General features: G+C 63.1%; 90 protein-coding genes and 2 pseudogenes (2 of these 92 only partly in view). 51 read left to right on the forward strand and 41 right to left on the reverse strand.

Annotated elements, in window-relative coordinates:
• A protein-coding gene (locus tag ACOGJC_RS04055; protein WP_419847228.1) for a CaiB/BaiF CoA transferase family protein crosses the window boundary here: on the reverse strand, positions 1 to 358 show its start. Its footprint begins 2,078 nt before the window's first position; 358 of the gene's 2,436 nt are visible here — the first part of the coding sequence; its start codon is at positions 356 to 358; its stop codon lies beyond the left edge, outside the window.
• A 108-nt stretch (positions 359 to 466) separates the two neighbouring features.
• On the opposite strand from ACOGJC_RS04055, the gene ACOGJC_RS04060 reads away from it, so the two are divergent.
• From ACOGJC_RS04060 to ACOGJC_RS04075, 4 genes are all read left to right on the forward strand, one after another.
• Positions 467 to 1,738 carry a cytochrome P450 gene (locus ACOGJC_RS04060; protein ID WP_419847229.1) on the forward strand — a complete coding sequence of 424 codons (1,272 nt, stop codon included), beginning with the start codon at positions 467 to 469 and terminating at the stop codon, positions 1,736 to 1,738.
• A gap of 88 nt (positions 1,739 to 1,826) precedes the next feature.
• Entirely contained in the window at positions 1,827 to 4,922 is a 3,096-nt protein-coding gene (locus ACOGJC_RS04065) for a DUF3427 domain-containing protein (RefSeq protein ID WP_419847230.1), read from the forward strand.
• Positions 4,923 to 4,978: 56 nt separating this feature from the next.
• Positions 4,979 to 5,968: an NAD-dependent epimerase/dehydratase family protein gene (locus ACOGJC_RS04070; RefSeq protein ID WP_419847231.1), complete on the forward strand. Its 990-nt coding sequence runs from the start codon at positions 4,979 to 4,981 to the stop codon at positions 5,966 to 5,968.
• A gap of 149 nt (positions 5,969 to 6,117) precedes the next feature.
• Positions 6,118 to 6,591 (forward strand): hypothetical protein, encoded by a 474-nt coding sequence (locus tag ACOGJC_RS04075; RefSeq protein WP_419847232.1) that lies wholly within the window; start codon positions 6,118 to 6,120, stop codon positions 6,589 to 6,591.
• A 76-nt stretch (positions 6,592 to 6,667) separates the two neighbouring features.
• Here the strand turns inward: ACOGJC_RS04075 and ACOGJC_RS04080 are convergent, their stop codons facing one another.
• Together ACOGJC_RS04080 and ACOGJC_RS04085 are read right to left on the reverse strand one after the other, a co-directional pair.
• The gene (locus tag ACOGJC_RS04080) at positions 6,668 to 7,468 is read right to left on the reverse strand and encodes a phosphotransferase (RefSeq protein ID WP_419847233.1); all 801 of its coding nucleotides are present in this window, start codon (positions 7,466 to 7,468) and stop codon (positions 6,668 to 6,670) included.
• A gap of 44 nt (positions 7,469 to 7,512) precedes the next feature.
• Positions 7,513 to 8,046 (reverse strand): GNAT family N-acetyltransferase, encoded by a 534-nt coding sequence (locus ACOGJC_RS04085; protein WP_419847234.1) that lies wholly within the window; start codon positions 8,044 to 8,046, stop codon positions 7,513 to 7,515.
• A gap of 104 nt (positions 8,047 to 8,150) precedes the next feature.
• Here ACOGJC_RS04085 and ACOGJC_RS04090 point away from each other — a divergent pair, with 104 nt between their 5' ends.
• From ACOGJC_RS04090 to ACOGJC_RS04115, 6 genes are all read left to right on the forward strand, one after another.
• On the forward strand, positions 8,151 to 8,393 hold the full coding sequence (locus tag ACOGJC_RS04090; protein ID WP_419847235.1) for an AbrB/MazE/SpoVT family DNA-binding domain-containing protein: 243 nt from the start codon (positions 8,151 to 8,153) through the stop codon (positions 8,391 to 8,393).
• On the forward strand, positions 8,390 to 8,809 hold the full coding sequence (locus ACOGJC_RS04095; RefSeq protein WP_419847236.1) for a hypothetical protein: 420 nt from the start codon (positions 8,390 to 8,392) through the stop codon (positions 8,807 to 8,809). Before ACOGJC_RS04090 ends, ACOGJC_RS04095 begins: the two co-directional genes overlap by 4 nt.
• Positions 8,810 to 9,078: 269 nt before the next feature.
• Positions 9,079 to 10,104, forward strand: coding sequence for a branched-chain-amino-acid transaminase (ilvE, locus tag ACOGJC_RS04100; RefSeq protein ID WP_419847237.1), 1,026 nt, complete (start codon positions 9,079 to 9,081; stop codon positions 10,102 to 10,104).
• Between the two features lie 141 nt (positions 10,105 to 10,245).
• Positions 10,246 to 10,899: a DUF4389 domain-containing protein gene (locus tag ACOGJC_RS04105; RefSeq protein ID WP_419847238.1), complete on the forward strand. Its 654-nt coding sequence runs from the start codon at positions 10,246 to 10,248 to the stop codon at positions 10,897 to 10,899.
• Positions 10,900 to 11,548: 649 nt separating this feature from the next.
• Positions 11,549 to 12,532, forward strand: coding sequence for a hypothetical protein (locus tag ACOGJC_RS04110; protein ID WP_419847239.1), 984 nt, complete (start codon positions 11,549 to 11,551; stop codon positions 12,530 to 12,532).
• Between the two features lie 72 nt (positions 12,533 to 12,604).
• Positions 12,605 to 13,927 (forward strand): cytochrome P450, encoded by a 1,323-nt coding sequence (locus ACOGJC_RS04115; protein ID WP_419847240.1) that lies wholly within the window; start codon positions 12,605 to 12,607, stop codon positions 13,925 to 13,927.
• On the opposite strand, the gene ACOGJC_RS04120 is transcribed toward ACOGJC_RS04115, so the two are convergent.
• Positions 13,902 to 14,597: a PaaI family thioesterase gene (locus ACOGJC_RS04120; RefSeq protein WP_419847241.1), complete on the reverse strand. Its 696-nt coding sequence runs from the start codon at positions 14,595 to 14,597 to the stop codon at positions 13,902 to 13,904. The two genes, ACOGJC_RS04115 and ACOGJC_RS04120, sit on opposite strands and share 26 nt — an antisense overlap.
• Before the next feature lie 76 nt (positions 14,598 to 14,673).
• Between ACOGJC_RS04120 and ACOGJC_RS04125 the strand changes: the two genes are divergently transcribed.
• On the forward strand, positions 14,674 to 15,537 hold the full coding sequence (locus tag ACOGJC_RS04125; RefSeq protein WP_419847242.1) for a MaoC/PaaZ C-terminal domain-containing protein: 864 nt from the start codon (positions 14,674 to 14,676) through the stop codon (positions 15,535 to 15,537).
• A gap of 39 nt (positions 15,538 to 15,576) precedes the next feature.
• Here the strand turns inward: ACOGJC_RS04125 and ACOGJC_RS04130 are convergent, their stop codons facing one another.
• From ACOGJC_RS04130 to ACOGJC_RS04140, 3 genes are read right to left on the reverse strand one after another with little or no spacing between them, the layout of a single operon-like run.
• Positions 15,577 to 16,413, reverse strand: a complete 837-nt coding sequence (locus ACOGJC_RS04130) for an NAD(P)-dependent oxidoreductase (protein WP_419847243.1) — start codon at positions 16,411 to 16,413, stop codon at positions 15,577 to 15,579.
• 28 nt (positions 16,414 to 16,441) lie between these two features.
• On the reverse strand, positions 16,442 to 17,581 hold the full coding sequence (locus ACOGJC_RS04135) for an epoxide hydrolase family protein (protein ID WP_419847244.1): 1,140 nt from the start codon (positions 17,579 to 17,581) through the stop codon (positions 16,442 to 16,444).
• Positions 17,582 to 17,611: 30 nt separating this feature from the next.
• The gene (locus ACOGJC_RS04140; RefSeq protein WP_419847245.1) at positions 17,612 to 19,225 is read right to left on the reverse strand and encodes a PQQ-binding-like beta-propeller repeat protein; all 1,614 of its coding nucleotides are present in this window, start codon (positions 19,223 to 19,225) and stop codon (positions 17,612 to 17,614) included.
• Positions 19,226 to 19,243: 18 nt separating this feature from the next.
• On the opposite strand from ACOGJC_RS04140, the gene ACOGJC_RS04145 reads away from it, so the two are divergent.
• Genes ACOGJC_RS04145 through ACOGJC_RS04160 form a run of 4 tightly spaced genes read left to right on the forward strand, consistent with a single transcriptional unit; the run spans position 19,244 to position 22,747 of the window.
• Positions 19,244 to 19,771, forward strand: coding sequence for a UGSC family (seleno)protein (locus ACOGJC_RS04145; RefSeq protein ID WP_419847246.1), 528 nt, complete (start codon positions 19,244 to 19,246; stop codon positions 19,769 to 19,771).
• Complete coding sequence (locus ACOGJC_RS04150) at positions 19,768 to 20,868, forward strand: hypothetical protein (protein WP_419847247.1); 1,101 nt, start codon at positions 19,768 to 19,770, stop codon at positions 20,866 to 20,868. The genes ACOGJC_RS04145 and ACOGJC_RS04150 overlap by 4 nt, the downstream gene beginning before the upstream one ends.
• Positions 20,865 to 21,800, forward strand: coding sequence for a DUF6159 family protein (locus ACOGJC_RS04155; protein WP_419847248.1), 936 nt, complete (start codon positions 20,865 to 20,867; stop codon positions 21,798 to 21,800). The genes ACOGJC_RS04150 and ACOGJC_RS04155 overlap by 4 nt, the downstream gene beginning before the upstream one ends.
• Positions 21,801 to 21,847: 47 nt before the next feature.
• Entirely contained in the window at positions 21,848 to 22,747 is a 900-nt protein-coding gene (locus ACOGJC_RS04160) for a DUF6159 family protein (RefSeq protein ID WP_419847249.1), read from the forward strand.
• 3 nt (positions 22,748 to 22,750) lie between these two features.
• Here ACOGJC_RS04160 and ACOGJC_RS04165 read toward each other — a convergent pair whose 3' ends face one another.
• Complete coding sequence (locus tag ACOGJC_RS04165) at positions 22,751 to 23,155, reverse strand: nuclear transport factor 2 family protein (RefSeq protein WP_419847250.1); 405 nt, start codon at positions 23,153 to 23,155, stop codon at positions 22,751 to 22,753.
• A gap of 59 nt (positions 23,156 to 23,214) precedes the next feature.
• On the opposite strand from ACOGJC_RS04165, the gene ACOGJC_RS04170 reads away from it, so the two are divergent.
• Positions 23,215 to 25,614, forward strand: a complete 2,400-nt coding sequence (locus ACOGJC_RS04170) for a CaiB/BaiF CoA transferase family protein (RefSeq protein ID WP_419847251.1) — start codon at positions 23,215 to 23,217, stop codon at positions 25,612 to 25,614.
• A gap of 252 nt (positions 25,615 to 25,866) precedes the next feature.
• On the opposite strand, the gene ACOGJC_RS04175 is transcribed toward ACOGJC_RS04170, so the two are convergent.
• The 4 genes from ACOGJC_RS04175 to ACOGJC_RS04190 form a co-directional block, all read right to left on the reverse strand.
• Positions 25,867 to 26,901 carry a hypothetical protein gene (locus ACOGJC_RS04175; RefSeq protein ID WP_419847252.1) on the reverse strand — a complete coding sequence of 345 codons (1,035 nt, stop codon included), beginning with the start codon at positions 26,899 to 26,901 and terminating at the stop codon, positions 25,867 to 25,869.
• Positions 26,902 to 26,953: 52 nt separating this feature from the next.
• Positions 26,954 to 27,700 carry a DUF5131 family protein gene (locus ACOGJC_RS04180; protein WP_419847253.1) on the reverse strand — a complete coding sequence of 249 codons (747 nt, stop codon included), beginning with the start codon at positions 27,698 to 27,700 and terminating at the stop codon, positions 26,954 to 26,956.
• A 27-nt stretch (positions 27,701 to 27,727) separates the two neighbouring features.
• Positions 27,728 to 28,657 carry a three-Cys-motif partner protein TcmP gene (tcmP, locus tag ACOGJC_RS04185; protein WP_419847254.1) on the reverse strand — a complete coding sequence of 310 codons (930 nt, stop codon included), beginning with the start codon at positions 28,655 to 28,657 and terminating at the stop codon, positions 27,728 to 27,730.
• Between the two features lie 67 nt (positions 28,658 to 28,724).
• Positions 28,725 to 29,510 carry an SDR family NAD(P)-dependent oxidoreductase gene (locus ACOGJC_RS04190; RefSeq protein WP_419847255.1) on the reverse strand — a complete coding sequence of 262 codons (786 nt, stop codon included), beginning with the start codon at positions 29,508 to 29,510 and terminating at the stop codon, positions 28,725 to 28,727.
• A 101-nt stretch (positions 29,511 to 29,611) separates the two neighbouring features.
• Between ACOGJC_RS04190 and ACOGJC_RS04195 the strand changes: the two genes are divergently transcribed.
• On the forward strand, positions 29,612 to 30,595 hold the full coding sequence (locus tag ACOGJC_RS04195) for a hypothetical protein (protein WP_419847256.1): 984 nt from the start codon (positions 29,612 to 29,614) through the stop codon (positions 30,593 to 30,595).
• On the opposite strand, the gene ACOGJC_RS04200 is transcribed toward ACOGJC_RS04195, so the two are convergent.
• Genes ACOGJC_RS04200 through ACOGJC_RS04210 form a run of 3 tightly spaced genes read right to left on the reverse strand, consistent with a single transcriptional unit; the run spans position 30,596 to position 34,126 of the window.
• Positions 30,596 to 31,606: an LLM class flavin-dependent oxidoreductase gene (locus tag ACOGJC_RS04200; protein WP_419847257.1), complete on the reverse strand. Its 1,011-nt coding sequence runs from the start codon at positions 31,604 to 31,606 to the stop codon at positions 30,596 to 30,598. It lies immediately after the preceding gene.
• Positions 31,603 to 33,306 carry a thiamine pyrophosphate-binding protein gene (locus ACOGJC_RS04205; RefSeq protein ID WP_419847258.1) on the reverse strand — a complete coding sequence of 568 codons (1,704 nt, stop codon included), beginning with the start codon at positions 33,304 to 33,306 and terminating at the stop codon, positions 31,603 to 31,605. The genes ACOGJC_RS04200 and ACOGJC_RS04205 overlap by 4 nt, the downstream gene beginning before the upstream one ends.
• Before the next feature lie 25 nt (positions 33,307 to 33,331).
• Complete coding sequence (locus ACOGJC_RS04210) at positions 33,332 to 34,126, reverse strand: SDR family oxidoreductase (protein WP_419847259.1); 795 nt, start codon at positions 34,124 to 34,126, stop codon at positions 33,332 to 33,334.
• 133 nt (positions 34,127 to 34,259) lie between these two features.
• Between ACOGJC_RS04210 and ppgK the strand changes: the two genes are divergently transcribed.
• The 7 genes from ppgK to ACOGJC_RS04245 all read left to right on the forward strand — a co-directional run bounded on the left by ppgK (position 34,260) and on the right by ACOGJC_RS04245 (position 42,635).
• A complete protein-coding gene (ppgK, locus tag ACOGJC_RS04215; RefSeq protein WP_419847260.1) occupies positions 34,260 to 35,027 on the forward strand; it encodes a polyphosphate--glucose phosphotransferase in 768 nt (255 codons plus the stop codon).
• A 29-nt stretch (positions 35,028 to 35,056) separates the two neighbouring features.
• Complete coding sequence (locus tag ACOGJC_RS04220) at positions 35,057 to 37,432, forward strand: efflux RND transporter permease subunit (RefSeq protein WP_419847261.1); 2,376 nt, start codon at positions 35,057 to 35,059, stop codon at positions 37,430 to 37,432.
• A 9-nt stretch (positions 37,433 to 37,441) separates the two neighbouring features.
• Complete coding sequence (locus ACOGJC_RS04225) at positions 37,442 to 38,227, forward strand: SDR family NAD(P)-dependent oxidoreductase (RefSeq protein ID WP_419847262.1); 786 nt, start codon at positions 37,442 to 37,444, stop codon at positions 38,225 to 38,227.
• A gap of 211 nt (positions 38,228 to 38,438) precedes the next feature.
• On the forward strand, positions 38,439 to 39,326 hold the full coding sequence (locus ACOGJC_RS04230) for a DNA-methyltransferase (RefSeq protein ID WP_419847263.1): 888 nt from the start codon (positions 38,439 to 38,441) through the stop codon (positions 39,324 to 39,326).
• A complete protein-coding gene (locus ACOGJC_RS04235; RefSeq protein WP_419847264.1) occupies positions 39,323 to 40,105 on the forward strand; it encodes a hypothetical protein in 783 nt (260 codons plus the stop codon). The genes ACOGJC_RS04230 and ACOGJC_RS04235 overlap by 4 nt, the downstream gene beginning before the upstream one ends.
• Positions 40,102 to 41,580: an ATP-binding protein gene (locus ACOGJC_RS04240; protein WP_419847265.1), complete on the forward strand. Its 1,479-nt coding sequence runs from the start codon at positions 40,102 to 40,104 to the stop codon at positions 41,578 to 41,580. Before ACOGJC_RS04235 ends, ACOGJC_RS04240 begins: the two co-directional genes overlap by 4 nt.
• Entirely contained in the window at positions 41,580 to 42,635 is a 1,056-nt protein-coding gene (locus tag ACOGJC_RS04245) for a PIN-like domain-containing protein (protein WP_419847266.1), read from the forward strand. The genes ACOGJC_RS04240 and ACOGJC_RS04245 overlap by 1 nt, the downstream gene beginning before the upstream one ends.
• A gap of 108 nt (positions 42,636 to 42,743) precedes the next feature.
• Here ACOGJC_RS04245 and ACOGJC_RS04250 read toward each other — a convergent pair whose 3' ends face one another.
• The 3 genes from ACOGJC_RS04250 to ACOGJC_RS04260 all read right to left on the reverse strand — a co-directional run bounded on the left by ACOGJC_RS04250 (position 42,744) and on the right by ACOGJC_RS04260 (position 45,644).
• A complete protein-coding gene (locus tag ACOGJC_RS04250; RefSeq protein ID WP_419847267.1) occupies positions 42,744 to 43,496 on the reverse strand; it encodes a type II restriction endonuclease in 753 nt (250 codons plus the stop codon).
• A gap of 1 nt (position 43,497) precedes the next feature.
• Complete coding sequence (locus ACOGJC_RS04255; protein WP_419847268.1) at positions 43,498 to 44,682, reverse strand: DNA cytosine methyltransferase; 1,185 nt, start codon at positions 44,680 to 44,682, stop codon at positions 43,498 to 43,500.
• Between the two features lie 158 nt (positions 44,683 to 44,840).
• Positions 44,841 to 45,644: a thioesterase family protein gene (locus tag ACOGJC_RS04260; RefSeq protein WP_419847269.1), complete on the reverse strand. Its 804-nt coding sequence runs from the start codon at positions 45,642 to 45,644 to the stop codon at positions 44,841 to 44,843.
• A 62-nt stretch (positions 45,645 to 45,706) separates the two neighbouring features.
• Here ACOGJC_RS04260 and ACOGJC_RS04265 point away from each other — a divergent pair, with 62 nt between their 5' ends.
• Both ACOGJC_RS04265 and ACOGJC_RS04270 read left to right on the forward strand, forming a co-directional pair.
• The gene (locus ACOGJC_RS04265) at positions 45,707 to 46,663 is read left to right on the forward strand and encodes an alpha/beta hydrolase (protein WP_419847270.1); all 957 of its coding nucleotides are present in this window, start codon (positions 45,707 to 45,709) and stop codon (positions 46,661 to 46,663) included.
• Between the two features lie 64 nt (positions 46,664 to 46,727).
• The gene (locus ACOGJC_RS04270; RefSeq protein ID WP_419847271.1) at positions 46,728 to 47,675 is read left to right on the forward strand and encodes an alpha/beta hydrolase; all 948 of its coding nucleotides are present in this window, start codon (positions 46,728 to 46,730) and stop codon (positions 47,673 to 47,675) included.
• Between the two features lie 12 nt (positions 47,676 to 47,687).
• Here the strand turns inward: ACOGJC_RS04270 and ACOGJC_RS04275 are convergent, their stop codons facing one another.
• The 4 genes from ACOGJC_RS04275 to ACOGJC_RS04290 all read right to left on the reverse strand — a co-directional run bounded on the left by ACOGJC_RS04275 (position 47,688) and on the right by ACOGJC_RS04290 (position 50,789).
• The gene (locus ACOGJC_RS04275; RefSeq protein WP_419847272.1) at positions 47,688 to 47,855 is read right to left on the reverse strand and encodes a hypothetical protein; all 168 of its coding nucleotides are present in this window, start codon (positions 47,853 to 47,855) and stop codon (positions 47,688 to 47,690) included.
• Between the two features lie 42 nt (positions 47,856 to 47,897).
• Positions 47,898 to 48,710 carry an HNH endonuclease gene (locus ACOGJC_RS04280; protein ID WP_419847273.1) on the reverse strand — a complete coding sequence of 271 codons (813 nt, stop codon included), beginning with the start codon at positions 48,708 to 48,710 and terminating at the stop codon, positions 47,898 to 47,900.
• Between the two features lie 129 nt (positions 48,711 to 48,839).
• A complete protein-coding gene (locus ACOGJC_RS04285; RefSeq protein WP_419847274.1) occupies positions 48,840 to 49,604 on the reverse strand; it encodes a type II restriction endonuclease in 765 nt (254 codons plus the stop codon).
• A gap of 33 nt (positions 49,605 to 49,637) precedes the next feature.
• Entirely contained in the window at positions 49,638 to 50,789 is a 1,152-nt protein-coding gene (locus tag ACOGJC_RS04290) for a DNA cytosine methyltransferase (RefSeq protein WP_419847275.1), read from the reverse strand.
• A 286-nt stretch (positions 50,790 to 51,075) separates the two neighbouring features.
• Between ACOGJC_RS04290 and ACOGJC_RS04295 the strand changes: the two genes are divergently transcribed.
• The 3 genes from ACOGJC_RS04295 to ACOGJC_RS04305 are packed head-to-tail and all read left to right on the forward strand — an operon-like array spanning position 51,076 to position 58,827.
• Positions 51,076 to 56,106 carry a RecQ family ATP-dependent DNA helicase gene (locus ACOGJC_RS04295; protein WP_419847276.1) on the forward strand — a complete coding sequence of 1,677 codons (5,031 nt, stop codon included), beginning with the start codon at positions 51,076 to 51,078 and terminating at the stop codon, positions 56,104 to 56,106.
• A gap of 11 nt (positions 56,107 to 56,117) precedes the next feature.
• Positions 56,118 to 57,893, forward strand: a complete 1,776-nt coding sequence (locus tag ACOGJC_RS04300) for a DEAD/DEAH box helicase (protein ID WP_419847277.1) — start codon at positions 56,118 to 56,120, stop codon at positions 57,891 to 57,893.
• Between the two features lie 10 nt (positions 57,894 to 57,903).
• The gene (locus tag ACOGJC_RS04305; protein WP_419847278.1) at positions 57,904 to 58,827 is read left to right on the forward strand and encodes an LLM class flavin-dependent oxidoreductase; all 924 of its coding nucleotides are present in this window, start codon (positions 57,904 to 57,906) and stop codon (positions 58,825 to 58,827) included.
• Between the two features lie 49 nt (positions 58,828 to 58,876).
• On the opposite strand, the gene ACOGJC_RS04310 is transcribed toward ACOGJC_RS04305, so the two are convergent.
• Complete coding sequence (locus ACOGJC_RS04310) at positions 58,877 to 60,982, reverse strand: DEAD/DEAH box helicase (protein WP_419847279.1); 2,106 nt, start codon at positions 60,980 to 60,982, stop codon at positions 58,877 to 58,879.
• A gap of 46 nt (positions 60,983 to 61,028) precedes the next feature.
• Here ACOGJC_RS04310 and ACOGJC_RS04315 point away from each other — a divergent pair, with 46 nt between their 5' ends.
• Entirely contained in the window at positions 61,029 to 61,922 is an 894-nt protein-coding gene (locus tag ACOGJC_RS04315) for an LLM class F420-dependent oxidoreductase (RefSeq protein ID WP_419847280.1), read from the forward strand.
• Between the two features lie 315 nt (positions 61,923 to 62,237).
• On the forward strand, positions 62,238 to 62,453 hold the full coding sequence (locus ACOGJC_RS04320) for a helix-turn-helix domain-containing protein (protein WP_419847281.1): 216 nt from the start codon (positions 62,238 to 62,240) through the stop codon (positions 62,451 to 62,453).
• 74 nt (positions 62,454 to 62,527) lie between these two features.
• On the opposite strand, the gene ACOGJC_RS04325 is transcribed toward ACOGJC_RS04320, so the two are convergent.
• The 3 genes from ACOGJC_RS04325 to ACOGJC_RS04335 all read right to left on the reverse strand — a co-directional run bounded on the left by ACOGJC_RS04325 (position 62,528) and on the right by ACOGJC_RS04335 (position 65,205).
• On the reverse strand, positions 62,528 to 64,240 hold the full coding sequence (locus ACOGJC_RS04325; RefSeq protein ID WP_419847282.1) for an N-acyl-D-amino-acid deacylase family protein: 1,713 nt from the start codon (positions 64,238 to 64,240) through the stop codon (positions 62,528 to 62,530).
• 110 nt (positions 64,241 to 64,350) lie between these two features.
• Complete coding sequence (locus ACOGJC_RS04330; RefSeq protein ID WP_419847283.1) at positions 64,351 to 64,800, reverse strand: hypothetical protein; 450 nt, start codon at positions 64,798 to 64,800, stop codon at positions 64,351 to 64,353.
• A 15-nt stretch (positions 64,801 to 64,815) separates the two neighbouring features.
• The gene (locus ACOGJC_RS04335) at positions 64,816 to 65,205 is read right to left on the reverse strand and encodes a hypothetical protein (protein ID WP_419847284.1); all 390 of its coding nucleotides are present in this window, start codon (positions 65,203 to 65,205) and stop codon (positions 64,816 to 64,818) included.
• Positions 65,206 to 66,077: 872 nt separating this feature from the next.
• Here ACOGJC_RS04335 and ACOGJC_RS04340 point away from each other — a divergent pair.
• From ACOGJC_RS04340 to ACOGJC_RS04355, 4 genes are all read left to right on the forward strand, one after another.
• Positions 66,078 to 69,389 (forward strand): hypothetical protein, encoded by a 3,312-nt coding sequence (locus tag ACOGJC_RS04340; protein ID WP_419847285.1) that lies wholly within the window; start codon positions 66,078 to 66,080, stop codon positions 69,387 to 69,389.
• Between the two features lie 223 nt (positions 69,390 to 69,612).
• Positions 69,613 to 69,753 carry a hypothetical protein gene (locus ACOGJC_RS04345; RefSeq protein WP_419847286.1) on the forward strand — a complete coding sequence of 47 codons (141 nt, stop codon included), beginning with the start codon at positions 69,613 to 69,615 and terminating at the stop codon, positions 69,751 to 69,753.
• A 4-nt stretch (positions 69,754 to 69,757) separates the two neighbouring features.
• A complete protein-coding gene (locus ACOGJC_RS04350) occupies positions 69,758 to 70,180 on the forward strand; it encodes a PIN domain-containing protein (protein WP_419847287.1) in 423 nt (140 codons plus the stop codon).
• 128 nt (positions 70,181 to 70,308) lie between these two features.
• Entirely contained in the window at positions 70,309 to 73,692 is a 3,384-nt protein-coding gene (locus ACOGJC_RS04355) for a hypothetical protein (RefSeq protein ID WP_419847288.1), read from the forward strand.
• A gap of 41 nt (positions 73,693 to 73,733) precedes the next feature.
• On the opposite strand, the gene ACOGJC_RS04360 is transcribed toward ACOGJC_RS04355, so the two are convergent.
• The 4 genes from ACOGJC_RS04360 to ACOGJC_RS04375 form a co-directional block, all read right to left on the reverse strand.
• Positions 73,734 to 77,855, reverse strand: a complete 4,122-nt coding sequence (locus ACOGJC_RS04360; RefSeq protein WP_419847289.1) for an Eco57I restriction-modification methylase domain-containing protein — start codon at positions 77,853 to 77,855, stop codon at positions 73,734 to 73,736.
• Between the two features lie 89 nt (positions 77,856 to 77,944).
• Positions 77,945 to 80,845 (reverse strand): helicase-related protein, encoded by a 2,901-nt coding sequence (locus ACOGJC_RS04365; protein ID WP_419847290.1) that lies wholly within the window; start codon positions 80,843 to 80,845, stop codon positions 77,945 to 77,947.
• The gene (locus tag ACOGJC_RS04370; protein ID WP_419847291.1) at positions 80,842 to 86,211 is read right to left on the reverse strand and encodes a DEAD/DEAH box helicase; all 5,370 of its coding nucleotides are present in this window, start codon (positions 86,209 to 86,211) and stop codon (positions 80,842 to 80,844) included. Before ACOGJC_RS04370 ends, ACOGJC_RS04365 begins: the two co-directional genes overlap by 4 nt.
• Before the next feature lie 522 nt (positions 86,212 to 86,733).
• Positions 86,734 to 88,449, reverse strand: coding sequence for an N-acyl-D-amino-acid deacylase family protein (locus ACOGJC_RS04375; RefSeq protein WP_419847292.1), 1,716 nt, complete (start codon positions 88,447 to 88,449; stop codon positions 86,734 to 86,736).
• A 75-nt stretch (positions 88,450 to 88,524) separates the two neighbouring features.
• Here ACOGJC_RS04375 and ACOGJC_RS04380 point away from each other — a divergent pair, with 75 nt between their 5' ends.
• The 9 genes from ACOGJC_RS04380 (at position 88,525) to ACOGJC_RS04420 (ending at position 96,381) form a co-directional block, all read left to right on the forward strand.
• Positions 88,525 to 89,727, forward strand: coding sequence for an amidohydrolase family protein (locus tag ACOGJC_RS04380; RefSeq protein WP_419847293.1), 1,203 nt, complete (start codon positions 88,525 to 88,527; stop codon positions 89,725 to 89,727).
• Positions 89,728 to 89,743: 16 nt separating this feature from the next.
• Positions 89,744 to 91,258 carry a GMC family oxidoreductase gene (locus ACOGJC_RS04385; protein WP_419847294.1) on the forward strand — a complete coding sequence of 505 codons (1,515 nt, stop codon included), beginning with the start codon at positions 89,744 to 89,746 and terminating at the stop codon, positions 91,256 to 91,258.
• On the forward strand, positions 91,255 to 93,006 hold the full coding sequence (locus ACOGJC_RS04390; RefSeq protein WP_419847295.1) for an N-acyl-D-amino-acid deacylase family protein: 1,752 nt from the start codon (positions 91,255 to 91,257) through the stop codon (positions 93,004 to 93,006). Before ACOGJC_RS04385 ends, ACOGJC_RS04390 begins: the two co-directional genes overlap by 4 nt.
• Positions 93,003 to 94,166 carry an amidohydrolase family protein gene (locus ACOGJC_RS04395; RefSeq protein ID WP_419847296.1) on the forward strand — a complete coding sequence of 388 codons (1,164 nt, stop codon included), beginning with the start codon at positions 93,003 to 93,005 and terminating at the stop codon, positions 94,164 to 94,166. The genes ACOGJC_RS04390 and ACOGJC_RS04395 overlap by 4 nt, the downstream gene beginning before the upstream one ends.
• Before the next feature lie 2 nt (positions 94,167 to 94,168).
• On the forward strand, positions 94,169 to 94,579 hold the full coding sequence (locus tag ACOGJC_RS04400; protein ID WP_419847297.1) for an RpiB/LacA/LacB family sugar-phosphate isomerase: 411 nt from the start codon (positions 94,169 to 94,171) through the stop codon (positions 94,577 to 94,579).
• Position 94,580: 1 nt separating this feature from the next.
• Positions 94,581 to 95,324 (forward strand): LLM class flavin-dependent oxidoreductase, encoded by a 744-nt coding sequence (locus tag ACOGJC_RS04405; RefSeq protein ID WP_419847298.1) that lies wholly within the window; start codon positions 94,581 to 94,583, stop codon positions 95,322 to 95,324.
• Complete coding sequence (locus ACOGJC_RS04410; RefSeq protein WP_419847299.1) at positions 95,324 to 95,476, forward strand: hypothetical protein; 153 nt, start codon at positions 95,324 to 95,326, stop codon at positions 95,474 to 95,476. The genes ACOGJC_RS04405 and ACOGJC_RS04410 overlap by 1 nt, the downstream gene beginning before the upstream one ends.
• 153 nt (positions 95,477 to 95,629) lie before the next feature.
• A complete protein-coding gene (locus ACOGJC_RS04415; protein ID WP_419847300.1) occupies positions 95,630 to 95,944 on the forward strand; it encodes a hypothetical protein in 315 nt (104 codons plus the stop codon).
• 8 nt (positions 95,945 to 95,952) lie between these two features.
• A complete protein-coding gene (locus ACOGJC_RS04420) occupies positions 95,953 to 96,381 on the forward strand; it encodes a putative toxin-antitoxin system toxin component, PIN family (RefSeq protein ID WP_419847301.1) in 429 nt (142 codons plus the stop codon).
• Positions 96,382 to 96,504: 123 nt separating this feature from the next.
• On the opposite strand, the pseudogene ACOGJC_RS04425 reads toward ACOGJC_RS04420, so the two are convergent.
• Positions 96,505 to 96,615, reverse strand: a pseudogene (locus ACOGJC_RS04425) (PLP-dependent transferase); the annotation flags it as partial.
• A 36-nt stretch (positions 96,616 to 96,651) separates the two neighbouring features.
• On the opposite strand from ACOGJC_RS04425, the gene ACOGJC_RS04430 reads away from it, so the two are divergent.
• The 3 genes from ACOGJC_RS04430 to ACOGJC_RS04440 all read left to right on the forward strand — a co-directional run bounded on the left by ACOGJC_RS04430 (position 96,652) and on the right by ACOGJC_RS04440 (position 99,267).
• Complete coding sequence (locus ACOGJC_RS04430) at positions 96,652 to 96,978, forward strand: hypothetical protein (RefSeq protein WP_419847302.1); 327 nt, start codon at positions 96,652 to 96,654, stop codon at positions 96,976 to 96,978.
• Positions 96,979 to 97,201: 223 nt separating this feature from the next.
• Complete coding sequence (locus tag ACOGJC_RS04435) at positions 97,202 to 98,866, forward strand: RNA-binding domain-containing protein (protein WP_419847303.1); 1,665 nt, start codon at positions 97,202 to 97,204, stop codon at positions 98,864 to 98,866.
• An 83-nt stretch (positions 98,867 to 98,949) separates the two neighbouring features.
• Positions 98,950 to 99,267 (forward strand): hypothetical protein, encoded by a 318-nt coding sequence (locus ACOGJC_RS04440; protein ID WP_419847304.1) that lies wholly within the window; start codon positions 98,950 to 98,952, stop codon positions 99,265 to 99,267.
• Between the two features lie 992 nt (positions 99,268 to 100,259).
• On the opposite strand, the gene ACOGJC_RS04445 is transcribed toward ACOGJC_RS04440, so the two are convergent.
• The 3 genes from ACOGJC_RS04445 to ACOGJC_RS04455 all read right to left on the reverse strand — a co-directional run bounded on the left by ACOGJC_RS04445 (position 100,260) and on the right by ACOGJC_RS04455 (position 102,958).
• Positions 100,260 to 100,589 (reverse strand): hypothetical protein, encoded by a 330-nt coding sequence (locus tag ACOGJC_RS04445; protein WP_419847305.1) that lies wholly within the window; start codon positions 100,587 to 100,589, stop codon positions 100,260 to 100,262.
• 200 nt (positions 100,590 to 100,789) lie between these two features.
• The gene (locus ACOGJC_RS04450; RefSeq protein WP_419847306.1) at positions 100,790 to 100,993 is read right to left on the reverse strand and encodes a hypothetical protein; all 204 of its coding nucleotides are present in this window, start codon (positions 100,991 to 100,993) and stop codon (positions 100,790 to 100,792) included.
• A 174-nt stretch (positions 100,994 to 101,167) separates the two neighbouring features.
• The gene (locus ACOGJC_RS04455) at positions 101,168 to 102,958 is read right to left on the reverse strand and encodes a hypothetical protein (RefSeq protein WP_419847307.1); all 1,791 of its coding nucleotides are present in this window, start codon (positions 102,956 to 102,958) and stop codon (positions 101,168 to 101,170) included.
• A 720-nt stretch (positions 102,959 to 103,678) separates the two neighbouring features.
• Between ACOGJC_RS04455 and ACOGJC_RS04460 the strand changes: the two genes are divergently transcribed.
• On the forward strand, positions 103,679 to 104,833 hold the full coding sequence (locus tag ACOGJC_RS04460; RefSeq protein ID WP_419847308.1) for a tyrosine-type recombinase/integrase: 1,155 nt from the start codon (positions 103,679 to 103,681) through the stop codon (positions 104,831 to 104,833).
• Here the strand turns inward: ACOGJC_RS04460 and ACOGJC_RS04465 are convergent.
• Positions 104,801 to 105,730 (reverse strand): annotated as a pseudogene (locus ACOGJC_RS04465) (PLP-dependent transferase); the annotation flags it as partial. The gene ACOGJC_RS04460 and the pseudogene ACOGJC_RS04465 overlap by 33 nt on opposite strands.
• Here ACOGJC_RS04465 and ACOGJC_RS04470 point away from each other — a divergent pair.
• Together ACOGJC_RS04470 and ACOGJC_RS04475 are read left to right on the forward strand one after the other, a co-directional pair.
• Positions 105,697 to 106,317: an LLM class flavin-dependent oxidoreductase gene (locus ACOGJC_RS04470; protein WP_419848194.1), complete on the forward strand. Its 621-nt coding sequence runs from the start codon at positions 105,697 to 105,699 to the stop codon at positions 106,315 to 106,317. The pseudogene ACOGJC_RS04465 and the gene ACOGJC_RS04470 sit on opposite strands and share 34 nt — an antisense overlap.
• Positions 106,318 to 106,404: 87 nt before the next feature.
• Positions 106,405 to 107,550 carry a cytochrome P450 gene (locus tag ACOGJC_RS04475; protein WP_419847309.1) on the forward strand — a complete coding sequence of 382 codons (1,146 nt, stop codon included), beginning with the start codon at positions 106,405 to 106,407 and terminating at the stop codon, positions 107,548 to 107,550.
• Positions 107,551 to 107,602: 52 nt separating this feature from the next.
• On the opposite strand, the gene ACOGJC_RS04480 is transcribed toward ACOGJC_RS04475, so the two are convergent.
• Positions 107,603 to 108,754: a cystathionine gamma-synthase gene (locus ACOGJC_RS04480; RefSeq protein ID WP_419847310.1), complete on the reverse strand. Its 1,152-nt coding sequence runs from the start codon at positions 108,752 to 108,754 to the stop codon at positions 107,603 to 107,605.
• Positions 108,751 to 110,127: a cystathionine beta-synthase gene (locus tag ACOGJC_RS04485; RefSeq protein ID WP_419847311.1), complete on the reverse strand. Its 1,377-nt coding sequence runs from the start codon at positions 110,125 to 110,127 to the stop codon at positions 108,751 to 108,753. Before ACOGJC_RS04485 ends, ACOGJC_RS04480 begins: the two co-directional genes overlap by 4 nt.
• A gap of 21 nt (positions 110,128 to 110,148) precedes the next feature.
• Here ACOGJC_RS04485 and ACOGJC_RS04490 point away from each other — a divergent pair, with 21 nt between their 5' ends.
• Positions 110,149 to 111,066: a D-isomer specific 2-hydroxyacid dehydrogenase family protein gene (locus ACOGJC_RS04490; RefSeq protein ID WP_419847312.1), complete on the forward strand. Its 918-nt coding sequence runs from the start codon at positions 110,149 to 110,151 to the stop codon at positions 111,064 to 111,066.
• 18 nt (positions 111,067 to 111,084) lie between these two features.
• Here the strand turns inward: ACOGJC_RS04490 and ACOGJC_RS04495 are convergent, their stop codons facing one another.
• The 4 genes in view from ACOGJC_RS04495 to ACOGJC_RS04510 are tightly spaced (at most 46 nt apart) and all read right to left on the reverse strand, a layout consistent with a single transcriptional unit that may run on beyond the window.
• Positions 111,085 to 112,350, reverse strand: coding sequence for an ABC transporter substrate-binding protein (locus ACOGJC_RS04495; protein WP_419847313.1), 1,266 nt, complete (start codon positions 112,348 to 112,350; stop codon positions 111,085 to 111,087).
• 5 nt (positions 112,351 to 112,355) lie between these two features.
• Positions 112,356 to 113,564 carry an acyl-CoA dehydrogenase family protein gene (locus ACOGJC_RS04500; protein WP_419847314.1) on the reverse strand — a complete coding sequence of 403 codons (1,209 nt, stop codon included), beginning with the start codon at positions 113,562 to 113,564 and terminating at the stop codon, positions 112,356 to 112,358.
• A 9-nt stretch (positions 113,565 to 113,573) separates the two neighbouring features.
• Positions 113,574 to 114,581 (reverse strand): alcohol dehydrogenase catalytic domain-containing protein, encoded by a 1,008-nt coding sequence (locus tag ACOGJC_RS04505; RefSeq protein ID WP_419847315.1) that lies wholly within the window; start codon positions 114,579 to 114,581, stop codon positions 113,574 to 113,576.
• A gap of 46 nt (positions 114,582 to 114,627) precedes the next feature.
• Positions 114,628 to 115,343, reverse strand: the 3' portion of a protein-coding gene (locus tag ACOGJC_RS04510) for an MBL fold metallo-hydrolase (RefSeq protein WP_419847316.1). Its footprint extends 526 nt past the window's final position; 716 of the gene's 1,242 nt are visible here — the last part of the coding sequence; its start codon lies off the right edge, out of view; the stop codon is at positions 114,628 to 114,630.

Raw genomic sequence — 115,343 nt, forward strand, 5'->3', positions numbered from 1 at the left:
CGGCCGGGAATGACTCCACCACCACATCGGCGGTGGCCACCAGTTCCTCGATTTCAGCATCGCCCGGCTGGCCGACAACGCCCCGCTTGGAGGCGTTGAGCAACTGGAAGAGCGCGCTGTCGCCCTCAAACTCGGCCCGAGTGGCCGACCAGCGCCGCACCGGGTCGCCGTCGAGCCCCTCCACCTTGATCACGTCGGCCCCGGCGTCGGCCAAGAGCTTGGTGACATACGGGCCGGGCACCCCGGTGGAGAAGTCCACCACCCGGATGCCGTCCAGCATTGAGGCTTGCGTGTGGACGCCCTCGCCAACGCTCCCGCCTCCGGCTCGATCAGCGCCTTGCTCAGCCCCTGCCGTCATCGCGGTCTCACTGTTTCCCGGTCGGTTTGCACCCCGGTATCTTGTCGCATCAGGAAGTCCCGTACACTGGCCGACACTCGGCAAACGATCACAGCAAAGGAAAGCACTGTGAAGCTCACCGAAGTCAACCTCCTCGACCCCGACCGATTCGTGCGCCAGGAGCACCACGAGATGTTCAAGGTGCTGCGGGAGCAATGCCCTGTTTTCCTGCACCAAGACCCCAGAGGGCCGGCGTTCTGGAACGTGGTCAAGCATGCCGACCTGGTGGAGGTGAACCGCGACACCGAGCGCTTCTCCTCAGAGCTGGGCGGCACCTCCATCCCCGACCCGGGCACCTGGGACAACGAGGCGCCCGACTCCCGGGGGGTGATGATGCTCACCACCGATCCGCCCAAGCACACCCGCTACCGCCGGCTGGTGAACAAGGGCTTCACCCCCCGCATGATCGGCCTCATCGAGCAGTATCTGCGCCACCGAGCCATCTTGATCGTCGACAACGTGATCGAGAAGGGCGAGGCCGACTTCGTGGTCGACCTGGCTTCTGAGCTCCCGCTCCAAGCCATCGCCGAGATCATGGGCGTCCCCCAAGAAGACCGCATGAAGCTGTTCGACTGGTCCAACCGCTTGATCGGCGTCGACGACCCCGAGTACGTCGAGGACCGCGAAAGCAGCCTCTCGGCCGGTGCGGAGCTGTACGCCTACACCAACCAGCTAGCCAAAGACCGGGCGGAAAACCCCCGCGACGACATCGTCACCAAGCTCATCAACGCGGAGATCGACGGCGACCGGCTCACCGATCTGGAATTCGACATGTTCATGCTGCTGCTCACCGTGGCCGGCAACGAGACCACCCGCAACGCCACCGCCCAAGGGATGCTGGCGCTCATGGACCACCCCGAGCAGTTCGACATCATGAAGAACTCCTCCGACGGGGTGACCGACACCCATATCGACGAGATCCTGCGGTGGTCCACCCCCGTGCTGCACTTCCGCCGCACCGCCACCGAGGACACCGAGATCAGGGGCCAGCACATCGACAAGAACGACAAGATCGTCATGTGGCACATCTCGGCCAACCGGGATGAAGAAGTGTTCGACGACCCGTTCACCTTCGACGTGAACCGCACCCCCAACGAGCAGATCTCCTTCGGCGGCGGCGGGGCCCACTACTGCCTAGGCGCCAACCTGGCCAAAATGGAGCTGCGCCTCATCTTCCAGGAGATCATCGAGCGGGTGCCCGACATCCACCGAGTGGGCGAGCCGGAATGGCTCCGATCCAACTTCATCGGCGGCGTCAAGCACCTCCCCGTCGCCTGGACCCCCGGCAAAAAAGTCAACCCCGGCCCCGCCCCCGACCAAAACCTCTCAACCCTGGTCTAGCGTCACTTGACCGTTGGCGGCTTGGAGCTTCCAGGGCTACCCCGAACAGGAAAGAGCCTCGTTTCTCGCCTGCTAGATACATGATGTGATGGCGGACTTGGCACCCGGTCTTTATGACCAACTCATTGACGGCTTGCTCCGTCAGAGCCTCGACAGCCTCACCCCCAAGCGCCTGGCGGCCAGCCTCCAGGATGCAGACCCCGCAGAGCTGCCTGATCGAGTCGGAGAACTCGTTGGCCGTTGGGTAGCCGATGCTCTGGCCACAGTCAGTGCAGACGACCGCACTGAGGCCGCAGTGCACCTCTCTCAGTCAGTTCTTTCTGCGATCACAACCGTTCAACCTGACTCCCTGGAAGCTGACCGTGCACTTTCGCCACCCCTCGAACGATTGGCGGCAATAGAGCGACTCGATCCAACTCGCAAGCCCATATCCATCAGCCGCCCTCTTACACCACTTCGTGACACGGTGCTGATGACCAACGCTCGTGACGAACCTTCGGTTGGTAGCGAGATCGAAGCGGAAATCGATTCAGCCGACAGGATCGATCTTGTCCTCGCGTTCATCCGTTGGACTGGAATCCGCCACCTAGTCCCTCACCTCCGTCGCCATGTAGAAGCCGGCAAACAATTTCGGGTCATTACTACTACTTACACAGGAAGCACTGAACTGAGGGCGCTTCAAGCTCTCGCAGATCTCGGGGCCCAGGTCAAGGTCTCCTATGACACCTCCACCACCCGACTTCATGCCAAGGCCTGGATGTTTCACCGAAAGAGCGGCTTTTCGACGATTTACATCGGCTCGTCGAACCTCACGTTCTCGGCACAGGTCACAGGCCTCGAGTGGAACGTAAGGGCTTCCCAGCGCCTAAACCCCGAGTTGATCTCTGCCTTCGAGCGCACATTTGCGACGTACTGGGCTGATCCGCATTTCGAAGAGTTTGACCCGGAGCGCTTTGCTCAAGCTACGACAGACACCAGATCGGATGAGCTGGACCTCACACCATTTGAAATCCAGCCATACCCGTTTCAGCGCCAGATCCTTGAGCGGCTCCAAGTCGAGCGAAAACGCGGCTACCCACACAATCTTGTTGCCGCTGCCACAGGTACTGGCAAGACGATCATTGCGGCCCTTGATTACCGCCAGTTGAGAGCAGAACTTGGGCGATCTCGACTGCTCTTCGTCGCCCACCGCGATGAAATCATTAGACAGAGCCTGAACATTTTCAAGCATGTCTTGCGCGAGGGCGACTTTGGAGAGCTTTGGGTGGGTGGCAACCGGCCAACCCGATGGGAATACGTCTTCGCCTCAATCCAGTCCATCACCGCCAATGACGCCGCCTCCCTCGACTCAGACCAGTTCGACGTCGTGATCGTCGACGAATTTCATCACTCAGCTGCGGCTAGTTATGAGGCGCTGCTTAACCGTCTGAGTCCCAAGCACCTACTCGGCCTTACTGCTACACCCGAACGAGCTGATGGGCTAGACGTGCTTAGCTGGTTCGATGACCGTATCGCCATAGAATTGCGCCTCTGGGACGCACTCGAACAGGGTCTACTCTCGCCATTTCACTACTTCGGAGTCCACGACGCTACCGATCTCGCCAACGTCGCTTGGCGGCGCGGCACAGGCTACGACGTCAAGCAGTTGACGAACCTCTACACAGCAACTGATCTACGGACTTCAAAGATTCTTGAGGCCGTTCGCGAAAAGGTTGGGAATCCCTCCGAGATGAGGGCGCTCGGATTCTGCGTCAGTATTGATCACGCCAACTTCATGGCAGACCGGTTCAATCGAGCGGGAATCACCTCGCTTGCCATCACATCTCGGACACGCGACGAAGAGCGTCGCAAGGCTCTAGCAGACCTCAAGGGTGGCAGGGTCCAGGCGCTGTTCACCGTGGACCTGTTCAATGAAGGTGTAGATGTTCCAGCTATCGATGTAGTGCTGATGCTGCGTCCGACGGAGAGCGCCACAATCTTCCTACAGCAACTTGGCCGTGGGCTTCGGCGCACAGACGACAAGGACGTTCTAACCGTTTTGGACTTTGTTGGCCACCAGACCAAAGAGTTCCGCTTCGACCTTCGCTATCGGCACATGCTCGGACGGACTCGTCGCGAATTGGTGTCCGACATTGAGCAGGGGTTCCCATTCCTGCCGGCTGGGTGCCATATTGACCTCGACCACGTCACTCGGAAAATCGTCCTTGACAATGTCCGAAAGGCGCTACCCACAACGTGGAGGCAGCGTGTTGGGGAGCTTCGTGATCTCGGTGACACGACACTCGCCAACTATCTGTATGAAACGGGCCTCGAACTCGACGACATCTACCGCGGCAACCGCACATGGACCGAGCTCCGCCGCGCCGCAGGCATCGATGCTAAGCCCGCTTCCGAAGGGGAAGCCCTGGTCGGTAGAGGTGTGGCACGCCTCTTGCACCTTGACGATCAGGAGCGGATCGACGCTTACACCAGTCTCCTTTCCAGCGGTCAAGCGCCTTTGGAAGCCGAGCTAGACGAGCGAACTCGGCATCAATTCCAAGGGCTCCTTCTGACCGTGCTGGGTTCCCACAAGGGCGTCTATTCCAATTTGGACGAAGCTGCAGCGGAACTGTGGCTACATGAAGGGCTTCGACAAGAGCTACTTGAAGTCTTCCCACTCCTCGAAGACCAGATTGTCCATCTGCACCGGCCTCTCGGCCTCCTGCACCCGGTCCCGCTTCAAATACACGCCAGCTATACCCGCGAAGAGATTTTGGCTGCTTTCGGCGCTTCGACCGTTTCCAGTCCACTCCCTCTCCAAACTGGGGTCTACTGGCATGAACCCACCCGAACCGACTTGCTATTCATCACCCTTCAAAAGGCCGCCAAGGACTATTCCCCCACAACCAGGTACCTCGACTACGCCATCTCTGAGCACCTCTTTCACTGGGAGAGCCAGGCCAAGGACACGGTCGCGAGCGAACGGGGGCAGAACTACATCCACCACACATCCCGCGACCGAACAATCGCGCTATTTGTCCGTACCGCAAAGAGAGGACTCTCCGGCCGTACGACCCCGTATTTCTGTGCCGGTACTGCCTCCTATGTCGAACACCAGTCCGAACGACCGATCCAGATCACCTGGAAACTCCACCATCCGCTACCTGGAGACACTTTTGCCGCCTATCGAGCAGCCGTCGCCTGAACCTCAACAGCCTGCCATTGCCTTGTTTCGGCCTTCGTGATTGGGAGAGTCTGCGGATGGCGAAGCGCGTTGCTGTCATGGGCGGCACTCGGTTTGTGGGTGCTGCTGCGGTTTGGGAGCTTGTGGGGACGGGGCACGAGGTTCTTGTGGCGCACCGGGGGGTTCACGAGCTTGAGCCGGATGTTGCTTTTGATGTGGTGGAGCATTGCCTTGGAGACCGCGAGGATCTGCTTGCCGAGGGTGGGCCGGTTGAGCGGTTTGGGCCGGAAGTGATCATCGACACGTTTGGCGGGGGCGCGACGGCAGCCAAGGGAGAGCAGTTGGTCGATGCTGCGGCTCGCTGTGGGGCTGAGCGGCTGGTGGTCGTCAGCTCGTGTGACGTGTATCAGGCGTATGTGGATGCGGGTCTTGGGGATGGTTCTGGTCGGAAGCTGCTGCCTCCGACTCCCCTGCCGATTTCCGAAGACTCGCCCCGACGCACTGAGCCTTACCCAGGGGCTGTTTCGGGCCATGACAACGTGGCAATGGAGGACGCCGTTGCTGAGTTCTCAGGAACGGTTGTCATCCTTCGGCCCGGTGCGATCTACGGGCCCGGGGACTATCTGTGCCGGGAGTGGCCTCTCGTCCGGCGAGCGATGGAGAAGAGGAAAGAGCTGAAACTGCCGGCGGCGGGAGTCCAGATCTTCCATCGGGTTGCGGTTGAACGAGTCGCCCAAGCTCTCGTGGCGGCGGTAACGACTCCAATCCCTGAAGTGCCCCACCCATGGGCGTGCAACGTGGTTGACCCCTACGACTGGACCTACGCCGGATTGGCTGCCGAGATTGGTCGATTGCTGGACTGGGAGTGGGAGCCCAAAGTGGTTTCCTTCGACGATGCGGGCCATCCGTGGCGGGTGACGAGTCCTCTGTTGGTGTCTGACGTAAGGCTGCGGGAGGTGCTGGGCATCCCACCGGACCGGCCCGACCCCCGCGACGCCCTAGCCACGACAGTGCGCTGGTACGTCGATTGTGGCCCCGATCCTTCATCGCTCTACTTGGACTGGTAGAGCGCGCCATCGAAGGAACTGCTTCCTGAGGGTGTAGGGGCCAGTTAGGTGGTTGTTGCGAGTGGCGTTGGGCGTTAAGGTTTAGGTAGCCACTCGAGGACGTGGATCAGTCCTCCTCCAATTTCACTAGAAAGCCGAGGAAGCTAGCTATGCCTGCTAGTGGACCGATCAGCGAGGGCCAGCGGTTGGCTCTTTTGAACCGCCTGTGCGAGGTACTGGGAGAGGAGGAGGCAAACACCTTGATGGACAGTCTGCCCCCCGTCTACTGGGAACAACTCGCCACCAAAAGCGACCTCGCGGCCAGCGAACAGCGGCTCGGCAGCGAGATGCGCTCTGAGTTCTCCAAGGTCTATAGAGAACTGCACAGCCTTCGCACCGAGACCGCAGCCGAGTTTGCCAAGGTTTATGGCGAGTTGCACAGCCTTCGCACCGAGACCGCAGCCGAGTTTGCCAAGGTTTATGGCGAGTTGCACAGCCTTCGCACCGAGACCGCAGCGGAATTCAAAAGCGTGCGGAGTGAAATGGCCCTCCAGTTCGCCAGGCAGACCCGCACAATGGTGTTCACCATGTTGGGGTTGGCCGTACCGATCTTGGGCACCATCCTGGCCGTGGGCCTATCGTGAATCCGCAGTTGCCCCAAAGCCGCACTGCCGAATCCTGACGGCCTCTAGGCAACTGTTCGTTGCTGCCTACTCCATCTCATGCAGCTCCGGCGAGTGCGGCTTCCTGTATGAGGGGGCTTAGTCGCTGGGCGGCTTGGAGTTGGCTGGCCAGAACGCTGAGGGTGCCTTCTCGTTCCATGCGGACGAATGCCGGGATTCCGGCGGCGACTTTGCGAACCACGCTGCGGTGGCATCCAGCGATTACTTCGACGACCATCTCGGGAAGCTGCTGTGCTTCATAGGGGGTTGGGCAGTAGCCGCGCACGAGGGCAGTGATGCGGGCTGCTCGGTTGGGCTGGTCCGGCCACTGCTGGAGCCAAAGGTCGTCGTCATCGCACACGGGGGCGAACTGCCACAGGGCATGGCCGAGGTCCCACAGAGCTGGGGCGACCCAAATTCCGTCCCAATCGATGAACGCCACCGCCCGCCCGTCTCTGAAGACGGTGTTGCGGGGGGCGATGTCGCCGTGGCAGACGATGTCACCCTCAGCCACAACCTGGAGGCCCTCTTCGAAGCCAGCCCTAGGAGCAAAGCCCCTCACGTTTTCGTGATACTCACGCAGCAGCCTGCCCACTGACTCCAGCGCCCCAGCACCGAGCTTCCACCCCTCGGCCTCGTCTGGCACCCAACCCTCAATCCACGTCAGCCTTACTGCGCCATCAGGCTGTGAACCCACCACCCGAGGAGCACCCCCGAAGCCGTGTTCCTCCAGATGCGCGAGCAGTTGCATCATTGACTCCGAGTTGGGAGTGGCCGGGCGCACCACCTCGTCGCCGACCCGGACAAACTCGGTCACCCTCCCGGCGACTACTTCTCCCTCACCGGGCTCGCTCCCCACACCACAAGGCTAACGGGACAGCTTCCAGCGCCATCTGGCGCCGGTCAATCCTCTGGCAATCGACTCCACATCACGACATCGGGTTGGTCGTCTTTGACCGGCTCCCACGCCCGTAGCACGCCTTCACGCTGATAGCCGCAGCGTTCGGCCACCCGTTGGGACGCTGGATTGTTGACATGGGTCACCAGATGAACCCGGGCCAGGTCGTGCTCGGAGAATGCCCAGTCGGTGATCAGATTGAGGGCTTGGGAGGCGATTCCTTGGCCCCGGTGCTGCCTGTCGAGCCAATAGAAAGCCTCCCCCCGCCGGAATTGGGGCTCAAGCAGGATGCCCATCTGACCGATGCAGCGATCCGAGGGAGGCAAAGTGATCGCGAATGCAAAAAGGCCCTGTTCCCACCGTGCCAGCCGTTGCTCAATCCACTCTTGAGCCTGCGCTTCAGACATCGCTTCCGGCATCATCGTGAATCGGGGAATGTCCGGGTCCTGGCACGACTTGACGATGTCAACCGCGTCCTCGATTCGAAACGGTCGCAACAGCACGCGCTCCCCGGCAATCGTTGTGAACGGGACAGTCACAACCCCCAGTCTCTCAGAGCCCCGAGCCTTTGAATCCCCCAATTTCAAAGTCGGCTTTGCCCGTTTACAAGGCAGAATTGCATGTTGCCTTGTAGACTGTTCGCATGTCAAGCACTGGAACGTTGAAGGTGTCGTCTCGGGGGCAGATGAGCCTTCCGGCGACGGCTCGCCACCACTGGGGTCTCGACGAAGGGGGCGAGGTCGGCTACCTGCATCTGGGCGGCGCACTCCTGCTGATACCGGGCAACGTCGAAAGGCTGCGGGCTGAGCTGCTCGCCGCCATCACCGACGACATCTGGGAGCAGGCCGCAGCCGGCTTCGGCGACCCCGAGCTGGCCAGCGAGTGACCCAACTCGTCGACGACAGGGTGCTCGCCGGCGTGCTGCAAGGGGGAGCCCCACTAGACCCCGGCCAGCCCGTCTACACCACCGGCTGCTGGTATGTGCGGCTCTGCCAGGCAGCACTGAGCTCAACGGTTAGCGGGACGCTCTCCGGCTCGTTCGCCGAATTGCCCCCCAAGCTCATCCCCCGAGCGCTGCATTCGCTGCTCGAGCTTCCCGACGAGATCGGACTGGTGAGCCTGCGAACCCTGGCCCCACTGATCGGCCGGCTGCGCAGCCGCCACCGCCTGCTCAACCTGCTGTCGGTTGAAGCGCTAGCTGCCGCACTGCACCTGAACGCTGACGTCTACCTGCTCACCCCCTCCCCTCCCCTCCAAGAAGCCCTCACCGCCGAAGGCCGCCAAGCCGTCATCTTGGGTTGATCTGCGGATGCTTGGACCCGGGCCCCACTGCGTTTGCCGATGGCCCGAATACGGTGCCGACGAATGAAGGGGCTCTTGTGATCACCGGGAGGCATCGATGCAATTCGCCGGGCCATCCCACGACAGCATGTGCTGGTCCAAGGTGAGCAGGGGGCACTACTGGACTAATGCGGTGGCTGGCAGGAAGGCGACATTCCTATAGATCCGCAAATCCTCCAACCGCTTGAAGGAGTGGGCTATACCATCCCCCTGGCCGAAGGAGAGCCTGTATGACCGCCAAGCCCGACCCCCTCACCGTCCCGTTCGGGACCGTTTTCTGCGACTGGATGACGACGGCTCGGACTGATGGCGGGCCGCTTGTCTATGGCGGGGCTCCGGAGCCGTTCGGGGACTTGAGCTTGAGTCCGGCGGCTCACGTGCTGCACTACGGGAGCTCGGTGTTCGAGGGATTGAAGGCCCATCGCCAGGTTGACGGGTCGGTGGCCATCTTCCGGCTGGACAGCCATGTGGCCCGCATGGTCACCAGCGCCGCCTGTCTGCGGCTGCCCGAGATCGATCCCAGCATGCTGCGGCAGATGACCATTGACGCAGTTGCGGCCAACGCCGACGAGGTCCCCCACCCGCCGGGGTCGCTCTATATCCGCCCGACGCTGGTGGGCACCGGGGCCGACATCGGCGCCGCTGCCCATCCCGCCCCCTCGGCGCTGTTGTTCGTGGTCAATTCCCCGGTGGGCGACTACTTCAAGGGAGGCATCCGGCCCCTTACACTGCAAGTTGAGTCGTCCACACCCCGTACCGTGCCCCAGTTCGGAATGGTGAAGTGCGCGGCCAACTACGCCATGGCCCTGGGTTCCACGCTGGACGCGATGGCCGCCAACGAGGCCGTCGACCAGGTGCTGTTCGCCAGCGACGGCGACATCACTGAGACCGGCGCCTCGAATTTCTTCCTGGCCGACGACGAGCGCATCGTTACCCGGCACCTCGACGAGTCGTTCCTCCACGGCGTGACCCGGGACTCAGTGATCCAGCTCGCCCGCCACTTCGGGTACGACGTGGAAGAACGCGCCATCGACCCCGAGGAGCTCATCGACTGGGCCGAGCGGGGCGAGGCCTTCCTGTCGGGCACCGCCGCCGGCATCGCACCTGTGGGCACCATCCTCCACTCGGGCAAGACCCTCACCATTGGCGACGGCCAGCCCGGCCCCAACACTTTGCGCCTGCGCCAAGCCCTCACCGACATCCAGACCGGCGCCGCATCCGACCCCTTCAACTGGCGCACCCCAGTCCGCAGCTAATTCAGCGACGCCGAGCCTTGGCTCGCAGGTTTCTCGCGGCTGGACTGAGCCCTGTCTGTTACCGTCACTGGCAGCTTGAGGCGGGCCACTGAGAACGGACAGCGGACCGTCCTCAATTGGCTGACGCTTTAGGAGGCAGACATGTCCGACGTACAAGACATGGCAGGCGGAACCCAAGCCAGCTACCCGGCACGACTAGATGTCGAGTACCCCGAAGCGGGTCTCAGTCGGGTGAAAACGCTCTTCCGAATCGTGTTGTTCATCCCCATTGCGATCGTGGCCGGACTGGTCACCGGCCAGTTCGCCGGCATCGGGCTGGAAGACAGCGAGGGCTGGCGGGAGTTGGTCGGAGGCGCGCTGTTCCTTCCCACCCTGCTGATGATCCTGTTCCGCCAGAAGTATCCGCGGTGGTGGTTCGACTGGAACCTCGAACTCACGAGATTCACGGCTCGTGTGGGGGCCTACGTGGGACTGCTGCGAGAGGACTATCCCTCAACTGACGAACAACAGGCCGTCCGCCTCGACTTGGACTATCCCGACGCATCCCGCGACCTGAATCGCTGGCTGCCGATAGTCAAATGGATCCTCGCTATCCCGCACTACATCGTTCTCGTCATCTTGGGGATCGGAGCCCTCATAAGCGTGGTCATCGCTTGGTTCGCGATCATCCTCACCGGCCGATACCCACGCGGCCTCTTCGACTATGTGGTGGGTGTCAACCGCTGGGGACTGCGGGTCTGGGCCTACATGTGGCTGCTCATCACCGACCGCTATCCCCCCTTCTCGCTGAAGTAGGGCGAGCCGGTTTAGCCGGCCCTCTCATCGAAATGTTGCAAATGGCCCGATAGGGGCGGTTGCTCCGCTAGCATGTGGGCTGCCGCTTTGTAGGGGGTTCTTATCCGACCAGTCGGGTTCGGACCAGGGCATGCGGATTTCAAGACAGGCATGGCGCTGATATGGCGCCAAGGCCTGATGGAATCTCAAGGAGCCCCCGTTGCGAACTCGCCTCCGTCCGAACCCCGGCGGTTTGGATCGCCCAGCAGAAGGCCGAACCGACAATTCCAAGCGCTCAGCGGGTCGCCGGGCGGCCGGGTTCATTGGGTTGGCGGCCGGGTTCGCCGGTCTTGTTGCGCTGGCCGCAATCGCATCGTCGTGCCTGCCGGTTGGGAAGGCAGTATCCAGTACATACGCCTCTCTCCCAGCCGAAGACGCCGCTTCCCAAGATCCTGGTGCAACGTCGTCCGTTGCCGTAATACCGGCGGCCGCGACGCGGGGGATCGTCTCAGCGGCTGGACTTGAGACCGCGCTCAATTCGCCGGGGATCCGAAACGCCTCTGGGTCTGCCTTGGCCGATTCCAGCCTTGACCAGGTTGGGGCCGATAAACAGGACACGCTCTCGCCCCCCGAGACAACCCCGGGCCGGGTGTGGCTGGTTGGCAACGGCGTGTCGAACACGCAATTGACGGACCTCGGCTACCAAACTGGTGAGCCGGTGATCGTGGCGACCGGCGATCTGCGGGCCCTCCCCTTTGAGGCCAGGGAGACGATCTCCTACGCCGCTGAGGTGGAATTAGGCCCGGGACTGGGCGACGACACTGCTTGGCAGTTGGAAGTAATTCGCCGGGGCCATCAGATCCCCGGAGGTGGCCTGCTCATGTTCGAGGCAGGCTTTGACCGCCGCTTGGTGGCCCTCTACGGCCATCCATCCACCTCGAGCCTTGGAGTGCTGGGAGAACAGGGCCCCGACGCAGGGGTCGAGCGCCTCCGTTCCGTTGCCGCTGGCTACAGCGCCGACGGTTCGGTGATATTGCCCACTTTCGAGATCATCGCCACCGTTGCGTCGGCCGGCCCGGGCGGCGACGGCGACTATTCGGCCATGACCGCCCGGGACACGATCAGGCCCTGGATCGAGACTGCGGCCGCCAACAACATGTACGTGGTGCTCGACCTCCAGCCGGGGCGAACCGACTTTTTGACCCAGGCGATGGTCTACGAGGAATTCCTCCGCCTCCCCCACGTGGGACTCGCCCTCGATCCGGAGTGGAGGCTCAAGCCCCACCAGGTCCACTTGGAACAGGTCGGCACTGTGGACGCAGCCGAGGTCAACCGGGTGGTGGCTTGGCTGGCCGGGATTGTCCGCGAGAACGCCCTCCCCCAGAAGCTGCTGATCGTCCACCAGTTCCAAACCGCCATGATCACCAACCGCGGGCTCATCGACACTCCCCCCGAGCTAGCGGTTCTGATCCAAATGGACGGCCAGGGCTCCATGAGGGCCAAGTACGCCTCCTGGGGCACATTGACCGGCCCACCCGATGCTGAGCAGTTCCACTGGGGCTGGAAGAACTTCTACGACGAAGACCACCCCAACGCCACCCCAGAACAAGTACTGGAACTCACCCCCACCCCAGAGTTCGTGTCCTTCCAATAAGAACCATGGGAACGGAGGCTGCACCGCATCAGCTACCCGTACCCGATCGACTTGGACCGCTAGATTGCTTCCATGACCGCTGTGCCAACCGAATCGGAAGCCGCAACTGGCTCCTTCACCAAGCCACCGCCTGCGACTGAGGCGGACCCGCACAATCCGCTGCACAACGCCTTTTGGCGGCGGGATCGCCGGGTGGTGGACGACGACTTGAAGCGGGTGTGCTCTCAACCGCTCACGTTCTATCCCGGGTTCGAATTCACCGGTGATCTTCAGAGCGTGGATACGCCGGGGGCCTGGTTCATCACCCGGCATTCGTCCATTTTGGAGGTATCGCGCAACCCGCAGGTCTACTCCTCGTCGTCGGGCATCACCATCAACGATTTCCCGCCGGAGTTCAACGAATACTTCAACTCGATCATCGCCATGGACGACCCCCGCCACGCCCGGCTGAGAAAGATCGTCTCGGCGGGGTTCACGCCGCGGATGCTGGCCCGATTAGAAGACTCAGTGCAGGACCAGGCCCGTCTGATCGTGGACGAGGTGTGCGAACGGGGCGAATGCGACTTCGTCACCGACGTGGCCGCCCGACTGCCGCTTCGCATCGTGTGCGACCTGATGGGGATCCCGGCGTCGGAGCACGACTTCGTTTTCGACCAGTCGAACGTGATCCTGGGGGCGGCCGACGACGAGTACGTTCCGGAATTCGGCGACTTCGTCACCGCCATTCTCATGGCCGGCGAGGCACTGTCGAAGCTGATGGACGAGGTGGCCGAGTCGAAAGTGGGAGTGGACACCGGCGACCTGACCAGCGTTTTGGTAAATGCCGAGGTGGACGGCGAGCGGCTCACCCGGGCCGAGCTGGCCAGCTTCTTCATCCTGTTGGTGGTGGCCGGCAACGAGACCACACGCAATGCCATCAGCTGGGGCCTGGTGTTTCTCACCGACCACCCCGACCAGCGCAAGATCTGGACCGACGATTTCGAGGGAGTGGCCCACAGCGCGGTGGAGGAGATCGTTCGCTTGGCCAGCCCGGTCACCTACATGCGCCGCACGGTGCTGAGCGAAACCGAGCTGGAAGGCCAGAAGATCGACGAGGGCGACATGGTGGTCATGAACTACCTATGCGCCAACCGGGACGAATCGGTGTTCGACGACCCGCTGGCCTTCAACGTGCTACGCGACCCGAACCCCCATATCGGCTACGGCGGACCCGGACCGCACTTCTGCCTCGGCGCCCACCTGGCCCGCCGGGAGATCAAGGTGATGTTCCGCGAGATCTTCGAGCGCATCGGTGACATCCGGGCCACCGGGGAGCCCGACCCGTTGTCGTCGGCGTTCATCCACGGCATCAAGCACTTGCCCGCAGAGTTCACCCCCGCTGGGCCAACTGGTTAAGCGTCTCGCGGTCGAGGTGGCGGAAAACGCCCTCGGCCACCGCGGTTACCTGGCCGTCTTGGAGGGCGTGGCCCTTGACCTCGGTGATGGTGCCGTCGAAGGTCTCCACCCACCCCTCGAACAGGGTCTCCATGTTGAGCAGGGTGGGGCGCTTGTAGCGCACCGACAGCATCATTGTGGGACCGCTGGCGTTTCGGGTAGAGCAGGCGCTGGTGAAGACCATGTCGAAAGCCGCAGCGATAGCCGCCCCGTGGACACAGCCGGGAGGGCCCTCGTACACGGTGGTGAACACCGCCCGACCCCGGGTCTTGGGCGGGTCGGACTCCATGTCCACCACCATCTCCACCGGCACCGCCGCGGGGTTGCAGATGCCGGTTACATAGTCAAAGGGGGCTCGCAGGTGGGTGATGGGCGGGCCCTCCATCTCAATCCCTCCGGGGCCGAAGCGGGGCGGAGGATCGGCGGGCACATGGGCTTCGATGCGGTCGGCCAGGGCGTTGGCCTCGTCGGCTAGCGCAGCCGTGTCGGCTGGTGAGGCGGTGTTGGTGACGGTGGCGGCCACCAGTCGGCGCACCGCGTCGGCCAGCGCCCGCAGCTCCCGCTCCCGGCCGGCCACCGCCGGATGGTCGATGGCCTGGAAGGGGCCGTCTGGCTGATTGATATGGGCCACGACGGCAACGGTATGGTGCGGACAGCATCACGGCGCAACCAGGCGCCCAAGAACCCCAAGCCCACGAGGAGTCCCCATGCCCATCGACCCAACTGCCGTCGGCGCCGAAAGCGACCCCAGCACGTCGAGCTGGAAGTCGAAAGACGCCCTTTTGTATGCCCTGGGCGTGGGCGCGGGGATGAGCGACCCCACCGGGTTCGAGCTGGAGTTCACCACCGAGAACACCAAAGACGTAGAGCAGAAGGCCCTGCCCACCATGTGCGTGGTGCTGGGCGGCGGCGTGGGCGGCGCCAACAGCCCGTTGGCCAAGATCGGCACCTACAACCCGGCGCTGCTGGTGCATGGCGAGCAGGGGTTCACCCTCCACAAGCCATTGCCGGTGGCGGCCACGGTCAGCTCGGTCACCCGCGTGGCCGGGATCTACGACAAGGGCAAGGCCGCCCTGGTGGTGCTGGAGAGCGATGTCACCGACACCGCCGACGGCCAGCCGTTGTTCACCAATGTGACCTCGCTGTTCATCCGAGGCGAAGGCGGCTGGGACGGCGACCGGGGCCCGGCCAGCCCGCCGAAAGTGCCCGAGCGCGACGCCGACCACGTGGTCACCTACCAGACCCGCGCCGACCAGGCCCTGCTCTACCGGCTCAACGGCGACCGCAATCCGCTGCACTCCGACCCGTCATTCGCCGCCGCCGGCGGGTTCGACACCCCCATCCTTCACGGCTTGTGTACCTACGGCTTCACCGGCCGGGCGCTGCTCCACACCCTGTGCGACAGCGATCCGGCCCGCTTCAAGTCGATGCAGGGTCGGTTCTCCTCGCCGGTGCTGCCGGGCGAGACGCTCGACGTCCACATCTGGGACGAGGGCGGCGGTTCGGCCCGGTTCCAGACCCGAGTCGGCGACCGGGTGGTGCTCGACGCCGGGACCGTCACCTTCGGCTAGGCACTTGGGCCTGGCCCAGGACCCGCAGCCGCGGCCCGGCTACTCGCCGAACGCGGCGTCGATGCGCTGATCGACCAGCGCGGTGATGGGCAGATCGACTCCGAGCTCCTCGGCCAGCGCGAGCGCGCCGCCCAAGTCCTTGTGGGCGATTCGGGTGAAGCTGCCCCCCAAAGCCGGGGGCGGATAGGTGGGCGTCCCGTTGAACACGCCCACGTGAGGGCCGATGTTGCGGTCGGAGTAGCTCACGATCTCGGCGAACGCCTCCAGGTCCACATCGGCGGCCGCGGCCAGGGCAATGGCCTCGTAGGCCACGGCAAACTCGACATAGGTGATGAGATTGCGGGCCACCTTGGCCTTTAGTGCAGAGCCCAGCGGACCGACGTTGACCACCATGCCGCCGTAGCGCTCGAAATGAGGCCGCCCCTGTTCGGTGTGGGCCTCATCGCCGCCGCAGAACACCACCAGGTCACGAATCTGAGCCGACGAGGTGCCCCCGGTGATTGGGGCATCAATCAGAGCCACCCCGACTGCGGCGGCCTCGGCGGCCAGATCGATAACCGTGGCAGGAAACACCGTGGAGTGAACGGCCACCAATGCCCCCGATTCGGCGGCTCCGGCGATGGCCCCGTCGTCGCCAGTACACACTTGGCGCACCTGGGCGTCGTCGATTACCACCACCGCCACCAGGTCTACTTGTCGGGCCAACTCCCCCACCGAGGCGGCCGGAGTGCCCCCTAGCTCGGTGAACCGCTCCATGGCCTCGGCGGAGACGTCGTAGCCCACCACGGTCACCTCGTCGTCCCATTGGCCAGTGAGCACGCCCTCGGCGATGGCGCCGCCCATGTCGCCCAGTCCGATGATTCCCAGTCGTGTCATGGCTTCTGTCTCCTTCTGCTCGGGGTTCTCAGCGAAGCGGCCGGAAGAAGGCCCGCACCTCTTCTACCAGCTTGTCCGGGTTCTCCAAGGCGGGGAAGTGGCCGCCGTCATCCACCTCGGTCCACCGGGTGATGTTGTAGTAGGGCTCGGCCAGCTCGCGGGGCGGGCGGTTCTTCTCGTTGAACACCGCCACTCCGGTGGGCACGGTAATTCTCGGCGGCTGGTTGAAGGCCGAACCGGCCCCGAAGCTCTCGTAGTACATGCGCATCGACGGGCCGATGGTGGCGGTGGCCCAGTAGATGGTGAGCAGGGTGCAGAGCTCGTCGAGGGTGTAGCGCCGGGTGAGATCCCGCCCGCCGGGGCCGTCGATGTCGCTCCACCGCCACCACTTCTCGATGATCCAGGCGGCCAAGCCGGCGGGCGAGTCGGTAAGTCCCACCGCGGCGGTCTGCGGCTTGGTGCGCTGGAGGTGTACATATCCCCATTCCCGGTCTCGGTACTGCTTGACCCCCTCCCACCACTGGCGCTGGTCGTCGGTGAGGGCGGCCTCGTCGATGGGAGGGGCCACCATGTTGAGGTGGATGCCGACCATGCGGTCGGGATGGGCTGCGCCCAGCGCGGCGCTCACTGCCGAGCCCCAGTCGCCGCCCTGGGCGCCGAACCGCTCATAGCCGAGCGCGGCCATCAATTCAGCCCACAGGTCGGCCACGCGAGCCGACGACATCCCGGGCTGGGCCGGCGGCGAGGAGAATCCATAGCCGGGCAGCGATGGGGCCACCACGCTGAAGGCGTCGGCCGGGTCGCCGCCGTGGGCCGCGGGATCGCTGAGCGGGCCGACCACCTTGTGCATCTCCCAGAAACAGCTCGGCCAGCCGTGGGTGATGACCAGTGGCAGCGGGTCGGGCCCCCGACCCTCGGCGTGGACGAAGTGGATGTCGAGCCCGTCGATGCGTTGGGTGTACTGGGGCAGCTCGTTGAGCGCGGCCTCATGGGCCCGCCAGTCGTAGTCATGGCGCCAGTGGCGGCACAGCTCGGCGATGTAGGCGGTGTCGGATCCGTAGTCCCATCCCACCCCATCCAGAGTCTGGGGCCACCGGGTGGCGTCCAGGCGCCGATGGAGGTCGTCGATCACCTCGTCGGGAACAGCAATCCGAAACGGCTCGGCCACGGCGCCAGGGTAGTCAGGCCGCTTGCCCGGCTAGCGGTCGCCGAAGGCGTAGAAGCCGCCGACCCGGTCGGCCACATACACGACGCCGTTCCAAACCGCCGGAGTGGCCTCCACGCAGCCCCCCAGCGATATCCGCCACAGCTCGGGAGGCTCGACCGAGGGATCGGAGATGTCGTAGCCGTAGATCACCCCTCCGCAGTCGCCTTGGATGAGCACGTCATCGACCACCACGGGCGACGACCACACCGGAGCGGCCAGCCGCTTTGACCAGATGATCTCGCCGGTCCCACGGCTCAACCCGTACAAGAAGCCGGCGTTGGTGGGCACGTACACCATCGCATCGGTCAGCGCCGGGGTGGCCCACACCCCGTCGGGAAAGGCATTGCGCAGGTCGGTACCCCACACCAGGGGATCGTCGGCTGAGGGATCAAGCTTGAGCATCTGGCCCAACTCCTGGCTACGGGTGTTCGCCCGCTCATATTCCACCCCGACGTACAGGAAGCCGTCGGCATCGGCCACCACGGTGGCGTCCACATCGTCGCCCGCCCAGTAGCGGAACACCCGCTCGGGATCTTGTCCGTCGGCCAGCCCGGAGATGTCCCAGCCCTGCACCAGACCACCGGAGTTGGCGAAGTACAGGGTATTGCCCACCACCGTCATCCCGCCCTCGATGGAAACGTTGCCATCGACCACGGCGTCGAGCAGCTCGCTGTCCCAACCGGGAGCGGTGAACACCAGTTCGGGGTCGACGGTCACCAGGCCATCGGGGCCGTAGCGGCGGTTCAGCTTGGCGATATGGAGGTGGCTGTTCTCGCCTCCCTGGAACAGATAGTCATTCAAGACCAGCGCGGCTCCGTCCCAGTCGTCGTTCCACAGCACAGGCGACACGCTGTTGGCGTGGAGCGACCAGAGCTCGACGGGCTCGTCTCGGTCGAAGGCGATGATCCTGAACTCATTGTCCCGCGACCCGAAGTACACCAAGGGGTAGCCGTCGGGATCCACGGTTACTGACCCCTTGATGAGGTCGCCCACCAAGAACTCCGGAAGGATCTGCTCACCGGTGGCTGCGTCCAAGAAGTGGACCGCAGGGGTGTACATGCCGGCCACCACCCAGGTTCGGTCGTCCCACTCGACCACCGCAGGCTGGCCGGTCCAGCCTGCGCCGCACCACAGGGTGGTGCCCGCAGCCCAAGTTGTGAGCGAGCACAGATCCCGCTCGGGGGTGCCGGTAAACCGCCACAGCACCTCCGGGGCCCGGGGGGCGGGTCCGGTGCCGTAGAAGGTCCGGGTGGGGTTGCCCCGGAACGTGAGCAGGCCGGTGACCGAGCCGTACGGCTGTCCGGCGGTCGCCGGGTCGACCCACCCTGGATAGGGCGTGGGCGTGGGGATGGGCGTCGGGGTTGGGGCAGGAGAGGGAGTGGCGATTGGAGTGGGCGCAGGGGTGGGGTCAGGCGACGGCGTCGCGGTCGTGGTCGTGGCCGGAGTGGTCGCAGGCGTCAGCGGGACCGAAGCCGGAGAGGTGGTCAACTCGGTGTCGGAGTCGCCGAAGAACCGCACGTCGGCCGACACTGCGATTATCACCACAACCACACCGACGGCAGCGGCCACTGCCGCGGTGGCCGCCCATACTCTCCACGCTTGCACTTGCACTACCGTAGAGCCATGGCGATCGAATATTTGGACCCACGGGCAGAACCGGCGGAATCAGTGACGCCCTACGAGCTCTCTGCGGGGGACGGCACCCTTACCATCGGGCTGTTGGCCAATGGTTTCCCCGACTCCGTGCCGTTCTTGGATGCGGTAGGCGAGAGTTTGCGCCGGGTGCGCCCCGACTTGGAGGTGCGGGCCTGGAACAAGGGCAACGCCTCAATGGTGGCCGACGACCAGCTCATAGGCGAGATCACCGAAGACTGCGACGCTGTTGTGGCCGCCTACGGCCATTGAGGAAGCTGCACCAGCGGCACCGTGCGTGACGCCATCAAAGCCGCCCGTCGAGACACCCCGGCGGTGGCCCTGGTGACCACCAAGTTCTCCCCCCAGGGCGACTTTGTTTCCCGGTCGGCGGGAATGCCCGACATCCCTCGGGTGATCCTCCCCCACCCGGTGGCCGGAACCGGGGAAAAGGCCATAAAGATGGTGGCCGACGACATCGCCGACGAGGTGCTTCAGGCGCTGGGCGCCGCCGGATGAGCCAACGGCTTTCGGCCCTCTCTGAGGAGGCCGCCCTCGAGCAGCTCCATGCCGAGGGATGCACTGACGGGCTGCCGGTAGTCATCCCCACGCCGGCCCGGGTGGAGCGGATGGTGCTGGCCTCGGGCCTCGACGGTGACGTGTCGCTGGGCCAGCTCGGCCCCAACCTGGGCGAGGCCACCGTGGAGAAGGCAGCCATCGCCGCGGTGATGGCTGGCTGTTTACCCGACTACTTCCCGGTGGTGGTGGCCGCCGTGCGGGGGGTGTGCGATCCCCGCCTGGATATGACCGAGGTGCAGTCCACCACCCACAACCTGGGGCCGCTGCTTATCGTGAATGGCCCGGCGGTGGGCGCTTGCGGCGTGGCGTCGGGGTTCGGGGCGCTGGGCCCGGGCCACCGGGCCAATGCCTCGATCGGCCGGGCGGTGCGCCTGGCCATGATCAACATCGGCGGCGGGCGGCCCGGCACCTCCGACATGGCGCTGTTAGGCCATCCCGGCAAGTTCACCTTCTGTTTGGGCGAGGACGAGGAGGCCAGTCCTTTCCCACCCCTGCACACCTCGCTGGGCTACGACGCAGAGCAGAGCACGGTTACCGTGGCTTGCACCGAGGGGCCCCACTCGGTGCTGTGCTTCCCCGACGACGACCCCGAGGTGTATGCCGACCACCTGCTGAACGTGCTGGCCGCCTCGCTGTCGGGGCTGGGAGCCAACAACGCCCACTTTGGCCGGGGTTCCCAGGTGTTGGTGCTCAACCCCGACCATGCCATCGCCCTCGCCGATGTGGGCCACGACCGGGCCACCATCGCCGAAGCGCTACACCAGCGGGCCAAGCGCTCCTGGTCGGAGCTGTCCACGGTGCGCTCTCGAGGTTCAGGCATCAATCGCCACCAACGCAGCCAAGGCGACGACCCAGACTTAGTGGTCCACGCCCTGAGCAGCCCCGAAGCCCTGCTCATATTGGTGGCCGGCGGCACCGGCCTGTACTCCACCGTCATGCCCTCCTGGGGCGCCGGCCCCCACGGCAACAGCCACCTAACTGTAGAAATCGACCTCGACCAAGCATGCGACGTTCCGTTGCTAAGCTCCACGACATGAGGGGCGCCTTCTCGAAGACCAACGACCTGGCTTCGGCCTCCTACGCGGTTCTGAAGCGTGACAAATCACTCTTGGCGTTTCCCGCAATGGGCTTGGCTGCCTCAGGCGCAATCCTGGGGGTCAACTGGCTTTTGGTAAACCTCGCTACCACAGGCCTCAATGCCGGCTCGGTCGACCAGCCCGGCAAATGGGGCACCGAACCGATCGTATGGATGAGTGGAATCGCCACCACTCTGTTGATCTGCATCGTGTCGGTGTACTTTGCCGCCGCATTGACCTACGGAGCTTGGGAACGGTTCCAAGGCAACACGCCCACCATCTCCAGCTGCCTGTCGGCGGCCACTCAACGACTCCCAGTCATAGTTCCGTGGTCGCTGCTGACCGGAACGGTAGGGCTGCTCCCCTCGCTGATAAGGAACCTCGAGGAAGGGCTGAAGCATCTGCCGTTCTTCGTCGGACCAGCGCTAAAGATCGTCGCCGAGATTTTCAACATCGTTTGGAGCGTCGTCACCTTCTTGGTCTTGCCAATCCTGGTGGTGGAGCAAACCGGACCAATCGATTCGGCCAAACGTTCACTCACACTGTTCCGCCAGACCTGGGGCAAGAGCATTATCGCCCAATTTGCCTTCGGCTTCCTCGGGTTCCTCATCGCCATTCCCGGTTTGATAGCGGCTGGCATATTTGCTGCGGCCGGTGCAGTCGTCATCGGAATAGGAATCGGTGCCATCTGGCTGCTGCTCGTGATTGTGGCAATGGCCACGCTCATCGGCATCTTCAAGATGGCGCTATATCTGTATGCCACTACAGGGGAAGTGCCCGGAGAATTCCGCGGCGCTGGTCTGGAAGAGGCATTCGTTAGCCGAAAGAAGCTCAAGGCCGAGCGCAAGGCGAAGAAGGCCAGGCGAAAGGCTCAAGCCTCAGGTTCGTACTGACCGGAGCAGACCCAAAACTGTCCTTATTCACTGGTAGCGTTCAGGCCATGGGTCGATTTCGCCGGACGATGGACACCGCCAAGGCTTCGTGGGCGGTGCTGCAACACGATCGGGAGCTGGCCGTCCTGCCGATTCTGGGGGCGCTGGCCTCTCTGGCGGTGGTCTTGGGCATCGGCTTGCCCATTTGGCTGTCTACCGATGGGATAGACGACGGCGGTAGCAGCGGCAGCGAGCCAATGCTGTGGATCGGCGGCATCATCATTTTGTTCGCCGTCACCGTCATCACTGTGTTCTTCAACGCCGCGGTGGTGTCGGGCGCCCGGGAGCGGTTCAGCGGGGGCGACCCCACCATCTCCAGCGCCATCAAGGGCGCCTTTTCTCGGCTGCACGTCATCGTGCCGTGGGCGATTCTGGCCCTGACCGTGGGGATGATCATTCGGGCCATCCAAAGCTCGGACAACATGGTTGCCCGCATTCTCGGCAGCCTTCTCAATATGGCCTGGGGGGTGCTCACCTTCTTGGTGGTGCCCATCCTGGTGGTGGAGCAGACCGGGCCGTTCCGGTCGCTGAGCCGTTCGGGAGAGCTGCTGCGCCACACATGGGGTGAGAACCTGATTGCCCAGGTGGGGTTCGGAATCATCGGGTTGGTGGCTGCTATCCCGGGCATCATCATCATCGCCATTGGTGCCTCAGCCGGATCTGCCGGCGCGGTGATCGGGGTCACCATCGGATTCGCCTGGATCGCCCTGGTGTCGGTGGTGATCAGCACGCTCACCGCCATCTTCCAGATGGCCCTCTATCTCTACGCCACCACCGGCCAGGTGCCCATGGGCTTTGAGAACTCCGGTATCAGCGACACCTTCCACGAGCGGTCCCAAGGCCCCCTGATGCGAGGCTTCGGGGGCGGCGGTCTCGGCGGCGGGGGCTTCGGCGGCGGCCGGTTCTAACCGCTAGTCGCCGACTGGTTCTAGGGCGGCTTTGGCTGCTTCCGGGTTGAGGTACTCCCGGGTGAAGCAAACCTTGCCGTCGCGGAAGCGCCATAGGCCGATATAGCGATTGGAGTATCGGCGACCGGTGGGAACCACCTCGCCTTGGCTGGTGTACTCGGCAATGAGCAGATCGGGGTCGACGCAGGGGTATGCCTCGGTGATGTGCAAGCTGAAGCGGAACACCTTGAAGGCGCCCACCAGGCGTTGGCGCACTGCCTCTTTGCCTTCAGTCCGGTCGGGCTTGTCGGGGTGGGCGTAGGGCAACTCCATCACGTAATCGTCGGTGTAATGGGCCACCACCGCGTCGGCGTCGCCCATCGAGTCGAACACCGACTGGAGTATCTCGAGGTTCGTCCGCTCGCTCATCTCACCAGTTGACCACGTTCTTCGAATCCGTGGGAAAGCTGGCAGTAGTGTCGCGGATCGTGTCTTCGAATGAACTGCCGCTGAGCGGCCTCCGGGTCATCGACATGGCCGACGTCAAGGGCGAGTTGGCCGGTCGGGTTCTGGCCGATTTCGGCGCCGACGTGATCCGGGTGGAGCCGCCCGGCGGAGCCGAGTCCCGCAGCATGCCCCCGTTCTCCCCCGACGGCGAGACCAGCCTGTACTTCGCCTTCCGCAACTTCAACAAGCGGGGCATCACCGTGGACGTGACCACCGCCGAGGGCCAGGCCCAGCTGCGTAACCTGCTGGCCAGCGCCGATGTATGGATCGAATCCACCAAGCCGGGCACTCTGGCGCCTTACGGGCTGGACCCCCGGGAGGTGTCCGCAGAGTTCGAGCACCTGTTGGTGCTGTCGATCACCGATTTCGGTCAAGAGGGGCCGTACGCCCAGTTCGAGGCCACCGATGAGGTGATCCAGGCCATGAGCGGACACCTGGCCGCATCGGGCATCCCAGAGAAGCCGCCGCTGCTCATTCCCGGGGCGTTCGCCTACGACGCGGCCGGTGTGGTCGGTGCTCTGGCCGTGGCCATCGGGCTGGTGGCCAAGGAGCGCACCGGGAGGGGCCAGCACCTGGACTTCTCGGTGCTGGAGGCGGCCATCCACCTCAACACCTGGCAGCTGGCCAACATGAAGCCCACCCTGGACGCCGGGCTGGATCCGCCCATCGTCCGGTCGGGCACAACGGTGGTGTATCCCCTGTTCGAGACGGCCGACGGATACATCACCATGGTCGTTCTCAGCCCCCGACAGTGGTTCGCCTTATGGGAGTGGATGGGCCGCCCCGAAGCGTTCGCCGATGAGATGTGGGGCCAAACCCTCACCCGGATGATGAACGGCGACGTGTTGAACCCGGTGATCGCAGAGCACTTTGCCCCCATGATGATGGAGGAAGCCGCGGCCGAGGCCCAGCGCCGGGGCGTGGTGGTCACCCCGATGCTCAAGCCGTCCGACATCCTGGCGAACGAGCACTACGTGTCCCGGTCGACGTTCGTGCCGATGGAGGTGGCCTCCGGCGTCGAGGCAGCCACGGCCTCGGGGTTCATGGAGATAAACCGGCAGCGCCAAGGGTTCCGGTTCAGTGCGCCATTGGCGGGTGAGCACAACGCCGAAGTGACCGCCGAGGCCACAGCCGCCGAACCCCGCGGGCCAGTTCCGGACGCCGGCGAGCAGGACCAACCGCTGGCTGGGCTGCGGGTGCTGGACTTCGGCCACGGCGGTGTGGGCGTGGAGGGTGGTCGGATGCTGGCCGAGTACGGGGCCGACGTTATAAAGATCGAGACCCGCACCTATCCCGATTTCATGCGGCTGGTCATCGGAACCGAGATGACGGCGTCGTTCGCCTCATCGAGCCGCACCAAGCGCAGCTTCGGGGTCAACTCCAAGATCCCCGAGGGATTGGCCGTGCTGAAAGAGCTGGTGAAGACGGCCGACATCGTGATCGAGAACAATTCCACCGGCACCATGGACGCCATGGGGGTGGGCTATGAGACGCTCAAGGAGCTCAATCCCGGCGTGTGCATGGCCAGCAGCCAGCTCATGGGCTCCACCGGGGCCTATGCCGACTGGATCGGCTACGGACCCACCATCCAGACAGTGGGGGGCATCAAGTACCTGTGGAACTTCACCGACGGCGACCCGCCGCCAGGGTCCAACGCCATCCACCCCGACCACCTGGCCGGGCGGCTGTGCGCTCTGGGTGCCCTGGTCGGCTTGTTGAGCCGAGACCGCCGGGGCGGCGATGGAGCGCAAGCGGAGATCAGCCAGGCCGAGGCATTGGTCAACACACTGGGCGATCTGTTCATGGCCGAGTCGCTCAGCCCCGGCTCGGTGCAGCCGGTGGGCAACGACTCAGACCAAGGCGCCCCCTGGGGGGTGTTCCAGTGTGCCGGCGACCAGCAGTGGAGCGTGGTGTGCGTGCGAAATGACGCCGACTGGGCCTCACTGAAGCAAGCCATGGGCAACCCGGAGTGGGCCGATCACCCCGCCTACGGCACCGCTGAGGGCCGTATGGCCGCCCGGGATGCCGTCAACGCCGGTGTGACCCAGTGGACCGCCGAACTCTCACCGCTGGAGGTCCAAGAGGCCTGCCAGGCCGTCGGCGTGCCCGGCGCGGCCATGCTCACCGCCCTCGACCACATGACCGATCCCCAACTCACCCAGCGAGGCTTCCCGCTAGAGGTCTTCCAACCCGGCGCCGGCAATCTCGTCCTGGAAGGCCCCTGCTTCTACGGCAGCGAGATGCCCACACCCCCCGTCCACGCCGCCCCCCTCCTCGGCGAGCACACCCGCCAAATCTGCATCGAAGAACTCAACATGGACCCCGCCGAAGTCGAACGCCTCGTCGAAATGGGCGCCCTAGAAGTCCCGCTACCCGAGTAGCTGCCAAGTTCCGAGAATGATCAAGGGGACGACGACTACGCCAACGGGTTGCTCTTTTGCACTTTCGGTAGAGGCCACCGCCAGCAATTTAGCCGGATGGCCAATTGGCTCTTCACCCAATCGACAGCGCAGCTGCAACGGACACTGCGCTGCTTAGGCAATCGCACCACTTCCACTCGGGAGGCACATGGGAACTAGGCAGAAAGAGTGCTCACAGCAACCCGAATAGCCTCATCACCTCAACAATTGCAGCTAGTCGAACAGCACCTCAAGATCCGAGGGAGGGTAGCCAAAGCAATCTAGGAACCTCTTTGCCCTCCCCAAGACGTTCTTCGCACTCAAGTTCATGTCAATGAAGTATCCAGAAGATGCCACTTCGTAGTACCTCTTCGGATTGAGTAGCGCTTGCGGAGTGCGGGCCACAAACGGGTGGATTCTCCCCTTGAGTTCCAACAGCTTGTCAAAATCATTGGCGTGCTGTGCGTAGAGCTTGTCGGCGACCGTGCGAAGGATGTCGGCGTGCGATCCCACCGTATGTCGGCTGCCCCACAGTATGACCGCCGTGGGCTGTACCGTTTCGTCTGTGGGGCTTGGCTGATTTTGGGGCGGAGATGCGACGAGCGGCACAGGCTGATCGCTTAGTACTGCCATTACCTGATCGTTGCTGGGGCGGATGCTCACCTTGTCGTATACCCGCCTGCTGATCAGATCCACCAACTCGTTGTCAGGCTCTTTGAGCATCCGATCCCAGATCTTCGGCATCTCGGTTTTGAGCCGATCAGCCTCCAGATTTGCCTTAAGGACCCGTTGAGCCTGCTTATGCGACTCCCCGCTGGCCAAGTTGCTCTGCCTCAAGAACCGCTCGAAATCTTCGGCCAACAATTCTAGGGAATTCTCCTCTACATCCAGGACCGCGAAACGACGCTTCTGCGGCTCCCCTCGTTCCCGGGGAAGAAACAGCCACCACTCCTCCCCCGTTGTCAACGCGCAGATGTCCACCCCCTCATGAAAGGCATAGCCCAGTACCTGCTCTACATGGGAAGTCAGATCGGAATGAGGTGCCTTAGCTTCAATTAGGGCAAGAACGCGACCCCTCTCCTTGAGAGCAATATCGACTCTTCCACCCTTCTTCCCCCCCACTGAGTGCTCGAACAGCACTTGTTCTCCGTCGGAGGTATCCCATCCCAACGCGTGGAGGATCGGTGCAATCACCTGAAACTTGGCCGACTCCTCGTTGTTGGGACCAGGCGAGGAGCGGATTTTCTCCAGGATCTCCTGCAATGACATCGTGTCATGGTAGGTGCCTCGCTTGATGACTGCCTCTCTGGCCAACCAATGATCAACTGGCCAGAGCGGTCAGCGGGTATTCGTCCCAGGTCCGACCGTCCAATTGCCGACCACCGGCTTTGGGGGAGCGGCCACCCCACTGCTTGAAGAAGAAGGGAACTCCGGCCTCGACGCAGCGGTCGCGGAGATCGGTTACCCATTCGGGTGACATTCGCCGGGCACCGGCGCCACTTTCGCCGCCGGCGATCAGCCAGTCGATGCCGGCGAGGTCAAAAGCTCCCAGTGGCCCAAGTAGCGGTTCAGCACTGACGAACCGGACATGAGCTGCAGCCTCTTGCAGGTGCCTCACTCGGAACAAGTAGCGAGCAGATTCCACACTGACCCCGACCCATGCATTGGGGGGCCATTCCAAGACATCGCTGAGTCGTGCAAGCCGACGGGAGCGTTTGGTCAGCACTTGGTAGACATGGTGAGGGGTGTCCCGCATTACGTCAAGAACGTCCTTGATGAACTCGAGTGGCACTTCCTCATGGAAGAGGTCGCTCATCGAGTTGACAAAGATCATGCGGGGCTTTGTCCAAGTCGTAGGCAAAGCCAGCGTCTCGGGGTGGCAGGTCAGTCCAAAGCCAGGTCCGCTGGTCCTCGGATCGCCATCGGCCTGGTACTTTGCCTGGCCCATCAATTTAAGCCGGCCGGCCATCGTCAGGGCGTAGCAGTTGTCGCACCCCGGCGAGACTCGGTCGCAGCCGGTCGTGGGATTCCAAGTGGTATCGGTCCACTCGATGGCCGATTCAGCCATGGGGAGATCTCCTGCCCACACTTCGACTCATACCACATCCTCCCACTCTGGCAACTCGAACGGGAGTTCGTCTCGCCACCCGGTGTGGAGATCTTCATATCGCGGGCGAGACTCTTCAACATCGAAGAGAGTCCCTTCCCGAGGTTGAATCCTGTCCCTCTCTTGAGACCAGCGCATTATCGACTCACCCGCAGGGCTGTCGGTCACAAAGATCATTGCGTAGAGCTCGTTACCTCTCGTCGGCTTGATAGGACGCACGAGTAGGTGCTGGTAGCCCAAGTCGGCAAGGCGGTCCATGTAGAGATAGAGGTACGCCTTCTTTGCATTGCCGGGTGTGATCCGGCCATCTAGACGTGCATCCCAGATCTCCTGCCAAGGCCCCCACGCGCCATACAGTTCTGCAACTCTCTGTGGAAATCCGCGCCTTACTGCCTCGTCGCGGTTCGACCCCAACATCCGCACAATGCCAAACGTGCAGAAGAGGATCCACATCTCCACCTTTGACCTGCCGGTTCGCTCGGCATAGACACGTTTGTGATCAGCGATCGCTTGAATTGTCTTCCAACGCAGCTCCATACCGTCGGGATCTAGAAATGCAAAAGCTGGAGCCTGAACAGGAAGCCCGCGCAAAACTCCGGCCATCTCCTCATTGCAATCGCCTTCAACCACCTGCACGCCAGAATTTCCACACCCAATGGCGAGACCCCTTAGTCGCTGAGCCCGACTTGGACTCTTCTCGAAGAACCGAAGATGCGTGAATGGTGGGGACACCCCTAGAGCCAGTTCAGGTGACCCGGGGAACTCACGGTCAGTGCCCTTGATGAAATTTTGAGAATCGCCAGCAAACGCGTCGACATAGACCCTGTTGGGGGCCCTCTGCGTCGCTTGAGCAAAGGCTGGTAGATAGTCACCAAGAATTGAGATCTTCTCGTACGAATGCCCACTCCACTCTCGCATGGAACCTCCTGTGCTGAGGACAGCACAAGGTACCCAGGGAGAGTGACAACATCGGCCAGCAGTCCGGTCAGCCGATGACGAGACCTCCGTTGGGGGTGATGGTCTCGCCGGTGACGAAGTCGCTTTCGTCGGAGGCCAGGTACAAGGCGGCGTAGGCGATGTCCTCGGGCTGGCCGATGCGGCCGGCGGGGGTGATCATCTTGAGGCCCTCGATCATGGCGGCATCTACCCCCGCCACCATCGGGGTGTCGATCACTCCGGGGCACACCGCGTTGGCCCGGATGCCGTGGGGGGCGCAGAACCGGGCCATTGCCCGGACGAACCCCAGCAGGCCGGCTTTGGCGGTGGCGTAGTGAATCGGCCCCCACCCGGCGAGTCCGGCGATGGACGACATGCAGACAACCGAGCCCTTGAGGTCGGTGTCGATGATCCGGGACAACATGGCCCGGGTGCAGTAGAAGGCGCCATTGAGATGGATGTCGAGCATTCGCTGCCAGCCGTCGTCGCTCATGTCCACGATCTGACGGTCACCGCCGGTGTTGCCCTCCCCGGAGCCGTCACCGGGCGTGCTGTCCACCCCGGCGTTGTTCACCAGCACGGTGACCGGGCCGAAGCGGTCGTCGATGTCGGCGAACATGGCCTCGATGGCCTTGCTGTCTGACACGTCGCAGGCCGCGCTCATGGCCTCGCCCCCGTTGGCGATCACCTGATCAGCGGTGGCCGCGGCGGCGGCCTCGTTCAGGTCTTGCACCACCACTTTGGCACCCTCGCTGGCGAACAACACGCTGATGGCTGTGCCCAGCCCGCCTCCACCGCCTGTAACCAGGGCAACTTTGCCGTCCAGTCTTCCCATGAGCGAACTCCTCCTCGTCGCGGTCGTCGGCGAGACTCCACCGACTGTCGGCCAAGCGGTGCGATTGCCGCCGCTCGCCGGTAAATTTCCAGTAAGGCACCATGACACCCCGATACCGAAACCCACAAGCCGAGGCCGATGCCGTGGTGGGCGACGGTCTGACCGCCAGAGTGCTGGAGCCGTCACCGCCTGCCGTGGTCACCGGACCCTGGTATGCCGACGACCCCGCCGCGGTGGGTGAGGCCGACCAAGCGACTGCCAGGGTGGTGACTCCCACCAGTGCGGGCGATCTCCGCTGGGGCGATCTGGCCGCAGCTGACGAGACCGTGGCCGAATTCTGCGGGCCCCGATGGCTGGCCAACTACCAGCCGCTGGTGAGCGTGCCCGATCACTATCCGGTGCGACGCGACGACCTTCACCGTTTGGCCTACGGCGTGGTGTCCAACACCCGCAAGGCAGCCAACGGGAAGTTCGGGCTGCGCTGGACTCTGGACGGGTTCGGCACCCCGTTCTTCGGCGACGACACCCAGGTGCGGGTGGAAGGGCGCATGTTGGTGAGGCAACACGGCGACCGGGTGGACGCCGAGATGATCACCACCCTGGCCGCAGCAGCTGAGTTTCTGGGCGTCGAGGCCACTAGCGACCAGGCTGAGCACGACACGGTGGCGCTGGGTGATTTGGACCGCCCGCTGACGGTGGACGAGGAATTGGTGGCGTTCATAGGCGCCTGGTTCGGGATGGCCACCGCGGCCTTGGAGGAGCTGCGCTGTACTCAGAGTGGGCCCGAACCAAGCAGGGTGCAGCTCTGGCCAGGCCACTTCGACGTGGCGGTGGAAATCGGAGATGCCGAGTCCGAGCCTGTGACCCGGGCCACCTACGGGGCATCGCCAGGCGACGCCGCCCATCCCGAGCCCTACCTGTACGTTGGGCCGTGGGGGCCCATTGACCACGGCGATCCGTTCTGGAACGATGCTGCGTTTACCGGAGCGTCGTTGCCCTACACCGCCATCGTGGGTGATCCAAACCCCTGCGGCGTTGCCCTGGGCTTCTACCGCCAGGCCCTCAGTCGGCTGATTGGCCTGTAGCTAGTCGCCAGAGAGCGCAGTCACCACCGGGGCAAAGCTGGTGATGGTCTCGGCCAAACCCTCTGCGGCGCTCGATCGGGCGGTGGCCGCCAAGTTCAGGCTGGCGCTGGCGAATCCCATTTCTAAGACGCCAGCAAGCTGGTCGGCGCACTCGTCCGGTGTGCCAACGATGGTGAAGGCCTGGACCAGACGGTCGTCGATCAAGTCGTCTAGCGCAGGGTCATCGGTCCGGTTGTGGTCGAAGTACCAGCCTCGGCTGCGAGCCAGAGCGGCCTCGATGGCGGCCATGCGGTCGGGGGATACGTCCAGATCAGATGGTCGGATGATGGTCAGGTAGTGGGCGGCGTAGCGCTTGACGCTGCGACGGGCCAGTTCGCCGTCCTCGGAGCAGCACAGCGTGAGCCGGGGAGCGGTTTCGAAGTCGTCCACTGTCCGCCCAGCCCGGGCTGCGCCCTCGGCCAACCACCTCCGGTAGGTGTCAGCCAGATCGGCCGACAGGAAGCGACCGCCGACCAGGGCGATGTCGGCCACCTCACCGGCCAATCGCATGACCTGGGGACTGCGGGTGCCGATCGAGATGGGCACCGGGTTCGCGGCCGGACAGATCAATCGCTCACCGCCGACCTCTCCACCATCCAACAGCGTGCGGAGGTCCGCCACCGCCTGGCGCAAGGCGGCCACCGGTTTGGGGTAGTCGATGCCCAGCGGCTCTAGCCCGGCCCCCACCCCCAAGCCGCAAAAGGCCCGGCCGGGCGCGATGTCGTCGAGAGTGGCCAACGCCCCAGCCAGCACCACCGGATGGCGGGTGTAGGGGTTGGTGACCATGGCCCCCACGGCGATGCGGCGAGTGGCCTGCGCGCACAGGGCCTGGAGCATGAAGCAGTCGGGCCAGAACACCACATCGGAGATGCCCAGCCGGGCGAAACCGGCCTCTTCTGCCAACCGGGCCAGCCCCACCGCCTCCGCGGTGCTCATCCCGGGGCTGATCTCGGCTTCGAGGGTGATGCTCACGGCGAGCGGGAGTCGCGCACTCTCACCAAGTCTGAGGAGTGGTCGGGGTCGGTGGACACCTCAATGAGCACGGGGCCGTCGGCGGCAAGCGACGAAGCCAGGGCGTCGGCCAGCGCGGAGTCGTCGTCCACCCGGTGGCCGTCTAGGCCGAAGGCCCGGGCCACCGCGGCGAAGTCATGGTCGCCGATGTCCACGGCGGTGCGGCGGTCTGGCCCTTGGAAGTCGTAGACGTTGCCCAGCATCCGGTTGTTGAGCACCAGAAACGTGACCGGCAGGTCGTACTCCACCGCGGTGGCCAGGTTGTGCAGCGACATCAAGAACCCACCATCGCCGCTGATCGACAGCACCCTTTCGCCGGGATGGACCATGGCGGCGGCCAGTGCCGCGGGCGGACCCCAGCCCATGCCCAGGTGCCCGCCGGGTAAGTGCAGCCGTCCGGGGGTGCGGGCCTCGAGGTAGTGGTAGGCGAAGATCCGATTGTTACCCGCGTCGAGGGTGATCCGGCCGTCGGACGGCCACACTTCGTTCAGCACCTGCATCACCCGTTGGGGCGGCACCGGGCTGGCCGACTCATGCAGCACGGGGGGGTCCTCGGCCCTCGACTTGATGGCGGCAAGGTCGGCCCATCGATCGGCGGCCAGGTCTTCGTGAACGCCCACCGCGGGCACCAGCTCAGCTAGCAGGGCTCCCACCTCGGCGTGCACCCCCAGTTCCACCGGGAAGCTCACTCCCAAGTTGGCGGCCTCGATGTCCACCTGCACGATCCGCTGGCGGTCGGCGTCGAGCCAGGTGGGCGACTCCACCAGGGTGTCGTGGGGGTTGAGGCGAGAACCCAGCACCACCACCGCATCGGCCTGAGCTAGCAGCTCGAAGGCCCCCTGCCAGCCAAACGGGCTGAGCGGCCCGCCGGCCCACGGGTGGTCGTCGGCAATCACCCCTCGGGCCTTGGCGGTGGTCACCACCGGGGTCGCCGCCCGCCGGGCCAAGGCGTCTAACTGGTCGTAGGCCTGTGCCTGGTGGATGCCGTTGCCGGCCACAATCACCGGCCGTTGGGCCTCCGCCAGCAGCTCGGCCACCGCGGCTACCGCAGGGGTGTCGGGCCGAGGAGGGGCGACCGATGTCACACGAGTCCGCCCGTACAGGCGGGGGTGGCGGGCTTCGTCGGTGCGGCGGAAGATGGCGTCGAGTCGGAACACCACGGCGGCCGGACCGGGTCGGCCCGAGGTGGCGTGGTGGATGGCCAGCTCCACCGCGTGAACCGCCTCGTTGGGGGTGGTGGCCACGCTCATGTATTTGGTCATCCCGGAAAGGATGCGGGGCAGGTCCACCGACCCGTGGTCGCCGGTGGTGCCCTGGGTGGGGGCGTGCTGGGGGATGCCGTGGTCGGTCATCTCGGTGAGGACCAGCATGGGGGTGCCCGACAGAAAACCCTCCATGAGTCCGAATCCCCCAGAGGAGGCGGCGAACGGCCCCTGGCCGGTGAACACACCGGGACGGCCGGTGAGCCTCCCGTACATGTCGGCCATGACAGACGCTTGGTGCTCGTGGGCCGCTCGCACGCTCTCGATGCGGTCGGCCACCGTGCGCAGGCCGTCGAACACCTTGATGGAGTAGCCCCCCGGCACCCCGAAGACGTGGGTGATGCCGGCGTCGGCCAGCACCTCGGCGATGGCGATTCCTGCGGGGGTCCCGTCGCTCATCAGCCAGAAAGGAGATGCTTGGCCGTCATGCGCTGCCGATCCAGTGCCCGGCGTTCACGTCCAGTGAAGCCCCAGTAATGGGCAGCGCCAGGTCGGACGCCAGAAATAGGACTGACCCGGCAATCTCATCGGCGTCGGGGAGGTACTTGAGAGCGGTCTCCCCCGCGGTCTCGTCGTAAACCACCTGGTAGTCCACTCCCCGAGCATCGGCTTGGCCCTGAAGGAAGTTGCGGACCGCGTCGGCAAAGATGTAGCCGGGCAGAACGCTGTTCACCCGGATGCCGTCGGGGCCCAGCTCCTTGGCCATGATCTTGGTGATGTTCTCCAACGCGGCCTTGGAGCTGCTGTAGGCCCCCCAACCGGCTTGGCGGATGCGGATCGACATGGTGTTGACGAAGATGACCCGCCCGGCCCCCGAGTCCCGCAGGGCGGGGATGCAAGCCCGGGTCATGTTCAACGATCCGAAGAAGTTCACGTCGAAGACGTTTCGCCAGCGTTCCAAGTCGGCGTCCTCAACGTTGATGACGGGGAAGCCGTCGTTGAAGGCGTTGTTCACGCAAATGTCCAGCCGTCCCAGCTTCTCCACTGCGGTGTCGGCCAGCGCCTGGCACTGAGCGGGGTCGGTGATGTCGGTGGACTGCCACACCGTCCGGCGGCCCATCGCCTCGATCTCGGCGGCCAGCGGCTCCATCACCTCGGTTCGGCGGGCACCCATCACGATGTCGGCCCCCTCTTGGGCGAATAGCCGGGCGATCTCGATGCCCAGGCCGGGCCCAATGCCCGACACCAGCGCCACCCGTCCAGCCAGCATGTCGCCCATCGCTCTCCTCCGTTCCCAGCAGTGCGGTGCCGGGATTGTCCCAGCCTCGCGGTGTGCGTCCTAGCTTCGCGCACCTCACACTCGACTCCCCTGCCGTGGAGGGCCGCTGGTACTTTCGTCGGGCGGGGACAGGATGAGCACGGCATTTGGTATCGACATAGGAGGCAGCGGCATGAAGGCCGCGCCGGTGGATCTCAGCACTGGCCAACTGGCCGACAAGCGCTTTCGTCTGCCCACCCCGAAGCCGGGCGTTCCCGACGAAGTAGCAGACGTGGTCTACGAACTGGTGACGTCGTTCGGGTGGACCGGGCCAGTGGGCTGCGCTTTTCCTGCCCCAATCGTCGGCGGCACCGTCAAGTGGGTGGCCCATTTGGACGACTCGTGGGCCGGGGTTGACATCGCTGAGACGATGAGCAATCGGATCGGCGCTCCTGTGACGATCATCAATGATGCCGACGCCGCCGGAATCGCCGAGATGACCCACGGTGCCGGAGTGGGCCGGAAGGGGACCGTGTGCTTTACCGCCTTCGGCACCGGGATCGGCAGCTCGGTGTTTGTGAATGGGAATCTGGTGCCGAACACCGAGTTCGGCCATCTCTACCTGGCCGGACACGACAAGGATGTGGAGGTGTGGACCGCGGCCAAGGTTCGCACCCGAGAAGATCTGGATTGGGCGACCTGGGTGGGACGGGTGAAGCAGTATTTGGGGCACCTCGAAAAGATCATCTCGCCCGGCCTGTTCATCCTGGGCGGCGGGATCAGCAAGCAATTCGACGAGTGGGGGCCCCTGCTGGACATCGATACCGAAGTTGTCGTCGCCGAGATGCGCAACAACGCCGGAATTGTCGGTGCAGCCATGGCGTCGGTCGGCGCAGGCGTGGCCCGCTCGGGGACCAGCTGAGTCCTCGGCCGACCGGATAACCACCCCACATGCTGAACTGGTACGCCCACCTGGTCACCCGCTCGCCATGGCGCACGATCGCGGTGGTGGCGCTCATCACCGTCGCCATGCTGCCGGGGGTGGCATTGACCACCGAAGAACCCGATGCGATGGGGTCGTTCGTGCCCGCGGGAAGCGACCTTGCTCGGGCGGTAACCGAGTTGGAAGACCGATTTCCCGAATCGGGTGCATTCACCAGCGCGCAGATCGTGGCGCGGGGCGACGTCACCTCTCCCGACGCCATTCGGGAACTCATTGCCCGCTCGGAGATGGCCCTGGCTCACCCCGAGGTCGCGCCTTTCGTTCCCCAAGACGGACAGCCAGTAGTCCGCAGCTATGCCCATTTGATCGTGGCTCTGTCCGGCGTGCCCCCAGCCCAGCTCACCGCTGAGGATGTAGCTCGGGCGCTGGCGATCGATCCAGCCGATGATCCCCGAGCGGCCCGGTTCGAACAGCTGCTTGGCGAGAACGCCGGCTTGGGCCAGGTCAGGCTTCAGCAGATCGACCTTCCCGATCTGGGGTGGTTCGACGCCCTCTTGGCGGTCAACGACGTGATCCAGGCTGGCGACTATGGGCCCGACGCCTCGGCCCGCACCCTGTCCAACGCCCGGTTCCAAGAGGGTGCCCAGCAGGCGCTGACCGACAGCGGGTTCCTATTCCCCCTGGCGCTGGTGGTGATGGTGGTAGTGCTGGCCGCGCTGTTCCGCTCCCCGGCCGACACCGCAGTCACCATCATCGGCGTGATTCTGACCGCTCTGTGGCAGATCGGCCTGTCGGGCTACCTCGGCCCTGACGGCTTGGACAAGATCAACGGCATCACGCCCATCAGCATCATCGTGCCAGTGCTGTTGGTGGGTCTGACAGTGGACTATTCGCTCCAGATCGTGTCTCGCCGCCGGGAAGAGCGGGATGCCGACCCGAGGCAGGCCACCAGCCGGGCAGTGTCGATCACCGGCGCGGCCATCGGCTTGGGGGCGCTGACCACAGCCCTCAGCTTCTTGACCAACCTGGCCAGCCCCCTGTCTCCCATCCGGGACTTCGGGATCCTGGCGGCCTGCGGCATCATCGCCGGGTTCTTCATAATGACCTCTCTGGTGCCTGCGGTGAGGATGCTGGGCGACCGCCGGCGGTTGTTCCGAGGGCAGCCGCTGAGGACCCGTCAGGTAATCGACTCGATACCGGGCGTGCGCCGCTTGCTGGTGCCGACCGTGGTCCGTTGCGCCCGTCATCCCAAGCTCACGCTCTTGGCCGTGGCCGTGCTGGCCGGCGCGGCGGTGGCGGGAGGCATCAACGTGAACACCGAGTTCAAGGAAGACGAATTCTTGCCCGAGGACTCCGAGGTGGTGCAGGACATCCGGCTGGCCCGCGATGAGGTTGGCGGGCTGAGCACCACGATCACCGGAGTGGTCATCACCGACCTCGATGACCCGGCAGCGGCCCGAGCCCTGGTGGCGTTGGACGACCGGCTGCGAGGCCCGGGGCCCGGATCGGGCGGGTCGGCGCCTTCGGATTTGGAGCAACCCATACATGTGGTCGGCGTGGGCGGCAGCACGCTGGTATCGCTGGCCGCTGATACGGTGCCCAACGCCCGAGCGATGCTCACCCAGGGGTCATCCGATGAGCTGGCTGAGCTGTACCGCCAGGTGTCGGAGGCCGCCCCCGACGACTTTGCCAAAGTCGCCTCGCTTGCCGATTCGTCGGGGAATGACGTGACCGTCATCCCGATTCAGGCCTATTTCGGGAGCGACAGCGATGCCCGCGATCTCTACAACGCGTCTGGCGACCTCTGGGCAGATGGGGCGCCCGGAACTTTCACAGTGACGGGGGCCCAGATCAACCCAGGGGTAACAACCAACGCGGTGGCCCGCAGCCAGACCACGGCCACGTTCATCACCGTGCTGACCGCACTCGCCCTGCTCACGGTGTACTTCTGGCGAGCCCACCGCCGCCCGCTGCTGGGGGTGATCACCGTGGCCCCCATCGTGGTGGTGCTCATGCTGCTGCTAGGGCTGATGTGGGTGTTGGGCATCAATTACAACGCGCTCACCGCGCTGTTGACGTCGCTCACCATCGGTATTGGCGTGGACTACACCATCCATTTCGCCCACCGGTATCTGCATGAGCGCGAGCAGGGGGCACCGATCACCGAAGCTCTGACAACCACGGCCAACAGCGTGGGCGGGGCGCTGTTCGGGTCGGCCACCACCACCGCACTGGGTTTCATCGTGCTGGCCTTCGCCCCGCTGCTGGTGGTTAGCCAACTGGGGATTCTGATTGCCATTACCGGGATCTTGTCGATGATGGCCGCGGCGATCATCCTGCCCTGCCTGCTGGTGCTGGCCGACCGCCGCACCCAGCCGGGATAGGGTCCGGACGTGTCTTTTGCTGTTGACGGCTCAGTTGCGGTTGTCACCGGGGCCACTCGGGGCATCGGCCGCCAGATTGCCTTTTTGCTGGGACGGGCCGGCGCCAGACTGGTGGTGGTGGGCCGAACTGGGTCCGATGACCCCGATGCCGTACTGCCGGGGTCGCTGCCCGAGGTAGTGGCCGCGCTGGGCGAAGAGGGAATCGAGGCCCGCATCGTGCAGGCCAACCTGACCTCGCCCGACGACACCGCCCGCATCGTGGACCGCACCCTGGAGTGGTATGGAGGCTGCGACATCCTGGTGAACAACGCGGGCTACACCTCCAACGGCCCGATCATCGACGTGCCCTGGTCGCGCTGGGAGCGGGCCTTCCGGGTGCAGGTGGTGGGCCCGATGCAGCTCTGCCAGGGGCTGGTGCCGGGGATGCTGGAGCGGGGATCGGGCCGGGTGCTCAGCGTGAGCTCGGGGTCGGCCACCGCCATCAGCTCCAACCTGTCGCTCTACTCCACCTCCAAACAGGCTATGGAGCGGTGGAACGCCTCCATGCACCTGGAGTTGGGCGGCCGGGGGGTGGCCTTCAACGTGCTGCGGGTGGACCACATCGTGTCCACCGAAGGATGGTGGCACGTCTACAACACCCAGGGCGCCGAGATCGCCACCGGTGGGGCCGGCCTGGACACCCTGAAGACCCCGGAATACACCGCAGAATGCGCCGACTGGATGATCCGCCAGCCCGACGACTGGAGCGGCCACGTTCTGGGCTTCGACGACATCGCCGGCCTGGGCGGACCCTGAACTCAGAACACTTCCCTTACTCCTCAACCACCCAAATGAGACATCAAGTGTACTGGATCTCCCTCCACTGTCGCTGCCACTCATATAATGCCACCATGTTGTCCATCCAATCCCAACGCTCACACCTGGGCCCTACCGAGCAGCCAACCACAACCTCATCATGATTCGGCAAGCATATTCAACCCATATGGGTAAAGCTTACTGGGGACGTGTGGAAGAATTTCTTCACGATCAAATCGCCAATTCCCTGAAGGGGGAGATCCAACTAATTCTGACCAGTCCTCCGTTTCCCTTGAATAAACGAAAAGCTTACGGGAATCTACAGGGCACAGAGTACCTTGAGTGGATAACCTCCGTAGTCGCAAATACTGTCGAATTCCTCAAGCCTAATGGATCATTAGTAATTGAACTCGGGAATGCCTGGGTGCCACGCTCTCCCGAAATGTCAACACTCCCCCTTGAGACCCTCCTATCTATTAAAGAAAAGACTGGCTTCTCCCTTTGTCAACAATTCATTATCCAAAACCCTGCCCGACTTCCCAGCCCCGTGCAGTGGGTAAATGTTGAACGAATACGAGTAAAGGACACATTCACACATGCGTGGTGGCTCGCTCCAACGCCTAGGCCACATGCGGACAACCGGAACGTACTCATAGAATACAGCGAATCCATGAAAACATTGCTTGCAAAACAGCACTACAATGCCGGTAATCGCCCCTCCGGTCATCGGATTGGATCAAAATCCTTTCTCTCCAATAACGGAGGAGCGATACCCTCAAATGTCCTAACTGCTTCCAATACCACATCCATGGGCAAATATCAACAGGTTTGTCGGCAAAATAATCTCCCCATTCATCCAGCAAGGATGCAACCCGAAGTGGTGGAGTTTTTTGTAAATTTTCTGACAGAACCTAATGATTTAGTTCTGGACCCGTTTGGAGGAAGCAATACAACAGGCTACGTGGCAGAATCACTAGCTAGGAATTGGATATCAATAGAAACCGATTTCGACTATATCCGAGGGTCAACTGCGCGATTCGACTCGGTCCAATGGAATCTATCTCCTGAGGAGATCGGCCAAGATACGATATTAACATGACAAAAATGCTTGCAGATGGCAGCGTATACCGCCGAAGCCACCCCTCTCACCTTCGACGCTTTGAACTTCAAGATGCTCTCACTTACAATGCCACGCATCTTCTTCCAGGACTCTTAGTAACCAAGTCCAATTTAGTCAAGTACTTCAACAACCAAGAAGTGCCCATCGATATCATTGCTTTGGACCCACAAGGTGAGAAGTGGTGGGTAGGAATCATTGTGACATCAATCAAGAACTTTGACCTAGACGTGCTCGTACCAATATTCGCCATGCGTCGTCTTACCTATTTGGTTTCCGAAGCCTCCGACATAGCAACATCTTTGTCTGTCGATGACGATGAATCGATCAAGGACATTATTCTCAATACAACTCCAGATGTCGTAGCTTTTGTTAGCAATCCAAATCCTCAATGGTTTGAACAAATGCACAACCAAGAGGGGATTCTAGCAGTTTTGGAGGTTTTTTCTGAGGAAGCAGACACAAGAATCCTGCGACTCAATGGCAATATACCCGCTGCACAGGGTTCATACTTTTCAGCTTGTGCTCCCCTTCCTGAACTCCCCCATGTATGGCGGCTGGAGGGAACAGCCGACAGATGGCCGTCACATAATGTGGTCGTAGAGTGGGAGGGAGATCGCATAGAGCCAACATTCACGCCTTCTGGCAATGACATGTTGCTCAAATTGCCATCTACATGTCACCTACCTTTTGGAACCGCTTATTCGCTATGGCGGATCACTACTGACCATTTTATTCTTCGCTCGGAGGACTCCATATGACCACCTTTGATTTAGATCACGGTGCCATCCGTTCATATAAACGACTTTCCTACACGACATGGCACGCGTTAGCAGAGTTTGTAGATAATTCGACTCAAGCCTTTTTTGACAATGAGGAAGAACTGGGCCCCATATTGGACCAGGAACATAGCCGATTGCAAGTAGACATTTCTTACGATAACGCCGCTCGTCGTCTTACAATTTCCGATAATTCCATCGGAATGGACACCGATACTCTGGACAGAGCGATGACCGTAGGCCTACCACCGCCGAATCCTTCGGGGCGGTCTAGATACGGCATGGGCATGAAGACAGCCGCGTGTTGGTTCGGTGATTTTTGGACGGTCACGACTACTCGACTTGGAGCGGATGTAGAACTCACGGTCACGGTCGATGTTGAGCACATTGCAGAGGGAAACGCGGAACTGCCTGTGACAACGCGACCTGTAGACCCTAGTACTCACTACACAGTAATCGAGATCAGTCAATTACACGTGTTGTTCTTGGGCAGAAGGCCGAGCAAGACCAAAGATTATCTCGTATCCATATACCGAGAAGATCTACGAAGCGATCGTCTGGAACTGTTTTGGCAGGGTGATCAACTTCAATGGCAGGAACTAGGTCGCCAATTCCTACTAGGACCTGACGGCCAGGAATACCGAAAGCAGGTCTCCTTTAATATAGGGGACAAGACAGTTTCGGGCTGGGTCGGAGTTTTATCACCTGGCGGGCGAGCCCTCGCTGGGTTCTCCATGTTCCACAGCGGCCGAATGGTTAGGGGGTATCCGGACTCATGGCGTCCACAGGAAGTATTCGGCCAAGAGGAGGGATCCAATAACCTAGTAAACCAACGGCTAGTAGGTGAGTTTCACCTTGACGACTTTCCGGTGACCCATACGAAGGATGACATTTTGTGGTCAGATGAAGAGGAATTGGCGGTGGAGCGAACGATATATTCCGAAATATCTGACTATTTGCACATAGCTGAACACACTCGTCTTCGAGACCGGTCGGGACCTCAACGAGGAGCCATCCGCAAAGCTAGCCGTACCATCCAAGAGGACATTTCAAAGGATAGAAAACCGGCCTTTTCCCTTACGCCGGATCTCATTGAGGAACGTCGCACAGAATCAAGTGCGTTGGCGAATAGGTATTCACCATCTCAGCCGGATGTCACTGGTGAAGCTTTTGGGCGAACATTTCGGGCCTACTTCACCGATGAGGAAGGTAGCAACGCCATTTTTGCAGCCCTTAGTATTGATGACAGCAATAGCGACATTGTAGTCGTAGCAAATCTTCGACACCCCTTTCTTGACAATGTCTCTTCCTCTGAAGCACTGGATATCTATTTGCGTGGATTACTAATAGACGTGGGTACCAAAGCAGAAATTGACGGTCTAAGCAATCAGGGCCGGTGGCTTGCAGCAAAGGACCTTCTGATGCGTGCATTTGCATCAAACGGGGAAACGCAGTGATGCAGTCTATGTTTGCTTCCTATTATCCTCTCTCCAGAGAAGATAAAGCCCTCATCGGCACAGACAGTATAGTCGCATTGGATGCCAGCGCTCTTTTACATGCCTATAGACTTGCTCCCAATACTGCTATTGATTGGCTTGACATGCTCGATGCCTTGGGCGACCGCTTATGGGTTCCTCATCAGGCAGCCTTGGAATACCAGAGAAATCGCATCCGAGTCGTCGCTAGACAAGGCCAACTAGTCCGTGATACAAAGCAGGCTGTTGAGAAGGCGTTGGATTCTTTGCATGACGAGTTGCTCAGTCACAAGAGTGACATCGACCGCTCTCGAGTGCTAGATTGGATTGCCCTTAGTGATGCTGTTGGCAACGCCAAGGCAATTTTTGCTTCAATATTTGAATCAGCCGAAGCCAATGTGGTGGATATCACTGAAGCCGCAGCTGCATCAGACGAAATTCACTCACGGCAAACCCAGATGCTGACGGATAGGGTCGGACCTCCCCCGACGATGGACGAACTTGATGCCGCATATGCTTGGGGTAAGTGCCGGTTTGCGGAAAAAATTCCTCCTGGATTTGCCGACGAGAGTTCCAAAGGTGGTGACGACAGGCGTACTTTTGGAGATTTGATCATTTGGTTTCAATTGTTGGATCGAGCTGCATTGGCCGAGCTTCCAGCTGTGTTGGTTACCCAAGATAAAAAGGAGGATTGGTGGAGAAAAGAGGCCGGGCAAACTCTTGGACCACTTCCGGCACTTCGTGAGGAATTTGCCAGCAGAGTTGGCCAACCCTTTTGGCTTTATACCGTTGCTGGCCTTATGCGGAGTGCCGAACACTTTGGTCTAGTACCCGCGAGATGTGAAGCTGTAAATGATGCAGAAGCTTTGGAACTTGAGCGGCCAAATGCGCATGAGGTTCACGATACCCGACAGAGATTGGGCGAGTTTGTCCAAGCTCTAGAACAGTTCGCGGATCCCAATTTGATTCCTGACGACGAACTCCGAGAACACATCCTTCCATTACTCGCCAATTGGGTGGAGGCTGAGTTGGCCTGACAGGACTAGTATGCATCGTGTTACCCTTAGAGGATTTCCCTGTTGGGACCTGCGAGATTGTCCTGCAACCTGTCATTTGGATTTGAGCCTTGACTTTGCCTGGTTCCTTTATTTGTCAATTGCACGACGTAGCAGTTTTTCCGCTTCTGGAGACTTCTTCCAGTTACGAGATGATGCTCGCCAATACGTTTCGAACGCCTCCACTGTTCTAAATTCACCCTCTCCAGCTGTGAGCTGTCCGATACTTTGCACTGAGCCTATGTACTCCCGCGTAGCTGAAGCCCGCTTCGTAGAAGCAATCCGCCAAGATTCGTGAACTATCATCTGGAGATCGCTGATGCGCTCTGGTCGACTTTTGAGAAAGTTATAGATTGCTACGACGGCGAAGTGTTCGGCATAGTCATCAAACGGGCGCAAGATCCCTGAGAAGTTGAGCGTTGGCCAGAGAAAATAAGTATTACCTGTGTACAGGGCGATGCGGTTTTGCAGGGATGTACCAGACTTTGCTCGTCGGGCGCATTTGATGTCGACGGCATAGCATCTATCACCGAATGCCGGGCCACTCAGTTCCAAATCCGGGTAAGAGCGCTCTGTACCAAGTCGGATTTCTACTCCTGGGGTACCCGCGGCAGCCGTCACAAGGTGCTCGCGTAGCTCAATTTCAATGAGGTTCGCCAGCGCAGCCGGTTCTGTCGGTAATGGCAGGAGATGGCCCCGTTGGAGGAGCTGCTCTTTGAGGTCCTCGGGTCCAGCTGCCTGGACCGGCCACTGCTCTTGGCCGCTCCTGAGGCGGAAGATCCCGAGCGCCGACTGCTCCCATCCGTTGACTTGATCACGAAGCCAGTCCAGCGGAGATCCCATATCAGGCCAACACTTCCGCCCGGAACTCAAGGCCTTGGCATCTGGGATGAGTGTTGGTGATTGAGGTCTCGACGATTGCCTCGGCTACTCGACGAGCCAGCAGCGGAGGGACGGCGTTACCAAGTTGAGACTGGACGGAGGTGCGCTTGCCAACGAAGGCAAAATCATCTGGAAACGTAAAGAGACGGCGAAGCTCGGGGACCCGCAAGCGACGGTTCTCCCAGTGGAAAGGCCCAACATTGGGCCCTGGCTGCGCCTGAATGGTCGGCGAGGGGCGGTTGGGGTCCAGCTTAAGCAGAAACGACCAATAGCGCGATCTCCACTCGAATAAAGGATCAGGGTGGCCACGTCGATCCGTGAAATGCAGATAGTTGTCGCCCGGTGGAATCTCTGGCAGCAGATGTCCCCACTTGCCCCGAACTGTCTCGCTTCGCTCAGGAGCAGAAACCAAGCCTGCAAGAGCCTTACCAGCGGTTACATGGGGCAAGGGACCACCATCGGTATGGCGTCGCTCCCATTGCCCATGATGGCTTGGGAACGGCAGGTCGGGAATTGGTTGGCCTTCTTGGGAACCGACGATGAATAGCCGCGGCCGCAGTTGCGGCACGCCATAGTCAGCCGCGTTAAGCACTTTCCAGCGATGGCTGTATCCGGCAGCTTCGATCTCCGCCAATAATCGGGCAAAGGCAGGACGACTGGCTTTATTGCGAAACGTGAGGGCATAGACGTTCTCGAGGATGAACCACCGGGGCCGGGCTTCGGCCAGTACCCGGGTATAGGCCTGAAGCAAGCTCGCGGCCGGGTCAGCGCCATCCCGCTTCCAGTCCAACCAGAAACCCGACTTGGAAAACGCAGTACATGGAGGCCCGCCCACTAACAGATCGGGCCTGTCCCGAGAGCTAAACCCGCCTGCGGCCAAGATGTCGGCTGTGGACACCCCCTGATCAATACCGGTGGCCAGCGGATACAGGTCTGCTCTCAACACCTCGCGCAAACCGGAGAAGAATATTGGCGCGTTCTTCTCCATTGTGTCGGCAGCATCGTCATCCCACTCGACGGCCACGGTGGTACGGAAACCGGCCTGCTCTACTCCTAGGTCCAATCCACCAGCGCCGGAGAAGAGTGAGATGGCCGTGCCGAACTCCACAACCCCAGTTTGGCGCGTGCCGCCATGCGACTGGCGCATCTCCTGCCAGTTGGCAAAATCCAGACCAAGCTGCCCATTTGGGCGATTCGAACTCTCATCCCAACAAGTCAAGGCTGTAATTCATACCAGCAGGGTGTGACACATCTACCGGGTGCAGGAAGCCAGAATCAAGTGCCGTAACGGCGGGTTGGGGACGCCTAGTAGTTGCTGCGGGATTCGATGAACAGGCTGGCGTTGCTCAGGGCGCACAGGCCGGTCTCGTCGAACAGTCGGGCTCGGGATTGGCCGATGCCGTCGGGGTCGGCCCAGGTCTCGGCATCAATGCCGATGTGCTCGCTGGTGGGATAGCGCACCACGTGGATGGTCAAGTCGGTGTTGATGGACACGTATTGATCGAAGGGCAAGAAAGCCCCCAATCCGCTGGTGAAGTCGGCCATGGCCATCAGATTGACCAGCGGCGATGTCTCTTCGCCCCTCACAAATGGCACCAACAGGCGAACCCAGGTCTTGCTGGGGGTTCCTCCCCGGTTGCTGCCGACCACCCGGTCGAACTCCACCACGTGGGGAAAGCCCTCGGGCATCGGCGCCCGGGGATTGAGCCCCAAAGGCCGTCCGGCGCTGCCCGGCGGAGGGGGCAGCGGAGCATCGGGCTGGCGGTCGGGGAAGGTCTCGATTTCAGCTCCAGTACGAACCGACACGGCCACCGCAGAAGCCACCAGCAGGTCGCCATCGTGCAGTTCGGCTCGAACGGTTTGGATCCGCTTGCCGGTGCGGAGCACCTCAGTGGAGATGGTCAGCGGCTTTAGCGGAACACGTCGGAGCATGTCCAGGGTGAAGCGGGCCACTCGCATGGGCACCGGCGTCGACACCTGCTCCACCGCCCGAGCCAGTACTCCGGCCACCGCACCGCCGTGCTGGACACCCGGATCCCATGGCCCCTGGGCGTTGATGGAGGGGACGACGGTGTCCCCGTCTAAGTGGAAAATGGCATCGTCGCCCACAAAAGGGGCAACGTAGTACCACTCTGCCCAATGGCACGAGACGAAACAGACGGGAGACTCCGATGAGGCTCTGGGACGAAACAATCGAGGGTTACCGCCCCGAGGCACAGAAAATGCTGGCTGGTCTTGCCGAGGCCTTTCCCGCAGCCCAATTCGGGCGCGACCTCCCCGATGACCCCGTGGCCCGAGCCCAGATCCAGCGCCAGAACATTTTGGCTGTCGAACCTGAGCCGTCGCCCATGGCCGTGGAGTCGACTATCCCGGGCCCGGCTGGCGACATCCCCGTACGGTTGTTCGTGCCCGAGGAACCCAAAGCCATGTTCCTGCACATCCACGGCGGCGGCTGGGTTCTCGGCCGTCCCCAAATGAGCGAACCAAGAAATGAGTACCTGGCCACACACCACGGGCTGGCCGTTTTGTCGGTGGACTACCGGCTGGCCCCCGAGCACCCCTACCCCGCCGGGCCCGACGACTGCGAGGCGGCCGCAGCCTGGATGCTGGAGCACGGCCCCGAGCGCTGGGGCACCGACCAGATGTTCATCGGCGGCGAGTCGGCCGGCGGGCAACTCGCCGCAGCCACGCTGTTGCGAGTGCGGGACCGCCTCGGTGCCATCGACCGGGTCCTCGGCGCCAACCTGGTTTTCGGCTGCTACGACCTGCGGGGCACCCCGTCGGCCTTCGGAAACGGCGGCAATCCAGACGTGATATACCCGGAGGGGCTTCAGTTCAATATCGAGTCGTTCACGCCGGGCATGTCCGATGCCGAGCGGCGCGACCCCGACGTGTCGCCTCTGTTCGCCGACTTGTCTGGTCTGCCCCCTTGTCTGGTGTCGGTGGGCACATTTGACCACTTGGCCGACGACTCCTATTTCTTCGCCGTCCGGATGGCCGCTGCCGAGTCACCGGTAGAGCTTGCCGTCTACCCCGACTCCCCCCACGGTTTCATGAACTTCCCTTCCGAGATGACCAAAGCCCACGCCAAACGCATGGACACCTGGATCGCATCGCTGATGCCCTGAGGCCGCTCAGCAGTCCAAGTTCACTCTGCCCGACGACACGAGACGAAACAGACAGGAGATACCGATGAAGCTCTGGAACGACACGATCGACGGATATCGCCCGGAGGCCCTGGACTTGTTGGAGTACCTGCACTACACCGGCGACGACGACGCCGACCTGCCCGACGACCCGGTGGCCCGGACCCAGATCATGCGGCAGAACTTGCTGGCCTTTGAACCCGAACCGTCGTCGATGGCCGTCGAGTCGACCATTCCGGGACCGGCCGGTGAGATCCCGGTGAGGATGTTTGTGCCCGACGAGCCCAAGGCCATGTTCTTGCACATCCACGGCGGCGGCTGGATTCTGGGTCGGCCGAACATGTCCGACCCGGGCAATGAGGACATAGCCCAGCGCCACGGGCTGGCCGTTTTGTCGGTGGACTACCGGCTGGCCCCCGAGCACCCCTACCCCGCCGGACCCGACGACTGCGAGGCAGCCGCGGTCTGGCTGCTGGAGCACGGCCCCGAGCGCTGGGGCACCGACAAGATGTTCATCGGCGGTGAGTCGGCCGGCGGGCATCTGGCGGCGGCCACCCTGCTGCGGGTGCGGGACCGCCTCGGCGCCATCGACCGCATACTGGGGGCCAACTTGGTGTTCGGCTGGTACGACCTGCGGGGCACCCCGTCGATCTTCGGCAACGGCGGTAATCCCGACATGCTGAGTCCGGCGGGGTTGCAGTTCATGATCGAGTCGTTCACCCCGGGGATGTCCGACGCCGAGCGCCGCGACCCCGACGTGTCACCCCTGTTCGCCGACCTCTCCGGCTTGCCTCCCTGCTTGGTGTCGGTGGGCACCTACGACCACCTGCTGGACGACTCCCTGTTCTTCGCCACCCGATTGGCTGCGGCAGAGTCGCCGGTGGAGCTGGCCGTCTATCCCGACTCCCCCCACGGCTTCATGGCGTTGCCCTCCGAGATGACCAAAACCCACGCCGCCCGCCTCAACACCTGGATCGCCTCTCTGATGCCCTAGCGATACGTCCGATCAGTCGTCAAAATCCTCTTGGTCCAGCACCATGTCCCAACGGTCGCTGCAGTCCGAACAGCGATAGGCCACAGTGTCGCCGGGCACAGGCGGGTCGTCCTCGGGCCAGTGCGTGATCCGGTGGCACCACCCCCCGCAATCCACACACACGATCCGATCAGGGATCACCAGTCCAGTGTGCCACCCCCGACTGGCAATCCCGTCGACCCCTCAAGAGGCTTTGAGAAACACCTCAAATCTCTCAGCTAGGAGATCGCGGTCGGGCTTGGCCGCCCGCTGGCGTGGTACATGGAGAGGCGAGTCGTGCAAGTCTTGAATGGCGTGCCTCAATGTCGGACCGTCTGAGTCGTCCAGCACATCTGGTCGAATCTTGACCTGGTAGTCCGGACTAATGCCAAGGAGGTGACTGTCATAGGCAGCGTGGTGGATCTTGCACATTGAGATGCCGTTCGTGACCACCGGCTCGCCACCTTCAGAATCCGCCCGGATATGTGCAGCATCCAGCAGCTCCGGATATCGGAGAGCACAAATCCCACACCGCGATTCGTACGCAGTTATCACTCGGGCCCGAAATACCGGCTGATGCAGCCTCCTCTTGGCTACAACGTCGGCATATCTGCGATGGAGGGATAAGTCAACCACATCAGATTCTGCCCATCTCATTCTTTGTTCTTCATCCAAGGCCACCACGAACTGCATCTCGTTGAACTCTTCGGCCACCAAGTAGACGGGAAAGACGGGCAGATATGTGCTCGGAGCCACTCCCTGGAACCAAATCAGCGGAACCTGCCGCTCACAGGCCAGGCGCAGCGCTCGGTTGGTGTAGCGCTGCGGATCGAGGCCATCCCACTTGTACCGCATGAATCCATCTGAGCCTGGATGATCGTCATAGGGACGGCTGGCTGGATCTGCAGCAAATGCAGTGGAGATGGACAGCGCTGACTCCAGCACCTTGGGCTTGTGAATTCCCATCTGTGGATGCCGCAGGGGAAATCGCTGGCCACGAAACTCGAATCCTCCCAAGAGGTCATTTCTATGAGCAAGCCCACCAGTCCGCAAGATGAGGTTACGGAGATAGGCAAAGGCTGATAGCCGCAACTCCTGATCTAGTGAGGCATCTAGCTGCACAGAGGGATGCAGACTAACGCATTGTCACTTTTGCAGTCTCCCCTCCACAACACGACGTAGGAGCTTCTCTGCTTCAGGGGACTTCTTCCAACTCCGTGCCGGTGCCCGCCAGTAGGCTTCAAATGCCTCGACAGAATCGAATTCGCCTTGCCCCGCCTGCAATTTCTCGATGTCTTGGATCGAGCCTATGTACTCCCGTGTGGCTGAGGCCCGCTTGGTCGAGGCGATCTGCCATGACTCGTGGACCATCAGTTGTAGATTGCTTATTCGCTCCGGTCGTTCCTTGTGGAAGTCGTAAATCACAACAACCGCCAGGTGGGCGGCATATTCATCGAATGGGCGCAGAATCCCTGAGAAATTAAGCTGCGGCCAGAGGAAATAGGTGTTACCCGTGTACAGGGCGATGCGGCTCTGTAAGGACTTTCCGGATTTAGCTCGACGAGCGCACTTGATGTCAGCCGCGTAGCAATCCTCCCCAAAAGCCTCGCCACTCAGTTCCAGGTCCGGGTAGGAGCGCTCCGTACCAAGTCGGATTTCCACACCCGACGAAAGACCAGCAGCGGTGACGAGATGCTCGCGAAGCTCTATCTCAATCAGGTTCGCGAGAGCTGCAGGTTCAGTTGGTAGCGGCAGCAGGTGGCCTCTCTGCATGAGCTGCTGTTTGAGCTCCTCGGGCCCGGCTGCCCGTACCGGCCACTGCTCATGGCTGCCCCTGAGGCGGAAAATCCCAAGAGCTGATTGCTCCCAGCCCTCAAGCTGATCTCGTAGCCAGTCCACCGGGGAGTTCATGTCAGATCAATGCCCCACTCGATATCGCAATTCCTACCTCCCACTGCGGGCACTGATCAGGCGAACCTCAGCGACTGCTTCGGCGACTCGACGAGCCAGTAAAGGCGGGACCGCGTTACCGATTTGTGACTGCACAGATGAGCGCTTTCCAACGAAATCGAAATCGTCCGGGAAGGAGAAGAGGCGGCGAAGCTCAGGAACCCGCAGACGGCGGTTCTCCCAATGGAATGGCCCAACGTTGGGACCCGGCTGGGCCTGGATCGTGGGAGACGGTCGATCAGGGTTCAGTTTGAGCAGAAACGACCAGTAACGAGACCGCCACTCAAACAGTGGCTCGGGATGGCCGCGTCGAGCGGTGAAGTGGAGATAGTTGTCACCTGGTGGGATCTCGGGAAGCAAGTGCCCCCACTTGCCCCGCACCGCTTCACTCGGCTCAGGGCTGATGATGAGACCTTCAAGAGCCTCACCGGAGGTGACATGGGGCAGTGGTCCGCCGTCGGTCCTCCGCCGCTCCCACTCCCCGTGATGACTGGGTTCAGGTAGCTCAGGAATCGGCTCACCATTAAGGGCGCCGACAACAAACAGCCGAGGGCGCAGTTGGGGCACCCCGTAGTCAGCAGCATTGAGTACCTTCCACCGGTAGCCGTATCCAGCGGCCTCAATCTCTGCCAACAGTCGAGTGAAAGCAGGCTGGCTGGCCTTGTTGCGAAAAGTGAGGGCATAGACGTTCTCGAGGACGAACCAGCGGGGCCGAGCCTCAGCCAACACCCTTGTATAGGCCTGGAGCAGGCTGGCCGCCGGATCGGTGCCGTCGCGTTTCCAGTCGAGCCAGAAGCCCGACTTCGAGAAAGCAGTACATGGAGGCCCACCTACCAGCAGATCAGGCCGGTTCCGGGAGTCGAACCCGCCAGCTTGCAAAATGTCAGTAGTGGTTACTCCTTGGTAAGAAGCAGTAGCCAACGGGTACAAGTCAGTTCGCAGCACTTCACGAAGATCGGGGAAGAACACCGACGAGTTCTTCTCCATGGTGTCGGCCGCGTCGTCGTCCCATTCGACGGCCACGGTGGTGCGGAACCCTGCCTGCTCCACCCCGAGGTCGAGACCTCCCGCCCCTGAAAAGAGCGATATCGCTGCGCCGAACTCCACCGCCTCAGTTTGACGCGCGCCACCCGGGAACTGGCGCATACCCTGTGAGTCAGCGAAGTTCAGCCCCAGCTGAATACCTCGACGGCCTGAGTCGCTGCCCCGTGAGCTCACGGTAGTAAGTCATAGCAACTGGGTATGACACATTCGTCTGCTCATCCCTAGCGCAATTGCTCCTATTCGTCGAGGAGGATCGAGTCGGTGGTGCGGAGGTGATTGACGAATGCCTTGATCGACGCGGTGTACACCAGGACTGCCATGGCGACGCCGGGCTACGAGGGCCACCACAAATGTGAGCCAACAGGGACAAATCACTATGTTCCACTTCGTGGCTGTGTCTGAGTATGTGGTTTTCGACTTGGAAGCCAATGCCGACCAAGCCCATCCGCCGCAGCACGAGATTATCGAGATAGGCGCAGTTCTGATCCGTAACGGCGAGGAGGCGGACCGGTTACAGACCCTGGCTCGACCGGCGAGGCAACTACGCCCTCAAACACAGGAACTCACCGGGATCACCCAGGAGATGGTGAGTGATGCGCCCCCTCTGGCCGAAGCCCTGCGCTCCTTCCACCGCTTCGCTGGTAACCGACCGCTGATTGCTCACAACGGGTTCGGATACGACTTCACGCTTCTTGACGCCTCGAATCTGCCGATCCCCGACGGCCAGCGCCTCGACAGCCTAGAACTAGCCCATGTCGTTTTTCCGCGAGCCGGCAAAGGCATCAGCAGCAATGTAGATAATGGAATACCACCCAAGGGACGAAGCCTGGACGAACTGGCTAGGCACTTCTTCGGCGATCAGCCCCGCTGCCACCACCGGGCCTTGGACGATGCGCGGCTGCTGCATCGAGTCCTGATGCGGCTGCTGGATGCCATGGAAGAAGACACGCCCATGCGCTGTCTTCAACGGTGGATCTTGAACGCTGGTGACCACCCGTGGGCTGCATTCCTATCGCCCCAATCTGCACGCACTTCCCTCGCAGACGTCGTGCCGCTTCCCGAACCACCGCAGCCGCGACCACCCGCAAGACCATTCAGACCTGATGCCGTTACTGAGATGTTCCAAGCAGGCGGCACGTTGATGGGTCAAGCCCGTGAGCCCCGCAAACAGCAAACCGAGATGGCTGAACTCATTGCCCATACGCTCGATCAGGGAGGCCGCCGCCTGATCGAGGCCCCCACCGGAACGGGCAAGACCCTGGCCTACCTCACACCCGCCATCGCATATGGACAAGCCGTCCAACAGCCCGTGGTCGTGGCCCCCCATTCGAAGGTGCTCCAAGACCAGGTGATGATCACTTTGGAGGAACTCCAGAAAGACATCGGCCCGTTTACCTACGTTCTGCTCAAGGGTATGGCCAACTACATCAGCCTGGATTCACTCGACGGAGAATTGGACACCTTGGCCCCGGCTAACACCGCTCCCGACGAAAGGGACGGCATCTCCCCCTCTGCTCCTTTCAGCCATTCCGAGATCTTGGTCCTCGCCATTCTCTGCGGCTGGGTGGCGCAAACCAGAACGGGCGACTGGGACGACCTCCGCACCGGCGCCATTGAGAAGAGGATTCCCGAACTGCGCCGCATCCGCCGACTACTCAGCGTGGCCGAAGCGCCGGGCGGGCCATCCAGCTCGCCGCTCGACGAGCGGGATTTCTTTCGCCGAGCCCGCGATCTCCTGCCTCATGCCGATGTGGCTGTGCTCAACCATGCCCTGCTAGTGACATGGGACGACTGGCTGCACCATTCCAGGCACCTGATCCTCGATGAGGCCCACAACCTGGAAGACGCCGCCACCGACACTCTTTCGGCCGAGGTGTCTCAAGACGACATCGCTGATCTATGCAATTCCGTCTGGGATCCTTCGAGCCGCAGTGGGATGGCGGCCATCCTCGCCCGAGCAGCCAGGTGGCCAATCGGCGCTGAGCCTCTGAGCGCCATTTTGCGGGCAACCGAGGAGGTCCGGTCGGCGTCAGCCCAATTCGGCCCAGCCCTGGTTCACTACCTGCGAATCCGCACCGGGGCCGGACAAGAAGACTCATACCCGGTGTCATACCGAATCAAGCGGGGTGCCGACACCCGACACCCCGACTACGAGGGGCCGGTGCTGGGCACCGGCGGCCGCCTCCAAAACGCCTTGATCAAACTGGCCGATGCGTTCAACGATGTGAACCTGCCTGAGGAGTTGGCGCCCGGCTATAGGCGGCCCCGCTTGGAAGCCCGGATCGGCCGGTTGGGAACACAGGCCCGGGATACAGCAAGGATCATAGGGCAGGTGTTATGGGCCATTGAGCCTGAGGAGTGGATCGCCATCGGCGGAACCCATCACACCGAGCACGGCTGGAGATGGGAGTTGAAACGCGCCCCTGTCTCCGTGGCCGACCATCTGCGTTCGCTGTGGGACTCGCTATACACCGCCGTACTCACCTCGGCCACGCTGAGAGTGGGAAACAGCTTCGGCTACATCCTCGACACCCTGGGTTTGGGCCGCGCCGAACCCAGCGCTCTCGACAGCCCCTTTGCCTGGCTGAGCGAGAACCACATGGTGCTGCGAACCGACTATCTGCCCGCTCCCCGCTCAAGGCTCATGGAGGAGTTCAAGACATCGGCGGCCTCGGAGATTCCCCGGCTGCTGACCCTCACCGGCGGGCGGGGGCTTGTCCTCATGGCTGCTCGGTCCCGAATGGAGTTCGTGCGGGATCATGCCCGGCCGGTGCTCGACAACGAGCAGCTTCCGCTGCTGGCCCAAGGCGATGACACTGCACCCGCTCTGGTCGAGCGAATGCGGGTCGAGTTGGCCTCAAGCTTGATCGCACTGCGCTCCTTCTGGGAGGGGGTCGACATTCCCGGTGAAGCCCTGAGCCTTTTGGTGATCGAAAAAGTCCCCTTCGACTCACCCGCCGATCCTGTAGTTGGGGCGCGAACAGAGTTGATGGAACGTCGCGGCAAGGATCCGTTCGCCGACTACATCGTGCCCAAAGCCGCCATTCGCTTCGCCCAAGGCGCTGGCCGCCTGATCCGCACCGAGCACGACCGTGGGGTCACAGTGATTTTGGATAACCGACTGTGTCGAGCCGTCCCCTATCGAGACCAGATCCTGGGCACCCTCCCCGGCCCCCCTCGACTAGAGCGGGCCAACCACGCCGAAGACACCTATCAGCTCATCGCCGACCATCTCGGAGATGTGGTTTTCGATGAGGCGATGCGCCAGCGGCTCCAGGCACTGCCCAGTGCCGACCCGTGGTCAGAGTTGGACGACCTGGAACTCTCCGAGGCTGACCTCGCCGACGAGGCTGTGATCGACCAGCGCCTCGAACAAGTTCGAGAGCGCTTCGGGTTCGCGCAGTGGCGGCCCGGCCAGCGAGACACCATGCTCCGCTTTATGCGGGGCGACGATGTGCTAGCGGTGCTTCCCACCGGGTCGGGCAAGTCGGTAACTTTCCAAATTCCCGCCCTGCTGTCTCCTGGCGTGACCCTGGTGATCTCCCCCCTGGTCGCGCTGATGAACGACCAAGCCGAGAACCTCCGGGCCAGGGGCGTGGTCAAGGTGGCTGCTATCCACAGCGGTGTGCCCCAAGGGGAGTGGCGAGAAATACTGCGAAGTGCCAATCGGGGCCACTACAAGCTGCTGTATGTCAGCCCTGAACGGCTCTGGTCCCAGGAATTCGTGAGCGAGCTGTCCAAGACAAATGTGGCTCGGATTGCAGTGGACGAGGCCCACTGCATCTCCCAGTGGGGCCACTCCTTTCGGCCGGAATATGCCCGCATTCCCGAGGCCATCAAGCGGATCGCTGGGCAGCTCCGGCCTCCAATCCTAGCCGTCACCGCGACCGCCACTCCAAGGGTGCAAGAGGAGATCGCCGATCTTCTCGAATTAGACCTGCAAGGCAAACCCATTGTCCTATCGCCTGATCGACCGGAGATCCGCTACTACACCGAGCACTGCGACAATGGCCGCGACCGCGACCTGCGGGTTGTTCAGATCGTGGAGGCGTTCCGCCTCCAACCCGCCATCGTCTATGTGCCCACCCGCAGACAGGCTGCTGCCATCTCCAACCTGCTCCGTTCAGCCGGCCACAACGCCTTCGCCTACCACGGAGGTATGGACCACCCGCAGCGACAACACATTGAGGATGCTTTCCGCCACGGGGAGATCGACGTGGTGGTAGCCACCAAGGCATTCGGCATGGGGATCGACAAGCCCGACATTGCCTTGATCGTCCACCTGGAAATGCCCGCTTCTATCGAGGAGTACGTGCAAGAAACCGGTCGGGCGGCTCGGGGCGCCGCTACAGGAACGGGACCGGACACCGGCACCGCGGTCCTGTTGACCATGCCACGGGATTGCTCCGTCCACCAGATATTCATCAAGAGCTCGGCACCCCACATCGAGCAGGTGCAGCGGATTTGGGCATCGCTCAAGGCGGGCATCCATGCCTACGACCCTGAAGAACTCGCTGAGAGAGGCTTCGACGGCGACTCTGAATCAGTGAGCACGGCCCTTGCCGTCCACTACCTCCAGCAAGCTGGCGCGGTACGACGGCTTCCAGACACCGCTTGGCAAGGACGGGTCAGTGTTCTCGAAGACACCGAGCGCCTGATTGACGAACTGGAACAGGACGACCCAGCGCTAGCCCAGAGTGCCCGAAGCATCCTGGCTTTCGTCGGACAACAGGACAGCGATGGATACCACGCGCGAACTTGGGCCCAGGGGTTGGCTCGAAAGCCTTGGAAGGTGGTCGCCGACCTGTTGGAGTTGAATAAGCGGGACATTCTGGGATTCTCCGTCTGGAAGCATGCCTGGGTCTTGGAGAGAGTGCCCGATGCCAATCCCTCTTGGCCGGGTATTGAAGAGTTGGCCAAAGACCGCAGGAGCCTGGTGGAAGAAAAATCCCGTCGGGCGAAGCACCTGGCTCACGCTTCCGAAAATTGCCGACGGAAGGGAATGCTTGAGTACTTGGGGGCCGAAGCGTCAGAGATGTGCGACCGGTGCGATGTGTGCGCTGACCTTCCCCGTCCATGGACGGACAGCTACCTAACTCGGGAAGGACTCCTCGAATCGCTGCCCGTCAATATCATTATCAGCGAACTCGTGGAGGACACTGACGGAGCACGCTACTCGCGGCGGCGGATTGTCAGAACATTGGCTGGGGACGGTGGTGGTCAATACGAGCTTCCCACTCATTTGGCCAATCACCCCGCATTCGGGAGGCTGGCCGTCCTCGGCTCGGAGGGAATCGAGAAGGCCATTGACCATCTGATCATGATTGGAGACCTTGAAGAGCACCAGAGTCAGGTCGAGGGCACCCTGTACCCATACCTGGTGGTGCCTGACCAAGACCACGACTCACTTGAGATGTAGGTTGATCGGCCGTGGCCAGCCTGATTCCCGAGAATATTCCCAGCCGAAACGACATACCCGAAAGGCTCAAGACCGCAGCCCGCCTGTTGCGCGACGCGACACCCCACGATGTCGTGGTGTCACTTGAGCGAACTGGCGATGACACCGCCGCAGCGCAGCGGCGCGATCTTGGGTATGAAGCTTCTGACACCAGCAGCGAGTCAGTCCCCTATTTGGTCGTGTTCGACCCGGCCGCGGGCATATTGGTGCTGGAATCTCCCACGCTCCGACCTCTTGGCGCCAACAAACGGAGCCGCTTTCGCCGCCAGCCGCGTGTTGACCTCGACCAGGCTCAACGGGCCATCATCGCCAGGGTTAACGGATTGCAACACAAGATCAGGTCGCTGTTCGTCGCTCGGGCGCTGGCATTGCCTGATGTTCGCCGTGACCAGCCCCTGTCTTTGGCCGACGACAATACGCCCCGGCTTCATTCAGAAGATTTCCATGAAGACACCCTGCTGGCAGCCATCCGGCAGATACTCGGCGGGCAACGGCCTCCGCTCGACGACCAGGATCAAGCACAAGTACGGGCAGCCATCAATCCCAAGATCGTGATCGGCCAGCAGGGTCAGATGTTCGATACCGGCCCCCAGACATCTGAGGAGATGATTCGAGTTTTGGATCTGGCCCAAGAGCGCCTAGCAGAGCACCTCGGACCGGGCTACCGCCTCATCCGAGGAGTGGCCGGAAGCGGCAAAACCCTGGTCCTCACCCACCGAGCCCGCTATATCGGCGAGAACATGCCCCGCTGGCGCATCCTACTGGTGTGCTACAACATCGCTCTTGCACAGGCCCTCGAAACAGAGCTTGAGAACGTGGAGAACGTGACGGTGTCCACCGTGGATTCCCTGGCCAGCAGGGTCATCCGCCAAGCTGGACGCACGCCTGCACAGGGCCGTGACGATGATGCGTTCCAAGCCCGGCGCAAACAAGCGATCGCCGCGGCCAGCATTCTCCCACCGGCCAAGAGGTATGACATGGTCCTTGTGGATGAGGCCCAAGATCTGGGCAATTCCGGACTCGACCTCTCGTGGGCCATGGGCAGACACGAACTCGCGGTGGAGCTGCGGCATTTCATCATCGCCTTGGACAGCGCGCAGAACGTCTACCGACGCAGGATGAACTGGAATCCACCGGGTGTGACTGCCCGGGGCCGGTCGACCATTCTCCGAGAGAACTACCGCAACACTAAGGAAACGCTCGACTTTGCGCTGGGAGCGATTGCGGGAATCGGCCAGACCAGCGTGAGTCAGGCATCTCCAGATGATCTAGACACCTTGGTCATGCCCGAGGCCGCATTGCGCCATGGCAAGCGCCCGGTTCTTTTGGAGTGCCCCGATTTGAGAACCGAGGCTGAGACGCTGACAAAGGAAACAGCTGAATTTCTTCGCAACGGGGCCACACATGACGACATCGTCATCATGTCGGGGTCGAAAGAGTTGCGGATCACCTTGCAGCAAACGCTGAGGGCAAAGGGAATTCCAGCACTCGACGCACAGCAGGAGCGGGACCAAGTGGTGTCGACGCGCGGCAGCGTCCGGGTGGCCACCCTCCAGCTACTGAAGGGACTGGAATACCCCCATGTTCTCATCGGCGGCGTCAACGACATTTGGACAAAAGACGACGACGATGACGAGACCCGTCAACGACTGCTCTACGTTGCCATGACCAGGGCGACCGAAACGCTGACCGTCACCTATTCCGGCGATGGCCCGATGGGACGTTTACTCCAGGCGGCCCCACGCTGAAGAACGCAAGATGAAGTTCGGGGTGTATTTCTCGTTTCGGAGGCTGCCGGGGGATTCGAAGCCGTGGGCGGAGGTGTATGACGAGAGCTTCGCCCAGATGCGGTTGGCGGAGGATCTGGGCTTTGACTCGGTGTGGTTGACCGAGCACCATTTCAGTGACGACGGCTACTCCCCGTCGGTGCTGCCCATCGCCGCGGCGGCGGCCGCCCACACGTCGGTGATCGACATCGGCGTTTTCATCGCCCTGTTGCCGCTGTACAACCCAGTGAGGCTGGCCGAGGACGCGGCCACTGTGGACGTCATCTCTCGAGGTCGGCTCATTCTGGGGCTGTCCGCGGGGTATGTGGCCTCCGAGTTCGCTGCTTTGGGAGTGGACTTCGACCGGCGGTCCCGCATCGCCGACGAAGCGCTGGAGATCCTCTACGGGTGCTGGAGCGGCGACCATTACTCCTTCATCGGGGAGCACTTCTCCGTATCGGACGTGTCGGTGTATCCCAAGCCCCACACCCAGCCCCATCCCCGCATCTTCTACGGCGGCGGCTCCCCCGCCGGTCGCCGTCGCCATCGCTTCGTGGCCGAGAACATGAACTGGTCCCGGGAGCCCGAGCTGCTGTGGCTCTACATCAGTGACCATGCCGATGCCGCTTGGGAGGAGTGGGGTGCGGGAGCGACCCATGTCCACGCCCGCTACATGCGGTGGACCAAGGAGTCCGGAGGCGACTGGTGGGACGCCGATCCCCGCGCCCACTTCATCGCCGGCGATGTGAACACCGCCATCGAGGCCATCGAGAACAAGCTCGGCGGCTTCCGCACCGAGCGGGAGGGCGAGGCCGAGACACTGGTGCTGGGCATGAACATGCCCGGTGTCGACGACAGCAACATCCGCCGTTCGATGGAATTGTTCGCGGCCCACGTCATGCCCCGGTTCCAATAAGAACTGGCAGCGGCCGTAGAAGAAAACTTGGCGGGCCAGCAGTGGCGCCTCACCCTTGCCGCAGGCTCTCCCATTCGTCGAGGAGGCTGGAGTCGGTGGTGCGGAGGAGAGCGCCGAGGTCGGCGGTGAGGGTGGCCAGGGCGTCATTGACCGCAGCGGCGGGGACGGTTTGGACCATGGCCTTGTAGCAATCGGAGAGATAGCGCAATAGCGCGCCCTCCGAGCGCTTGATGCCGTAGCGGGAGACGTACTGGTTGAAGGTGTCGCCGTGCTCCATGAGATCGCGGGCCACCGACTTGGGACTGGGGCGGTCGCGGCCCACCCAGGGGTGGTAGCGAGCGAACACTGCGAAGGCCGGTTCGATGAACTCGGCCTCGGGTCGGGGCCAGGTGACCTCCGACAGCCGCTCCAAGCGCTCCTCGTAAGGCACCCGCTCGGCCTTCAATTGATCCATAAGGTCGTCGCGAACCTTGTCCCTTTGGGCTAGCAGCACCACCGTCGGGTCTTCCAGCACCGACTCCACCACGCTGAGCGCCTGCCAGTGGTAGTCGGAAGCCTCCATATCCAGCGCGTCCAGCGCCTCTACCGCGAACAGCCCCAGCGGCTGGTTCAGCCGGAACTCGTCTTGCAGGTCGAGGTTCACCCGCACCGGGCGGCCCCGGTGGTCGGGATCGTCGAGCACCTCGACGATCCCGGCGTCGATCAGCGACCGGAACACCCCGACAGCTCGACGGATGTGGACCCGCTGGCGGGATCGGGGCTCGTGGTTGTCGGTCAGGAGGCGCTTCATGGCCGTACAGCCATCGCCGGGCCGGTCCAGAACGTTGAGCATCATGGAATGGCTCACCGCGAAGCTGGAATCCAGGGTCTCGGGTCGGCTGTGCCAAAGTCGGTTCAGCGTGTCGCCGTCGTAGTGGGCGTAGTTGTGCTCGGGCGGCTTCTTCTTCTTCAGTTTGCGGCGCTTGATCGGGTCGGAGGCGGCCTTGGCCTCGGCCCGGCGATTCTCAATCACGTGCTCGGGAGCCTGCACCCACACGCTGCCCTCTTCGTCGAACCCCCGCCGTCCGGCCCGACCCGCAATCTGCTGGAAGTCCCGCACCGAGAGAACCCGGGTGCGGCGGCCGTCGTATTTGTACAGGCGGGTGAACAGCACGGTTCGGATGGGCACGTTCACTCCCACCCCGAGGGTGTCGGTGCCGCAGATCAGCTTCAGATGCCCCTGTTGGGCCAGCTTTTCCACCAGCAGCCGGTACTTGGGCAACAGCCCGGCATGGTGTACCCCCACCCCGGCCAGCACGAAGCGACGCAGGTCCTTGCCAAACGGGGTGTCGAAGCGAAAACCGCCGATCGCCTCCTTCACATCCGCCTTGGCGTGGGCGTCCAGCACATCGAGGCTGGTGAGGCTCTGGGCCTGGGCGGTGGCCTCCCGCTGGGTGAAATGGACGATGTACACCGGCGCCCTGTCGGTGGCCAGCAACTCGGCAATGGACACGTGCAGCGCCGTCTCCCGGTACTCCACATCCAGGGGCACCGGCCGCTGGGCCGAAGCCACCAGCGCGCTGGCCCGTCCACTGCGCTCGCTCAAGTCCTGGCGCAGGGCGGTGGTGTCACCCAGGGTGGCGGACATCAACAGGAACTGAGGCCGGTTCAGCTCCAGCAGCGGCACCTGCCAGGCCCAGCCCCGGTCTCGGTCGCCGTAGTAGTGGAATTCGTCCATCACCACCAGGTCGACGTCGGTTTTGCCTCCTTCGTGCAACGCTCGCAGCGCCAGGATCTCGGCGGTACAGGCGATCACCGGCGCGTTGGCATTCACGGCCGCGTCCCCGGTGACCATTCCCACCCGCTCAGCCCCGAATGCGGCCACCAGCTCGAAGAATTTCTCGCTGACCAACGCCTTGATAGGCGCGGTGTACACCGCCCGCCGCCCCTGGGCCAGCGCGGCGAACGCCCCGGCCAGCGCCACCAGCGATTTTCCCGATCCGGTCGGCGTGGCCAGCACGACATTGTCACCCGCTAGCAGTCGCAGCACCGCCTCCTCTTGGTGGGGGTACAGCTCCAACCCGGCCGCGTCCGCCCAATCGCAGAAAGCACCCAGCAGTTCATCGGGATCGCCCGCATCGGGCATGAAGTCTCCAAGGGCGGGCAGGACAGACATGGCGATGCCAGGCTAGGGGTGGACGAGGCGTGGAAGGCTACAGAGGATGAAGTTCGGGCTATATCTCATCGGGAGCGCAACCGGGTCGGCGGGACCTCCGGCGGCGCCGATCGCCGATCCGGAGTTCTTGGCTGGCTTTGCCCGCCACGCCGAGGCGGCGGGGTGCGACTCTTTGTTCTTCGCCGACCACATTGTGTTCCCGGCGGCCAAACGGGCGCCCTACCCCTACGCCGAATCGGGGGCCTATCCGTGGGACAACAAGCACGCCCAGCTTCCTGAGCCGCTGGCGCTCATGGCCTTCCTCGCTGGAGTTACCGACTCGCTGCGGTTCGGCACCGCAGTGCTGGTGCTGCCCCAGCGCCATCCAATGCTGTTGGCCAAGCAACTGGCCACCATCGACGTGCTGTCGGGAGGCCGGGCCGAACTCGGAATCGGATCGGGGTGGCTGGCCGATGAATTCGACGCTTTGGGCTACTCATTCGCCAACAGGGGCGCCCGCACCGACGAGTACATCGACGTCATGCGAGAGCTGTGGGCCAACCCGGTGGCCAGCTTTGCCGGACCGACCGTTGCCTTCGACGACATCCAGCTCACCACCCACCCCCGTCAGCCCGGAGGCATCCCCATCATCGTGGGCGGCCACTCCCCGCCGGCGCTGCGCCGAGCCGGCCAGCGGGGCGACGCCTTTCTGCCCGCCTTCTCGGCCTCGCAGAACCGGGATCGCTGGCTCAAGATGTGGGCCCAGGTGCAGCACTGGGCCGCCGACGCGGGACGGGCCGACGCCTGCGAGCTCCAGGGATTCGGCGCCACCCTCGACGATGCCCGGTTCTTGGCCGACTTGGGAGCAACCCGCATGATCTACAGCACCCACGACCCCGATTTGAACTCCGCAGTGGCCACTTTGGACCGCTTTGCCGCTGAGGTGATCGACCGATTTTGACCCCGGCCGCGACACATCCTGTGCCAAATCTGCTGATTTCGAGTTGATTTCGTGTTTTTTTGAGAAATTTCTTTTGCACAGGTTTCGCACTACCCCCACCCGCGAAGTCCGAGCCAAAAACCCAGGTCAAATGGTTGCCTCGGGTCGCCTATCGGAAGATTTCCACAGATCGATGAGGAACGAACGGCCAATTCTCTCCCGAGATTCCGCCTAGGTGGGAATTATTTGAGAGTTTCGCTCGCGAGAATGCTCGCTCCATTTCCGCCAGTGCCGTGATTCTCGGCCCCGGCGGAGCACAGAGGAAGGAGCAAACTCATGAACCACACTGTGGAAAACCTTGTCGGCCCGGCCGATGCCTGCCAGATGCTTGGCATCGACCATCACGGCCTGCTGCGAAGCATCAACGACGGAATGGTGCCCGCCTATCGCATCGGCGGGGCCGTCAGATTCCGCCCCTCAGAGCTGCGCCATCCTGCTCTGTCCGGCCTGGCCGAGTTCTATCGCTCGCGCCGCGGTCATTTCGCCGCCTAACCCCACCCCCAAGCCCTCTGCCCCCGACTGCGTCCCACCCCCACGCGGTCGGGGGCGGACGGGGGTCTTGGCCGTTAGGGAAGCACAGTCTCAGTGTCGCGACCAGAGCGCAGAACGGTTCCCGGGGTGGCACCGGTCACCTGGCCGTCAACCACGATGTCGGTTCCGCCCACCAGCACTCGGTGGATGCCCTGGGCGCCGGCGAACAGGCGCATGCAGTCGCCGGGCAGATCGGTGCGGGCCTCGATGGGGTCGGAGGCCACCGTGCCCGGATCGAACACCACCAGATCGGCATGCCAGCCCTCGGCCACCCGGCCTCGGTCCTTGAGACCGAACAGGCGGGCAGGCACGTCGGTCATCAGCCGCACCGCCTCCTCGAGCGGCAGTAGCCCCCGGTTGCGCACAATGTCGCCCAGGATGATGGTGAAGTAGCGGGTGCCGCACATGCGGTCGAGATGGGCCCCGGCGTCGGAACCACCCACGATCACCCGGGGGTCCCGCCAGTGCTCGGCACGGTGAGCCCAGCTCTCCGACGAGTCGTCAGCATTGATGGGCCACAGATCGGTGCGCAAGTCGTCGGCCAGCACAATGTCGCACAGCGTGTCAAACGGGTGCTGGCCCCGCTCAGCGGCGATATCGCCCACCCGCCGACCGGTCAGCCCGTCGTTCTGCGGGGCATAGGTGGTGCCGATCTCCATGTTCTCCCACTGGGCCATGTGGTAGAAGCCGCCGCTGCCGGTCTGGGCCTGCTCGTGCAGCCACCGCCGGGTCTCCGGGTCGGCCAGCGCCGCCATTTTCTCCTCATGGGGAAGGTTCATGGTGTCCTTCCACCCCGGCATGTTGTACAGCGGGCAGTAGGTGGCAAAGCACAGCTTCAACCCACCAATGGTGGGCATAGACAGCGCCACGATGCGCCCGCCCACCTCAGCAGCCGCATCAGCCGCCCCAAGTTGGTGGTTGGTGCGGTCTTGGGTGTCGGCGCTGACGGTGAGCACGTTCCAGTTAAGCGGCCGCTGGGCCTGGGCCGACATCTGGCTCATCAGCTCGATCTCTTCGTCGCTGAAGGTGCTGAGGCATCCCGAGGTGATGAACTCCAGCCAGGTGCCCGGGTGGTCGGCCACCGCTCCGGCCAGGGCCAATACCTCCTCGGTGGTGGAGAATCGGCTGGGCACGGGTTCGTTGTCGCCGTCCCAATGGGTGTGGGCCAGCGACGTGGAAAACCCCATGCCACCGGCGGCCAGCCCATCGTGGAGGGCCCGCACCATCTGGTCGAGTTGCTCCGAGCTGGCGGGCTGATTGGCGTCGGGCCCCATCACATAGCGGCGCAGGGCCGAGTGGCCCACCAAGAACCCGGCGTTGACCGCGGTGTTGCCGTCGAGGCTGTCCAAGAACTCCCCGAACGTCTCCCAGTCCCAAGGCAGCCCCTGTTCCAGCGCCAAAAGGGGCATCCCCTCCACCATGGCCATCATCTCTTGCAGATAACGGGCGTCATCGGGGTTCACCGGGGCCAGGGAGAACCCGCAATTGCCCCCCAGCACAGTGGTCACCCCGTGCATCGGCGACGGCGTAGCCGCCGGATCCCAGAAGAGCTGCGCGTCGTAGTGAGTGTGGGGATCAATGAAGCCCGGCGCCACCGCCAGCCCATCAGCATCCACCGTCCGGGCAGCCGCGCCATCCACCTGCCCGATCTCCGCAATCCGCCCCCCGGAAACCGCCACATCAGCCACCACCGGCTCGGCCCCCGTCCCATCCACAACCGCGCCACTCCGAATCACCAAATCAAACATGCCCCCCACAGTAGGCGCGCCCCGTGACAAATCCCCCAGAGGCCAAGAGGAACATGGAAATCCACTCTGAGGCACTGCGCCGCCTAGAAGAGTGATCGACGAGGTCTATCTCACGATTCCGGCGGAGCAATCACAACCTTTGTAAGAGCAGCAAGACCCTTGCTCTGGCCCCGGGTCTTTGATGGACCCTGGAGGGTGAAGATCATTCCGTGCTCGGGATGGCCCTCCTGTGGCCATCGAATGATGCCCTGCCCTTTGCTGCGAGCCTCTCCTGCCGTAATGGAAACGACGCCATACCGGGGGCCCCAGCGTTCCACGAGGTCGGCGACTGCCACCCCTCGTGCGGCCATTTCAGATTCCAAGTAGACAGACACCGCTACCGCCGGGACTCCCAGTTCTCGAAGCAGTTCTGCCCGCTGATCCTGGAACGCATTTGTTCCTGCCCGAGCTGCAACGCCGCCCTCGAACTTTGTGTTGGCCGCGGTGACCATGCGATATAGCAGCTCGCCATCGATAACGGTGGCATCATCGACATAGACCTCGCCTGGATAGGGCGGCACAGCGAGGCGAAGGGCTCAGCTTGTCAAAGCCAGCAGGGCCAGCGCTTGCTCGGCCTCTTGCCGATGCTCGTCGAGCGGCCCCTCGCTCTCAGCATCGCAGGCCCGCACATAGACGCTCACACCGCCTTCCGCCCCAACGTCCACCACCAGATCGACATCGCGACTCTCCCACTCCAGCAGCACGCCGCCCCCTACTGATGCCATCACCTGGGGAGACGGGATGCTCCTCCCCCACTCCACTAGGACATCGGCAGCCGCCTTCAGTGCTCCTGCACGCGGAGCCAGCGCCCCGTAACCGTCCCAGTCGTCATCAAGTTCGGCCAAGGGCGCTAGCAACTCAATCACTACCTGTGGGATCCCCTTTTGATCAACGATCACATCCCACCTCAAATCTTGGCCGCTCATTGCCCTCGAACCCTACCCGGCTTTCAATGGTTTTCCAATATCTTCATCTTTCCGAACACTTGACGGTACCCTCGCTGCCATCCGTGCTCTGCCTCAGGATACAGCCGCCGCCCAAGAGGATCGGCCCTACATCAACAGGGATCACTCTGATCTGAAAAGCCGTTGACGTCCCCTTAGCGGCATAGCTACTGTCACCAGTGCCTGCGGTCCGGTTAGTAGGTATCTACCGAATGCAGCCGACATACCGCGGCGACGGGGCCCTGGAACGCACGGGGCCCCTTTTCTTGCGCCACGAACCGTCCAGCCCGTGATTCAGGGTGCTAGGGATCGCAACTCACGTCCCATTCGACTTAGGCGACGGACCCCTTGGCACCCCCTGGTCAATGACGATAAGAGGCCCAGCTGACTAGCCGCCACCTCCCCCGTCCCATTGGCCAAAAAGGGCAAAGGGCAGCGCAATAACCCCCGGTAGAGTGGCCGCGTGGCGGTGGTGCTTAACCCCAGCCCCGCCTGCAAATCAACCCTGCTAGCTGCGACCGAGCAAGCAGGACGGGAGGTAGTTCGTTTTGGGTCGCAAGAGTAGGGAGAAGCGGATGCGACGAGAGAACGGGCCGGGCCCAATCGCCCTCGCAGTCGAGCACACATCGCTGTCCGAGGTTTCTGCCCTGCTCGAAGCGGCCTCCGTTTCGCCAACCGCTTCGCATCGTCTCCTGTCACTCGCCCACATATTCGACTCCGCGGTGCGCAGTACCCGTACAGGCGAGCAGTCCGCTTCACCGGAATTGCTCACACGGCTCACTAAAGCAGCGTTTCGGGAGTTCCCCGATTTGCACTGGTCGAATAGCTGGACATCCTGCGATCTACGAGTCGGGGTGCAGACCCGCTGGGATGGTGAACTTCACCGGCTCGTCCCAGGGGGGCCGTATCGGACCGTCAGCAAAGTCGAATTCCTCCGCCTGCTCGCGCCGGTCATCGACCCTGTGCTGATAGCCCGCATCGGTTACGGCCTAGGCGACGCGGTCGAACTGGTGCTCCGCCGGATCTCCCACGTTGTCGAAACGCTCGCCTCAGTTTGGCCCGACGAGCCGCAGGCGGCCCCGGACGATGAGCCCCACGTCACCGAATCTGAGATCGGAGCCGCCCGCAGGCTCAGCCCCATTTCTGAGCAGGCCGCCCTCTGCACATCCCCGGAAAGGGCAGCCAGGGCGCTGGCCGCCTACACGCTGCCAGCGAAACAGTTTCGGCACCCCGATCCCGTATCGTGGTTCGGCCCGACGGTCGCCGTACGAGCCGGCGGGCAGGCAATAGCAGTGCCCGCCGGGATGCTCGTGAACGCGCTCGACGCTATCTCAGCCGACCTCGCCGCCCGGGCGTTCTGCATCGACCCAACTGTCGAGGAAGATTGGGCGGGGGCAGCCGGGGCAGCCCTAGGGCACGCCCTCACCGGGGCGGGACACCCGATAATCGGACCTGTCGTCGGTGCCGACGGCAGCGGCATCCATTCCGTGGTGCCGTACTCGCGTCGACAGGCACTGGTCATCGCCTTCGCCGCCGGACTCACACCGGAAAGAACTCGCGAGCGGTTCAAGATAAGCGCCCGCCGCATCGACCGGGTGGCACCGGGAGCTGTGCTCGAATCCCCTGACGGGCGATTTCAGATCGCCAGTGACGCCGAGGTGGCCAGGTTCTACTTCGTGGCCGCCCCCGAGGACTGCCTGATGTTCCACCCCGGCGGGGATCGCGCCATCGCCACCCTGGGAGACCTGCTGTGGTTTGTCCGAACTTGCTCGGAGCCGGTCGACCTGTGGCACTTCGCCCGCGACTTGGGCGACCCAGAAAGAACCGGCCAACTGAGAATGGCCGAACTGGCCGACGGGTGGGAAGCGTGGCGCCAAAACGGCAAGAGCTTCCACAACGGCGCCGAGCCCTTCGAAGCGACAATGTTTGACTCAGACCTCAGCGTCAGTGCCGAATGGGATACCGCAGCCGCTGCCTGTCCCGCCGAAAAAGCGCTGCTCGCGCTCGACCTGCCTCCCTTGTCCGAATGGCCGCTCATCGACGAGGACAGCGACGGTGTCAAACATGTGGGCGATACATACCGGGGCATTTGGGTCAAACTGCTGGCATGGCCGGTTCCGGTGGCAGTCGCCAAAACTGATCCGAACAAAGCGGAAGCTTATTCCCAGCTCAATAGCGTCGGAGAGGGCATCGCTCTGAAACTCGAGCACACTAAAGCGGAGTTCCTCGCCGCCGCTGCCGACTCTGGCGTCACCGCTCTCAGGATCGGCTTCGCGCACAGCGGCTCAGAGCACAACGGGGGCCCACCCTTGTGGATCGCCGAAAAAGACGAGCGGTCCCTCGTATTCGGCTGGGACCAGCACGCCTTGGAAGCGGCGATGCTCGAAGACTCCCGCGCTGTAGAGCAACTCGTCGGCAAGCTGCTCGCCGAACAGTTTGCCGTCGGGCCGCCCAGGAATAGGTTCCTCGCCGCTTGGAACGCAGCGCCGCCAACCGTCCGCTTCGACGAGATAACGGTCTACCAGAGTTCACGCCACCTCCCTCCGCCGATCCGCGCCCATGCATCCCCCCGTGCCGATGCCTTGCATCGGCTTGGCCGCCACCTACGGGACTCAGGCGTGGAGCCGGGACGGTACGCCGGGTCGAGGGCGGGCGGGGTGTCAAGGGATCACGTCTACCCACAGCTGACCAGCGACCTCCGCCACTTTCTCGATAGGTGCGACGGACAGGCCCTGCTGGAAATGGCGCTGAACCAGTTGGAAAGGGCAACCAGCGAACGCCTGAGCAACTTCCGCCAGATAGCCATGTGGCGAGGCTTCCCGGTCCACAGCAACCCTGAGAGCTGGCGCGATCAATACGAAGAGGCAGCCCAACGGTCCCGGGAAATCGCGCTCATCGTCGAGGAGGTGCTAGCACGCCCGCCAGGCGGCGAGACACAGCCAGATCGGGCCCTCTGGCAGGAGGCCCTTGCCATCAGCGGCCTCTGTTTCGACTTTGGACTCCAAAGAATGTCCGCGCTCCACAGTCTCGAACATGCGGCCATCACTGTTTCGGACCGCTTTGAGGTCGAGATCGAATGGTCGGATGCGCCGACGGACATCGATGCTCGTTCTCACGCGATGCATCGGGGGCAGGCCGGGTTCCCTCAGCCCATACCCATCGGAGCACCGTCCGCGTCGGACGACGAGGACCCAAAGTCAATCCCCGAAATGGTGCCGGACGTGGCTGGTATAGACAGAGCCATGAGAGCATCCCTCGGCTTCGGCTTCGACGCCCTCTTCGGGATACTCAAGGCAGCTATCTCATGGGAGGTCACCGACTACAACCCCGTCGGGACCGCGTCCGCATCGGATATCGCCGCAGCCGCAGTCGCCATATCTGTCGGAGCATCAAAGGACGAATGCCAAAAAGCGCTGGAACGGCTCACCCTGCGCGGTCCCGACATCGCCGCCGACCGACGCGACTCCGAACCCTGGGAGACGGAAAGAAGGGATGCCAGGATCGCTGTGCGTCCGTTCGTCGAGCAAGGCGATGAGCTACTCATCCTGCCATGGACCGCGGATATGGCACTCCGAATCTATGGGAACTACTTGGGCGACGGACGGCTTCCGTGGCCAGACGACAGCATCCCCAACCCGGTTACAGAAGCAATGGGCCGCTACAGACAGGACCGCAACTTGCAGCTTGAACGCGACTGCGCCGCAGCACTTCAGCAGACTGACTTCATCATCCGCTCCAACGTCAAACCGCATAAGGCTAGGAAGATCGGCATCGTTGGGCTGCCCGGCGAGATCGATCTCTTGTGCCTTGACGCCGACCGATCACGAGTCTGGGTGATGGAGGTCAAAGACAAGTACACGCCGTACTACCACCAGCAGGCCCGCCGGCTGTTCGACGACTACCACAAGGAAGACGGGCACGTGGACAAGCTGCTGGCAAAGACCGAAGCTGTCCGCAATAGCACAGCGAGCCTGGCCCAAGCGCTCGGAGTCGACAATCCAGAACGCTCATGGGACGTAGTCCCCCTCTTCGTCACCCGATTCCCCACCCCGGCCGCCTTCGCCGTCAATCCCCAAGTCCCGTTTTGCTTGCTCGACGACGCCGCCCGTGTAACTACGCTCGATGCACTGCCACCGCCCGGCTTCTGTCCGCCGCTAGCAATCTGACCTCACCCCGGCGATGGGCCCCAGAATGCACGGGGCCCCTTTCTTGTCATGAACTGCCCGTCCCGTGATCCAGTGGGCCTTAGGTCCGTACCCTCCAAAAGCCTGCTGGCAAGGCCCCGAAGGCGCCAAAGCAAATGGAGTGGCGAAACAGGCGACTTGGCCGGGTATTCTGAATGCCTACCGGCTTGCGGAGGTGACGATGTCTGACAGAACAGCAAACCAGATGCCAGACGCACCTGGCCCGGCCACGATCGCAGAGATCATCCGCGGTTTGGAACCGATGGGCGATCCAAGCAAGTTCTCCATCGAGGACTTGACCACCGAGGAAGAGGACGCTTTCTTCGCCATCATCGAAAACCTCTGACCACATGCCGCCACAAGTAGTGGTTGACACCATGGTCGCCAGTGCCTGGCTCGCCAACCGCCAGGTAGAGCGCCAGGTTCGTTGGTTGAGGGTTCTGGCGCAGGCCCTATGGATACTCCCCTTCGTAGTCGTTGCCGAGATGCGCTTCGGGGCCGAGGTGGCCGGTTGGGGCCCTCGACGCCGAGCGAGGCTGGAGAACGTGATAGCGCGTGCCGCAGTAGTCCCTCCGCTTGAAGACATCACTGATGCGTATGTCGATCTACGAACCTGGAGCGTTCGCAATGGACACGGTCTGAGCGCCAAGAGCCACGAAGCCGACCGGTGGGTCGCCGCTGTCGCCATTGCCGGAGAACTTCCTCTCGCCACTGAGGACTCGATCTTCGACGACGTTCCTATGCTACGGCTCCTCGATCCAGATGGGGCCTAGACGTTCTGCCCGCAGAGATTGCTAGCTCGACTGGGTAGGTCGGCTGTGGGGTGCGCATTGTCATTGTTTGAAGTGGCCATGTTGGCCTGTAACATTGTCCTCAGCCGTTGCGTACTGCGCGACACCAGATGAACAATTCAGAAGTCAGGCTGTTCCTTGGTCAGGAGATCGAGGATCCCGTAGAGCAAAAACTCATCAGCCGCTTGCGCCTTGATTTAGAGCAGCGCGGTGTCAGCGGTGCCTTGTACGCGAACTTCATCCCGCGACCCGGACAGCAGCGCCAGATCGACCTGCTCGTCCACACTGAAACCCACACAGCGCATGTAGAGATCAAGGGTTTCAATGCCAACTACCCGGTGCGCGGCCATGTGAACGGTCTTTGGGTTCAGATCCTTGCTGACGGGACAGAGCGGCAGATTACAAACGGCAGCTCGCAGGCCATTCGTGGCACCTATGCGATCAGCGACGCCATGCGAGACCTTGCCAGGAAAGGGGGCGTCGCTGCGGTAGATAACAACTTTTCCAGTTATATCGACACGATCGTTGGATTGTGGGAAGCCATCCCCGAAGGATCAGAAATTGAGCCACGAGCCCATGTGACCGTACTGGGTTACCAAGACCTCCTCGAGCGGCTAGCCAAACCCGGGCCATGTGTGCCGTGGACGCAAGAAGAGTGGGATGAATTCGCCCGCCGCCACAGCCTCTTCCAGCCCGAAGACATCTCGCCTTCCGAGCAGAGCAGGCGCGACAGCCTCGAAATCATCGCTGATTACCGTCCAAGGGCCCGAGCCAGTCTCTCAGACGGTCTCGGGCCTCTGGTCGATCTGGGCGCAACTGACAACGATGGCACCGAATTGGCGGCAGACGACATCGACAACATGGTCGCCGCTGGCAGAGTGGTCGCGATAACAGGCCACTCGGGAAGCGGCAAGACCTTTTTCGCTCGACATTTGGTTGTGAGACACTGCGATGCTGGTCGCCTGGTGGTCTGGGTTCGGGCCGCTGACTACGAGGGTCGATTCAGCGACTTGCTCAACTTGGCCACAGCTCCGTACAGCATCGAGCGGCGAAAAGACGTCATTCGAGCCGCCGAAGAAACTGGAGTGGGCATATCTGTAGTGCTCGATGGTCTGAACGAGTGCCCGGAGAGCGAACGGACCGAACTACTGAAGCAATTGAAGGCGTTTTGTTTGCGACACTCCGCGGGAGTGCTGGTTACAAGTACTGTTGAGGAAGGTCTGGTCGGCACGCTAGGCGCGAAAATCTTGAACTCCAACGAGCCCGATCCAGAGACCAGGCTGGCGATCCTCCGCTCCTATGGCGCCCGACAGCCCGAGCGCATAAGCGACCAGTTCCGCTCGCCGCACGAACTGGCAATCGCCGCGGAGTACGAAAGCGAGTTGGCCGATGGCGCATCGGTCGCAGACCTGCACGACGCCTTCGTCCGCCGACATGCCCCCACCGAACGAGTCCGAGCCGGCCTGCGCTCCCTCGCCGCCAATCTTCACTCCCAATTCAGAACCAGCATGCCGCAACTCGATGCTGTGTCAGTCCTCAACTCGCCAAGCCTTGAATCTGATGCCCGATTCGTCGACGAGGTCTTAGCCAATCCACTCATAGAGATTGACCGCCACCGTGTCCGTTTCCGCCACGAGCTATTCGGCCAATTCCTCGCCGCCGAGGATCTCGTCCGCTCCTCCAGCACCAGCCAACGCCTCGCTGCTCATCTCGACCTTCCGGTCAACAAGCCGCTCACTCAGACTGCCCTTCAAATCGAGCGAAACAGCCACCGGATCTGGGACGTGATCAAGGCGCTCTGCGATGAGTGGCTAATGCTCAGGGCACTCACAGGCGATTACGGCCCCGAAGTTGCCGCTCTCGCCGCTGCGGACATCCGAGACGTTCTCCATGTCGGCATCGCCGCAGCCAACCCAGAGAACGCCTCCTTCGAGGCCTTCAAATCCGACGATCAGGAAAGCTTGGCCATAGGCGGGCGTTGGTTGACAAGCCGCCGGTGGTCAGATACCGAGCTGAAGCTGCTGGCCGCCGCTGGCAGGGGCCTTTACCGAGGCCTGCTCGTCGAAGAAGTCTGCGAGCTGATCGACAAGACTGACGAGCTGTGCCTGACCCATGCGCGGCTCCTGCAAACCGACGGCATAACGAACCCCATCTCGACGCTCGTAGAAGCGACGCTCAGTCAAATGGCGCACCAAACAGACCGGGAGAATTGCGGGCTCGCTTTGCCCTACGTCGCCGTCGCGTTCGAGTTCGCCTCAATGGGTGTCCGGCCCATGAGCCATCCACACAGCACTGGGCTGGCAGGCCTCCTGGCCGATGGCGCAGGCAACTACTCGTGGGGCCGCTACTACCTGGCGATGCTTGCAGTCAACCCATTCGACCCCACTGACCGGGCGACCTTCGCTTCCCGACTGCGCCGAGCTTGGGACGCCGGCGGATATCACTTGCAACTTCAAGCCCTTCACACAGCCACAGACTTAGGGCGTTACGGCGGAACCGAGGATCCGTACCGTTCCGCGATCATCGACGTACTGCGCTCGATCGAGACAAGTAATCTGTTTCTGAGCACCTCGCTACTCGAGGCGCTCGCCGAATTCGACGAGATTGAGAGCGACACCACAGTCGAGCAACTGCAAGACCACATCCGACATACCATCTCGGACCCCGGAGATATGGAGAGCTGCCGTGCGGCCCGGAGCATCGTGGCCATGCAATACGAAATCCAGGAAGTCGTCGGCCCCTACTGCGAAGCCATCGGAGAACTCACCGATACGGAGGAGGCATGGCTGCTCACCATGGCCGCACGCGGCTCCGATCCCGGCTCATGGCATCTCGATGCAACCTTGAAGCAGCTGTCGGACCTGGTCCCCACCGGAAGCGCCAATCTCGACAACGCTGCCAAACACGTATTCTCGGCCTACCTCGACGGACCGCCCGAAGACGCCACTATGCCGCAGGTGGCGTCAGCCGCCTGCCGGGCCGCTATACGAGGGTGGGCCCAATTCGAATCTGAAATTCCACCAGGGCCAGACGACCCGACTCCGGCGCAAAGAAGCTGGCGCCTTATCGCCAGTCTGCTCCTCCGCCACGAGCGGGACGCTGTCGCAGTAGATACTGAGGAAATCTGGAATGCCCTCCTCTCCGAGCCGGGCCAAACAGTCGCGACCCTGGCCCACATCGACAGCACCGATAAGGAGGACGTGTGGGACCGGCAAACGCGGACGCACTATCGCCGCCACGACCTCCCACAACTAGCCGAAGACCACCCGGAGTCAATGCGCCGCTTATTCGAGTGGGCGCTCGACAATCTGGCAGACATTCCCACTCACCCCGTCATCCACAGAGAAGGCGCGTTGGACTTCGCGATACGGACGCTCGGACTTGTGGGGACCGAAACCACCGCCGAGAAACTGCGTGTCTACACCCTTGACCCGAAGGCCGGCAGCACCGCCGTGCAGTCCATCAGACAGATAAACAATCGGGCCGCTTCATAAAACCCGCCGTGGGCGACTCCCCGACCCCAAGGACCGGACTTCTAGGCTCCGAACGAATGAGTATCCAGCCAGGAAGGGCGGGTTGAGGCGGGGTGGGTTTGGGAGAGGTGAGCGGGCGGAGGGTTGATGTTGGTTTCGTAGTGGGAGGCAAGAGCTTCAGACAGGCGGTGGCTGTAGTGGATGAGTGATGCTTGGTCGAGGGGTGGAGTGGTGCTGTTGGGAGTATCGGTGAGAGTGCCATGGGCAGCTTTGTAGGCTTGAGTCATGGCATCGTACCGTTCGATTATCAGATCTCTTGTTCGGAACTGGCCATATTGTTTTTCATCATTACGCTTGATTTTCGAGAAGGTGTCCATCATATAGATTGTGTCATCACGATCAACTCCATAGAGATGGAACATGAGAGCATCTAGTTCAACTCTAATACGGCTACGACGTTCATCACACCATCGATATGGTGGACATTTGTAGCCGAGGGTCTTCGCAAATCGTTCCATGTCCCATGCGGTATATGACAATTCAACAGTTCTTTCTAAAATAAAGTCAACTAAACTTTGGTTACTAAATTGCAAGTGATAGAGCGATGGAATAGGAAGCTGTTTAGTTGTAAAGAACGTAATGTGAATTCCACCAACCTTTTGACGTGCAATATAGTCTGAGGGAAAGGAATTCACTACCGTATGGAGAATTCCCATTAGACAAGCAGTCGATTCTACTGGTCGTTGCACCGAAGGAAATCGAATCTGCGGTAGAGTGTGACCCACACCTCCTACCGGATGAAGTGATGCAACCCACGTTCGTTTTTCAGTAGCTCTAGTGACATCGCGCCATCCCAGCAACCAATCCTGGACAAATTCATTCCTCTGATCGACCTCAGACTCCATAATCCAATATCGAGGCAGCGGACAAAAGATTGGGTCCTCTTTCTCGTCCGCTCTTACATCTCGAAAATCGCCGTTCTCAAATGTAGCCCAACGATGGTCAAACTGATGGATCATTTTGCCCTCATAAAGGGGTAAGCAGCGTTCAGGTCTGTTGTCAGTCGAATGACGAGTAAAGTGATTCCCTTGCAGAATCCAGCCTCCAGATTCCAGCTCTTCTCGTGTGAGAAATAGGTGAGAGTCAGAATTCATCATGAACATGAGTTGGAACTCCACTCCCCAAGGGTTGCCTTTGACATCATTTTCCCGGATTAGAGGTGGGACTCGGCGATAGATTGCCTTGGTGATTTCTGCGTCTCGATTGGTGCGGAAGATTGGACAGGTTCGAGTATTGGGATTCAGGAGAGCGAAGTCTTCGGGGGTGAGTTCAAACACTCGGTCATGGCTTTCCAAATCGGCAGATTCATGAGCGAAGAAAGAGAAGTGCGATTGGCCAGTGGGCTTGTTGGAACCGGAGAGAGTCAGTAGGCAGAACTTGTAACTTCGGTGTACCGAAGGAAACAGTGGCTTTGCATTCTCAAAATCGAATAACGATATAAGAGCTTTCCTCTCAATCATTTGCCGGAAAAACTCTTGGGTGAAGGAATCGGTAGCGATGCCAGTCGGAACGATCGCCCCAGCCTGGCCACTGGGAGCAATACCATTCCACATGAACTCCAAGAACAGCGGAGCTGTGGCCAAACGCCCGACACTGCCGAGCGGATAGCACTCTGACGCGTGAACGAAGTGCTTCAAACCATCCAGGTGACGCTGGTCAGCTTGGTAACGTGCGTACGTTTCAGGCTCAACGCCTTGGAGATCGCGAATCATTGCTGTGCGCTTGGCCATTGTCGCCGCTTCAGCGATCTCGGGATGGCTGACTGCAAACGTCTCGCGTGGATCGTATTGGATCTGATCCCACGGCGGATTGCCGAGAACTGCGTCGAAGCCACCAGACCAGCCGGTTTGGGGGTTGGTGGCGTCGTCGAGGCTTTCAGGCACCGGGAACACTTCTGGGAAAGTCAGGTGTAGGTGGGTGAACTGATAGTCGTCGGCCAGGGTTTGAATCGTCTCCAAGGCGCTTCCATCAAGGAGCGAACCGCGCTGCGAACTGTCGCTATGGCTCATGGCAAGAGCTTGGTCAGGGGTAAGCCTTTTGGCCTCCCTCAACATGTCGTCGGTGATGGCTGGCATGTCAGAGGTCTTTGGAACTACGAAGGCAGCACACCAGGTGTCAGCGATCAGCTTCTCTTTCAGTACGGGTCCTCCGGCCCGCATCGCGGCATACTCGGCTGCTTTCTTGGTTACCTGTTCGGCGGTTTGTTCAGGGGCTGCATCAATACGCTTCACCGCGGTGGCCAGCCTGGCGCTGCTTGCCGCCATCGAGTAATCCAGTTCGAGCAACAGCTGATCTGGTGCCTTCCGCTCCGCCTTGTTCCTCTTACGGAGGGCGCTGACGTGCTTCTTGTCGTCACCGGTCAGGGCCTTGAAGGCGGCATCAGGGATGCCGGCGGCCAACAACTTGGGGGTGGTCCCCAGGAGGCTGTTGCCGCAGGCTATGTGATGGTCGAGGAAGCCCAGTGGCCGACCAGCAACGTTGGCCTCCAACCACAGGCTTACTTTGCAGAGCTCAACGGCCATCGGGTTCATGTCAATCCCGTACAGGCAGCGGCTCACCACCTCGCGCAAGGCGACCCGCAGCATGTCGGTGCTGGGCTCGGTTCCACCCTCGCGGATTCGGGCCAGCCGGGCGGCAATGCGGTGGGCGGCGGCGATTAGGAAGTGGCCTGATCCACACGCGGGGTCGAGCACCTTGAGGGCCAGCAGTGCCTTCTCGGGATCGGCTTTCGCAGCGGCTTTGTCGATCACCGGATCGAGGGCGTCGTCAAGCAAGCGGGAGATCAGCGCCGATGGGGTGTAGTAGCTGCCGGTTGTCTTGCGTTCGCTCCCAGCTGCCCGTTCAAAGCCGAACGTGCGGGCATCCGGGTCGATCTTGGGGTGCAGCTCAAGCAGAGATTCGTAGACCGAGCCCAGTTCTTCGGTGCCGAGGTTGCGGTAATCGACCTGGCGCCAGAGACGGGCTTCGTCGTCGCGCACCAACGCCAAGTTGCGAATGGCCTCAAGCAGACAGGCGTTGGCGATCTGCGCATCCACCAGATCAGGGGCGTCGTCCGACGACCACAAGAAACCTCCCAGTGATGTGAGGCCCAATGCGGCACGGGCATTCCGCTGCGCGTCGGTCTCGCCGACGTCGAGAGCAGCCATGGTCACGCTCAGTCCTGTCCAAAGGTCGCTGTGAGTCCCGCCTCGGCGGCACTCAGCTAAACGGCGCAACCGAGCCACCGAGTAGTGGAGCTCGTAGCGGCGTTTGGCCTCAACATCGACACCAGCAGGATGAAGTAGGTCTCTGGCTTCAGCCACCAGCAGGAACAACAGGCGGTACACCACCCGAAGCAATTGGCGATGCAGTTCTTCGGGGGCCAATTCGTTTCCGCGCAGACGCGCTCGAAGCGTGTTGTTGACCGGGTGCTCCAGCACACCGCAACCAAGGACAACAATGGCCCTCTCCACTCCGTCGCGGAGCTTGTCGCGGGCGCGGGTTCCAGCCGAGATTGCCTCTTGAGCCCACTGCTCCAACAGGCTGCGGTGCGGAGGATCGCCCTCGAATCGGGACCGGTGGCAACACAGCCACAGCAAGGCGAAGTCGGCAAATGAGTCACCCTCGAAGATGGCTGCCACATCAAACTCCACGTATGCCTGGCGGGTGAGCGATGCGTTATCGCGCAGCAGACGCAGAACTCGCCCGTTGGACACAATCCCCCACAAGTGCTGGTCGGAGCGGTTGAGGAACTCCTGCACCAGACCGTGAGGCGAGGCCTTGGACGCTCCTCGCACCTTCGGCGAGCGCCGGTCTACATCCACCCGCCAGCCCATGAGGTGGACGGGCACGCAATCGGCCCACTCGTGGCTGATTGCGTAGTCCTTTCCCGCAGAACCGGAGACATCACCTGACCCATCGTCTACCGAGAGGCTCTGCACGAGCGGCAGCCCGGCGAAGCCGAGTTCGTCAAGGAGTGGAAGCAGCCATCGCTCACGGGTCAGTGACGTGGCAGTGTCCTCCGGTGCCAACGATGTCTCGGCCTGATGGAAGCCAACCCACAGTCCGGTCAGTCGCTGCCAAGAGCGGGTGATGGCATCGCGCACTCGTTCGCCGGGTGCAAGGCCGTAGTCGACGGCCTTCATGCCTGGCAGTTTCGGATCGTTGCTGTCTACCCGATCCAACAGTTCTCGCGGCAGCAGTGCCCCCTGCGTCGATACAGCTCCCCGCCCCATCAGGAGGTCACCCTGGGGAGAAAGTGGTAGACGGCCAGTACATCGGTTGGAGTTTGGGCGGTAACCGTGACTCGCCCTGGCCCTGGGCCGCGTATTGCAACGCCTTGGCGGCGATCAGCCGCCCGCACCCGGGCATGTGCTTCTGCCAGGGACTCGGCTCGGGCTTCGGCTTGTTCGGCAACCATCGGGCGCCAGTGCGGCTCTGCGCCGAGGATCGCCTTAATGCGCTCGGCGGCAACCTGGGGGAGCACGTTGCCCGCGGGTTCGGCCTCGAGAAGCCTCTGGACCTGCTCGGGAGCCAACCAGGTTGGGGTATCGGCTACACCAGTGAAGGCCAGCAGCATGGCCTCTTCGGCCAGCATGTGGTGTTCGCCGTGGCGGGCTACGGCGGCAATCGACATCCGCACCCGACACAGCAGCAGAGTGGTGACAATTGACACGGCGTCGGTGCGCATGACCCCGCAACGAGCGGCAATCGGCCCGCTGCCACCGGAGATTTGTCCAACGGAATCAATGGCTTGATCGAGGACGTGGCCTGCTAGCCCGCCGACTGCAGGATGGGTGCGAGACAGCAGCAGTCCGCCGCTTGGCGCTGCTTGATCGAAGCCGAGAGCCAGTGCTGGTTTGCCGGCGTCGCTTATCGCGAGCGCATCAGCCACGGCATCTGGCAGGTCGGACAAATCGGCGTCGTACCCCCGACCCGAAGGGATGTTGCTCTCAGAGATGGCCGCGCCAAAAGAGCGCAGGGCGGTGATCATAAACCGCTCGACATCGGCGCCCGAGCCGATGGCATCTCGCATGGCTGCCAACTCTTCGGCCACGTCGCTGGGATCGATCCGGCTCTGGGCAAACAGGGATCGACGGCGCACTTCGTTTTCCCGAGCTTGTTCCCATTCGGCGTCTATGGCATCGGTCTTGGGGCGGAGCTGCTCGATTATCCCCTGAATGGGAACGTTGATGGCTTGGCCGGTGGTGGATAAGACCTGTTCGGCAAGAGCCTCGATGATGTCGCTGGTAGAGCCGGGCACCGGGATGGACACCCCCAACGCGCCCCTGATCTTGCGGTGCTTTCGCAGCAACACCTCCAGCACCGTTTCGTCGATGCGGTTGTCCGACCCCCAATAGGTGACCACCCTCACCTCCGAACTCGGCTGGCCATAGCGGTCTACCCTCCCCTCTCGCTGTTCAAGTCGAGTGGGGTTCCACGGAAGGTCGTAGTGGATCACCGCTGAGAAATGGTCTTGAAGGTTGATGCCCTCACTCAGGCAGTCGGTGGCCACGAGAACGCGGCGGGGGTGGAAAGCCAGCTCAGCCACCCGGGCCTCCCGGTCTGACGGCGGCAGTCGTCCGGTGACCGCGGCCACCTCGGGGCGGTCGCGCTTGGGCAGCCGGGACCGAAGTCGGTCGGCCACATACTCAGCGGTTTCGATGAACCGGCAGAAGACGATGGGCTGGAAACCGTCGCCCAGCAACTCTCCCACCAGGCCAATCAGGCCCTCGAGCTTGGCATCAGCACCCTTGGGGCCATCGGCGATCTGATCGGCCTGCTTGGCGAACTCCCGCAACCGTCGTGACACCGCTGACTCGGCAAGCTCCGTCTGGCTGCCGGGCACCACGTCGGGAGCTTCCTCGATGTCGTCGAGGTCGAGGATCAGCCGACGACCCAACTCATCGATGTCTTCGGCTGAATCCGAGTCGGCATCAACAGTTACCGCTCGGGTGCGGAGTGTGGCCGCGGCGGCTGCCGGGCTGGAGGCCAGCGCCCGCAGCAGGCCCAGCGCCGACCACCAACGAATGCGCTGCGCCCGCCTTCCTGCGCTGCGATCATCGACGGTGGTGCGGGCGTAACGCAACACCTCGTCGAACAAGGCCATATAGCCGGGCGAGAGGCTGTAGTGCTGCTCCCGGTCGGCCCGCTTGGGGAAATACGTGTCGGTCTCCAAGTAGTGGCTGATGTCGGCACGTCGCCGCTGCACCAGATGGCGGGCAAGGCGATCTCGATGGTGGCGATTGTGCTCGCCGGCCAGGTCGTGGGGCAGGTCGGCAAACTCGTTGTCGAGCAAACGCAAGAGTGAGCGAAACGACTCTTCCTTGCCCGAATGAGGGGTGGCGGTGACCAGAATCAGATGCCGGTCGGGACTATCTGCGAGAGCACTGACCAAGGCATGTCGCTGGTGGCGGCCGCTGCTGGCCCGGTCACCGGCTCTGGCGCAGGTGTGGGCCTCATCCACGATCACAAGCTCAGGACACGCCCGGATGAAGTCGTCGCGGCGGCGATCAGACTTGATGAAGTCCAAAGAGACGATCACATTCGGATGGCGGTCGAATATGGACTGGCCGTGGGCCAAGCCGCGCTCAAGGCGGGCGGCGGTGGATGCCAGAACGAGCTCGGCTTCGATATGGAACTTGTCAGCCAGTTCTGCCTGCCATTGTTCTGCCAAGTGCGGAGGACAAAGCACGGCCAAACGTTCGGCATCTCCCTGGGCCATCAGTTCGGCAGCTACCAATGCAGCTTCGATGGTCTTACCCACACCCACGTCATCGGCGATCAACAGGCGCACCGGGTCGAGGCGAAGGGCCATCAACAAGGGCACTAGCTGATAAGGGCGAGGATCGACGGCCAATTGGGCAACCGAGCGGAACGGTCCCGCACCGGAGCGGAACCCGAGCCGCAGCGCATCTCTCAGCAAGCGGGCTGAGTGGGCATCTCCCAAATGCCGAGACGGATCGGGCAGATCGAAACTGGCGGCTGTGACCTCTTCGACCGCGGCCAGGATGCCGGTAGTTTCGTCATCGGTGCCCCCCAGAGGGCGGACCATCACCATCTCGTCGGTGCTGTCGGGCAAGACAACCCAGTCGCGCCCTCGCGCGGTGACCAGCGAGCCAGGTGCGAAGTTCATGAGGCACCCTGGTTACCGATGCCGAATACCGCGGGATGGCGGGTGACGATGGCTTGCCAGTCGTCAGCGTGGCCGAAGCGTATGACCTGATAGCCGAGATCGTTCATGGCCTGTTCCTGGATGGCATCTCGCGCCGCCCGCTCGGGGTAGTCGTGATGAGGGCCATCCACGTATACCACCGCGCAGGCTTCGTCGTAGACGAAGTCCGGGCGGGTCTGGGCGGTCTCGAAGTAGATCTGCGAACGATCGGGGCGTCGATAGCCGCCGCGTTCGAGGAAGGCTAAAAACTGCTGCTCTAGGCTGGAATCTGCGGAGTCGGCCAACTCCTCGTCGTGCTTATCTCGGACAAAGGTCGCGCCGTAGACCAGGGGCATGAGATATTCGGCCGCCAGGCGGCGGTCGAGCAGGCCATGATCGCCCTGGTTCGAGTACGACATCAGGCAGTCGTAGCAAGCCGCCTCGCACGCCTCCACCTGGCCAGGGCCGTCTTGGTCATGGCCAGTGTCGGGATCAATGTGGCAGCGCCGCAGCGCCTCGCGAGCGATCCGCGGCCACAGCGACGGATCGTCCACCAGCTGCTTCAGGGCGCCCGCACCGCCCTCGGCCGCCTCGTACACCAGCAGTTGACGGCGATTATCCAACGATGGCAGTGGCTCAGCGGCGATCTCGCTCGGCTCCAATTGAAATACCACTTGCAGAGCGGAGGTCAGTGCGGCCTGAACCGAAGCCATCGTTTCCATGTCGAGCCCGGCGGGGGAAAGATCGGCGGGATTTGGACTGTTCTGGCCGCTCCCCGAGGCTACTGGCTCAATGAGCAGTGCGTTGCGGGCGTCGGTCACATAGGGGATCACCCGGACCGTGCGCTGAGACAAGGGATCTTGGTGGGATGTGTCGGCATCGCCCTCGGCGGCATCGGCGTCGCGTGCCCAGTAGCCCCGCTCGATGTCAAGCACAAACCCGAGCTGCGCTCGGTTGGCGCGTCGCCGTGGCCCTTCGTTGATTCGCCAGATCGTGGCCGCGTCCCCATACGACAATCTCAAAACTGGTCCGTCATCGCGAGAAGCCCCGTCTGTCTGAGCAGCGCAGAGCACTCGCTCGCGAACAGATCTTTCGCCTTGGCGGCGAGCGAAGCGGACGGCGGCAACGATGTCGTAACCCCGTCGCTCCCGCTGCTCTTCATCGGACGTGATCCGGTCGCGGCGGCGAGTAGACACGTTGCGCAGTCGGAACATGTTTCGGGTTTGCGGGGGCAGAGGCTCGGAGCAATGCTCGCATACGTCGGGGCCAGGACCGGTGTAGTCGGCGTGCAGGTAGCCGCACGCTTCGCATCGCTTGATCGACGTGGTGATGATCGAGCCGCCGTCGGGGTCGCTCTCGAAATCCTCGGCGTCGAGGATCACCCGGTTGACCTGATAGCGGTTGCCCTCGTGGTAGATCAGGCTGTGGGGGCTGAACTCGGAGATGGCCAGGAAGCGGGGGCGCTGCAAGAACTCGGTGCCGCGTTGCTGTCGGCCTGGCACGAATGCCGACAACGGTAGGCGGGGGAACGAATACCCAGGCAGGAAGCCTTCAGCCGCAAAGTAGCGGTACGGGTAGAAGTCCGAGTGGAAGCCATCGCTCAAGTCACCCCGTAGCAGATCGAGTTGGCGGACGGCCTCACGACGGAGGCGATCAGCTTGTTCTCGATCTCGGCGGGTGCGACCGGCTGACTGCCGGATGCGGGCCTGCTCGACAGCCTGGTGAAGTGCCGAGCGGTACAGCGATTTCCAACGATCGAGCGAGTCGGCGAACCGCTTGGGAAGGGCCTGCATGGTGTCGTCGAGCCAGTCATCAGTCCACCAGTCGGCCTCGGTCAGCTCCGAGCCGAGATTCTCGAGGACCACTTGGGAGCGGACCTGAGCCTGAGTGCGGACAGCTTCGTCGGCCAGCGCGTCAACTACGTGGGCCAGTAGCTCCAGCGAAGGCTCATCGCCTGAGAGGTCGAGCAGTTCGCCCATCTTGCTGCCCAGATTAAGGCCGCTGTGGGTCAGCCAAACCGAGTGGACGTGGGCCCGAACTAGATCCTCGTTGGCCAGATCAAGGCGGGGAGCCTCCACCTGGCCCGCCACCATCTGCTCCTGATGGCGAAGGAAGTGCTGATCGTGGCTGTTGCCAGTAGCGCAGAAGGTGGTGACCAACGCGGGCTGACCGCTGCGTCCGGCCCTCCCCGAGCGCTGCGCGTAGTTCGCCGGCGTGGGCGGCACGTTTCGCATATTCACTGCGTTCAGCTCGGCGATGTCGACTCCCAGTTCCATCGTGGGTGAGCAGTACAAGACCGGCAGCACCCCGTCTCGGAATCGGTGCTCCCGCTCAGCCCGCAGTTCGTGGGTCACCTGAGCGGTGTGCTCTCTGGCCTCGATGCGGTGCTCTTTGGCGCCCTGCCGGGTGTATAGATCCACGAAATACTGATTTGGCGTGATGCCGTGCTCTGGCCCCGACGGCATCCGAATCGGGTCGTTGTGGGGCTGGCCGTTGCCCAGCTCCCAGCGCATCGCCCCTGCGGGAAGCTGCCAGATCCTGGTGCCGTCGTCTTCGAGGCCCGCTTGGTACAACAACCCGTAGATGTTCAGGGCTTCGGCAAGGTCGTCGATAATCTGCTGCCGCTCTTCAAGCATCAGGTGCTGAGCGCCGCCCAACGTGTCGAGGCGGTTGAGGAACTGGCCGAAGACACTGCGGGGTCCGAGGTGGGTGAGGCTACGGTCATCGCGCTGCCGGCGAGGCCGGGCGACCAGTGCCGAGCCATACTCCAAGCGCTCGCCTTCGAGCGACCACGGATCGCATAGGTTCTGCTCGCTGCGCTGTTGCATTGCCTGGTGGTTGTCTCGGTCGAGGACTCCGACCCGGATCGCCAGCTCCCGGCGGACGACATCCAACATGGCCCGCAGGATCCGAAAACGGACTTCGGCGTTGCTCTGGGCAAGGGCAGGGTGGCGGGTCGCCCACTCCTGCTCGTCGGCGGCCAACTCATCGAGCGACTCGTAGCTGATCGACAAGAGCCCGCATTGCTCGAGATTGGGTTGGGTGATCCGCCAGCCTCGGCGCAAGTCCAGATATAGCCGGTAGGAAATCGCCTCGGTGAGCGCTTGGTTCGCCATGCTCCGGGCATGGCCCCTGGCCTCGGGCTGAAGGGCATACGCCTGCGGAGGCAGGTCGAGTACTTCGACAACTCGCTGAGCCACATTGTCATGGTGAAGGCCCTCCTCTCCAGCCATTTGCAGGGCTTGATAGAGGGCTGACCGCAGCATGGTGACCTCGACAAAATCGTTGAGGTGGCCAGCTTGGAGCGAGGCATCTTGGCGGTTGTCGGTGAATGACAGAAGCTTGTGAGCTCTGGGACCGAGTTCACCGGTTTCGCGCAAGTGGCTGACCGTGGCCAGGGAAGTGATCGTGGTCACCGTCGAGCGCCCCTGCGAACCGAGGGTGCCCAGCCGGGTGAAATCATTCCCTAGGCGCCCGGTGTAGGAAACACCACAATTCATGCAGAATCGGAATGGTGTTGTGAGCCAAAAGGCGATGGTTGTGCCGGATCGGCCTCCTTCAGCGTCCAATAGGACTGAGTCGTCATCCACCAACGGGACAAACGCACCACTAGCAGCGACGCTGATAGCTCTGGGAACGCTGTCCCTCCGACCGTCGCGCAACCTTTGGTTGACGTCGAACCAGTCAAAGGGCAGGCGGTTTTCGATGCCTTCGCGATCGATAGGCCATGGACTGTCCCTTGGGCCTTGCTCATCTGGCCCCGCTGCTTCAACGGTGGGTCGGCTGCCCCGGCCGGGCGCATCGGGATGCGGATCGATGAACAAGAAGCCGGGTTCACCATCACCATCATCGGTGTCACCCAAGTCGCGAGCCACAAGAGCCGATCCGCCATCAACCGCTGATTGACGAACTACGTAATACTCCTGCCCACATTGCCGGCAGAACGACAACGGGAGGTACGACCGGTTCCGGTCGTCACGCACAAACCGCTGCGCCCGCATTGTGATCTCTCGTTCTTCGGCATCCTCTGGGGTGGCATATGCCGTGTCTCCTGCACTTAGGAACTGATGCAGACGGAAGGCGAATACGCTCTGGCCCGCTGCTTGGTCCGGCAGACGGCTGGCGGTCAAGAGCTGGTCTTGAATCGCCTTCTCGCACTGGGCACTGGGCAGGCCTGTCGCCGCGGCGAGACGTTCTCCTCCACCATCGGGTCCTGCGATGGGAATCGGCGTAGCCCGCACCAGCCGACCGCTGGCATCCTCGGCCAGGCCGAGCGTTGATTCGATCCAGATCGACAATGGGTCGGTCAAGAACTCATCAACGGTGACGGCACCTGGGGGTGGGCTATCAATCCGGCGAGCCAGTTCTCCGGCGAACTCAAGGCTGTTGATGTCTCGACCGTCCGTGACCCGCCGCAGTGTTTCAGAGATGATGTCATCGGGCCCGACTTCAGCGCCGAACAGCTTTGTGGCCACCTCTGCGACTCGGGCATCGCGCTCTGCGGGCGTGCCCTCGGTCGAGAGTGTGGCCGACGTGCCCACGCACTGCATGTCGGAGGCACCGGTAGCCTCTCGGATGCGGCGAACCAGCATGGCCACATCCGCTCCCTGGCGACCTCGGTGGGTGTGTAATTCGTCAAGCACCAGGAAACGCAGTGAAGACATCGCCCTTACCAAGGCTTTGTCGATGTAGCGGGTGAGAATGAGCTCGGCCATCACATAGTTGGTGAGCAAAATATCGGGCGGATTGGTGAGGATCGCCTCCCGCTCGTGCTGGTTCTGCTGGCCGGTGTACACCGCAAACGTGACAGGCCGGTCTACGGTTGAACCGGGCGTTGTCGCCGAAGAACCATGGTCGAGGAACTTGGACAGTTCCTCATATTGGCTGTTGGCCAGAGCGTTCATCGGATACATGACCAGGGCCTTGACGCCCTGGCCCGACCCTGAACGCAGCACATGATCGACGATGGGAATGATGTAGGCGAGACTCTTGCCCGACCCGGTGCCGGTGGTCAGCACATAGTTTCGCCCCGCGGCGGCGGCATCGACAGCCTCCCTCTGATGCCGATGCAATGTGAGCAAGTTGCCTTGGGAGATGTCGGCCGATTTGCCCGTTTGGAAGATGTCACCGGCTGTCGGGTGCAGTTGCCCTGAATCAACCAGGTCATCGATCGACGCCCCCGGCTCAAACGCCGGGTTCACCCCGACCCGAGGATGCGGCCATAACAGTCCCCCGTCCAGCGCCTCGGCTACTCCCTCTTTAATGCGCCCGTCGGCAATCTCCACAAAGCTCTCGGCGTACCGCCGGTACTCCCCAACAACCCGCTCCCGAAGCTCAAATACGTCCACAATCAGTCTCCGTCACGAAGGGACTGGCTTCCCCGAGCCTCGGAATGTGTCTGCCTCAGCACCGCCCCATCCTCGCATCGGGGTGTAACCCTATGGGCAATACAGGCTGCTGTCAGGACTAATGGACCCCGATGACCACCTCTGAATACCTGACAACTGCAATCGCCGACCTCCCCAACGCGAAACAGCCCCGACCGAAGTCGGGGCCGTCAGGCCGGGGCTACTCACCCCGGCGGGGTTATCTTTATCCTATCCGCTGAGCGTGACATCCTCACGATGCACTTCCAACCATTGGCACTCTGCCTCAAGAAATACCCGCCGTCACCCACACGCGTGGGTTCTAAAACAACAGTTCACTCCGTTTGAAAAACCGTTGACGTCCTTTAGCGGTATCGCTACCTTGACCATTGCCTGCCGGTCCGGTTAGTAGGAATCCTCCGAATGCAGCCGACATACCGCGGCGACGGGGCCCCGGAACGCACGGGGCCCCTTCTTTTGCGCCATGAACTGCCCGGCCCAGTCCTACGGCAACACGGTTTCGGTGTCGCGGCCTGATCTCAGGAGAGTGCCGGGGGTGGCGCCGGTGGGGTGGCCGGCGGTGATGATTTCGGTGCCGTTTACCAGCACGTGCTCGACGCCGATGGCGCTGGCGTAGAGGCGCTCGCAGCTTCCGGGGAGGTCGGTGCGCTCAACGATGGGGCCGGAGGCCACGGTGTCGGGGTTGAACACCACCAGGTCGGCGCAGTAGCCCTCGGCTACCCGGCCCCGGCCCTTCAGGCCGAACAGGCGGGCGGGCTCGTCGGTTAAGAGCCGCACGCACTCCTCCATCGGCAACAGCTCCCGGTCGCGCACGGCAGATGCCAGCATCTCGGTCGGGAAGCGGGCGCCGCACATGCGGTCGAGATGGGCACCCGCGTCGGATCCGCCCACCAGAACCCGCTGGTCGCGCCACAGATCGGCCCGCTGCTGCCAGGCTACGTCGATGTCGTCGGACGACAGGGGCCACAGTGCGGTGCGAAGGTCGTCGGCCACCACGATGTCGAGCAAGGCGTCAAACGGATCGACCCCCCGCTCGGCGGCGATATCGCCCACCTTGCGACCGGTGAGCCCGGCGTTCTCCGGGGCATAGGTGTCGCCGATCTCCATGTTGGCCCAGGTGGAGATGAACTGGAACGGCCCCTCGGAGCTGCGGGCCTGCTCATCCAGCCACTGCCGCACGGCGGGATCGGCCAGCTTGGCCTTCTTCTCGTCGTGGTCCAGATACAGCACGTCGCCCCAGTTGGGCAGCAGGTACAGGGCGCAGTAGCTGGCGAAATTCATCTTCAGCCCGCCGATGGACGGCATTGACAGGGCCACAATGCGCCCCCCGGCCTCGGCGGCCACATCCGACGCCCGAAGCTGGTGCTGGGTGCGGTCCATCATGGTGGAGGCGTGGGATAACACGTTCCAGTTGAGCGACCGCTGGGCCCGCACCGACATCTGGGTCATCAGGTCGATCTCTTCATCGCTGAAGAACGCATTGCAGCCGGTGATGATGAACTCCAGCCAGGTGCCGGGGTGGTCGGACACCGCGTCGCACAAGGCCAGCATCTCGGTGCGGTCGGCGAAATACGACGGCACCGGATCGTTGTTGCCGTCGGAGTGGGTGGTGGACTGCGACGATGAGAACCCCAGGCCCCCGGCCTCCAGCGCCTCGTGCAGCAACCGCACCATCTCGGCCACCTGCTCGGCAGAGGCCGCGTTGCCGGTTCCCTCGGCCCCCATCACATAGCGACGCAGCGCCGAATGGCCCACCAAAAACCCGGCGTTTACACCGATGCGCCCCTCCAGGGCATCCAGGTACTCGGCGAAGCTCGACCAGCTCCACGGCAGGCCCTGCTCCAGGGCGGGAAGGGGCATCCCCTCCACCTTGGCCATCATCCGGCGGATGTAGTCGGCGTCGTCGGCCTTCAAGGGGGCCAGCGTGAAGCCGCAGTTGCCGCCCAACACGGTGGTCACCCCGTGCTCGTTGGAGGGAGAGGCCAGCGGATCCCAGAAAAGCTGGGCGTCGTAGTGGGTATGGGCGTCGATGAACCCCGGCGCCACCACCAGCCCATCGGCGTCGATAACCTGCGCCGCGGCCTCGTCGGCCGCCCCTACGGAGGTGATCCTCCCGCCGCTGATGCCCACATCGCCCGTAACTCCCGGCGATCCGGTGCCATCCACAACGGTTCCGCCTTTGATGATCAAATCCAGCATGGCGACAGGCTAGTAGCGCATGACGGCATTATCCCCAGCAGGCTCCGGGCGCAGCGCCAAGAGTACGCTCCATCCATGCCGGAAATCCCCAAGATCATCTCGGTGGACGACCACATAGTGGAGCCGCCCACCCTGTGGACCGACCGCCTGTCCCGCAAGTACGCCGACGTCGGGCCCCGGGTCGTGCGGGAGAAGCTCTTCAAAGACCGGGCGATAATCAACCACATGCCGGAGTGGGTCGACAGCGATGTCGAGCGAACGATCGACTCCTGGCTCTATGAGGACCTCAAGCAACCGCTAATCCGGCTCAGCGCCGCGTCGGGCTATCCCAAAGACGATCTCGGTCCCCAGCCCATCACCTACGACGACATCCTCCCCGGTTGCTGGCAGCAGCAGGCCCGCCTCGATGACATGGACATCAACCACGTCGAGGCCGCCATGTGCTTTCCCATGTTCCCCCGGTTCTGCGGGCAGACGTTCTTGGAGGCGGCCGATAAGGAACTGGCCCTGTTGTGCGTGCAGGCCTACAACGACTGGATGATCGAGGAGTGGTGTGCCGGCACCGACAGCCGGCTGATCCCCCTGCCGCTGATCCCGCTTTGGGACCCGAACCTGGCCGCCGCCGAAGTCCGCCGCAACGCTGAGCGGGGGACGCACGCCGTCTCGTTCACAGAACTGCCCACCAACCTTGAGCTGCCGTCGATCCACGATGCCGAAGGCCACTGGGAGCCGTTCTTCGCCGCCTGCGAGGAAACCGACACCGTCGTGTGCATGCATATCGGGTCGGGGTCTCGCATGCCGTCCACCTCGGCCGATGCCCCGCCCGCGGTGATGTCCACGCTCACGTTCAACAACGCCATGGGATCGCTGGCCGACTGGCTCTTCTCCGGCGTGTTCATCCGCTACCCCAAGATCAAAATCGCCTACAGCGAAGGGCAGATCGGCTGGATCCCCTACATATTGGAGCGGGCCGACGTGGTGTGGGAGCAAAACCGGGGATGGAACGGCGTATGGGGGGTGATTCCCGAGCGGCCCAGCACGTATTTCGCCGATCACGTGTACGGGTGCTTCTTCGACGACCACCACGGACTGGCCAACATCGAGGCCATCGGCGCCGACAACGTGACCTTCGAAACCGACTACCCCCACAACGACAGCTCTTGGCCCCACACCAAGGAGGTGGCCGAGAAGCTGTGCGAGGGTCTGTCGGACGAGGTGATCTACAAGATCATGCGGGGCAACGCCATCAAGATGCTCCACCTGCCCTTCGACCAGTAGGTAAAGGTCGCCGGGCATGATCTACGACTTCGTGATCGTGGGCGGGGGCTCCACTGGAGCAGTGCTAGCCGCCCGGCTGTCGGAGAACTCCGGCACCTCCGTGCTGCTTCTGGAGGCCGGGCCAATCGAACCCGATCCCGACGCCGACCAACTGGGCGCGGTGGACTTCTCCCACACCGGGCGCGACTGGGGCTTCCAAGCCCGCACCACCGGCGACGCCACCGCCCCCTATCCCCAAGGTCGGACCTTGGGCGGGGGGTCAGCGGTGAACGGCGGTGTGGCGCTGCGGGGGATGCCCAGCGACTACGACGCCTGGGCCAGCCCCAACTGGAGCTGGGAGGCCATGGCGCCGTGCTTTCGGCGCCTCGAAGACGATCCCCTTGGCGGCGACCTCCACGGAATAGGCGGCCCCATTCCCATCCGGCGGGCGGCCAAAGAAGATCTGGTCGTCCCCCAGCAGCAGCTTCTGGCCGCGGCCCAAGACATCGGTCTGGCCTGGGTCGACGACCACAACGACGGGGTGTCGGAGGGCATCGGCCCGTCGCCCCAAAACGTGGTGGACGGAGTGAGGGTGTCCACCGCCATGGGATACCTCCGCCCGGCCGACGGCCGCCCCAACCTCCACATCGTCGGCGGAGCCTTCGCCCACCACATCGTGATTGAGCGAGACCGGGCCACCGGGGTGGCCTACTCCTCCGATGGCGCTGATCTGGAACAGGCTCGGGGACGCCATATCGTCGTTTGCGCAGGGGCATTCAACTCGCCGGCACTGCTGATGCGCTCGGGCATCGGCCCGGTGCGCGACGTGGAGGCCGTCGGCATCCGCTCGGTCGCCGACCTCCCCGGCGTGGGGGCCAATCTCATGGAGCACGTAGGGGCGTTCATCTTCGTGGTTCCCCCCGAGGAAGCGGTGACCACCGACATGGTGCAACACCAGCTGCTCATCCGCTACAGCTCGCCGGAGAGCCCGGTGACCAACGACATGCAGATCGGCATGATGAACCACTGGGACCTGACCGAGAACCCGGCTCTGGCCGAAGTGTGCGGCGCCGAGTTGATCTGGGGCATCTGTGCTGGCATCCAGATCCCCCGGTCCCGGGGACGGCTGCGGGTGCTTTCCCCCGACCCCGAACACCCGCCGGTTATCGATCTAAACCTGCTGGACAGTCCCGATGACGTCGCCCAGCTCACCGCCGGCCTGCGGCTCTGCCACCAACTGGCCACCCACGAGGCGCTCGCCGAGCGATTCGAGCGGGTTGCGGTGCTCGACTCGGCGGTCTTCGCCGACGGGGACGACTCCGACCTGGCCGAATACGCCCAGCAGTTCAGCTTCCCCTGGTACCACGCCTCGGGCACCTGCCGTATGGGACCCGACCCCAACGCTGGCGACGTCGTGGATGACCGGGGCCAGGTTCACGGCGTCGATCGCCTGTCGGTGTTCGACGCCTCCATACTCCCGATGATCCCCCGGGCCAACACCAACCTGACCTGCATCGCTTTGGGCGAACGAGCCGCGGAGCTGTTGCGATGAGCTTGGACCTCGCCATTCGAGGCGGCACGGTGATCGACGGCACCGGCGGGCCTGGACATCGGGCTGATCTGGGCATCGCCGACGGACGCATCGTCGAGATCGGCCCTCGGCTGAGCGACGCCGCGGCCCGCACCATCGATGCCACGGGACTGGTGGTGGCCCCGGGGTTCGTGGACATTCACACCCACCTGGATGCCGCCGTGCTGTGGGATGACACCCTCAGCCCGTCGCCCCTCCATGGGGTGACCACCGTGATCGGGGGCAACTGCGGATTCACCGTGGCCCCCCTTGCCCCCGAGGCCCGCGACTACCTGCTGGCCATGCTGGCCCGGGTCGAAGGCATGCCCGCCGAATCGTTGGCCACCGGCCTGGACTGGGACTGGCGCACAACCGCCGAGTACCTCGACCGCACCGACCGGCCGCTGGCCGCCAACACCGGATTCCTGGTGGGCCACTCGGCCATCCGCCGCACGGTCATGGGCGAGCGGTCGTCTGAGCCGGCCACCCCCGCCGAGGTTGAGGCCATGGCCGAGTTGGTGAGATCCGGTCTGGCCGCCGGTGGCCTGGGATTCTCCACTTCCACATCCACCACCCATCACGACGGCGACGGCCGGCCGGTCCCCTCCCGGGCCGCCGACCGCAGCGAGATCATCGCCCTGTGCCAAGCAGTACGCGACACCGCGGCCACCGTGGTGGAGATCTCCCCTGGCGTCGAGGGGTTCGATCCCGAGTTGGCCGAACTCATGGCCGACATGTCGCTGGCCGCCGACCGACCGCTCAACTGGAACCCGGTGATTGTCGACGCGGCCACCGAGCCCGGGGGCTGGGATCGGCTCCTCATGTCCGATGCCGCCGCCGAGCGGGGCGCTGAGGTGCTGGCCCTGACCATTCCGCTGGCCATCACCGCCCGCCACTGCCTGGCCACCCCGGCCGTACTGGCCGCCCTGCCCGGCTGGGAAGACCCGATGGCCCTGCCCCACGACCAGCGTCGAGAGCTACTGGCCGACCAGGTGCGCCGCCAAGAGCTCGACCGCTCCGCCCGGTCGGTGAAGATGCGCCTGTCCCACCTCGCCGACTGGGGGGCCTATGTGATCGGTGAAGGGTTCAGCTCGCATACCAAGCCGCTTGAGGGCCGAACCGTGGGCGAGGTGGCCGCCGAGCGAGGTGTGAGCCCGTGGGATGCCCTTTGTGACATCGCAGTGGCCGACGACCTGCGCACCGTGCTGGTGTCGTCGGCCAATGGGGCCGACCGGGCCGACTGGGAGGCCCGGGCCCGATTCTGGACTGATGACCGCGTGGTGATGGGGGCCTCTGATGCCGGCGCCCATCTCGATCAGCTCGACTTTTTCACCTACACCACCGGATCGCTGGCCGCGACCCGCGAGTTCGGCCTGCTGAGCCTGGAGGAGCACATCCGCCAGCTCACCGACATCCCCGCCCGGCTCTACGGAATCGCCGGCCGGGGTCGCATAGCCGAGGGCTGGCACGCCGACCTGGTGGTATTCGACCCCGACACAGTCGCGCCCGGCCCGGTCCACACCCGCTACGACCTTCCTGCGGGCGCAGGACGGCTCTACGGCGAGGCCGTCGGGGTGGCGTCGGTCATCGTAAACGGTGGCGAGGTGGTCACCGATGGCCGATTCACCGACGCCCGGCCCGGGCATCTGCTGCGAGCGGGGCGCGATACTGAACCGGTGACCCTTGCGACTCGCCGCTCAACCCACAACAGCCAACAAGGAGCGCCATGAGCCCCACCGCCATGATGATCTCGTCCGACTCCCACATAATCGAGCCGCCCGACCTGTGGACCGAGCGGGCCACCGGGCCGATGGCCGAGCGGGTCCCGCAGGTGCGCCGCGAGCCCGGCGGCGACTGGTGGTACATCGACGGCCAGCGCTCCATGTCGTTTCTGGGCTTCCAAGCCGGCAACAGATTCGACCAAGACCCCACCAAGCTCCGCATCGAGGCGTCGTTCGACGAAGTCCGCCCCGGGGCCTACGACCCCGAGAAGTTCATCGCCGACAACCGCACCGACGGAGTGGCCGCCTCGGTGATCTACCCCAGCGAGGCGCTGTTGGCCTACAGCATCCCCGACTCTGAGCTGTGCTCAACCACCATGGCGCTCTACAACGACTTCATTGCCGAGTTCTGCGCCCACGACCCCGAGCGCCTGAAGGGCATCGCCCTCATCAACCTCGACGACATCGACGAGGCCATCGCCGAGATGACCCGATGCCGCAACATGGGCTTGTCCGGGGCGATGGTCAGCGTCATGCCCCCGGCGGGCCAGGGCTACGACAGCCCCCGCTATGAGCCGTTCTGGTCGGCCGCGGTCGACCTCGACGTCCCCCTGTCCATGCACGTAGCCACCGGCCGACACCTCGCCAGTGCCAGCGGTCAGACCAAGAATGACGTCCGGGCGGTGTCGGAGGCGGCGTTCTACCTCCAAGACCACTTCGTGCGGAAGTCGCTGGGCGAGATGATCTTCGCCGGGGTGTTCGAGCGCCATCCCAAGCTGCGGGTGGGATCGGTGGAGCACGAGGTGGGGTGGATCCCGTTCTGGCTGTTCCAGATGGACTACTGCTACACCGACCGGCCGCTGCGGGGCGACTGGCACCGCTTCGCCGATCCCGACGCCCGCCCCAGCCACTACTTCAGCTCCAACTGCTTCGTGAGCTTTCAGGAAGATGCGGTGGGCGTGCGGGTGCGGGACACCTTCGGCACCCACACGCTCATGTGGGGCTCCGACTACCCCCACACCGAGTCCACCTTCCCCCGCTCCCGAGAGGTGGTGGCCGAGACCCTGGCCGACGTGCCCGACGACGAGCAGCAACAAATCGTGAGGGACAACTGCGCCGACCTCTACGGCTTCAACCTCGACGTTCTTGAAGCCGACCTGGCGAACTAGCGATGCGCATCGCCTTCGGGACCGACGAGCCCACCACGCTCACCGATGCGATCAAGCAGCACTTGACCGACCAAGGCCACGACGTGGTGGCGGCCACCGCCGAAGGAGCACCGTGGCCCGACGTGGGCCGCTCTGTCGGCGAGGCGGTGGTCGGCGACGCCGCCGACGTGGGGGTGGTGTGCTGCTGGACCGGCACCGGAGTGTCGATGGCGGCCAACAAGGTGCCTGGCGTGCGGGCAGCACTGTGTACCGATGCCGAGACCGCCCGCGGCGCCCGTCGCTGGAACGACGCCAACGTCTTGGCCCTGAGCCTGCGCCTGGTGTCCGCCGAGGTGGCCGCGGAAATGCTCAACGCCTTCTTGGACACCGAGCCCGACCCGGACGAGTCCGCCGAGATCGCCAAGCTCTCCTGACATGCGGGTCCGAATCGGTGTCGGCGTGGGAGGCGGAATGGCGTCGGGGGATCCCGAGGTCTTCGGCGCAGTGGTCGACGGGCTGGAGCAGTTGGGGTTCGACTCGCTGTGGGTGGCCGAGCGGGCCAGCGGCCCCGCTCTCGATCCGATAGTGGCCATGACCTTCGCGGCCGCTCGAACCACGCATCTCAAGTTCGGCCCCAGCGTCATGGTGCTGCCCGGCCGCAACCCGGTGCTCTTGGCCAAGACCATGGCCAGCCTCGACCGCATCTCCAACGGGCGGCTGCTGCCCGCATTCGGCCTCGGCGTGGCCGACACCGCCGAGCACCAAGCCTTCGGGGTGGCCCGCATGGACCGGGCCGCCTGGTTCAACGAGGCCCTGCCGCTCATGCGCCGGCTGTGGACTGAAGACGTGGTCGAGCACCACGGCCCCCGCTTCCATCTGGACGCTGCCCGAGTAGACATCAAGCCAGTCCAGCAGCCCCTCGACGTGTGGATGGGAGGAATCGCCCCCTCTGAGCTCCGCCGAGTCGGCCGCCTGAGCGACGGCTGGCTGCCCTCCTTCGTCACCCCGCGGATGTGCGAGACGGCATCGCCGCGATCAGACAGCATGCCGACGAAGCAGACCGGGAAATCGACCCCGAACACTACGGGGCGCTGCTGGCCTACACCGACGGACCGCTCCCCGATCGGTTCCTCGAACTCATCAAACTGCGCCAACCCGACAAAAACCCCGGCGACCTAGTGGCGTCAAGCCGCCAAGAGCTGCGCCCCAGGATCGAGGCGTTCATCGAAACCGGCGCCTCCAAGTTCGTGGTCATGCCCCTGGGCGAGCCTCCAAACTGGAAGACAGAGATCGAAGCCCTGGCCGACGACCTCCTGCCATTGCAGAACTAGATCGAGCCGCATGAGCCAAGTGTCCAGCCGACACTGGGAAGCCCTCTTGCATATACATGCTCAAAAGGAGGGCCGACATCGGCATTTGGGCTGCATCGGCTCGTCGGCAAAAGCGATGCTGCGCAGGCAGGAGAGTCAGGTTATCCTGACGGTATGAGTCTGATCTCTGCGGATGCCTTGCCAGCCGAGCCACTGGAGGCCCTCGGCGAACTTGCCCGCTCCGAGGAGGAGCTGGACGAGCTTCGGCACCGTCAGGTTGCTGCGGCGCGTGCCTCCGGCGCGAGCTGGGAGCAGATTGGCAAGGCGCTCGGTATGAGCCGCCAGTCGGCTTGGGAGCGCTTCGCGAAACGAGCTCGCGATGATCTAGCGGCTACAGCTGCTCTGAGCACCGACCTCTCAGAGGAGGAGGCGATGGAGATCGCCGTCGAAGAGGTGCGTGCCGTGCGCCGTCGGCGCGCGCGAAGCTGATTCCCGCCGTGCGCGTGGTGCTTGATGCGAACGTGTATGTGTCTGCTGCGATTCAAACCGGACCCTCGCACCGGATCGTCCAGCAGGCGATGAGTTCGCCTGGCTTCAATGCCGTCATGTGTCCAGCACTTCTTGGCGAAATAGCAGATGTCCTTCGGCGGCCCAGACTCCGCAAGCGAATCGATCTTGATGCAGCCAGGCGCTTCCTCGACAACATTGCAGCCCTGATCGACATGGTTCCCGATCCTGAAGACGTGGTCCCCGTTACCCGAGACCCATCCGATGACTACCTTGTCGCTCTAGCACGCGAGCACAACGCCGCCTACATCGTGACCGGCGACAAAGACCTGCTCGAATGGGATGAGCAGCGCCCCCCAGTGGTCTCGCCCGCGGAGTTGGAGATCAGATATCTCCAGGAACCAGGTAACCAGGAATAGTCGAGTTTGAGCCTCCGGCTGGTACCGGGAACCAGTAGCACATGTTCGGCAGAAAGAAATGAGCGCACTCTCTGCGCTTCATCAGCGGTGAAGGCTGCTGGCGCTAGTGCGGGCCTTCCCCGTCTAGCTGAGAGCCTGCTCTAGGTCGGCCAGTAGATCGTCGATGGTCTCGATGCCGACCGACAAGCGCACCAAGCCGGGGTCCACTGCTAGAGGCGAGTCCGCCGCCTGAGCGACGGCTGGCTCCCCTCCTTCGTCACCCCCGAAGACATGCGGAGTGGGATCACCACCATCAAACAGCATGCCGACGAAGCAGAACGGGAAATCGTTCCCGAGCACTACGGGGCGCTGCTGGCCTACACCGACGTACCGCTCCCCGACCGGTTCCTCGAACTCATCAAACTGCGCCAACCCGACAAAATCCCCGGCGACCTAGTGGCGTCAAGCCGCCAAGAGCTGCGCCCCAAGATCGAGGCGTTCATCGAAACCGGCGCCTCCAAGTTCGTGGTCATGCCCCTAGGCGAGCCACCGGACTGGAAGACAGAGATCGAAGCCCTCGCCGACGACCTGCTGCCGTTGCAGAACTCCACTGGATAAACCCTCGGTGCCATTGAACCTCCCACGACCCACGACGGCAGAATCCAATATCAAACCTACGCGAAACCCAGGGGCACCCACAGCCAGCATGAAGCCCGGGGAGGTTCAGTTCGTTGCCTGTCTGTTGGGTTGTCTGTTCCGCTAGTTACCTGTCTGTTGGGTTGTCTGTTCTGTTAGCTGTTTGTAAGCTTAGGGAATTGGCAGAACAGCAGAGGGGCGAAACGTGACTGATTCCAACCCAACACCACCAGAGGGACTTCAAAGCGTCGTTGACAACGCGATCAAAAAGCTCCGGGCCGCAGGCACAGACTTCCAGTACGTGGAGGTCAAGAAAGCCGCCGAGAAGCTGCCAAAGACGGCGGTGGAGTCGGTGTGCGCGTTCGCGAACGCTAGTGGCGGGCTGATGATCCTCGGGCTGAGCGAAGACGATTTCCGGCCGGTCGACATCGACGCTGGGAAGCTGGCGGCAGACTTGGCGTCGGCCTGCTCGGACAGGCTGGAGCCTGCGGTCAGGCCCGAGATCGACATCGCCCGAGTGGACGGCCGTCCCGTGGTGGTGGCCACCGTCCAGCCAACGGACTTCCAGCGGCGCCCGTGCTACGTCAAGTCGAGGGGAATGGAGAACGGCGCGTTCCTTCGCACTCACGACGGCGACCGCCGCCTGAACTCCTACGAGGTCCACCTGATGGTCGCGGGCAGGGGACAGCCCGCCGACGACGCCGAGCCGGTCGAGGGGTCAAGCCCCTCCAACCTCGACCGCCTGCTCGCCAGCGCCACTCTCAACCGGCTGCGCGCGACCCGGGGCCCGGTGTTCGCCGAGGCCAGCGATGAAGAGGTGCTGCACATGGTGGGCGTGTTTGCCGAGCCCGCAGCCGACTCCGCCCTCACTATGGCGGGACTCCTCGCGCTGGGCCGCTATCCCCAGCAGTTCTTCCCCCAGCTTTCCGCATCGTTCGTCGTGCTTCCGACTTCGACCGGCGAACCCACCGCCGACGGCACCCGCTTCATCGACAACCGAGCCCTCGACGGGCCGATCCCAGCGATCGTGTCAGCAGCCGTGGAAGCGATGCAGCGCAATATGCGCCGCCGGTCTGTCGTAGTGGGCGCCGGGAGAGAGGACACCTGGGAATACCCGGTCGAGGCGATTCGGGAGGTTGTGGCGAACGCTCTGATGCACCGCGACTACCATCGGACAGCCCACGGCAGCCAGGTCCGGATCCGGCTCTTTCCCGAGCGGTTCGAGGTTTCCAGCATCGGAGGCCTGCACGGGGCCAACGCAGGAGTATCCAACGTCGAGGAACTGGTAAAACGCGGCATCACGGCCACCCGCAACGCCCGGCTCGCCAAGCTGCTGGAAGACGTGGTGATACCCAGCACGGGCCGCCCGGTGTGCGAGAACCGCGGCTCGGGCCTGCGCGCCGCGGTCACCGCCCTGCGCCGAGGCCGCATTCAGCCGATGCGCCTATACGACTACGTCAATGAACTCAAGGTGGTCATCGACGCCCCGGACTGGGAGGTGTCCGAGCGCGAGAGCCGCTCTCGGACACCGGAGCTGGCGACCGACCAAGACAAGGAGGCTATGCGCGGCGACCGCCAGCCGGGCCCGGGAACCGAGCACGGCCCCTGGGCGAGGATCGCGGCCACTCCAGGCCCACGGTACCTCGCTCCCCGCGAGCACCAGATCGCCGAACTTCTCTCACACGGCCCCCGGAGCAGCAGAGAGCTGTCCGAGGAAATGGGCATCTCCAAGCAAAGCGTCCTCTACTGGCTGAACCCCATGGCAGACCGAGGCCTGGTCCGCATGACCGAGCCTCAACCCCGTAGCCCCCGCAACCGCTGGGAACTGAACCCCGGTGCCCTTCTGCACGAACAGCCGCCGCTCGTATAGAGCGCCCTGACGAACCCCTCATCGACAACGAGGCGCTGCCCTCATGCGCCGGTTGGCTGCCCTCCTTCGTCACGCCCGACGACGTGCGACGCGGTATCGCCGCCATCAAACAGCACGCTGATGAGGCAGAACGGAAAATCGACCCCGAGCACTACGGGGCGCTGTTGACCTACACCGACGCCCCGCTGCCCGACCGGTTCCTCGAGCTCATCAAGGTGCGCCAACCCAACAAGAACCCCGGAGACCTAGTGGCGTCGAGCCGAAAAGAGCTGCGCCCCAAGATCGAAGCCTTCATCGAAACCGGCGCCTCCAAGTTCGTGGTAATGCCCCTAGGCGAGCCTCCAAACTGGGAGGAGGAGATCGAAGCCCTGGCCGTCAACCTGCTGCCGTTGCAGGACTAGATCGGACCACATAAACCAAGTGACCGGACAACAGGAGAAAACCTCATGATGCGTCACGACCACTGGTGGAGTTCGCCACCCCCTAGTCTGGCCAGCGCCGGTTGATCCACCGGCTGGCAGTTTCGTCTAGTACGGCAACCACATAACGGGCCAACATCCCCAACAATACAGCCGCAACCAAACCGGCTATCGCGCTGACAACAACAGGTAACCCCATAGACTCACACTGGGTCCAGACAAGCGTGGGGTAGCCAGAACGGCGAGAAGAAATGCAAAAAAGGAAATGCGGCTTTCTCCCACCAACCTGGTTGCACGGTCCACAAAACTGTGGGCCATGCCCCTCACTGTATTCCTCTGGACACGTCCCGGCCTACCGAGGCCGCATTCCCATTCCCAGCCAACCGCTCCCAAGACCCTACTTTAGAACTCGCCGTGATATACGGATTAGTCCCGGATTCAGGATCATTGAACGCCACCAGGTTACCGTCCCGATCTTGGCCGGTATACACAGCGGGCAATTGTCCCGGTTTGTGCCACTGGTAACCTGCTGAACACGGCAGATCACGGTTGTCCCCACAGCTCGTATCCGAATTGCACGGCTTACCGGGTTGATCGTCGTTGCCGGATTAATCGTTGTTTCCGTTACAGTTCGTATCTGACGTACACGGCTTGCCCGACTGATCGCTACTCCCCGACGGGTGACCCTGATCCTTCTGGTCATTGTTACTGGAATTACCTGCTGGAGCTTCGTAATGGGGATCATACACCGACACTTGAACGGTCTTGTATATCACCCTATGCCTAGTCACAATCTTGGTAACCATATTGGGAACAGTTTTCTTCGTGTACCACGTATAACAGCCCACAGCTCCGAACGGACCAGGACTAGCCGCCGTCCAACATTAGTGATGTCTAACCGAAGCCTCTTTAGTACCCTCTTGCACTTGGACAGCAACCGAGTAGCTAACAATTCAACCAACAACCCGTTTATTCTAGATTGTCGGAGGATGAGCCTCAGCCACCGACATAACGATCCTAATAACGGCCCACATTAAAATAACCGCTACAAGCGCCCTCAGACCACGAGAAAGGCCCTTGCTCAACTTACTTGGAGCAACATCACCATCCGCAATGCCCCATCGCTTCCACACCGCTCGCCAAAGCTTGCTACTTGCGAAGAACGCAACCAGCGCCGCCAACCCCAATTGCCACGAACTAAGACCCGGAACAATCAAATGCACCAGCTCCATAACGCCCAGCAACAATGCCAGCGAAATCCAGAACTCGTTAGCCTTCAAACGCTCCTTTGTTGACTGCTTCATCAATCACTCACTCTCCCCGGCGATAGTCCCCTCCAAGCTAGTCGCACTTCACGCCATCGAAATCCGCGAGCTTCGATGCCGGCCACGAAACTAGCCCGCAACGCTGGCACCGAGGCAAGCCGGCCAGCCAGCGGGCGCACCTAGGCGCCGGGCGCCACGCCGCTGCGCTGGCGTCGGCGCCCTCGGCACCATAGGAACCGCTAGGAGCTGACCGGCCGGTACGGCACGCCCGCAGCAGCAGCCTTCGACAGCCACACGTCTGCGGGTAGGCGATCGTTGGCCTGTAGCCAATGCCGCCACTCCAGGTAGTCGGCCCCGGAGATCCACGCAATGGTGACCGCGTCCGAGTCCAGCACTTCGACAAGGTCCTCCGAGTCGTCCAACGCGTCGACCTCGGCTGCCATCCGACGCCATTGAGTGGACTCTGAAAACGCTCGTGCCCCAGCCAGATCGCCTACCGCTCAGACACACACATCGACTGGGACTGAATCGGCGGCTGCGGTGGGGATGGTGTCCCCGAAGGATCGGGGGCACCCTCTCCCACCGGCTACGCCAAGGCATGGCCAGCCGCCGAACGACTACGACGGGGGCGGACCGTTGAAAGTCCGCTCCACCCACTGCCCGTTCACCCGGTAGTAGCACACCGTGTAGGTCGAGCTGATCGGAATGCACCGCGAGTTGTCATAGCCCGCAGGAACCCCGCTCTCACTCTCCGCCGTGGCCGTAGCCGTGGCCGTGGCCGTAGCCACCACCTTGCCTGCCGCTCTACCTACCGCCGTGCCCGTCTCATCGCTCTCGGCCTTAGCCTTGGCCTCAGCCTCGGCCTTCTTTTTCGACCGCTCGCAAGCATCCTCGATCAAAACATAAGTGACAACACCCGAAGCGCCGCCAATCCTCGAAGCATTCTGCCTAACCGACCGCAAAGCAGACTGGCGGGCCGCTTCCTCAGCTTGGTTAGCGACCGTCTGCCCGGCTTTGAGTGAAACACGACCTCGACAAACAAGGTTATAAGTAAACCGATCAGCCGCCCTATACCCCTCGACAATCTCATCCGCAATAGCACCCCAATTGATATTAAAGCCGCCGCTATTGTCGATCACTGCGCTAAAGCAATCGGGCCGTGATGAATCAGCAACCCAACTAGCCCGTCTCCAATAGCCCTGGCTCATCCCTTCATATCGAAGCTCGCCGTTGCGTATATTCACCCAAACACGACGCGTATTGTCAGCCGTAGTGCCAGCCGGACAGGGCCGCTTCACACACGGCCTACTAGCACCGTACACAGCCGGGTTGTAATCGTGATAAGCCGGACAAATACTCACGCACACTTCAACCGCCGACGGACCACCCCTAGCGACAATCTCCACCTTTTGACCAGCGGGGCACTTCTTCCCAGTGTCAGCCGACGCCGTGGCGTCATTACTATTGTCTTCGGACCCGGAGTTGTCGTCGCTGCCAGCTTGATCGCTGCAAGTCTTGTCGCTATTGCACGCCTGCTCACTGCTGTCCGAGTTGTCGTCGCTGCCAGCTTGATCGCTGCAAGTCTTGTCGCTATTGCACGCCTGCTCACTGCTGGAATCGCCGCCGGAATTGTCCGCACCATCGGCTGATGAATTGTCCCTAGTATCCGAACCACTGCTGGATTGATCGTCATTACCCGAAGTGTCATCGCTGCCGGACTGATCGTCATTACCCGAAGTGTCATCGCTGCCCGACTGATCGTCATTGCCGGACTGATCGTCATTACCCGAAGTGTCATCGCTGCCCGACTGATCGTCATTGCCGGACTGATCGTCATTACCCGAAGTGTCATCGCTGCCCGACTGATCGTCATTGCCGGACTGATCGTCATTACCCGAAGTGTCATCGCTGCCCGACTGATCGTCATTGCCGGACTGATCGTCATTACCCGAAGTGTCATCGCTGCCCGACTGATCGTCATTGCCGGACTGATCGTCATTACCCGAAGTGTCATCGCTGCCCGACTGATCGTCATTGCCGGACTGATCGTCATTACCCGAAGTGTCATCGCTGCCCGACTGATCGTCATTGCCGGACTGATCGTCATTACCCGAAGTGTCATCGCTGCCCGACTGATCGTCATTGCCGGACTGATCGTCATTACCCGAAGTGTCATCGCTGCCCGACTGATCGTCATTGGGCGTGGGGCACGGAGACCGGCCCCCGCAGGGCAGGTTGGGATTGACGTCGGGCACCACCGGTTTGGCACGCGGAGGGCAGGGGGCGGTGTCGGCCACCACCGACCCGTCCCAGCACTGTTTGATGTGCAAATGGAAGACCGGCACCTGCACGGTGTAGGTCTCGGTGTACGGCGGCGGGCAGTACGTCACCGCCTTATTGAAAACCACGACCAACTCGCACGGCGGGGTCACCTTGCGCGTCCGCTCGACGGGCCGGGTCTGCTCGTGGGCATCAGCGGGGGCGGACCCTCCTGCTGCGGCCAACACCAGGCCCGCAGCAAGCACGCAAACGCACACGGCCAACGTGGCGGCGCGCCGCCCCAGGGACGCGCCGCCTGTTGCGCCCGGCCTGATCTGTTTGCCGGCGGCTGCGGGCCCGTCGGCTTGGTCAAAAGACGAGTGTTGGTTCATCGGTCTGGTTCCCCGATCTGTTGCACGGCGGATAATTGCCTTTATCCGTCACGCACAAACCCCGATAGGAGGGGCGGCAAGCGGGGCGATCGAGGCCGTGGAGACGAGGTCGGAACTGGGGTTTTCCTGCGTCTGCGGCGGGCCGGTTCGGCCTCGCCGGACGAGAGCGCTACACAGCGCCGCGGCTGTTATCCCGGTTCCGGGCGACGCCGCATCTCATCGGACCCGGTGTTGGGAACACCGCGCCCCGCCACACTCGACGACCCGGACTGTGTTCTATATCCCCAGGCCACCGGGTGTGCTGCCCGCTGGATATGGCACTTGTAACGGCTGCATGTCAGGAAAGGGTTGACAAGCACCGCCAATTTCAACTAACCAATAAAGGCAATTATCCGCCATATCACAGTATGTCCAGATGAATCGGCGACATATGACTACGATTCGTGCCGGGCCGTGCTCATTCACTAGATCAGCGGCATGGAATCAATAATTGTTTGTGACGCGGGAATACCTTCGGCCGAGGACATCGTCTGGGGCTGTGGGGCCATAGACCAGTTGGTAGAAGAGGGCAAAGCGGCCGCGCTCTCCCCCAACACCCAAAAGACCTACCGCACCGGATGGAATAGCTGGATCAGATGGGCAGAAGCCAGAGGCCTCCCGACATTCCCCGCTGAGCCCGGCGACCTCCAAAACTGGCTGGCCACCCTATGGCAAGAAGGCAAAACGCCCACCACACTGCGTACCTACCTCGCCGCTGTCAGCTACGAACACCGGGACTGCCTCGGAGACAATCCGGCGCAACACCCCGATGTGCGCCGGCTGATGAACGGAATCGACCGCCGATCCGCCGCCGCGGGCTACGAACCCAGGCAAGCCACACCTCTCAGGCAGCATCACATAGTGCTGATCGCAAAACACACCTTCGAATATCTCGCGCAGCCAAACCTGCCAGCCCAGACCATCCAACGCGCCCTGACCGATCTGGCCATGATCACCGTCAGCCACGACGCCCTGCTTCGCAGTAGTGAGCTGTTGGCTCTGAGGTGGGGCGACGTCTCCCGCTCAGACGAAGCAGAAACCGGAAGAGTTCTGATCCGCCGCTCCAAGACCGACCAGACCGGCAAAGGAGCGGTGCGCCCCATCTCCGCTGATGCGCTCGAAGCCCTCGAGTGCATACGGCCCCCGGATGCCCAATCCCACCACCGCATCTTCCCCATCAGCGCCAGCACCCTCAGGCGCCGGTTGAAGGCCGTCGCCCAACAAGCCGGGATCGACCCCGCGGGCATCACCACCCACTCCCCCCGCATCGGCATGGCCCAAGACCTTGCTGCTGCCGGTGCCGACATGGCCGCGCTCATGATCGCCGGACGCTGGAAGCAACCCGCCACCGTCGCCCGCTACATCCGAAACCTCTCCGCCGACCACTCCCCCGCCGCCCAATACCTTCAAACCCAAGACCGCTTCTCAGACAAGCCCAAGGTCCTGCAACTGCTGGCCGAAGGCTTGTCCCGGCTCCACGCGCGGGCAGCCCGACTACATCCGGTAGCGGAGAACGCGATCCGGAAAGCCCAGTCTTTCGCCGATGCGGGCCTTCCCCGCCTAGCTCAGCGCCTGCTCCAAGTCGGCCATTAGATCGTCGGCGGTTTCGATGCCGACCGACAGGCGCACCAAGCCGGGGTCCACGGCCAGGGGCGAGTCGGCCACTGACAGATGGGTCATGGTGGAGGGCTGTTCTATGAGGGATTCCACCGCTCCTAGGGATTCGGCTAGACGGAACACCTTTGTGGCGCTCACTGCGGCCACTGCGGCGGCCTCGCCCCCCGCGTGGACGAACGACACCATTCCGCCGGGGCGGCGCATCTGCTGAGCCGCGATCTCATGTCCCGGGTGGTCGGGCAGGCCGGGGAACAGCACCCGGTCGACTGTGGGGTGGCCGGCCAAGAACTCGGCTACCGCTTGGGCGTTGTCGCAGTGGCGGTCCATGCGCACCCCCAGCGTCTTTACCCCCCGCAGCAGCAGATAGCAGTCGAACGGGCTGGGCACCGCGCCCACGGCGTTCTGGACGAACGACAGCCGCTCGGCCAGGTCATCCCGGTTCACCGCAATGAACCCGCCCACCACGTCGGAATGGCCGCCCAGATACTTGGTGGTGGAGTGCACTACTACATCGGCCCCCAACTCGAGCGGGTTCTGGAGGTACGGGGTGGCAAAGGTGTTGTCCACCACCACGTCGACACCCGACGCGTGGGCCACATCGGCCACCGCGGCGATGTCCACCACCGCCAGCATGGGATTGGTGGGGGTCTCCACCCATATCTGGCGGGTTTCAGGGCGGATCGCCCCGGCCAGCGCGTCCAGGTCGGCCATGTCCACCGCCGACCACTCGATACCCCGCTCGCCGTACACCCGGGCAATGAGCCGGAAGGTCCCCCCGTAAGCGTCGGTCCCCAGAATCACGTGGTCGCCGGGGCGCATCATGCCGATCAGCGCATCTTCTGCCGCCATGCCGCTGGCGAAGGCCATGCCGTGCTCTCACCGCCGAGCACCAGGCCTTCGGGGTGGCCCGCATGGACCGGGCGGCCTGGTTCAACGAGGCCCTGCCGCTCATGCGCCGGCTGTGGACCGAAGACGTTGTCGAGCACCACGGCCCCCGCTTCCATCTGGACGCCGCCCGAGTAGACATCAAGCCGGTCCAGCAGCCCCTCGACGTGTGGATGGGAGGCATCGCCCCCTCCGAGCTCCGTCGCGTCGGCCGGCTAAGCGACGGCTGGCTCCCCTCCTTCGTCACCCCCGCGGATGTGCGAGACGGCATCGCCACCATCAAACAGCACGCTGACGAGGCAGACCGGGAAATCGACCCCGAACACTACGGGGCACTGCTGGCCTACACCGACGGCCCACTCCCCGACCGATTCCTCGAACTCATCAAGCTGCGCCAACCCGACAAGAACCCCGGCGACCTAGTGGCGTCAAGCCGCCAGGATCTGCGCCCCAAGATCGAGGCCTTCATCGAGACCGGCGCCTCCAAATTCGTGGTCATGCCCCTGGGAGAACCGTCCGACTGGGAGGCCGAGATCGAGGCTCTGGCCGACGACCTGCTGCCGTTGCAGGATTGATAGGTTGCGGTGTCTCCATTGCAAGTTGTACCACTTAGAGAAGGGAGTGCCGTAGACAATTCGGGCTCGATTGATCGGAGGAACGCCGTGTACGACCTCACGGCCTGCGACACCTCGTTCGCGGATCGCGACCAGCAGCTCGCCGAATTGCGCGAGCACAACCCGGTGGCGTGGGACGACGAGAACGGCTGGTGGCTGATTACCCGGCACGCCGACATCACCAGCGTCTCCCGTGATACCGAGACATTCAGCTCCAAACACGGCGTCACGTACTTCTCGCCCACCCAACTCTCGATGATCACGATGGACCCGCCCGATCACACCCGCCTTCGCCGACTCGTCTCCAAGCAGTTCACGCCGCGAATGGTGAAGCTGTGGCGGGGGCTCGCCGCTCGGAAGGCCAACCAGGGAATCGACCGCTTGCTGGCCGCAGGCGGGGGCGACTTCGTTGAAGAAGTAGCAGTTCCCACCACGCTGGCGGTGATTATGCACATGCTGGGCATCGGGGAGGAGCGCAGGGCGGACATCCGCAACTGGTCCGACGACATGATGGCTGCGGGCGGGCGGTCCCACATTCCGGGGGTAACTGAGAAGGGGATAGCCGCCGGCAAGGCCTGGACGAGCCATTTAGCGGGCCATATCGAGGACAAGCTGGCCAACCCGACAGACGATCTCCTATCGCTGGTTGCCGCCGATTCGGAGGATCCTCTCACCGGTGAGGATCTCCGGCAGTTCGCTCTGCTGCTGATCGTGGCGGGCAACGAGACAACCCGACACTCAAGCTCCTTCGGAGTCGAGCTATTCGCCCAATATCCCGACCAAGCAGCCGCGATCCGCGCCAATGCGGATTTGATGCCGACAGCCATCCCGGAAGTCCTTCGTTGGACCAGCATCATCCGGGCGATGTCCCGAACGGCGACGAAAACCGTGGAACTCGGAGGGGTCACGATCAAGGAGGGTCAACTGCTCAACTTGATCTACCCGTCGGCAAACCGCGACGAGGCCGTCTTCGAAGATCCGTTCACCTTCGATATTCGGCGCGACCCCAATCCCCACCTCGCGTTCGGCATCGGCACCCACTACTGTCTGGGCGCCAACCTCGCCCAGCTTCAGTTGAACGTGATTTTGGGGGCGTGGCTCCAACGGGTACCGGCTTACCAGGTCGTCGGCGTCGAGCACTTCCACACCGGGATGGTCACCGGCCTCAAACACCTCATGATCGAGGTCGGATAGCCCCCAATTGATGCCATCAACGACTGGGCCATCGAACCCAGCGACGGCTGAGCTAGCCGAGAGCCTGCTCGAGGTCGGCCAACAGGTCGTCGGCGGTCTCGATGCCGACCGACAAGCGCACCAAACCGGGATCCACGGCCAGCGGAGAGTCGGCCACTGACAGATGGGTCATGGTGGAGGGCTGTTCGATGAGCGACTCCACGGCCCCCAGCGATTCGGCCAGCCGAAACACCTTGGTGGCGCTCACCGCGGCCACCGCGGCGGCCTCTCCCCCAGCATGGACGAACGACACCATTCCACCGGGGCGGCGCATCTGCTGAGCCGCGATCTCATGTCCCGGGTGGTCGGGCAGGCCGGGGAACAGCACCCGGTCGACTGTGGGGTGGCCGGCCAAGAACTCGGCTACCGCTTGGGCGTTGTCGCAGTGGCGGTCCATGCGCACCCCCAGCGTCTTCACCCCCCGAAGCAGCAGGTAGCAGTCGAATGGGCTGGGCACCGCCCCAACGGCGTTCTGAACAAACGACAGCCGCTCGGCCAGGTCATCCCGGTTAACCGCGATGAACCCCCCGACCACATCGGAGTGGCCGCCCAGGTACTTGGTGGTGGAGTGTACGACCACGTCGGCCCCCAACTCGAGGGGGTTCTGGAGATACGGGGTGGCGAAGGTGTTGTCCACCACCACGTCGACCCCCGACGCGTGGGCCACATCGGCCACCGCGGCAATGTCCACCACGGCCAGCATCGGATTGGTGGGGGTCTCCACCCATATCTGGCGGGTTTCAGGGCGGATCGCCCCGGCCAGCGCGTCCAGGTCGGCCATGTCCACCGCCGACCACTCGATGCCCCGCTCGCCGTACACCCGGGCGATGAGGCGGAACGTCCCCCCGTAGGCGTCGGTGCCCAACACCACGTGGTCGCCGGGGCGCATCATGCCGATCAGCGCATCTTCTGCCGCCATGCCACTGGCGAAGGCCATTCCGTGCTCGGCCCCTTCCAATCCGGCCACGCACCGCTCCAGCGCCACCCGGGTGGGGTTGGAGGTGCGGGCGTATTCGAATCCCTGATGCTGGCCGGGCGCGGCCTGCACAAACGTGGTGGCGAGGTGGATGGGGACGGTGATAGCGCCGGTGGCCTCGTCGGGCTCTTGGCCGACGTGGATGGCCCGGGTGTCGAATCCCCAGTTGTCGGAAGAGGAGCCGCTCATGACTCCGAGGCCGACGAGCCCGACGACAAGAAGCTGAGCACGTCGGTGCTGGTCATCACCGCCCGGGGGCGACCGCCGTCGAGCACCAGCAGCGCCGGGGAGCGCTCCAGCTTGGTCACCGCCAGCGCCACCGGTTCACCGACGCCGATCTGCTCCAGCGGCCGGCTCATCACGTTCTCCACCGGCTGGCCCAGCAATTCGCCGCTGAAGGCCAGTTCCATGAGCTGAAGCTCATGGACCGACCCCATGACCTCGGCCGCGGCCAAGGGCATCTCGCCTTTGGCCACCGGAAGCTGGCTGACCCCGTGGTCGCGCATCTGAATCACGGCCAGGCTGACCGGGTCGTCGGGCTTGACATACACCAGCGGGGGCAGGGCCCCCTCCTTGGCGTCGAGCACGTCTTTCACACAGGGGTGCTCGCCGATCAAGAAGCCGTACGATGCCATCCAGTCGTCGTTGAACACCTTGGAGAGATAGCCCCGACCGGCATCAGGCAAAAGCACCACCACCACATCGTCGGGCCCGCAGTCTCGGGCCACCTCCAAGCCAGCACACACCGCGGTGCCCCCCGACCCTCCGATCAGCAGCCCCTCCCGCCGGGTCACCAGCCGGGCCATGTCGAAGGATTCCTGGTCGGAGATGGGGATCACCCGGTCGACCACCTCGGGATCGTAAGTCTCGGGCCAGAAGTCCTCGCCGATGCCCTCCACCAGGTAGGGCCGGCCCGACCCTCCGCTGAAAACCGAGCCCTCGGGGTCGCCGGCCACGATCTGGATCGCCGGGTTCTGCTGCTTCAGGTAGCGGCCCACACCGTTGAGCGTTCCCCCGGTGCCCGCCCCGGCCACGAAGTGGGTGATGCGCCCACCGGTCTGCTTCCACAGCTCGGGGCCGGTGGTCAGCTCGTGCGACAGGGGATTCACCTGGTTGAAGTACTGGTTGGGCCGGTAGGCCCCAGGGGTTTCAGCCACCAGCCGCTCGGCGGTGGAGTAGTACGAGTCGGGGTCCTCGGGGTCCACCGCCACCGGGCACACCACCACCTCCGCGCCGTAGGCTCGCAGGAGCTGCACCTTCTCATCGCTCACCTTGTCGGTCATCACGAAGATGCAGCGGTAGTCCCGCTGGGCGGCGACGAGGGCCAAACCGACGCCGGTGTTCCCCGAGGTGGGCTCGATGATGGTCCCGCCGGGCTTCAGCAGCCCATCGCGCTCGGCCGCGTCGATCATGGCCACCGCGGGCCGGTCTTTCACGCTGCCGCCCGGATTCAGCATCTCCAGTTTGGCCAAGACCTCACACGACACCCCCTCAGCGATGCGCGGCATCCGCACCAACGGAGTGTCTCCAATGAGATCGAGGATCGAGTCTGCGACCTCCACCCCCATAAACTACCCGGCGGTATGGAACCGCCTTGTATCGCAGTGGAGCCCGACTGCTGGCGGCGACCGGCGCTGGCCGACGCAGTGATTGCCGGCGGAGGTCGGGTGGTTGGTCCCCCCGAGGCCGAGGCCTTGGTGTGGGCCGAGCCCGCCGCCCCCGAGCTGCTTCCCGGGGTGCTGGCTGCCGGACTGGGCATCGAGTGGGTGCAGCTCCCCTACGCCGGTATCGAGGACCTGACCCACTTGCTCGACCGCGACCACCGTTGGACCTGCGGCAAGGGGGTGTATGCCGAGCCGGTGGCTGAGCACGTGCTGATGCTGGCCCTGGCCGGCCTGAGGGGAATGGGGAGCTACGCCCGAGCCCGCCGCTGGTCGCCGCCGGAGGGGCGGAACCTGCTGGGCGCCCGGGTGACCGTGCTGGGCGGGGGCGGCATCACCGAATCGCTGGTGCGGCTGCTAGGCCCGTGGGACTGCCAGATCACGGTTATGCGCCGCCATCCCGCGCCCATGGCGGGCGTGGATCGGGTGGTCGGCCCCGAGAGCCTGCACGACGCGCTGGGCGACGCCGATGTGGTGGTGGTGGCCCTGGCTCTGACTCCCGAGACCACCGGCATCATCGACGCCGACGCGCTACGCGCCATGTCACCTCATGCCTGGCTGATCAATGTGGGCCGGGGCGGCCATGTGGTCACCGGCGACCTGGTCGAGGCGCTGGGAACGGGGGCCATCGGCGGCGCCGGCTTGGATGTGACCGACCCCGAACCCCTCCCCGACGGCCACCCCCTGTGGAGCATCGACAACTGCCTCATCACCCCCCACGTGGGCAACACCCCGGAGATGGGGCTGAAGCTGCTCGCCCGCCGGGTGACCGAGAACGTTCGCCGCTACATCGCCGGCCAGGAGCTGCTCGGCCCCGTGGACGTCGACCTCGGTTACTGAGCCCCGCGAGTCTGTTGCCTACGGGCTGACGATACGGTCGTACCGGGCGTAGGGCTCCTCGATGGTGATCACCCTCATGGGGCGGTCGACGGCGGCGCGGACGTTGGGGCCGAAGGTAACGGGGCCGCCAGCCAGCTCCTCGTTGTCAAACCGCACCAAGTGAGAGGCCACTGCCCGGGGCTCAAGGGTGCCGGCCCGCTCGACGGCCCGAACGTAGGCCTCGATTGCGTCATGGCCGGTGACCACTCGGCCGTCCCGGGCGATGTGTCCGGTGGCCGCCAGATAATCGGCCAGCACTTCTCGCACCTCAGGGCTGGGATCGGGCGAGTCGGTGTAGACCGAGGCATACGAGAGCATGGTGAAGTCGCCGACGCCGGGAACCTTGCCGATCCAGTGGTCGCCGTCCATGGTGGAGCTGGCGAAAATGGGCTGGAGAATGCCCGCGGCGCGAATGGGAGCCAGGATCTCCTCGGGGGCAACCAGCCGGGTACCGCAGAACACGATGGCCTCGGGGTCAGTGTTGACGAGCCCAGACAGGATGGGTTCGAGAAGCCCCGGATCGGTCGGCTGATAGCGGTACAGGCCATTAACTCGGCCCCCCGAGGCCTCGAAGCCCCGCTCGAAGGCTTCGCACACCGCCACCGCCTCGGTGCTGGTCTGATCGATGACCACCACGGTGGAGGTGAAGCCCCGGTCAGCCACCAATGAGACCAACAGCTCTGCCTCGGTGCTCACCGGTGTCGCCATGGAGAAGACCCGTTGGCCCAACTCTCCGGTGATCCAGGCGTCATCGGTCCCGCAGGGGCTGATCACCAGGGTTCCCGAGCTTTCGAGCACGTCAAGCGCCGGCGCCGCATAAACGGCGTCACAGGTAATCAGCAGCATGTCGATACCGTCCAACAGCAGCTGTTCGGCGCCATTTCGCATGGCGGACAGCTCGGTGTGGCTGTCGAAGTGGCGTAATACCACCGGCCGTCCCAATAGGCCGCCGGCCTCGTTCAAAGCGTCGATCCGGTTCTGGGCGGCAACCAGCGCAGGCTCGTCGTAGACGGCCAAGAACCCGGTGGTGGCCATCAAGGCGCCGATAACGATGGTGTCATCGGGCAGCGGCACTCCGTCGGGGGTGGCGATGGGCACCGGAGAGCTCTCGTCAACCAGCGCTCCTGGTTCGTCGGCGATGGGCGCTGGGCTTATCACCGTTCCCTGGCTGAAGAGGCCGCACCCGGTACCGGCCACCAGCACCAACACGACCAGCAGAACTGGCCTGACGCCCGATGGGCTCATCACGCTCACACTTTAAGGTCGCGGAATGGAATGCCCTTGTCGGCTCGGGGCTCACGGGGCAACCCCAGGATGCGCTCGCCGATCACGTTGCGCTGGATTTCCGGGGTGCCCCCGCCGATCTTGTGGGCGAAATGACCGACCATCTGCCAAACCCAGCTGTCCTCGTTCAACATCGCCTCCGGTCCCAGCAGCTCCATGGCCGTTTGGCTCGTGTCCCGGATGTGGTCGCCGGCCAGGATTTTTGTGATCGAAGCCTCCGGGCCGATCTCAGTGCCCTGGCTCAATGCGGTGTACACCCTCATGCCCAGGTAGCGGAGCACCTCCGATCTAATCCACGCTTCGGCCAGAGATTGGCGAACGCCAGGGTCGTCGGCTTGGCCCTGGCGGCGGGCCAATTCCACCAAGGCGGGGACATCGACCCGGGACGATTGGGCGCCCACCGCGGCCCGCTCGCTGTTCAGGGTGGTCTGGGCCACCGCCCAGCCGTTGTTCACCCCGCCGATCACGTTGTCCACCGGGACCCGCACGTTGTCCATGAAGGTCTCGTTGAACTCGGCCCCACCGGTTATCTGGCGCAGCGGCCGCGGCTCCAAGCCCTCGGAGTCCATCTCCACAAAGAAATAGGTGAGCCCCTGGTGCTTGGGCACATCCGAGTCGGTGCGGGCCAACAGGATGCCCCAGTCGGCCAGATGGGCATAGGAGTTCCACACCTTCTGGCCGTTGACGATGAACTCGTCGCCGTCTCGAACCGCCCGGGTCTGGAGTCCGGCCAGATCTGAGCCCGCGTTGGGCTCGCTGAAGAGCTGGGCGAACACCATGTCCCCCCGACGGATCGGGCCTAGGAAGCGATTCTTCTGCTCGTCGGTACCCCAGGCCATGAGCGTGGGAGCGGCCATGTCCAACGCGGCCATGAAGATCGACATCACCACGCCGTATCGGCTCTGCTCCTCCTCGAAGATGATGGCCTCCATGGTGGAGGCCCCCCGCCCCCCGAACTCCGCCGGCCAGTCCAAGCAAGCCCACCCGTCGGCCGCCAGCCGTGCCTGCCAGGCCCGGGCCCGACCGGCCATTTCTTCTTCTCGGCCCGCGTTGATGCCCGGATTGAACATCTCATTGAAGGCCTCCGGCGAGCCCTTGGCCGGAGCATTGGCCTCCAGCCAGGCCCGGGCCTCAGCCCGAAAGGCTGCTTCTGCGGGGGTATCGCCGAAATCCACGGGGACAGGTTAGGGGCGGACCATCACTTTGCACTGGTCGGTGGGCGATTTGACGGCCTCGAAAGCTCCAGGAAGGCCGTCGAGGTCCACGGTGTGGGTGATGAACGGGGCCGGGTTGATGCGGCCTTGGTCGATCATGGCCAAAGTGTGGGCGTAATCCTGGTGGCGGTAGTAGACGGGGAAGGTCATGGTCAGCTCTTTCAGCGACGCGCACACCGGGATGATGGGGTCGGGTCCGGAGCAGATGCCCACCACCGCCACCCGCCCCCGGTGGGCGACGGTCTCGATGCAGGTTTGGATGATCCCCGGCTTGCCCACCGCCTCCATCACGACGTTGGGCGCAGCACCGGCCAACCGCTCGAAGGCCGGCCCCAACTCCTCGGCCGCGGGGTCGATCACCCCAGTAGCACCGAAGTCGGCCCCAGAGTCGCGGCGCACCGCCACCGGATCGCTGACCACCACACTGCGGGCTCCCACATGACGGGCCCACAAGGCTACGGCCAGGCCAACTGGACCGGCCCCCACGATGAGCACGTTGTCGCCTGCTCCGATGCCGGCGGTGTCCACCGCATGGAGTCCGACGGCCAGCGGCTCGACCAAGGCGCCCACGTCGTAGCCGCATCCCTCGGGCAGGCGGAATGTCTGCGCGCTGGACACGGTGACGTACTCGGCGTAGGCGCCCGGTCGCTTGCCGGTGCCGATCATCTCTGAGTGCGGGCAGTGCACGGGCAGGGTGTCCCAGCAGTGTTGGCAGTTCCCGCACCCCACGAGCGGCAAGGCGCACACTGCGTCGCCAGATTTCCAGTTCCCCTCCGTGTCGGCCCCCACGGCCACCACCTCGCCGGAGAACTCGTGGCCCATGGTGTAGCCGATGGGCAGATGTTCCACGACCTTCAGATCCGACCCGCAGATGCCGCACCCCTTCACCGCCAACACCAGCTCTCCAGGACCCGGCGCGGGATCATTGACCTCGGCCACCTCCAGCGTTCTGTCCTCGGCGATCACTGCGGCCCGCATCAGCTTCTCCTGCGGTCGGCGGCTGGAGCTCCAGCTAAGCGGTTCGTCATCCCTGCGCGGCTTCCAACTGCTGTTCGACTTGGCCGATCTCCACCCGGTACCAACCGGCCTCTTGGAAGTTGCGCTGGCCGTACTCGTCAAACAGCGACTGCAAGGCCGCCAGCTTCACGGTAAGCGCTCCGACATGGCCGGCGTCGTCGGCCAGCACCATCTCGGCCAGATGCAAGGCCTCCAAGCGGTCGCCGTCGGCCAACCGCTCCTCGCAGCGGGCCACCAGGGCCTCGGCCCCGGCCAAGTCCACCACATCGGAATACACCGCCTCAGGTCGCGTGGCGTAGAGATCCAGCACGGAGGTGTAGGTGAACCAGCCGGCCAACCCTTCCCAAATGGCCCGCACGCCCCAGTCCACCCGGCCGTACGTCTCGTCCAAGTGGGAGTCTTCGGGCAGGCTGATCTCCTCCATTAGCGTGTAGGGGTCTTTGCCCTCGTTCATGCCCTCGATCACCCGGTCCCACACCCATTCCACGCCATCGTGCACGCGGGTTAGCACCTCTTTGACCTCTTCTTTGCCCACCACCGGTTCGAAATGCCCGGCCAGGGCAATCTCCGGTTCCAAGTCCCGCACCTCGCGCAGAGACTCCAGGTATTGCTGGGCGTCCCGATAGGGCTCGCCCCGCAAGGTGAACAGGTTGGGGAAGGCATCGATGATCGGGCCCCACAGGTCGCCCACAAAGGCGGCCCGCAGCTCGGGCACCCAAACCG

Origin of the sequence: Candidatus Poriferisocius sp. (assembly GCF_965204015.1) — a bacterium.
Classification (GTDB): domain Bacteria; phylum Actinomycetota; class Acidimicrobiia; order Acidimicrobiales; family Bin134; genus Poriferisocius.

What these genes read in the sequence shown, in the direction of transcription:
- ACOGJC_RS04065 (WP_419847230.1), top strand. Translation starts at nt 1,827, where the DNA reads ATGGCGGACTTGGCACCCGGTCTTTATGACCAACTCATTGACGGCTTG.
- ACOGJC_RS04070 (WP_419847231.1), top strand. Translation starts at nt 4,979, where the DNA reads ATGGCGAAGCGCGTTGCTGTCATGGGCGGCACTCGGTTTGTGGGTGCT.
- ACOGJC_RS04075 (WP_419847232.1), top strand. Translation starts at nt 6,118, where the DNA reads ATGCCTGCTAGTGGACCGATCAGCGAGGGCCAGCGGTTGGCTCTTTTG.
- ACOGJC_RS04090 (WP_419847235.1), top strand. Translation starts at nt 8,151, where the DNA reads ATGTCAAGCACTGGAACGTTGAAGGTGTCGTCTCGGGGGCAGATGAGC.
- ilvE (WP_419847237.1), top strand. Translation starts at nt 9,079, where the DNA reads ATGACCGCCAAGCCCGACCCCCTCACCGTCCCGTTCGGGACCGTTTTC.
- ACOGJC_RS04105 (WP_419847238.1), top strand. Translation starts at nt 10,246, where the DNA reads ATGTCCGACGTACAAGACATGGCAGGCGGAACCCAAGCCAGCTACCCG.
- ACOGJC_RS04115 (WP_419847240.1), top strand. Translation starts at nt 12,605, where the DNA reads ATGACCGCTGTGCCAACCGAATCGGAAGCCGCAACTGGCTCCTTCACC.
- ACOGJC_RS04125 (WP_419847242.1), top strand. Translation starts at nt 14,674, where the DNA reads ATGCCCATCGACCCAACTGCCGTCGGCGCCGAAAGCGACCCCAGCACG.
- ACOGJC_RS04130 (WP_419847243.1), bottom strand. Translation starts at nt 16,413, where the DNA reads ATGACACGACTGGGAATCATCGGACTGGGCGACATGGGCGGCGCCATC.
- ACOGJC_RS04150 (WP_419847247.1), top strand. Translation starts at nt 19,768, where the DNA reads ATGAGCCAACGGCTTTCGGCCCTCTCTGAGGAGGCCGCCCTCGAGCAG.
- ACOGJC_RS04155 (WP_419847248.1), top strand. Translation starts at nt 20,865, where the DNA reads ATGAGGGGCGCCTTCTCGAAGACCAACGACCTGGCTTCGGCCTCCTAC.
- ACOGJC_RS04160 (WP_419847249.1), top strand. Translation starts at nt 21,848, where the DNA reads ATGGGTCGATTTCGCCGGACGATGGACACCGCCAAGGCTTCGTGGGCG.
- ACOGJC_RS04165 (WP_419847250.1), bottom strand. Translation starts at nt 23,155, where the DNA reads ATGAGCGAGCGGACGAACCTCGAGATACTCCAGTCGGTGTTCGACTCG.
- ACOGJC_RS04175 (WP_419847252.1), bottom strand. Translation starts at nt 26,901, where the DNA reads ATGTCATTGCAGGAGATCCTGGAGAAAATCCGCTCCTCGCCTGGTCCC.
- ACOGJC_RS04180 (WP_419847253.1), bottom strand. Translation starts at nt 27,700, where the DNA reads ATGGCTGAATCGGCCATCGAGTGGACCGATACCACTTGGAATCCCACG.
- tcmP (WP_419847254.1), bottom strand. Translation starts at nt 28,657, where the DNA reads ATGCGAGAGTGGAGTGGGCATTCGTACGAGAAGATCTCAATTCTTGGT.
- ACOGJC_RS04190 (WP_419847255.1), bottom strand. Translation starts at nt 29,510, where the DNA reads ATGGGAAGACTGGACGGCAAAGTTGCCCTGGTTACAGGCGGTGGAGGC.
- ACOGJC_RS04195 (WP_419847256.1), top strand. Translation starts at nt 29,612, where the DNA reads ATGACACCCCGATACCGAAACCCACAAGCCGAGGCCGATGCCGTGGTG.
- ACOGJC_RS04205 (WP_419847258.1), bottom strand. Translation starts at nt 33,306, where the DNA reads ATGAGCGACGGGACCCCCGCAGGAATCGCCATCGCCGAGGTGCTGGCC.
- ACOGJC_RS04210 (WP_419847259.1), bottom strand. Translation starts at nt 34,126, where the DNA reads ATGGGCGACATGCTGGCTGGACGGGTGGCGCTGGTGTCGGGCATTGGG.
- ppgK (WP_419847260.1), top strand. Translation starts at nt 34,260, where the DNA reads ATGAGCACGGCATTTGGTATCGACATAGGAGGCAGCGGCATGAAGGCC.
- ACOGJC_RS04220 (WP_419847261.1), top strand. Translation starts at nt 35,057, where the DNA reads ATGCTGAACTGGTACGCCCACCTGGTCACCCGCTCGCCATGGCGCACG.
- ACOGJC_RS04235 (WP_419847264.1), top strand. Translation starts at nt 39,323, where the DNA reads ATGACAAAAATGCTTGCAGATGGCAGCGTATACCGCCGAAGCCACCCC.
- ACOGJC_RS04240 (WP_419847265.1), top strand. Translation starts at nt 40,102, where the DNA reads ATGACCACCTTTGATTTAGATCACGGTGCCATCCGTTCATATAAACGA.
- ACOGJC_RS04245 (WP_419847266.1), top strand. Translation starts at nt 41,580, where the DNA reads ATGCAGTCTATGTTTGCTTCCTATTATCCTCTCTCCAGAGAAGATAAA.
- ACOGJC_RS04250 (WP_419847267.1), bottom strand. Translation starts at nt 43,496, where the DNA reads ATGGGATCTCCGCTGGACTGGCTTCGTGATCAAGTCAACGGATGGGAG.
- ACOGJC_RS04255 (WP_419847268.1), bottom strand. Translation starts at nt 44,682, where the DNA reads ATGCGCCAGTCGCATGGCGGCACGCGCCAAACTGGGGTTGTGGAGTTC.
- ACOGJC_RS04265 (WP_419847270.1), top strand. Translation starts at nt 45,707, where the DNA reads ATGAGGCTCTGGGACGAAACAATCGAGGGTTACCGCCCCGAGGCACAG.
- ACOGJC_RS04270 (WP_419847271.1), top strand. Translation starts at nt 46,728, where the DNA reads ATGAAGCTCTGGAACGACACGATCGACGGATATCGCCCGGAGGCCCTG.
- ACOGJC_RS04285 (WP_419847274.1), bottom strand. Translation starts at nt 49,604, where the DNA reads ATGAACTCCCCGGTGGACTGGCTACGAGATCAGCTTGAGGGCTGGGAG.
- ACOGJC_RS04290 (WP_419847275.1), bottom strand. Translation starts at nt 50,789, where the DNA reads ATGCGCCAGTTCCCGGGTGGCGCGCGTCAAACTGAGGCGGTGGAGTTC.
- ACOGJC_RS04305 (WP_419847278.1), top strand. Translation starts at nt 57,904, where the DNA reads ATGAAGTTCGGGGTGTATTTCTCGTTTCGGAGGCTGCCGGGGGATTCG.
- ACOGJC_RS04310 (WP_419847279.1), bottom strand. Translation starts at nt 60,982, where the DNA reads ATGTCTGTCCTGCCCGCCCTTGGAGACTTCATGCCCGATGCGGGCGAT.
- ACOGJC_RS04315 (WP_419847280.1), top strand. Translation starts at nt 61,029, where the DNA reads ATGAAGTTCGGGCTATATCTCATCGGGAGCGCAACCGGGTCGGCGGGA.
- ACOGJC_RS04320 (WP_419847281.1), top strand. Translation starts at nt 62,238, where the DNA reads ATGAACCACACTGTGGAAAACCTTGTCGGCCCGGCCGATGCCTGCCAG.
- ACOGJC_RS04325 (WP_419847282.1), bottom strand. Translation starts at nt 64,240, where the DNA reads ATGTTTGATTTGGTGATTCGGAGTGGCGCGGTTGTGGATGGGACGGGG.
- ACOGJC_RS04335 (WP_419847284.1), bottom strand. Translation starts at nt 65,205, where the DNA reads ATGAGCGGCCAAGATTTGAGGTGGGATGTGATCGTTGATCAAAAGGGG.
- ACOGJC_RS04345 (WP_419847286.1), top strand. Translation starts at nt 69,613, where the DNA reads ATGCCAGACGCACCTGGCCCGGCCACGATCGCAGAGATCATCCGCGGT.
- ACOGJC_RS04350 (WP_419847287.1), top strand. Translation starts at nt 69,758, where the DNA reads ATGCCGCCACAAGTAGTGGTTGACACCATGGTCGCCAGTGCCTGGCTC.
- ACOGJC_RS04355 (WP_419847288.1), top strand. Translation starts at nt 70,309, where the DNA reads ATGAACAATTCAGAAGTCAGGCTGTTCCTTGGTCAGGAGATCGAGGAT.
- ACOGJC_RS04360 (WP_419847289.1), bottom strand. Translation starts at nt 77,855, where the DNA reads ATGAAGGCCGTCGACTACGGCCTTGCACCCGGCGAACGAGTGCGCGAT.
- ACOGJC_RS04365 (WP_419847290.1), bottom strand. Translation starts at nt 80,845, where the DNA reads ATGAACTTCGCACCTGGCTCGCTGGTCACCGCGCGAGGGCGCGACTGG.
- ACOGJC_RS04375 (WP_419847292.1), bottom strand. Translation starts at nt 88,449, where the DNA reads ATGCTGGATTTGATCATCAAAGGCGGAACCGTTGTGGATGGCACCGGA.
- ACOGJC_RS04380 (WP_419847293.1), top strand. Translation starts at nt 88,525, where the DNA reads ATGCCGGAAATCCCCAAGATCATCTCGGTGGACGACCACATAGTGGAG.
- ACOGJC_RS04385 (WP_419847294.1), top strand. Translation starts at nt 89,744, where the DNA reads ATGATCTACGACTTCGTGATCGTGGGCGGGGGCTCCACTGGAGCAGTG.
- ACOGJC_RS04390 (WP_419847295.1), top strand. Translation starts at nt 91,255, where the DNA reads ATGAGCTTGGACCTCGCCATTCGAGGCGGCACGGTGATCGACGGCACC.
- ACOGJC_RS04395 (WP_419847296.1), top strand. Translation starts at nt 93,003, where the DNA reads ATGAGCCCCACCGCCATGATGATCTCGTCCGACTCCCACATAATCGAG.
- ACOGJC_RS04400 (WP_419847297.1), top strand. Translation starts at nt 94,169, where the DNA reads ATGCGCATCGCCTTCGGGACCGACGAGCCCACCACGCTCACCGATGCG.
- ACOGJC_RS04405 (WP_419847298.1), top strand. Translation starts at nt 94,581, where the DNA reads ATGCGGGTCCGAATCGGTGTCGGCGTGGGAGGCGGAATGGCGTCGGGG.
- ACOGJC_RS04415 (WP_419847300.1), top strand. Translation starts at nt 95,630, where the DNA reads ATGAGTCTGATCTCTGCGGATGCCTTGCCAGCCGAGCCACTGGAGGCC.
- ACOGJC_RS04430 (WP_419847302.1), top strand. Translation starts at nt 96,652, where the DNA reads ATGCGGAGTGGGATCACCACCATCAAACAGCATGCCGACGAAGCAGAA.
- ACOGJC_RS04445 (WP_419847305.1), bottom strand. Translation starts at nt 100,589, where the DNA reads ATGAAGCAGTCAACAAAGGAGCGTTTGAAGGCTAACGAGTTCTGGATT.
- ACOGJC_RS04450 (WP_419847306.1), bottom strand. Translation starts at nt 100,993, where the DNA reads ATGGCAGCCGAGGTCGACGCGTTGGACGACTCGGAGGACCTTGTCGAA.
- ACOGJC_RS04460 (WP_419847308.1), top strand. Translation starts at nt 103,679, where the DNA reads ATGGAATCAATAATTGTTTGTGACGCGGGAATACCTTCGGCCGAGGAC.
- ACOGJC_RS04480 (WP_419847310.1), bottom strand. Translation starts at nt 108,754, where the DNA reads ATGAGCGGCTCCTCTTCCGACAACTGGGGATTCGACACCCGGGCCATC.
- ACOGJC_RS04490 (WP_419847312.1), top strand. Translation starts at nt 110,149, where the DNA reads ATGGAACCGCCTTGTATCGCAGTGGAGCCCGACTGCTGGCGGCGACCG.
- ACOGJC_RS04495 (WP_419847313.1), bottom strand. Translation starts at nt 112,350, where the DNA reads ATGAGCCCATCGGGCGTCAGGCCAGTTCTGCTGGTCGTGTTGGTGCTG.
- ACOGJC_RS04505 (WP_419847315.1), bottom strand. Translation starts at nt 114,581, where the DNA reads ATGCGGGCCGCAGTGATCGCCGAGGACAGAACGCTGGAGGTGGCCGAG.